Below are 115,343 nucleotides of genomic sequence, written 5' to 3'. Positions count from 1 at the left end.
AGCAGGACGGCCCGATCGCCCTGAATGGTCAGCAGAAAGGGCGCCTTGTCTACCTCGCCGTTTTGCCTGAAGGCGGTTTTTCCGGTAACGCCGTCGAAATCCCGTACCTCGAGCAGCGCCCTGCGCAGATCGTCACGGTTTTGGACGTTCCGTTGCCGGAGCACCTCCGACAGGAGCATGATCGTATCGTACCCTGTCGCGGCAAGGAGGTCCGGTGCCTTCATGAAGGTTTGCTGGTAGCTCGAGACGAAGGCCTGTGTCCGAGGATGGGGGTCAGCGGGGAAAAAGCCGGCCGGAAAAACGCTTCCCTGGATGTAATCCGCAGCCAGAGAAATGAGTTGGGGTGACTGCCACAGGCTGGTGCCCAGGAGCTGGACCCCTGAGATGTTGTGGTAGACGAGCTGTGGTGTGATCATGGCCACGCTCTGAGCATTGTCCGGAATGAACACGGCTTCGAAGTGGAGCGTGGGACGGGTGTTTTTGTCGGCTCCGGAGCGGGTTTTTAAAGCCGCGACACCTCCGAGCTTCAGGATCTGCTCCGAAAAATCGGTCTGCCCCGGTCTGTAGGACTCCATGACGCTCACCTCGCCGCCGTTCAGGTTGACCTGCTCCCAGAAAAGCTCCGAGAGGGTCCGCCCGTAAGGGTTATCGGGATAAAGCACGGCGAACCTGCGCAGGCCCAAGCCACCGAAGGCCTTCGTGATAAGAGTTTCCACCTCCTGGCGGGGAGTTGACATATTGCGGAAGACCCAATCGCCGAGGTCAGTGATGCCCTCCTTCTGGGTCAGGGTGATGATCGGGATTTGGAGTTCCTGAGCACGAGCGGCTACGGCGGAGGCGGTTTTGCTCGCCAAAGGCCCGATGATGGCTAACACGCGCTCGTCATGAACCAGTTGCTCCAACCCGAGAAGGGCCTCTTTCGGGTCCGCTCCTGAGTCTCGGATTACCAGTTCGAACGGGGCGCCTGGTTCGGAGGGGGCGAAAATACCCAACGCCAGCTGCATCCCGTTCAGGACTTCTTGACCGTAAAGGCTGTAAGGACCGCTCAAGGGAAGCACGCAGCCGATCAAATAGGGTTTCACCCGACGGGCGGATTCGATTCTTGCCAGTAGATTCTTTGCATCTTCGGCGGTCTTGGGATCATGGCTTTCCGCCGCAAGGACGCGCGCGAGGTCTGCGGCCTTTTCCAGATCATGGCCTTGGAAGTAAAGCTCTGCCATCCGGTACTGGATTTTTTCCAGGTAGTTTCTCTCGGTTGTAGACCGCCTCATCCTTTCCAACTGCGCGGCATCGGCGCCGTTGATCGCCTCCAAAGCCTTCGCCCGTGCCTGCTCCATGGATTCCGCATCTCCCTGGAAGGCATCTTCGGCTTGCAGATATCTGGTGAAAGCCTCCGGCAGGTCCGCGAGCGCCCTCGAATCCTCCCCAAGCAGCAAAAGAACTTGAGGACGCAAGCCATGAGAGGGATACATGGAAAGCCATTGAAGCAGCTCTTTCTGGGAGGTCTGGTAATCCCCATTGAGATACAGGACGCGGCTCAACTCATACCGCACCTCGGCGGCCGCAGGGTATTGCGGCGTCGATGCGAGCAGCCTGCGATAGATCTCCGCTGCCTTTTCATAGCTCTGTTGCCGGGAATACAGGCGTGCCAAACGATGCATGGACAGAGCCGTGTAGGCTCCGCCTGGGTGCTCGGACAGGTAACGCTCATAGGTGCTGAGGGCCGCTTCGGTTTGGCCGAGCTTTTCATAGGATTCCGCCTTGGTGATCAGGAACGGCTTTTCGGCGGTCTTGTGCGGGGTGGTCAAGGGCAACTGGGGTCTGCAGGAGAACAGAAGAAGGGCCATGCCCGCCAGCAAGGCGGGCATGGCCCTTCTCACGGATGACACGGGGATCATTGTTTTATTTTTTGACTTCCTCGAAATCGGCATCCACCACGTCCTCGTCTTTTTGCCCGCCGCCCTGGGGCCCGGCTTCCTGCCCTGTTTGCTGGGTCTGCTGCTGGCTGGCCTTCGCGTACATGGCTTCGGCGAGCTTGTGGGAGCTTTGGGTCAAGGTTTCGCTCAAACGCTTGATCTCCTCGACATTATCCCCTTCCATCGCCTTTTTCAAGTTTTCAATGGCCTGGTGAATGTCGGCTTTCGTAGATTCGTCTACCTTGTCGCCGACCTCTTTGATCGATTTCTCGGTGCTGTAGATGAGGGAATCGGCCATGTTGCGGGCATCGATCAACTCCCTTTTCCTCTTGTCTTCGTCGGCGTGCAGTTCGGCATCCTTGATCAGTTGGTTGATCTCCTGTTCGGACAGGCCGCTCGAGGCTGTGATCTTGATCGACTGCTCCTTGCCGGTGCCCATGTCCTTTGCAGAAACATTCACGATGCCATTGGCGTCGATATCGAAGGTGACTTCGATCTGGGGGAGCCCACGTGGAGCAGGCGGTATCCCGACCAACTGGAATCTCCCGAGGGTCTTGTTGCCGGAGGCCATCTCACGCTCTCCCTGAAGGACGTGGATCTCGACGGCAGGCTGGTTGTCCGCTGCAGTGGAAAAGATCTGACTCTTCTTGGTCGGAATGGTCGTATTTTTATCGATCAGTTTGGTAAATACGCCTCCGAGGGTTTCGATCCCAAGCGAAAGCGGCGTGACGTCGAGTAGGAGAACATCCTTCACTTCCCCTTTGAGGACACCGCCCTGGATGGCGGCGCCAACGGCGACCACCTCGTCAGGGTTGACGCCTTTGCTGGGTTCTTTGCCGAAGATCTCCCGGACCTTTTCCTGGACCTTCGGCATCCGGGTCATCCCGCCTACGAGGATGACTTCGTCGACATCACTGGCCTTCAGCCCGGCGTCTCTGAGGGCTGTCTGACAGGGTCCGACGACTTTCTGGATCAGGTCATCCACCAGGGCCTCGAGTTTCGCACGGCTGAGCTTGATGTTCAGGTGTTTGGGGCCGCTTGCATCCGCCGTGATAAACGGGAGATTGATGTCCGTCTCCGTCGATCCGGACAACTCCATCTTGGCCTTTTCGGCCGCTTCCTTCAGCCTCTGGAGCGCCATCTTGTCGTTGCGCAGGTCGATTCCCTGATCCTTCCTGAATTCGTTGGCCAGATAATCCAGGATGCGCAGGTCGAAGTCCTCCCCCCCGAGATGGGTGTCTCCGTTGGTGGATTTCACCTCGAACACCCCTTCGCCGATCTCTAGAATGGAGATATCGAAGGTTCCGCCCCCGAGGTCGAAAACGGCTATTTTGCGATCGCCTCTCTTGTCGAGCCCATAAGCGAGAGAGGCCGCCGTCGGTTCGTTGATGATCCGCTTGACCTCCAGACCGGCGATTTTCCCGGCGTCTTTGGTCGCCTGTCGCTGGCTGTCGTTGAAGTAAGCCGGCACCGTGATGACGGCTTCCGTCACCTTTTCGCCCAAATAATCCTCGGCGGTCTGTTTCATTTTCTGAAGAATCATCGCCGATATCTCAGCCGGACTGTAGTCCTTGCCCTTGATCGATACGTGGCCATCGCCGTTTGGGGCCTTGCTGATCTTGTAAGAGAGAACGCCCAGATCTTTCTGGACCTCGGCGGAATCATACTTTCGGCCAATGAGCCGTTTGACTGCAAACACGGTATTTTCCGGGTTGGTAACGGCCTGGCGTTTGGCCGCCTGGCCGACCAGCCGCTCTCCGCTATCTGTAAAGGCAACAATGGACGGCGTCGTTCGTGCGCCTTCGGCATTGGCGATCACCACCGGATCGCCGCCTTCCATGACGGCCACACAAGAGTTGGTGGTACCGAGATCAATTCCTATGATTTTTGCCATTTCCCTGCCTCCTGATTTTCAAGCACAATATTTTATGACGAGTACGGAACAGCCCTTTTGGAGGAATCAACCCTCGCTGTTTTTTCTGCTGACGACTACGGTAGCCGGTCTCACGAGCCTTTCGTTCAGCAGGTAACCCTTCTGCAGTTCATGAATGACGGTACGGGGCTCGACAGAGGCGTCTTCCTGTTCCGATATAGCATCGTGAAAGTGGGGATCGAAAGGCTCCCCGAGCGCTTTGACTTCGGAAACCCCTTCTTTGTGCAGGGCGTCCCTCATCCCTTTGAGGGTCAGCCTGACACCCTCGCGCAAAGCCTCCAAGGCCTTTTCGTCCTCAGCGTGGGTCAGAGCGGTTTCGAGATTGTCGACGACCGGCAAAAGCTGCTTGATCAGCGCTTCGTTTCCAAATCGGATCAACCCATCCTTTTCTTTCTGGAATCGCTTCTTGAGATTTTCGATCTCGGCCTGTGAACGGAGATAAAGATCGAAATGTTTATCGGCTGTATCCTGAGCTTCCTCCAGTTTCTGGAGGAGTTCTTCGCGGCTCATCTCTTCCACCGGTTTCGACTTGGTTTCCTTCCCGCCACCTGCGGATTCATCGGATGCCTGGTGATGATCCGCCTTTTCGCGAGAAGCTTCCCGGTTGCGATCAGCCTCAGAAATATCGTTCATTCTTCCTGTCCGCTCCCATTTGTTGGAGTTGAAACGGTGCCGCCGACCGTTTCGGACGGCTAGAAGCAAACCTAAGCATCTTGAAAGGCTTGTCAAGTTGAAAAGCCGAAAGATTTTTCCAGCTTGCACAGGATTGGGCTGTGTTTTACGGGCAGAAAGGGCAGGAAGGCATGGCGCGCAAGGATCAGAGGAGGGAAATGCGGGGGCTCAGGCCCTGCGGAAAACCGCGCCGCAGCCCCGTGTGCAAAGCCGCTGCAGGGCCAACGGAAGGCCCATTGCCGAGCGCAACTATGGACGGTTCGGAAGGATACGGGTTTCGATATCTCGAAGCAGGGCAGGGGCAAAGGCCCGCGTCAGCGAGCGGGTCTCTTCGTCCGTCGAGCCGGTCGGTTTGATGAAAAGCCCGTCGGCGGCGGCCTTGAAAAGGGCCACGGCGTCGTTGATCAGGGATTTCCGGGTGTAGAATACCGCCGGTACTCCGGGGTAGCGTTTTCTGGCCTGTTCGAGGTTGTAGAGGCCGTATTCACGGTTCTGGCCGACACGGGCGCACACCTCTTCGAAAAGGTGTCTCCAGCAGTCTACGATCGTGAAAAAACGCTTCAGATATTCGTTGTTGACATCCCCCGAAAAGCCTTCAAGCCCAGCATACACCTGATCCAGGCCCGGGAATCCGGCGACTTTCCGCTCGACTTCCTGCCTCGGGGTGATGGAAGGGGATGCAACGGATGGGTCCTGGCCCCATAAATCCAGCAAAAACAGGGCGGGTATCCGTTCACTCAGACGCTGACAAGCCTCTTCGAAGGTCTTGGCCTGCACGAATTCGAAGCGGGGGGCCTGCGGGGCGATTTCCTCCCGAACGAGAGCGTGCTCGAAGTCGGAATCGTCGATAAAACAGATGATCGGTTTGTTTTCCATGCCGCTTACCCTTTCACGATGTCCGTAAGACCCTGTCCGGTGATCCTCTGAAGGGCCTCGAGATATTTTTCCCGCGTCTTGAAGATGATCTCCTCCGGCAGGGGGGGTGGGGGCGACTTCTTGGGCCATTTGATCCCGGTCAGATAGTCGCGGAGAAACTGTTTGTCGAAGCTTCTCTGAGGGGCACCGGGCTGGTAGGAATCCATAGGCCAGAAACGGGACGAATCGGGCGTGAGGACCTCGTCTATCAGGATCAGGCGTCCGTCGACATGCCCGAATTCAAATTTGGTGTCGGCGACGATGATGCCCCGTTCGGCGGCGAGATCCCTTCCGTACTGATAGATCCGAAGGCTCAGACGCCGGACGGCCTCCGCGGTTTCCCTGCCGATGATCCGGCTGGCCTCCTCGAAGGAGATGTTTTCATCGTGCCGGCCGTCTTCGGCCTTGGTGGACGGCGTAAAGATGGCCTTCGGCAAGGGTGAGGATTCCGTAAGCCCAGCCGGAAGCGCGATGCCGCAGATGCTTCCTTTTTCCTGATATTCCGCCCAGCCGGAGCCGGAGAGGTAGCCCCGGACGATGCACTCGACAGGGAGCGGACGAGCTTTCCTGACAAGCATGCTGCGACCCTGCAGGGCATCCGTGTATGGCCGGCAGATTGCGGGGTAGAGGGATGCGTCGGCGGTGATGACGTGATGCTCGATGATCGATTCCAACTGCCTGAACCAGAAAAGGGAAAGGGCTGTCAGGATCTTCCCCTTGTCCGGGATAGGATCGGCCATGACGACATCGTAGGCTGAAATGCGGTCACTTGCCACGATAAGGAGTTCATCCTCGATTTCATAGACGTCCCGAACCTTGCCTCGACGGAGGAGTTTGAGGCCGGGAAAAACGCTCTCACGTAGGATTTGATCGGCCATAGGATAAAGCCCTCGCTCAGTTCATCGTTCGCCGGAACCGAAAAATCATTTTCGGCCGTTCGTTGGATATACGCCTGCACCCCGGCGATTTTCGAAACGCTACCTTTATGTTCAAAACGCGGTTCTGTCAAGCAAGTTTTGGGCGGCGCCCGAAGTGGGCGTTTGTGCGGAGGCGACCTGTGGGTCGCCGCACAAGCAAACGAGCAGATTGACGCCGAGATTGGCAAAAAAGACCATAGTAATTTTAACGAAGATGCCCTAGTTTCCGATCCGGAAATGAGGATTTTTTGCCAATATCAAGGAAATCAAGCGTTTGTGCGGAGGCGACCTGTGGGTCGCCGCACAAGCAAACGAGCAGATTGACGCCGAGATTGGCAAAAAAGACCATTTCCGGATCGGAAACTATCGGGTATTCCGAAAGCGCTGCACATACTCGCCATAAAAGCCCAGGACGCGGTTCCGGAAGGTCACCGTTTCCGAGTAGGGGGGGATCCCTTTGTACTGCCTGACACGGTGTGGACCTGCGTTGTACGCGGCCAGCGCTAGGCTCATGTCGCCGTCGAAATCCTTCAGGATTCCGCAGAAATATTTTACGCCTTCGGTGATGGCCTTTTCAGGGTTCAAACGATCGTCCCGGCGGTGTTCGAGCAGGTCTTGCCGATACCGCCCCAGGAGGATCGTACGCTTCTTTTTCAGTGCCAGAGACTCCTGCATGAGACTGCGGGCGCGGCGGGCGGCGGTCAGGTCGTCTGCATCCCTGATTTGCATCAGGATCTGCAGGGCCTGTTGGCGAAGAGTCCGTTCCCTGGAAAGCAGGCTTGTGGCTTCATCGAAATAAGCGGGCTTGAAAATGATCTGCATGCCAAGACCCTCGCCTGTAGCAGGCATGATCTGCGTGAGGCCGGCGGCACCTACGTAAGACACAGCGGAAGGGTTGAAACTGGATTCGCGTCGGATCAAGGCCATGAACAGCAGCGGGTCGACGCACGGGTTTTCCTCGGCGGACAGTTCAAAGAGCGGGCGTAGGCAGTCCGGTGCGGCATTCTGTATGCGTGCGAGGATGGCCTGCCGCTCGCTAGGGTCTATGTCGGCCGGGGGCCGGTAAAGATCCAGATCCAGCTCTTCCTGCAGGGCATGCGGCGCCTTCGCGCGGAAAGCGTTGAAAACGGCGTTGACGAAGCGGACGTTTTCCGGTGTCAGGGGGTCGCTTCCGCTCTTCAATCCCCGGCAGCGGTTATAAACTTGAGCGAGGGCGTCCCGGAGGTTGCGGCCGTTGGCTTCCAGGGCCTGACCCAGCAGATCTTCGAGCAGGCTGATGACCGTGGACTCTTTCAGTCGGTCGTCGTTTTCAAAACTCAACCGCGCGCGATAGGTCATCAAATGATTCCAGGCCACGGATTTTTTCAGATTGTAGGCTGCAGCCTGCAGGGCGGCTGTGCGGGCATGGCCTTCCGGCTGATCTTCGGACTGCTTCGTGATCAGGCTTTGCCTGGCGTTTTGGAGGTGCGCCGCCGCTTCCTCTTGCAGGGTCATGGCATCCTCGTAAAGGGGATGGAGCAGGACCTCGAGTCCCAGGGAACGCCCCGCTTCCGGAGTCAGGCCGAGAGGCCCTTCTTCGCCTTTGTAAGTGCCGTCGAGAAGACTCGCCTGGTGCTCCTTGAGGTTGTACGCAATGATATCCGTCTTCAGGAACTCGATCGTGCCCGCGGCGTGGGGTGCGCGGGCGGGTGCGAGCAGCAGGACGATGGAGAGAAAGAGCAAAATCCGGCAGATCATGGGTATCTCATGTCAGCGGGGCAAACGCCCCGTTGATGAAAGCGTGATCGAGGAGTCCGAAGGTTACGGTTCAGAGGCGGGCAATCGACCTCAAACTCTTTGACCGGCCGGGGTTCGGATTACCAGGGTGCACGGCCGGTCCGATACGAAAAACGGCATCCATGGCGGGTGCGCGGCGGCGCCTGTCTCGATCGAGGCACCGAAGACCCGTTCCGGACATTCTACCAGAGCATACGGTTGGATCAAGGTTTTTCGGGTGTTTTATCGAAAGTCGCACCAGTCTGTTTGCCGAGGTTGACTGCAGGGGTCCCGGGTTCGAGGCGGCAGACCGGATTTTCCTGCGCTCGGCTCTACCAGGGAGGTTTGTTGCCGGGCGGATTTGATGTCTCCGCACGATTGGGGGACCTCCCGGCTGCTTCTACCGGTCCGGCGACGAGTCTCGACCACGGGTCCGTTTCCATCTGGAAATATATCCTTCATCCTTCACCGGCTTCGTACGCGCAGCCCCATCTGGTATCCATCCGGAAAGGCTCTATCCAGCACGATCCGGTTTCCCATCCGGAAATGAAAATTTTTTCCTCACACGCTTCACGTGTGCAGTCCCACCGCTTCGCGGCGGGCCCCTGTTTGATACTGTATAGGAATTCAAGCGTTTGTGCAGAGGCGACCTGTGGGTCGCCGCACAAGCAAATGTGCAGATTGGCGCCGAGATTGGCAAAAAAGACCATTTCCGTATAGAAACCATCTATGTCATTTCCGGATGGAAAACGGCCTTGATCCCGGAGGGGAACGGGACTGCCCTTTTGGTTGGCAGCGCATCCCTGTCCGATAAGAGATGGTGCTTGCAGTGGAAGCGTTTATGCGTCAAAATACCCCGCTGTGTGAATGGTTTTCTATCCGGAGATGAAGGTTTTCGGCCGATTGCGGCGACTCCCTCCGTGTCCGCTTGTCCGGCGCCTTTGGGCGGCCTCCGGATAAGCCCTCGATTTCAGTGTTATCGGACAAAAAAGCGTTTTTCCGGTTGGAAATCCCCTTGAGCCCGAAAAGCATTTAGGGACGCCCGCACCGGCTGCCGTCAGGATGGGGGATTTCGGCTGGGTCCCGGCATCGATCAGCGCGGAAACGATGGTCCGACCAGGGTGCATCCCGGTCAGCGATTTCCCCTTCTCATCCAGCGGTGACTTGCCCTGAGACGGGCTTCCGCCCCCGGGCATTGCGGTCCTCCGGCCGAACAGGTGGTCGATGGCGGGAACTCCTGTTGAATGGTGCCCCGGAGGTTTTCTATCATAGAGATAAGGTGGTGAATCATGGTCGATATCCCCTCAGATCTGGAATGCGTCTTTCACCCCCGTTCGGTGGCGGTTGTGGGCGCTTCTTCGTCTTTCGGCAAATGGGGGCAGATGATCTTCAGCAATCTCGTGGCTGGGAAATTTCCTGGGAGGATCTTCCCCGTGAATCCCAAGGAATCCTCTTTGTATGGTTTGAAGGCCTATCCGCGGGTGCAGGATATCCCCGAGGCGGTGGATCTGGTGGTTGTTACCACGCCGGCAGCGACTGTACCGGCTGTGCTGTCCGCCTGCGGTGAAAAGGGGGTCAAGGGTGTGGTGCTGATAACCTCCGGTTTCGGGGAGACGGATGCAGCCGGCAAACAGATGGAGAAGGAGATCGTCGCGATCTGCCGCGGGAAACAGATCCGCCTGGTTGGTCCCAACACCATGGGCATCCTGAGCACGCATGCCGGGCTTTTTGCCACGGGGACGCATTCACGGCCCCGTGCGGGAGATGTGGCCTTTGTCTCACAGTCCGGGAATCTGGGGAACCAGCTGATCCATTGGGCGAAGAACCAGAATATCGGGATATCGCTCTTCGCGGGTTCCGGCAACGAGGCCATGATCTCCTGTGTGGATTACCTGTATTATCTGGAGCGGGACCCCCGTTCACGGTTGATCGTGCTCTATCTCGAGAACATCGCGGATGGGAGGGCCTTTCTGGAAACGGCGGCACGGGTCAACCGCACCAAACCCATCATTCTTTTGAAGGGTGGGCGAACCGAGGCCGGTATGCGGGCCGCGGCCTCCCACACCGGGTCGATGGGCGGCCGGGACGCGATTTTTCGTGCTGCGTGCCGCCAGGCCGGGGTGGCGGTCGTCAATGAACCTATGGAACTGTTGGACCTTTCAGCGGGGTTTTCTTCGCTGCCCTTGCCGAAGGGCAATCGGGTGGGGATTGTGACGCTCGGGGGCGGGTGGGGGGTGGTCACGGCAGACGCCTGCAACGAAAGGGGATTGAAAGTCCCTAGGCTGCCGGACGCGATTGTGACCGAAATCGGCCGGCTTTTGCCCGACTTCTGGAGCCGCGGCAATCCGGTCGATCTGGTGGGGACGCGTGATCTGGAGGTGCCGCTGGTCGCGGTCGAGGCCCTGCTCAAGTGGGATGGGATCGACGCCGTGATCAGCCTCGGCATTGTTGGGCGCGTGGAGATGGTCAGGCTCCTGCTTCAGTCGACGCGCGAGGTGGATCCGCAGGCGCAGCCCGGGCTTCTCGACGAATTCGAAGAGATGGCCGAGGCGTATGAGGTGCAATATATCCAGCGTATCGTTGAACTGATGGAAAGGTACCGGAAGCCCGTTTTGGGGGTATCCTTCGTGAGGACCGACAAAGGACTCGTGCGGAGCATTCCGGGGAAGATATACAGCGGCGTCTTCTATCCGAGCCCCGAGAGAGCTGTTTGCACACTGGCTTCCATCGTGGCATATGCCCGGTTCCATGAGAGGTCGTACCCATCCTGAAAGGACCTTTCTTGCTGATCTTGGCGTCGATCTGCACATTTCTCGAACGGGGGCCCCGGGTTGACGGATCTCTGCATCGTGGATTTTTTTGCCGGGAAATCCGCCGTCGGCCTATTGCCCCGTCCGGAGCTTGCGGTAGTATGTTATGAAGATCACAGGAACCTTTTGAGCGCGGCGAGGTATTCAGCGGACCGATCCAGGTAGAACGCAAGCGCCCGTGAAAAATTCTTCCCGACGAGGCCGTCGACGAAGAGCAGGCTGATTTGCCGCTGATTCTGGAGGACGAACTGGGTGTTGAGCAGGATCGAACGCTCTTCCCGGGGCATATTTTCGAGGAGCGCCTTGAACGCGGTTCGAGACCTCGGTTGGTACATCCAGAAGTAGAGCAGGTCGAGGGCATTGATGACGAGGATCCTGTGGAGGTCCTCAGCCTCGCCTTTCAGCCGTTCCCCCGATTCTTCCGAGGCGCGGAGCAGGTCGAGCGCATCCTTTTCAGGCAGCAGCAATTCGAGCTGTGCGTAGATGTCGAATATCTGCGCGATCTTGGTCCGGTAGTCGCGCCAGCGCATCTGGATGTTCTGGTAGCGGTCCACGGTGCCTTCGATCAGTCCGGCCACCAGGTCCGATGCCAGCTTGGAGATGATTGCGGCCCATTTCTGCAGGATGAGGTCGACGGCGGTGTAGCCGAAGATCGTGAGCAAGCTGCCTGCGGCGGCGTTCACCCCGAGGGCGATGGGGATGGAGAGCAGCGTCCTGAAAAGATTGCCGAAGATGGCGCTCTTGGGCAGGCCGCGAAAAATATTGTGACTGCTGAGATAAAGTCCGTTGGCCAGGGCGATGCAGGCGTAAAGGGCGATGGGGTTTGTGGCGGTGTTGATGCCGAGCGTCCGGTCCAGCACGAGGGTCTTGACCACGTAATCGAGGAGAGGGACCGAAAAACCTGTGTAGAGCAGAGAGTCGGTGATCCGCTCCCAGCTGAGATAATCGTTCCATCGGAGGAGAGGCGAGCGGCGGATGCCGCCGCCTCCGAGCACCGACTGGAGCACATTGCGCAGTCCCGTGATGCCGAACCAGATCACGGCGCCGAAATAGGCGAGCAGCCACCAGTCCTTTGTCAGGAAAAACGTCAGAAATGCGGGGATGAAGCCGATGAGCACCTTCAGGGTGTTCTTGACACCGGTGTTGAGATACCGCCAGGAGAGTTTCGGCCGGGCCTGCGCCTCCTCCCGGGGGCTCAGCCTCAGTCCGTTGTCCACCGCCTTCTGGATGCCTCCGAGCGTTACGATATTGCCGGGCGATTCCATATGGATGGACTGTTCCTGAATGACCCAGTCCTTCAGGCGCTTTTCGAAGAGCAGGCTGAGGCCCGGCAAGGCCTGCATCAGCCTGAAAAAGGCTCCTCTTCTCGTCGATGGGTTCCCGCGCGGGATGAAGGTTCTTCGCCTGAAGACCTCGACTCGGATCGGGATGATCATCCGGGTTGCGGCCGAGGGACGGGTGATGGCTCTTCGCGCCCGCATCGGCAGGGTCTGTTCGACGGCGAGCCCCATACCGTGAACGTGGGGGGCGCGCCCCGTGGAGTCGCTCCCGATCCGTGCCTTGAGCGGTGTTCCCCGGTAGGCGTCCTTGAGCGCGGAGATGTCGTGAAGGATCATCGTCAGCTTTTCGATCCGTTCCCGGTTGCCGCTTCCCGCCTTCAAACGGGCGATCATCGTGCGGAGCATGCCCTTCAGATGGATCACATTCCCGCCGTTGATGGCCTGCTGGAGTTCATGGATTTGAGGGAGATGGGCCGTTTTCCCCTCCGAATAATCTTTGAGGTTGAAGATCTCCAGACGGGTGATCGCCCCTTCGCAATCGTACAGGAGTTCCAAAACATCCTCGACCCGGAGGTTGCTGAGATTGAGGGTTACACGGTAGGCCGAGTGGAGCCTGGCGAGGCGGTTGATCAACTCCTGAGCCGACAGTTCGAGGAGGGGAGGAAGATCAGGGCCCTCCGCCGGTACGGCTGGATCCGGGATTTCCGGGTTCTTGGATGGGTTCAGGTATTTTTCGATCAGGGCCTCGGAATCGAGCCGATTCATTTCGTCGACCAGACCCTCCATCTCGAGGCGCCGCTCCGGATCGGCCGATGGGTAGCGCTCCCGCATCGCGGCGACGCAGCCCTGCATGGCGCCCAGCATCTTCTTGTGGATGAATTCCCCCAAATGGACGATGGAAGGCTGGCCGGCGCCGACGAAGGCGGCGAACTCGGCCGGGTCGATGGGCTGCAGATCACAGCCGTAGGCCTTGCGGAGCGCGTGGCGGTGGCGGTCGTTGAAGACCTTGATCATATCCCACACGTATCGTTGCTGATAGCGGGAGACCGCCTTGCCTTCCGCCATGAAGGCCGCCACCTGATCGTCCGCCAGAAAACACAGGAAGGACTGGGTGTCGGGAAATCCGCGCGGCACCCAGATCAGCTGCGCATAGCGGTTATGGATCCGGGTGTAGAACTCGATGCCGATCCGCACGGTGATGCCCATGATCGCGGCGGCTTCCAACAGCTCCACGGCGAATTTGGCTTCGACATAGTTGTAATAGATGACCCTCAGACGTCGGATGCCTTTGATCCAGGCGTCCATGATGAGATGGCTGGAGGTCTTGCGGCCCTTCGTATTGACGTCATGAACGTGGTCGTCGAAGGTAGCCTGGTTCCATTCCTCAGGCATTTCGAGGAGATGATACCGGCAGAGCTGTTTGCGGATGATGCGGGGGTTTCCCGTGGCCGCGGTTCTGAAATCGTGGGCGAGTTCGAGTTGGCGGCGCCCGTTTCCGTGGGCGCGCACCAGCTCTTTCATGATCGTCAGGAGGACCCTGGCCGTGTTGATCGTCAGGGCCCCTCCCGCGGTGCCCAGGATCTCTTCCCTCAAGGAGCGCAGGGCGCTCAGGCGGTCATCCACGCCACCCGCCTCGAGCGATTCGAGCAGATGGATGACGGCAAAGGCGATGCGCAGGCCCTTCGATTCAGCCATCTCCTTGATGCCGTGGGGGTGGAGGTAGGGCAGAACCAGGTTCCGTGCCCCTTTGCGGGAGCTGTCCCGGGTGAGCACGTCGTTGACGATGTTCAGGAGATAATCGTCCCGTTTGTCGAAAAGCAGTCGGGCCATGAGGTCACGGGTGCGTCAAGACGTAGAGTGAGATGGGTCGTTCTTTCTGCCGAAGGGGCCTCCATTCGTCTGAGCCCCTCTGTCCGCATATTGCCTGTTGCGGGAGGTGCGCAACGTCATTTCGGGCTGTCCCCCGGTGGTCTCCACACTGCGACCGTTCAGCCCGTCTCTCTGGTTGGAGGATTCTTCGCCTCGAATGCCTCGTCCACAAACCGGGCCGCCCGGTTTTCACGCAGGGCGTGAATGCCTTCGATGACGTTGGGCCCTTTGAAAAACCGGCTCTGCCGCTCGGATTCCATGCGCAGGATGTCACTCAGATGGTTGTGCGGCGCAGCCCGGACGATTTCCTTGATCGTCCGGATCGGCATCGCGGGCTGGACGGCGATCCTGGATGCCAGATCCATGGCGTGTTCAGACAGGGATTCCCGCGGCGTGACTTGGTTCAACAGGCCCAGGGACAGCGCCTCTTCGGCGGAAAGGATATCCCCTGTCATAAGGAGCTGCATGGCCCGGCTGGGTCCCACCGCTCGCGAAAGCCAGTGTTCGGCCCCCATGCCGGGGTTGAGTCCCAACTTGATGAAGGTGAAACCGATGATCGCCTCCGCGGCGGCGATCCGCAGATCGCATGCCATCGCCAGGCAGGCCCCTGCGCCGATCGCCGGGCCGTTGACGGCCGCAAGGGTGGGGATGGTCAGTTCGGTCAGAGAGAGAAAGCGGCCGTAAAAGGCCCTCAAAGTCTCCTGGACGGCGGCGGCCTCTTTCCGGGTCCACTCCGAGAGCATGTCCAGGTCGGCTCCCGCACAGAAAGCAGGGCCGGCGCCTGTCAAAACCAGGACCTTGATGCGAGGGTCCGTGTCGACAGCCGCCACGGCCGACTTGAAATCGTGGGCCATCTGCACGGTCATGGCATTCCGTTCATCGGGGCGGTTGAGCGTCAGAATCCCGACGTGGTCTTCGATCTTCAACGAAACCGTCTGAAAGTCCAAAACGACCTCCGTTAAAAGAGCCATAACCTTGAAGAAAGGCCAAGTTGAGGGCCAAGATACCATGATCTCTGTTATTTCGAAACCTTAAATTCATGCCGGCGGCCGGGCTGCAGCGATCGTTTCGCGGTTGACAAACGGGCCGTCGAATGGCCATCTTTTGGTCGTGTCCGTAAGAAGATCCTGAAAAGGATGCCGATGGATCAGAGGGCTGGGCGGGCGAAGCCGGTGAAGAACCCGTGACCCGCCCCGAAGCGGTGGAACTGGGCAGGCCAAGCCGGTCAGGAAAAAGACCATTTCCGGGAGGGGAACTTGTACCTCTAATGGACAACCGTTTCCGGATCGACACCGTGTTGATAAAGACCATCGCAAGAAAGGTTCCACCCGGAATATTTTACCAAGCACGGACACGCTTACACTCGGGAAATGAGGATTTTTTGCCAATATCAAGGAAATCAAGCGTTTGCGCGGAGGCGACCTGGTGGTCGCCGCACAAGCAAACGTGCAGATTGACGCCGAGATTGGCAAAAAAGACCATTTCCGGATGAAAACCAGGTAATCCGAGTCCAAGGCCGACAATCCCCTCGGGGACATGAGCGGGCCTGACGGGAAAAGAATTATTGGCGAAGGAAATGACCCGGTCGAACATACCCGGATCCGCCTACGGAAGGATACGGCGCATCCGGCAGGACATGGCGGGCGCCATGCTGGTGGACCAGGTGGCCCTCCCGAAAGGGATCGAGGCTGTCCTGGCCGTCCTGAAGAGGGGCAACGGCCAGCAGGAACAGGTCGACATCCGGCTCGAGCGTCTGGAGAAGCGGCTTTCCGCGTCGGTGCTCAAACGGGAGCGCCGGCGGGCGCAGCTTCCCCGGATCGATTTTCCGGAGAGCCTCCCTATCACCTCCCGGAAGGATGACATTATCCGGGCCATTCAGGGGCATCGGGTGGTGATCGTCGCCGGGGAGACAGGTAGTGGGAAGAGCACCCAACTCCCGAAGATGTGCCTCGCGGCGGGCCGAGGTGTTGCGGGGCGGGTCGGCTGCACCCAGCCGCGGCGCATCGCCGCCGCCACGATCGCCCGGCGGATTGCCGAGGAGCTCGGAGAGGAGTTGGGTCGGTCGGTCGGCTACAAGGTGCGCTTCAAGGATCGCACCGACCCGCGGGCCTACATCAAGGTCGTGACCGACGGGATGCTGCTGGCCGAGACCCAGGGGGATCGCAACCTGTATGAATACGACACCCTGATCATCGACGAGGCCCACGAACGCAGCCTCAACATCGATTTCCTCCTCGGGATCCTGCGGAACCTGCTCGATGTGCGGCCGGAACTGAAGGTGATCGTCACCTCGGCGACGCTCGACACCGCCAAGTTCTCCGCCTTCTTCGACGATGCGCCGGTGATCGAGGTGAGCGGCAGGATGTACCCGGTCGAGGTGGTCTACACGCCGCTCGACCCCGAGAGGGAGAACGAAGGGGAGGTTACCTACGTCGATCTGGCTGTGGAGGCCGTCGATGGGCTGCGGCGGAGCCGCTCACCGGGGGACATCCTGATCTTCATGCCGACCGAGCAGGATATTCTGGAGACCTGCGAGCGGCTGGAGGGGAGGGCCTTTCCCGGTGTGACGGTCCTGCCGCTCTTCGCCCGCCTGCCGGCCTCCGAGCAGGGCCGCGTCTATGCGGTCAGCGGACCCAAGATCGTGGTGGCCACCAATGTGGCCGAGACTTCCCTGACGATCCCGGGGATTCGTTATGTCATCGACACGGGCCTGGCGCGGATCTCCCGCTATGTGCCACGGACGCGGACGACCAGCCTCCCGGTCAGTCCTGTCTCCAGGAGCAGCGCCGATCAGCGCAAGGGCCGCTGCGGCCGTGTGCAGAACGGCGTCTGTATCCGGCTGTATTCGGAGGAGGACTATCTGTCGCGGGCCCCCTTTACGCCGCCGGAGGTGCTGCGCTCGAACCTGGCGGAGGTGATCCTCCGGATGATCGCGCTCGGGCTGGGGGACATCGCGGCCTTTCCCTTCGTGGACCGACCCAATCCGCGGAGCGTCAAGGACGGCTTCGACCTGCTGGAGGAGCTGGGGGCGATCCGGCGCAAGGGAAGGAAGGTCGTTCTGACGGAAAAGGGCCGCGTCATGGGGCGTATGCCCCTGGACCCGAAGATTGCACGGATGATGCTCGAGGCGGTCCAGGAGGACTGCGTTGTCGAAACGGCGGTGATCGCGGCGGCGCTGAGTATACAGGAACCCCGCGAGCGGCCCCTGGACAAGGCCGCTCAGGCGGACCAGGTGCATGCCCCGTTCAAGGATCCGGATTCGGATTTTGTGACCCTCCTGAACATCTGGAACCGCTACCACGGTTTCTGGGCCGGGATGAAGACGCAGAACCAGATGCGCCGGTTCTGCAAGGCGCAGTTTCTGTCCTTTGCCCGCATGAGGGAGTGGGTTTACATCCATGAGCAGATCGTTTCCATTCTGAAAGAGCAGCGGCTGAAAGGGCCTGCACCGGCCGCCGCCGAGCGGGACCCGCTCTACGACCGGTTGCATCGGGCGGTCCTGAGCGGTTTCCTTTCCAATATCGCGCTTCGAAAGGAGAAGAATCTCTACCAGGCCGCGCGGGGTCGAGAAGTCATGGTTTTCCCGGGTTCGAGCCTCTTCGACAAAGGCCGCCCCTGGATCGTGGCGGCGGAGATCGTCAAGACCTCGCGGCTGTTCGCCCGCACCGTGGCCCGCATCGATCCGGGATGGCTCGAGCCCCTCGGCGGGGACCTGTGCAGCCGAAGCTGGGCAGAGCCCCATTGGGAAAAGACGCGCGGGGAAGTGCGGGCCTATGAGAACGTCACCCTCTATGGACTCCCCATTGTGACCAGGCGGCCGGTTTCTTACGGTTCCATCCGCCCGGAGGAGGCCCACCGGATCTTCATCCGTTCCGCCCTGGTCGAAGGGCAGATCAGGGATTCCCTGCCGTTTCTGAAGCACAACCAGGCCTCGATGGAGGTCGTTGGCGCCATGGAGGACAAGATCCGCCGCCGCGGTCTGATGGTGAACGAGGAGGCCATGGCCGAATTTTACGCCTCCCGGCTTCCCGGGGTGTTCGATGTACGCACCCTCAAAAAGGTGATCCGCGAAAGGGGCGGAGACGCTTTTCTGCGCATGCGGGAGGAAGACCTGGTGCAGGAGTTCCCGGATCGGGCCGATCTCGAGCGGTACCCGGACCAGATGGCGCTCGGGAACAAGATTTTTCACTGCACCTACCGGTTTTCCCCCGGCGCGGAGGAGGACGGCGTCACGGTCCGCGTACCGGCCGGGGCCCTGTCGGAGGTGCCGGCCGAATACCTCGAATGGGGGGTGCCCGGACTTTACCGCGAGAAGATCGCGGCCCTGATCAAAGGCCTTCCCAAGCGGTACCGGAAACAGTTGGTCCCTGCTTCGGCCACGGTGGATATCATTGTGGCGGAGATGGAACGGGGGAACCGCTCGCTGCTGAGTTCCCTGGCGTACTTCGTATACGAGCGGTTCGGTGTGGATATCCCGGCCGCCGAATGGGCGGCGGTGGACCTGCCCGAATACCTCAAGATGCGGGTAGCCGTCGTGGACGAACAGGGGAAGGAGCTGGAGGCGGGCCGCGATATCCGCCTGCTCGAATATCCCAAGGGGCCGGTGGCGCGTGCGGTGGACACCCTGCCGCAGTGGAAGGACGCGCAGGCGCAATGGGAAAAGGATGACCTCAGAGACTGGACCGTGGGGGATCTCCCGAAGCGCATCCCGCTCGACGACTGCCTCGATGCTTACCCGGCCCTGGCGCCCGACGACGGCGGCCGCGTGAACCTGCGCCTGTTTCCGGACCGCGAACAGGCCGCCGCGGTGCACCGACAGGGGGTCAAGCGCCTGCTCGGGATTCGTCTCGCAAAGGATCTGAAGTATCTCAAGCGCTCTTTGTCGCTTGCGAAGGACGCCTCGCCCGGCGCTGTCTATTTCGGCGGCGCACGCAGCGTGGAAGAGCAGATCTACGAGGCCGTCCTCGAACGCTCCCTCGCGTTGGACCTTCGGAGCCGGGAGGCGTTCGATCGGCATGCCGCTGACCTCCGGGAAGGCGTATTCGAGGATGCGACCGTGCTGTGCGAGCAGGCCGAAAAGGTCTTGAGGTCCTTCGAAGAGACCCGCGGCGCGCTCTATGACCTCGAGCGGGCCAACGCGAAGAACGAAGAGGTCCTTGCCCTTTGCGCCGGCCTTCGCCGCGAGCTCGATGCCCTCTTGCCGCCGGATTTCATCCGGCGGTACGCCCCCGATCAGCTTTCCAACATGCCCCGCTACCTGAAGGCGATCCAGTTGAGGGTTGAACGCGGGGCCTACGACCCTGCCAAGGACCGCCGGAAGCAGGCCGATGTCGAACCCTTCGTCGATGCCTTACGGAAGATGACCGACGCCCTTTCCCTGCATGCCTCCCGGGAAAAGCGGGAGGCCGTCGATGCGTTTCGCTGGATGGTGGAGGAGTTCAAGGTGTCGCTCTTCGCCCAGGAGCTGAAGACCCCCTACCCCGTCTCGCCCAAGCGTCTCGAAGAAAAGTGGAGAGAGATCGAGCGGATGATCTGAGGTCCCGATTCTGGAAGGAAGAGGGAGTGCACGCCGGCAACGCATGCCTCTGCGCGGATGCTTGAAGAAGGCCCATGAGTTGTTTCTGGTCCGGTCCGCAAGCATCCGAACGGAAGCGGGCGCTTATGGAAAAGCGACCTCGAGCTGTTTGGCCGTGTAACCGCGTGCCTTGAGATCGATATCGAGGGGGAACGATGGTTTTCCGACCTCGGGACAGGAGATATGCACCCGGTCGGGACGGATCAAACATCGGAGCGGAGGCGGCTCAGCTTGTAATAGATTCCCTTGCGGGCCATGAGGGCGTCGTGGTCGCCCTGTTCGCAGATCCTGCCGTGGTGCATCACCAGGATGCGGTCCGCGTGCCGAATGGTCGAAAGGCGGTGGGCCACGATCAGGGTCGTCCGGCGGGAGGCCATCCGGGTAATGGCCTCCTGGATCAGCCTTTCCGTTTCCGGGTCGACGCTCGATGTGGCCTCGTCGAGGATCAGGACCGGAGGGTCGGCGGCGAGGGCCCTCGCGAAGGACAGGAGCTGCCGTTCCCCGGCGGAAAGCGTCGCGCCCCCCTCGCCGATTGTCTGGCTCAGGCCTCCCGGCAGCCGCTCGATGAAGGACAGGGCGTTCGCCTTCGAGGCGGCCTCGCGGACTGCCTCCGGTCCCAGATCCTCGCGTCCCAAAGCGATATTCTCGGCCAGTGTGCCAGCGAAGATGAAGACGTCCTGCATGCAGAGGCTCATGCGCCGGTGCAGGGCGGATGCGGACCATTCCCGGAGATCCTTCCCGTCGACGACGACAGCCCCTTCATCGGGATCATAGAACCGCTCGAGGAGATTGATGATGGTCGTTTTCCCGGATCCCGTGGCCCCGACGATCGCGAGGGTCTCACCCGGGTTGACCTCGAAGGAGACATGTTTGAGGACCGGCTGATCCTTTTCATAGGCGAAGGAGACATCCCGGAAGGCCACCTCGCCGCGCAGGGTCTGCGGCTCGTAGGGCGTGGGGTGCTCGGGTATGGTCTCATCCTGGTCCATGAATTCGAAGATCCGCTCCGTCGAGGCCATGGCCGATTGCATGATGTTGTATTTTTCGGAGATGTCCCGGATCGGCTTGAAGAACATCTGCATGTAGCCGATGAAGGCGACGAGGGCCCCCAGGGTCAACTCGTCCTGGACCACCTTCCCCCCCCCGTACCAGATCAGGATCGCCACCGCCAGAGACGAAAAAAGTTCCATGAGGGGCATGAAAAGGGCGAAGACCTTGATCTGTCGCATGCCGGCCAGGTAATTGGCCTGGTTGATCTCCCGAAAGGTCTCCATCTGCCGCCTTTCCTGCACGAAGAGCTGGATGACGCGCATGCCGCTGATGCGCTCCTGTAGAAAGGCGTTGATTTTTGCCACGGTCGCGCGCAGTTCCCGGAAGGCCTCGCGGGCCAGGCGGCTGAAGAGCAGGGTGATGCCGAAGATGAACGGGAGAAAGATGAAGGCCACCAGGGCCAGGCGCCAGTTGAGGCTCAGCAGGACGATGAGGATCCCCGTCAGCAGAAAGAGGTCCTTGAAGACCGTGATGACCACGGATTTGAACATCTCGTTCAAGTTGTCGATGTCGTTGGTCATGCGGGTGACGAGGCGCCCGAGCGGGTGCCGGTCGAAAAAGCGCACCGCCTGTCCCGTCATGGTCTTGAAGAGTTGAACGCGGATGTCCTGCATGACGTGCTGACCTACGTATTCCAGGAGGACGTATTCGAGGTAGCTCAGCCCGAACGAGAAGAGCAGCAAGACGAAGAAGAAGGCGGCAATTCTGAGAACTCCCGTAAGATCTCCCGAACGTGTTCGCTCAACGGTTTCAGGCGGAAGCTGCTCCAGGGATGCATAAGGAAGAATGGCGCCGCCGTCGCTGAGCGGCACCCCCTCCCCTGCCGGTATTTGGGAGGCGATCTCTTTCCAGACGGCGGCGTCGACCCGGTAAAAACGGCCGGTCTCCATCGCACCGCGTGACTCGAGCGCATGGCGCAGCGCCGGGTCCATTCCCTTCGCCGCTTCGTGGCTCAACACCCATAGACTCCCATCGCGGTTTTCTTCCAGCGTCCCGGCGAACCGATCCTCCAGGGCCTTGCGCTCGGCCGGCGCAAGGCTTTCAATGTCCAGGGTGTACCACGCGGCCAGGATGTAGCGGTCGATGGCGATCTTGGTGAGGTAGGGGACCGCGAGGTCGATCAGGGTGATGACCAGCGTTAAACAGAGGGCCAGGGCGGCGGTCCTTTTGTACGGCAGGGTGTAGCGGGCCAGACGCCTCAGAAGCCTGAGATCGTAGGGTTTACCGAGGTGCCCCTCCTCCATGTAGCCGTATTCCCCGAAAGCGGTCATGAAGGGGCCTCCGCTTCGTCGAGGGATCGGGACAGCAGCTCCTTCTCGTAGAGGGCGGCGTAGAGCCCCCGGCGGTGCAAAAGCGCGGTGTGATCGCCTTCCTCGACCAGCCGCCCCTCGTCGAGTACAAGGATGCGGTCTGCCCGGTGGATGGTGGAGACGCGGTGCGACACGATCAGGTTGGTTCTGCCGCGCCGCATACTGAACAGGTTATTCAGGATCGCTTCTTCGGTGCGGGTGTCCACCATGGCCAGGGCGTCGTCGAGGATCAGGATCGGGGCGTCGAGAACGAGGGCCCGGGCGATGGTGAGCCGTTGGCGCTGTCCGCCGGAAAGCGTGATGCCGCGTTCGCCGAGGATGGTGTCGAGGCCTTTGTCGAACTGGTCGACCTCCTCGAGGATGCCGACGGCAGCGAGGGCGTTCCGGACCTGCTCCTCCGTGAGCCCCTGGCGGCCGAAAAGGACGTTGTTGCGGATCGTGTCCGAGAACACGAAGGGCTCCTGGGTCACGAAGGCGATCTGCCGCCTGAGCGTTGCGGTTGGCAGGGTCTCGATGGCGTATCCATCCAGGAAGGCCGTCCTCGGCGGCGGGGGCATCAGGCGCGGGATGATCTGAAGCAGGGTGCTCTTGCCCGATCCTACGCGCCCCACGAAGGCGACGGTCTCCCCCGGCAAGATGTGGAGGCGGATGTCCCGGAGGGCCGGCCGGCCCTGGGACGGGTAGGTGAAGGTCAGGCTTTCCATGCGGATTTCGCCCCGGAGGGCCTCGGCGGCGGCCGGGGCCTCCGGCTCTTCGATCTCCGGCTGTTCGTCCAGGACGCCGTTGATGCGCCGCATCGAGGCCGAACCGCGCTGGATGAGATTTGCCACCCAACCCATGGCCATCATCGGCCAGGTGAGGAGATTGAGGTAGCTCGTGAAAGCGACGAAGTCGCCCGTGGTGATGTCGCCGAGGATGGCCAGCCGGCCGCCGAGCCCGATTACGACGGCGAGACCGGCGTTGGTGAAAATGGCCATCAGCGGAAAGAAGAGTCCCAGGATCTTCGCGAGGCGGAGGTTCACACCGATATAGTGTTCGCCCTCCCGCTGCACCCGCTCGTGCGCCCATCGTTCGCGGTGATAGGCCTTGAGGACCCGGATGCCCGCAAAGCTCTCCCTCACCCTCTCCGTCACCTCCGAAAAAGAGTGCTGGACGGCATCGAAGCCGGCCGACATGCGCCGGGTGAGGATGCGGGTCAGGATCACGATCAGCGGGGCCGGAATCAAGGAGATGACGGCCAGCTTGACATCGATGGCCAGCATGAAGCCCACTGCGGCCAGGCCCAGCACGAAGCCGTCGGTGAGGGCCACCAGGCCCATCCCCGCAGCCATACGCACGGCATTCAGGTCGTTGATGGCCCGCGCCATGAGATCCCCCGTCCTCGTACGGTGGTAGAAGGCGGGGCTGAGCTGCTGCATCTTGGCGTAGAGGCGCATCCGCAGCTCCTGTTCGACCCTTCGCGAGTGCCCCATGATGAGGAGTCTCCAGACGTAGCGGAACAGACCGATGGCCAGGGCGAGCCCCAGGATCAGGGCCGCCTGCCGCATGAGGATCATCGAGGTGGCGGTCCGGTGCGTGAGATCGTCGACAGCGCTCCGGATGACGAGCGGGATGAGCAGTTGCAATCCGTCGACGATCAGGAGGCTCGTCAACCCCATGGCGATGGCCCACCGGTTCTCGTAGAAGATCGGTTTGAGGGGCGCGAACGGACGCACGGCCCGTGAGAGGGTATGAGGCATGGCGTGCATACCGACGAGATACCCGAGGCAAGCGCATGCTGTCAACGCTTTCTTTGTGCGGGGCGGTCCCTTTCCGATTAGGACACATGTGTCCGGGAAAGTTCTAAGAAGACCTGTGAAAAGCGGCATTGAGTAAGAAGTGAGACGGCGCAGATAATCAAATAGAACTGTTTTATATTTAAATGGGGAATACGGTTCAAAATACGCTAAATTTAGAATGCAATGTGCCAAAAATTTGAAAAACTTCCTTCCAGTGTGACCGGCGACTTAAAAGGGAACCATTTCCGGCGGTGAAAAAGGGATCCACCTCAGCTGTCCATACTGAGAAGCTCAATGAACCCAATTCTCCTAACCACGTTCTGGGAACTGTGAACTGGCATTCAGAGGTGTAGTGACACGGATTCTTGGCCCATGGTCTAACCTGCCGGATTTTTTATCGTTTTTGGCTACCCTGTGACTGCCAACCGAAACCCCCAGGCAAGAGATTATTGGCCAAACTGCCCTAAAATGATTTTTTTTATCTTTTTCTGGGTTCTGGATCAAAGGGCTTTCATAAAAGCAGGCAAGAGGATGGCCCGGCGGGCTGGCCAGACCGTGGAGAAAAAAAGCGAATCGAAATAAAAAACACTTGACACCCTACCAGAGCTAAGTTAGCGTTAACGAAACACCGCGCCAGACAATTAAACAGATGAGTCAGCCAAATAAACGAGCACCAATTTAAATCATGCCCCTTGGAAGACCTTAAAATTAAAGGAATTTATGTATTCACTGTCGATTGCAATGGTTTTCTCGAACTACGCCGAGGAAATATGCGTATGTCTCAACATGCAAGGTTCCGAAACGCCTCTTTTCTAAACCTCTTTTCTAAACCTCTGATCTCTTGATCCTGCTTAGTTATCGGTGTGGAGACTTCGGAAAACAGGGAACCAACGACAATGATGGGGGGTTAGACAGTCAAAAAGCGTGGCATTGATGCACAGCCAAAAATAGCCTCTCGCAAATTGTCGCAAACCAGTAATTGTAAAGTATAGGATTTCCTCCGAATTCATACAAAAAATAAAACAGTAAGGCATCTACATATAGGATACATGTAGGCCAGTGTTTCGCATGTTTAGAAAAGACGGCTTCTGAATCATCCAAAAATTGCTTGGCTTATCACGTAAGCTGTCAATGTTTATATAATGTATTTTCGTTGAGTATTAATTTAGATTGAAATTTTCAAAATCTGCAAGTTGCGCACGCGATTGTGAACTTATCTACGCTACAGTTTATCCTATTGAAAATATCACGGCTGCCCAAATTAGCCGCGGATCCAAAGTGCAATGCTTAGAAGCATTAAGATCTTAGCCAGTATTTACAAAATTTTCAAATCAAATTGGGTTTTTGACATGGATGCTGTGCCGATTAGCAACACGCGAAAGCGGTCAGCTCATGGTTTGTGACGAGGGGAGGTGTACCCTAAGATTCGTTCAACAATCTCCAAAGATCTCAATAGGTAACAAGGCTTATCCTTAGGAAGTGCAACCAAGTTGGAGATTCACCGCGTGAAACTGGCTGTTCATTTAAAGTGCTTGAGAGTAAGCATGCTGATCAGTGCTCTCCCGATCAAACAAAACATAACTAACAGGCTGATTCTGATTTGTATAAATAGTTTTAGTAATAATTAATGCAATAATATTAATAATCAATCAAATGACAGTAGCCGAGTGCAAGATAATTTTTTTAAAAAAGATGATTTCCGCCGTATGAAAGTTTGAGGACGTCCGATTTCGTGGAGAGGCTTCTAAATATTTTTAATTCATTTAACTATCATTGGCAATCTAAGAAATGGGTTGATGGTTTTATCTCTATTGTTACAGATACGATTATTCCATCTTATCCGTTTTTAGCTGCTAAAATAGACTACAATAAGACGATATTACCTAATGAGTGGTTTCGGATAGTCGAAGCTTTAAAAGATGCAGGAATTTTCAAGTTGTTTATTCCACTTGATTGCTATGATGATGACTATGGTGCCAATTGTAAATGTACCAAGGCTCCAAAAGAACTATGAAGTGTGAATTCTAAGCGGCTGGCATGGAAAGCCATCCGGCATTAGTGCCATAGCTCAGTAAAATTTATTTTTGGCCATTTTAAGAGTCAAATCGAAATTTACACTTACGACAAGTCAAGAAGGAAGACTGTTCTTGTGGAAAAAATCGAGCCACTCCGTAGCTCATTTGTCGATCTGTCGCTGGCAGGCGTGTTGACGGGTGATGCGCGATGGTTCCGAGTTTTAAGTGTTGGTAATTGTGGAAGGCCGTTTTTCACCGGTTGTTATGTGTGACAATCAGCTTGCGAAAATGGTGCTTTAGTTATTGAATTTTTAATGTGAAAGCAGGAACTCTTACTTTATGAATTTTCTTGAGCAAGTGTGTTGATAGGATCCGGTTTGCATTACTGAAGTTTTAGAGAATTTTTTATCTGGTTGCGCTTTTTGTGCTGCGCTTGATTTTCGTCAAATTAATCTCATGTTTTCTAAGCTTTCGGAGGTTCTCATTGGCGTTAAGCTTTGAATGGATGATAAAGCATTTGGGTGCTTTCTTTCTGTTTCATGTGTCTAGAAAGATCAAAATCGTGTTATACAATCGGCTTTATAGATAATGGTGCTTAAGTCCTGTCTCTGAGCAACAAAAAAAGACTCCATTGGTGGTATTAGCAAAGCAATGCAAAGGGCAGTTTTAAGGGCTTTGTTACTTTTCACTTACCAATTGTTTTCTACATGTGACTCGCGAATGAGGTTAAAGCGATTATATGCGCAGATCTATAGGTTACTCGATGCTAGGTGGGAGGTACGTTAAAATCTAGCGGCCTCTTATGGGTCGGGAAGGGGGTTAAAAATGGGCCTGTAAATCGATTCGCTTTTTAGGAGGTGGGAAGATGGGTTTCGAGTGATAATGCGGTTTGTGGGATAACAATGTGGGCAGGGGGAAGGAAAGATGAGAGCAGAAATCGGAAAGAGAAAAGCGGCAACCTTGCTGTTGGAATTCTCGCTAAAGAAATGCGTTTGTAGAATAGCTTTTGCGACGGTTATGATGGTCACCGGTTTTTTGTGGTTGGAAATGGCTCAAGCTCATAAACTGACAACCGGTCCGAAGTGGGATGTCAATATAGATAATACAGTGCTATACACTATCGGATTGCGGGCCCAGGATATGAATGACAATATTGGCAATCACCTGTTTTTCCAGCAGGGTGACTACAAGTTCCCTGACCAGGGTGATGTGGTGACTAATCGGATTCAGGATTTAATTGAATTTCAAGCGGTTTATGAAAGGAAAATGGGCCTGCGTGTTTCGGCGTCCCTCTGGAAGGACTTTGCCTACAACGAAGATGCTGAAGTCAACCCTAAACATCCGGCCTTTGCTATGTTCAATACATACCCGTCGGGTAAGTACACCGGCTACACCAAGAAGTATTTCGAGGAGGGCGGTGAGTTCCTGGACGCTTTCGTGTTTGCGAATACAACGATCCTTGGCAAGCCCAATTATTTCAAAGTTGGGCGTTTGACCCAGTACTGGGGCAACGCATTCTTCTTCGGTTTCTCCAACATTGCCTATTCGCAGCACCCGATTGACTATATCAAGGGCTTTACCCAGCCTGGCTCGGAGGTGAAGGAACTTTTCCTCCCGCGCGCGCAAGCTCTCTGGGCGACCGAGTTGACTCCCTCGCTTTCCTTGTCAGCCCAGTACTTTTTTGAATTTGAGCCTAACCGCTATCCAGAGGGAGGAACCTATCTAGGCTTCTTCGACATCCTGTTTGACGGCCCTCCAGGTACAGGGCCACTGAGCGCGTATGGAATCACCGAAAACGACGGTTATGTGGAACCAGACCACGTCAATGGGAACTTCGGCGCGAAACTTTCCTGGTCGCCGGAATGGGCCAAGGGGGATTTGGGTTTCTACTTCCGGCAATTTGACGAGACTGACCCGTGGGTGGCATTGGTCAACCCTGAAACCGGGCACCTTCAAGCCACATTTGCCGAGCGCGTCAAGCTGATCGGCTTGAGCTATGAGAGGACGTTGGGCCTGTATAGTTTCGGTTTCGAGCTGAACACTCGTTTCGACACGGCCCTGAACACGCTAGCCCTGATGCCGACCAACGAGGGGGCAACGGGCACTGTCACCAATTTCCTTGCTAACGTCCTTATTCAGTTGGGCACAACGCCTCTCTGGGACTGCGGTACCCTGATTGCGGAAACAAGCTACACCCACCTCAATGAGGTTACCGGCAACGAGGACTTATATAATGATGCCGACTTGCCTGGCCACTCCTGGAAAGACGGCTCCGCAACCGATGACGCGGTCGCCCTTGCCGTGCTGTTTACGCCACAATGGCTCCAGGTGTTGCCAGGGGTCGATTTTGAGATGCCGATTTCCTTGACCACGGGTCTGTATGGAAACCCAGCCTATCGTGCAGGCGCTTTCTATGCGCGGGAATCGTTCATATACTCCATCGGAATCAAAGCGAACATCAGATCCAGGCATTCCATTTTGCTCCAGTATAACGGCTACCGCTGGCGGCCCGGCGGAGTGGCTGACAATGGCCTGGGCGTGGGTCTGCCGGCCTATGAGGGATTCGGAGGCAATGGTCCGGTCAGCCTGAACGATCGTGGATGGGTGATGCTTCAGTTCAAAACCTCGTTCTAGCAAATGGCCTAGTGCAGGAGTAGCTTATGAAGATGGTCAAAACACCCTTGCTGATAGTAATATCCATCTCTTTTTGCTCGTTGTTGATGGTGGCGCATTCGTCGATGGGCGCCGTGTTGGCTGAAGAGGCCAAGCAACTCGGGACGACGCTGACTGAGTTCGGGGCGGAGAAGGCAGGGAACGCAGATGGCTCCGTGCCGGAATATACCGGGGGACTCACCAAGGCGAGGGGCATGGGCCAGTCTTACGAAGATCCCTTCAACGATGAGAAGCCGCTGTTCACCATCGATCAAAGTAATGCTGCCCAGTATGCCTCGCAATTGACGGAGGGGACCAAGTTCTTGCTGGAACGTTTTCCCACCTACCGGTTGGATGTATACCCAAGTCACCGTACGGTGTGTTATCCCTCCTGGGTGCTCGGAAACACCATTAAAAATGCCACGACAGCAAATCTGGGTGGCGAGATAATGGGTGACGCCATAACGGGCACGGACGCGAAAGGGCTGCCTTTCCCTGGTATCCCATTCCCGATTCCTAAGAACGGCTACGAGGTGATGTGGAATTATTGGCTGCATATTGCTCCTCCGTTCGGCTGGATTTCGAGCTTAGGCGCGATTTTCGATACGGCAGGTAAGCTGAGCCGGCTTCCCGACGTATGGCACGGGATGCTGCACCCGTGGTACGACAAAAGCGGGAAGATCCGAGAGCTGACAGACGACGCGGTCTTCGGATTCAGAGCAGGTTTTACGGCGCCGCCCGCAGCCGCCGGTACGCAGTTTCTCAATTTGTACCTGCCCAGCGCTGCCGACAGGAACCAGAAGGTCTGGTTCTATACCCCGGGTCAGCGTCGCGTTCGAATGGCACCGGAGTTTTCGTACGACGTCCCGGTGGCCAGTTACGGGGGGACGATTCTTTGGGATGAAATTTTCGGTTTTCTTGGCCGCATGGACCGCTTTAATTTCGAGCTGGTAGGAAAGAAAGAAATCTACATTCCGTACAATGTGTTTGGCCTCACAAATCAGTTGACGTTATCGGAGGCGTTCGGTCCCAGGCATGTGAATCAGGAGGCAATGCGATGGGAGAAACACCGTGTCTGGGTCGTGGAAGCAACGCTTAAACCTACTGCCCGCCACAGCTGTAGCAAACGCGTATATTATGTAGACGAAGACAGCTGGGCTATCTTGTCTTTTGAATCCTATGACAGCGCTGGCAAGATGTGGCGTGTTTACTATACATTCCTGTTTCCAACCTATGACATTTTTGGGGTGAATAACGATTCATTGGCCTGTTATGATTTATCTAAAGGAAATTACTTTGCGATCATGGTCGATAGAAAAAGTCCGAATACCTTTGTTCACAGCTATGAGCATTTGCCTGACATCGGCCCTGCTTCGCAGCTTACACCGAGGTCAATGGAGGCGGGTAGTGTCCGCTAGGGTGGCGTTTGCGGGGGCAGGCCCGCCGCTGCATGCGAGCTCTGCCCCCCGCACTGAAGCCTGGTGGAGCTTGCAGCGTAGATCGATATTCTTGATCCAGAGTGTCGTGCGAGGCATGTATATGTAATAGAGGGGTCATTCTCTAATCGTTTTCAGGTGGAGGCAAAAATGGAAAATGTGAAAAGCTCCATGGGCGTTATGATGTTCATCTTCGCATGGTCGGTGCTGCTTGTGCAGCCGTCCTGGGGGGCCGTATCGGCAGAGGAGGCCAAGCAACTCGGCACGACGCTGACCGAGTTCGGGGCGGAGAAGGCAGGCAACAAGGACGGCTCGATACCTGCCTATACGGGTGGTGTCGAAAAGGTGCTCGGCTATGACCCCGGGACCTCGCGTAAATATGTCGATCCCTTTGCGGGCGAGAAGCCTCTGTACTCTGTCGACGCGAAGAATATGGAGCAGTATGCGGACATGTTGACCGAAGGGACCAAGGCCGTGATGCGTCTGCATGATGATTATCGGATTGACATATATCCAACGCACCGCAGCATCCGGTATGCCGATTGGGTGCTCGAAAACACCCTGAAGAATGCAACTACCGTTAAATTGGCAGGGAAGATCGAGGGAGACACGGTGGAGGGCGCCGATAAAAACAATCTGCCGTATCGCGGGATTCCCTTTCCCATTCCCAAGAACGGCTACGAGGTGATGTGGAACAACTACATGAAGCATCGTCCTGCTGTCGTGCATTTGCTTTCAACTGCCTTCCTCGTCGATACCTCTGGCCGTGTAAGCAGTCTGCCAAATACGGATGAATGGTATCTCCATCCCTGGAACGACGTAAAGGACTATCTGCGCCCACAGACATACAATTGCGTGTGGGGCTTCTCAGCTTTGCTGACAGCGCCACCCGCCTCTGCTGGTATCGTATTCCTGAACTTTTACACGCCGGACCTTGCTGGCCAGAAGGTCTGGTTCTATACACCAGGGCAGCGACGCATTCGGAGGGCACCTGAATTTGCGTACGACGTGCCGGTTGCCAGTTATGGCGGCGCGCTCCTCTGGGACGAAGTCGGGTGCTTTGTCGGGCGTATGGACCGCTTTGACTTCAAGCTTGTGGGGAAAAAGGAGATGCTGGTCCCCTACAATGTGTTTGGTCCCACAAACAACATCAGTCATGAAGAGTATCTTGGACCGAAATTTGTGAAGCCCGAGACTATGCGTTTCGAAAAGCACAGGGTCTGGGTAGTGGATGCAACTCGCAAGTCTAATGCCAGACACGTCTACTCGCGGCGTACCTTTTATCTTGATGAGGATTCCTGGTCGATTGTGGCGACAGAGTCGTATGACGATGCCGGGGAAATCTATCGAGTCTTTCATTCTCTAATTTATCCGACCTATGATATTGGTGGCATCAATGCAATCGCGTGGATCTGCTATGATATCATTAAGGGCAACTACGCTGTAATCAATGTAACGGGAGATGAAGGCGATGCTGTCCGCAGCTATGACACTGGGGAGGGCTTGCCAATCAACCTCACTCCGGCAGCAGTGGAAGCTGCGGGAGTTCGCTAATCCGGATCTAACGGGGCAACCCGCACGAAACAGGTTGCCCCGTGGACTTTTTTGAAGGCAAGAAATATGCGTACATATTCGTGCTGGAATTCATTTCGTACTATCTGCCTCTATGCACTAGCCGGCACATTGATTTCGGCTGTGCCCACGTGGGCTGCCCCGACGTTCCAGGATCCACTGGACGTCCCTGCGCAAATGCGCACCGCAATCAACACCCGGCCCCTGATGGCCATCACGCATGCCGGTTCGTCCCTGGTGGCGGTCGGCTCGCGGGGGATGATCATTCGCTCGGAAGACGATGGCAAGAGTTGGACCCAGTCCGCGGTGCCGGTGCAGAGCGATTTGCTCGCAGTGCACTTTCCGACCCCAGAGGATGGATGGGCAGTGGGGCACGAGGGCGTTATTCTGCATAGCGGCGATGGCGGCAAGAACTGGACGAAGCAACTGGACGGCCGAATCGCGGCGGATGCCTTCCGGACTTACTATGCGTCTGCCCCACGTGATGTTGTCATGCGAGAGGCCGCCGCTCAGATCGAGCTGAATTACAAGGCGGGGCCCGTCTTGCCGTGGCTGGACGTATGGTTCGAGGATGACAGAAAAGGGTTCGTTGTCGGGTCCTTTGGCATGATTGCGGCGACGACGGATGGGGGAGAGACCTGGGAGCCGTGGTTACATCACGTCGACAACGCTATGTGGCTCAATATGAACAGCATACGAGGGGTGGGCGGGAACATCTATATTGTAGGCGAGCGTGGCATGGTGTGGAAGCTGGAGCGTAAAAACCGTTGGTTCCTGGGGACTGCGACCGGATATGGGGGGAGCTTCTTCGGGATTGCTGGGACAATCCACACGCTTGTAGTGTTCGGCTTGCGCGGGAATGTATATCACAGCGTCGATGGAGGTATGGCCTGGGAGGAGGTGAAGGTGCCCGCCGCGGCTACCATAACGGCCGGGACGGTCATTCCAGATTCGGACGGCTTGGTGCTGGTCAACAGTGCTTGCCAGATCCTGCAGGGTGACGCTCAAGGACGCTCTTTCAGGTTGGTGGGACCCCTTGGCGAGGGGATAATGCGTTGCACAGGTATCGTGATCAACAATCAGAGGACGGTGGTTGTGAGCGGTCTGAACGGAGTTCGAACCGAAACGCTTTCGGGCGCCGCCAAATAGTCCGGCGCTAAAGGACTTTCTCCTGAAAGGTTTTCAGTTATGGCAGCATCGGCCGACCAATTTGACGCGATGGAGGTTATAGCCTCTTGCGGAGACTTCGATAAGGCCTCGGGCTCCAGGCTTGAGCGTCTGATTTTTAACAATCGTCGTCTTATACTCGTGGTGTGCCTACTGGTGACGGTGATTTTGGGTTTTCAGGCTTCTCGTTTGGAGATCAATGCCAGTTTCGAGAAAATGATGCCAGTGACGCATCCATATATTCAGAACTATCGCGAATATGCTCATTCGCTGCGCGGACTTGGCAATTCCGTACGGATCGTCGTCGAAAACACCAGGGGCGATATATACGATCCGGCGTATCTGGAGATCCTGCGCAAGATCAATGACCAGGTCTTTCTAATTCGCGGAGTGGATCGGTCGTTTATGAAGTCGCTGTGGATGCCGGTTGTGCGATGGACCGAGATCACCGAGGAAGGCTACGCGGGTGGCTCTGTGATGCCGGATACCTATGACGGGTCTGCGGACAGTATCCAGGAACTTCGTTTCAACGTACATAGGTCAGGGATTGTCGGTTCGCTTGTGGCAAATGATGAGAAATCGAGTATGATCTTTGTCCCTTTGGTCGATATTGATGTAACTACTGGCAAAGGGCTTGATTACCGAGCTTTTCGGGACGAGCTGAATGAGATCCGCGCCTACGAAAAAGAGGGAGTGCGTATTCACATCATTGGCTTCGCGCAGCTTGTTGGAGACCTCATTCATGGCATGATTGAGGTGTTTACCTATTTCTTCTATGCGGCACTGATCGCGACAGCTTTTCTCTTCCTATATACACGTTGCATAAGAAGCACGCTGCTTGTCGTAGCTTGTTCTCTGCTGGGCGTGGTGTGGCAGTTGGGTGCAATGAGGTTGCTAGGGTTCATTGTGAACCCCTATTCAATCCTAGTACCATTTTTGGTTTTTGCCATTGGCATGAGCCACGGGTCGCAGAAGATGAACGGTATCATGGAGGACATCGGACGTGGTACCGACCGGTATGTTGCTGCTCGCTACACGTTTAGACGGCTATTCTTGCCTGGCCTGACCGCTCTGTTGAGTGACACGATTGGCTTTGCAGTGCTCATGGTGATCGCCATCCCTGTTATCAGGGAACTGGCACTGGGGGCCAGCATCGGTGTGGCGGTGTTGATCTTCACCAATCTGATCCTGCTGCCGATCCTCTTGTCCTATACCGGTGTCAGTCTAAAGGCGGCCCGGCACAGTTTGAAGAGTAAAGAGGCGGGGCAACCCTTTATACGGCTGATCGGTCGATTTACTCAACCGCGGTGGGCGATAGCAGTCATCGCTGTTAGTGCAGTTCTGGCCGGATGGGGTCTCGTGGTCCGAGGGGGACTGAAGATCGGGGACCTGGATCCGGGGGCTCCCGAGCTCAGGCCGGATTCCCAATACAATAGGGATAATGCGTATATCACCAGCCATTACCATTTGTCGAGTGATCAATTCGCGGTTATCGTCTCGACCCCGGAGCAAGGACTTCTGGAGTTCGAAACACTGGTTGAAATGGACCGCCTGGAGGAGGAACTGCGTGACCTCCCAGGTGTGCAGACAACGGTTTCGGCGGCAAGTCTTGGACGGTTTTACACGTGCGCAGGTTTTGAAGGATGGGAAAAATGGATGACGATTAGTCGAGACACGTTCGTTAACAACGATGCGATCAATTATGTTTTCGATTCAAATCCTGAGATCATAAATGATTCCCGCTCCGTTGCACCGATGATTAGTTTCTTGGCTGACCACAAGGCGGAAACACTGTCGCGCGTCGTCCAAACCGTTGAGGCTTTCGCCGCCAAGCACAACACACCGGAGAGGAAGTTTCTGCTGGCGGCCGGTAATGCTGGCATCGAAGCTGCGACGAATATCGCTGTTAGCCATGCTAATCGTACGATGCTTCTGTATGTATATGGTGCCGTTGTATTGCTGTGCTTCGTCACGTTCAGAAGTTGGCGTGCGGTGGTGGTGGCTATCGTTCCGCTTATCGTCACTTCGATTCTCTGCGAGGCCCTGATGGTAATCATGGGTATCGGGGTCAAGGTCGCAACCCTTCCAGTGGCAGCACTGGGCGTGGGTATCGGCGTAGACTACGCGCTTTATCTGCTTAGTGTCCAACTGACTCAGCAGCGTATGGGCAGATCGTTGCCTGATGCCTACCGCAATGCACTGGCATTCACGGGCAAGATCGTAGCCCTGATCGGCGTGACGCTGGCGGCTGCAGTCATCACTTGGTACTGGTCGCCGATCAAGTTCCAAGCCGATATGGGCATTCTTCTTGCGTTCATGTTCCTCTGGAACATGGTCGGCGCTTTGATTCTCATGCCAAGTCTGTCGTCGTACTTGCTGCGCTCGTATGGCCGACGGCGTACAATGCTGGCTGATGAATTGGTATATGGCATCTCGGGCCAGAAATGATAGCGTTAACAGCCACGCTCGAAAAGGAGGCGAAGGCATGTACCCGAAGATCAAAACTGTTCTCTTTGCTTCGGATCTGACGGAAAACTCTCGTGAAGTGTTTCATTATGCGGCCATCATGGGTATGTTGTACAAAATTGAAATCATCATTCTCCATATAATAGAGAAGATTCCACTTGGAATGCGGTTGAGACTGGCGGGTCTCGAGGGAGAAGAGACCTTACGTCAATTGAGACAGGCTCATGAACAGGCCGCGCGGAGGATTCTGATAGGGAAAAAAAGCGATACGCGCCTCCGGCGAACTCTGGTTGAGTTTTATTCGGCAGCAGAAATAGATGTGAGCAAGTCGGACATCGAGATCAAGGATATCATCATCAAGGAAGGGAATATTGCGGAGGAAATCATCAATTCCGCCGTCGAGCATGAGTGTGGTCTGATTGTGATAGGGGCACACAAAGGCCTTCTGGGTGCGACAGCGTTGGGAAGTGTGACAAGGACCGTTTTACAAAGGTCTAAGGTTCCTGTACTCGTCGTCCCGCCTAGCGCCCCAAAGTGAGAGTAGAGGCCGAGTTGAAAGCAAAAATTGTGACCGCCCGAGAGGCGGTGTCGAAGATTGAGAACGGGAGCCGCGTTTTTATTGGATCGGCATGTGGAGAGCCTCGTCATTTAATTCAGGCAATGATCGGCGACCAACGCTTGCAGGATATCATGATTTACCAAATGCTGGCTATCACGCTGGCCGAATATTTGGTAGACGATGATGTTGCTCAGCGCTTTGCCATAAAACTCTTCTTTACCAGTCCTACGATGATGCAGGCCTGTCTCGAGGGTAAGATTGACTACGTTCCAACTTATCTTTCGGAGATTCCGCATCTTTTCGATAGCAACCAGATTGGTCTTGATGTCGCTCTTGTGCAGATCAGCCCCCCGGATCAATTCGGGTATGGAAGTTTGGGCGTTTCCATCGATGTCACGCGTGCGGCAGTCAAGAATGCAGGATTTGTGATTGCCCAAGTGAATCCCCGCATGCCTCGCACTTTCGGAGATGGGTTCATCCACACGGACGAAATCGATTACCTCGTGCCGTTTGAGGAGCCGCTGGTTGAGTACACCCCAACCATCGCCGATGAAGAGGCAGCCATGCGGATCGCCTATTACGTTTCAGAGCTGATCGACGACGGGAGCACCCTTCAAGTAGGATATGGGCACCTGCCATACATGATTCTTGGATTTCTCAACAACAAGAATGACTTGGGCATTCACACCAATATGATCACCGATGCATTCATTCCTCTATTCAAAAGCGGAGTGATAACGAACCGAAAGAAGAATTTCCTCCCCAACCGGGCCGTAGCGTCGTTCTGCCAGGGAACCAGGAGCACCTACGACTTCATCGACGGTAACCCCAGTTTCCTATTTGAAACCGCGGACTTTGTCAACAGGGCCAACATCGTTGCACTCAATGACAATTTCGTATCGCTGAGCTCGGCCATTCAAGTCGATTTGACCGGGCAGGTCTGTTCGGATTCTTTGGGAAGGAGATTTTTCAGCGGTACCGGCGATCAGGCGAACTTCATTCGTGGCGCCGGCCTTTCCAAGGGCGGAGTTTCGATCATAGCCCTGCCCTCAACGGCAAAAGGCCGAACCGTGTCTCGCATCGTGGCGAACCTGGGGGAAGGTGCCGGAGTGGCCGCGCTTCGAGCAGACGTGAATTTTGTCGTGACAGAGTACGGGATCGCTCACTTGAAAGGCAAGAGCATTTACCAGCGCGCCATCGAGCTCGCGCAAATTGCCCATCCATCGTTTCGTGAAAGCCTGATTGAGGGTGCGAAGCAGAGCGGTTATATATTTAGGGATCAACTGCCGCCGCCGGCTATCGACCTTATGTTCACCGAGGAGTACAAGAGCAGAACCCGATTAGGCAATGGAAAGACGATATCTGTGCGTCCTCTTCTTCCATCGGATGAAATCTCCTATCGAAAATTTTTTTACTCATTGAGGGAAGAGACCATCTTTTACAGGTTTTTTGCAAAGATGGATCTTTTCACGCATCGGATGGCGCAACGGCATTGGGCTAATCTGGACTACCGGAAATCCCTCACCTTGATCGGACTGGTGCGAAATAAGGGGAGCAAGGAGATCATGGCGATCGCTACCTATGCAAGCGCCGAGAAGGACCGTGCAGAGGTGGCTTTGGTTGTCAGGGACGACTTCCAGAATCTAGGGGTTGCAAAGTACCTGCTGAAGCAATTAGAAGAGATTGCGACTAAAAATGGATACAGGGGGTTCTACGCGACCGTTCTTCCCGAAAACAAAGCCATGCTGCATGTTTTCGAAAAGGCATATCCAAACGCTGTCATCCGGTACGATCCGGGTGAGGTTAGCCTGACGATGGATTTCATGCAACAGGCTCCGCAAAAAGAGGTTGAAACGCTGGGCTGAAAGAGGCGGGCCCTCGAGGGGCTGAAAAATAGGAGGAACTTGGATGGGGAATGTACTGGAAGGGAAAGTTGCTATCATCACGGGTGCGGGGTCTGGTCTGGGGCTTGGCATTGCCAGGGCCTTTGCCAAGGAAGGCGCGACCATTTCCACGATAGGACGCAGGTATGAGAAGGTGGCCGCGATGGCCGAAGAGGTCAAAGGCATGGGCGGCAAAGCCCTTGCTGTCAAAGGGGATGTAGGTGAGAGGGTCGATGTTCAGGCCTTGGTTGATGCCACGGTAAAAGCGTTCGGCACGGTGGATATCCTTGTAAATAATGCAATGGCCTACGATATAAGGAAGCTTGAAGAAATTACAGATGCAGATATCGATAAAATTATGAGATCTGCTCTTTATGGTTCCATTTACTGCATGCAGGCCTGTTTTCCCTATCTTAAAAAACATGGAGGGAAAATCATTAATTTTGGTTCCATGGCCGGCTTGTATGGATTGAAAGCACATGCTCACTATTCCGCCGCAAAAGAAGGGATTATTGGGCTGACAAGAACAGCGGCTCTGGAATGGGCTCAATACGGAATTCAAGTGAATGCTATTGCACCTCTTGCGACTTCTGATGCTTCTGAGAATTTTAGAAAAACAGACCCTGAAGCGTATGTAGATTTTCTAAAACAGATTCCTTTGGGTTACATGGGTGATCCGGAAAGACATGTTGGGCGTGTCTGCGTTTTCTTGGCTAGCCCTGATTCTGATTGGATTACGGCGCGCACGCTTTTTGTTGATGGCGGGCAGGCTGCGATACGATAGGCGGGCAATAGACAGAGGAAGCCCCAGGCAATCGGATAGATGCAAAACCATATGTTTCTCTAGTAAGGAGGAGGATAAATGATTTCGGAGAAAACGAATCTGATTTGTCAGAAGGTCTGTGCATGGCTGGGACCGGTTTATGCAGCAGGGTTCATCTTTTTCTGGGCATTCATCGGCCTCAATTTGCCGCCCCCGTACGCAACACTCGGGCCAGAGCAGCTAATGGCAGAGTACTATGGGCCACATCACGACAGGCTTATGTTTGGTATGACATTGGCCTGCATTTTTGGTATGTTTTATTGTATTTGGTCGGTACAACTGACAGTCATGATGTGGAAACGGGAGCGGGTGCCCGTGTTGGCTCTTGTTCAGCTTTGCGGCGGATTTTTCACCGGTTGGTTGCTCACCGAAGTACCGGCGATGTGGCTAACCGCTGCGTTTCTCGCCAAGACCGGCGAGGTAACCCCACAGATTATCTATTCGATCCACAAAACCGCGTGGTTCATTTGGCTGCAAACGTACTGGATTACAGTGATACAGGTGTGGGCTATCGGGGCGTTCACCTTGGTTGAGCACGGGCAGCCGCGCATTTTCCCTAAGTGGTGCGGGTGGATCGCGATTCTATCCGGGGCGGATCTCTGTCTCCTCACCCTTGTCCCCTGGTTCCGCTCTGGTCCGTTTTCGATCGGGGGTCTGGTCAACTTCTGGCTGGTCTACACGAACTGGATAATGTTTTTTGTTGCCTACTCGATACCGATGCTCCAGCACCTCAACCGTATGAAGGTTGCACCGGAGCTCGCCAAAGCAACGGGTTGAGCGACGACCTTCGATCAGGCTAGCGGCCGCTCAGTCGCGCTTATTTAGGAGGTGATACCGGAAGTCCTTCGCAACCCTTCCTTGAGTCACTGTCTACAACCCCTCTGTGTCGATGTGTCTGACGCTGGCCCCAGCCGAATATTTCAAGGGGTAGTGTTTCGGCCACATTGACCCAGAGGCTGATTGGAAGTGCTTAATATGAAAGAGAGGGAAAAGTCCAAGGAGCGCGGGCTTGCTCATGTACAAAAAAAGGAGGAAAGGGATTTGGGTGGGAGCTCTGATTTCGCTTCGGGGTTTGTTCTCTCCGACCTGTCAACGTTCGGCATATTGTACGTGTTGTATGCCTATGAGAGAAGCAAAAACGTTGATCTCTTTAATTCCTGCCAGAAATTACTAAGTGCCGATGTCGGGGCAATAAAATCCATCCTACTGCTGACGGGTTCATGGCTTGTTGTTGTCGCTGTTCAATTGGTTAGGCGTGACAAGAGCAGAGTTGCCTCTTTCTTGTTTTCTAACGTAATTGGCTGTGGCGTTTTTTTTCTTGTGATAGTGGCTTTTGAATATGCGGGAAAGTTCAGTTCCGGTATTTCGATGGTCACCAACGATTTCTACATGTACTATTTTGTGTTTATAGCGTTGCATGGTATTCACGTTTTGATCGGAATGTTTGTTCTGGCACTATGCCGGAGCAAGATGCGCATGGCCGATTCTTGCAAAGAGGATATTAATTTCATTGAAACGTGCGGGACGTTTTGGCATGTCGTAACCGTTATATGGATCATGCTTTTTCCCCTCCTGTATCTGTCAGGATAAGAGCGTCTGCCGTGTTAGGCGGGCAGACGGCAGTTGAACCTGGCTTATCATGAGCACGAAGAACTCCTTGGAAGTAGTAAAGAAGGACGTGTTTTTCGATAAGGCAACACTAGTGATCGTTGTCATCGCTCAAGTATAGAGAACAATACAGATCTGGAATTTGTTGACTTATGCAACCATCGGATTCTATCGCGGTCGGCGTTTAAATGCAGGTGAGTCAAGTAAAAGGAAATCCAAAACATTGAAGTGAATGGTTGAGCCAAGGCGGTTGCTGAATTATTAGATCTAATGGTGAAACGACAATAATGGTAAAATGTGGCAGCCTATAAGCGGGAAATGGATAAGCCGATGGGACTTCCGATGATCGAGAGTACGAAGGACATTGGAGTGAATTTGGTGGGGGATATTCATATGGAGACCAAGGTAAGGCATCTGCCTGCGGGTCCTGCGTTGACAGCGATCATGCTCTACGATCTTTTCTTGTTCGGTGCTATTTTTGTATCGTATACGTTAGATAGAAACAAGGATGTCGATCTTTTCAATTCCTCTCAGGAAGTAGTGAATGCCAATGTTGGTGCTATAAACACGATTATTCTGTTGACGAGTTCCTGGTTCGTGGTTGCCGCTATTGAGATGGCCAAGGAGGAAAAATGGAGGATTTCCTCTAGATTGTTTTCGGGCGCAATTTGCTGTGGCGTATTGTTTATGATGGTAAAGGCCTTTGAATATGCTGTTAAAGTTAGTGCTGGTCTCTCGATGGTAACAAATGATTTCTTTATGTATTATTTCGTGCTTACGGGGTTCCATGGCCTGCACGTCTTAATTGGAATTTTATTTCTAGCGTTCTGCCGGTGGAAAGCACGGACCGCCGTCTCGTCTGGAGAGAATGTGCTCTTTTTCGAAAAATGTGGCACGTATTGGCACGTCGTGGACGTTATATGGATCATGCTTTTCGCACTTCTGTATCTGGTGAGGTAAAAATGTATTCATTGGTTCGCAATCAGATGTTCTTGGTTTATGTGCTGCTTGTTCTTGCCACTTTGTTTGTATGGGGAATGGCAGAGGGGGGCGCTGAATTGGGTACGGCAACTGTCGTTGTTGTTGTTATCGCTGCAATCAAACAGGCGGCGGTTGTCTTGTACTTCATGGAGTTGCGCAATGCGCCGGCCTTCTGGCGCTTGTTATTTGGAGTCGTTATAGTGCTCCCGGCAGCAGGGATCCTTTGGTGCTATTGGGTGGGAGGGGCTTGACTTTTATAGGTTCGCACTCTGACTATAAGCGTGCTGCACCTTTATTATAGGGTACTATACAGAGCGTCTTAAATAATTGCGCATAGACGTCGAAGCGTTTGGTTCGGATCATACCAGTCGCGGAATTGCTGAAATACCGATTTGGCCAACTCTTCCAAGCTTGCAAAATACCGGTTATGGGTCTTGAGACGGCGGGTCAATTTCCAGATCCTTTCGATATGGTTAAGCTCCGGGCTATAGGGTGGAAGATAGTCAAGACGAAGATATTTTTTATGGGCTTTGAGCCAGGGCTGGAGTAGCCTTGCGTGGTGCCAACGGGCATTATCCACGACCAAAACCATTTTCTTTCTTTTCGCCCTTCGCCTGAAAAGATTCTTTAGGAAGATGAGGAACGACTCCGCACAGAATTTTTCGGCCCGTTGCACGAGAAAGCGCCCATCACGAGCGCACACAGCGCCATATACCGCGATGTTTTTGCGTGTCGGTGCATGCAGCACAACAGGGTCGAGGTCTTCCGGCGGGACCCACATGGTGCAACGGGAACCGTGTTGCTGGAAGTGGCATTCGTCCTCGAACCAAATATCAAGATCCCGACGTTTAGCCATCCGCAGCAGTTTTTTTATATCTCCGCTGCGCCTCAGCGTCGGATCGTGCAATGACCGGGCGTGGCTTTCTCCGTCTGAACCCAAGCCTGTGAAAAAGGCGCTGGCATTGACGTACGCCGAGATCGACCCCGTACCGGGTGGCAAGGTGATGGCTGAGCAGCTTACCGTCCCAGAGATTCTGGCGGTAGCCAAACGTCTCGGTCGATTTCCGCAGGTCAGAGGCAACGGCACTGATGGTTTTCTCATCCAGGGATTTTGGCCGGCCAGGTCTCTCGGTTTCTTGCAGCCCAGCAAAGCCGCTTTCCTCAAAGCGCTTCACCCAATACTGAACCGTACGAGGGCTGTGGCCCAAGAGGTCTGCAACCTTCGCACAGCTGAATCCCTGGCTGACCAGGAGAACACCATGAAGCCGATGATCGTATCGCGATTCCTCGGATCTCATGATCTCGTCCTGGATCGCCAGCCGCATGATTTCGGGATCTGTAATTTCCAGCTTGCGCATGCTTCACCTCCTTTCGGAGGCTAGCATAGCACAGGTCTCCATTATGCGCAAATATTTATGGCGTCATGTATAGAAGGGAATGTAGATCCAGGATGGGGGAACCTTGTCCTAAGAAAATTGCCCCGACCCCTAACTACCGCTTGAATCACACCCATTCTTGGCTTGGTGGGATGGTTTCGAAGAGGGCGCATACCTCGAGAGGCCTCCGTGAGCCGAGGCAAAGTTTTCCTCGCCCCCCAATCAGCCTGGACGAGAAAGAAAAATAGCGTCGAGAGAAAAAATGATTGACACATGCGTCAAGATGTGTGTAATTTAGCTAACCGCCGCGACAGTAAATCAGACGGTACAGTCAGACAAAAGATAAACGGCTCCAATTCCAAGATGGTTGTGCGCGGCCTGCAACGGGATGGACCCAGCGAGGGGCCGGACCCGGGAAGCAACACGCATGCGAGCGTGAAAGCAGGGGAACCGAAAATGCAGGAGAAAAAATGGAAACGAGAGGAGGAGAAATGGAAACGATCGGCTTTCATACAAAGTTCAAAACACTGAAGGAGAGGATCGAGGCGCGCGACCGGATCAGCAAGGAGACGGGCCACTATTGGGGGATCGAGAAGTTGAGCTTGAGAGACCAGGACCCCGTGAAGTTCGACCGCTTCAATTCCCGGTTGGTGTCGGCGGTTTTGGGGGCGCGCGAAACCGGCAAATATGTCGCCGCTTCGCCAGCGGCGACAGGCATGGGCGAGTTGGTCTTCGGCCTTCAGACCCGGGAGGGGGATGTTCCGGCCGGTTCGCTGGGATTGGCCGGTCATAACGCCACGATGCCGGTTGTTGTCGAGTCGTTCGCGAAACTGGGCTATGACCAATCGGCAGGCATCAACCATGGTGACATATGGGAATGCAATGATCCGTATTACGGAGCTCCGCACGCCGCGGACTGCTTTACGTTTACGCCCATCATATACAAAGGCCAACATATCGGTTGGGCGGGCGGGGTAAATCACATTTCCGAGGTCGGCGGGTTGATTCCTGGCGCGGTGCCTACCGTGGCGCCCAATGTCTTTGTCGAAGGTTTTGACTATCCCCCCCTTAGGTCAGGCCAGAACGATGTGCTTTTCCCGTGGTGGGAGAACCAATGGAGAAGACGGACGCGGTTGGGAGACGTTAACGTCCTGGACTGCAAGATGCGCATGACCGGATGCATCATGCTGCGGGACCGGATTTTGGAGGTTTGCGAGGAGTTCGGCCCGGACTACGTCATTCAAGGAATGGCCGAGGTGATGGAGCGCGAGCGCGCCGCAATGGAAAAGCGCTTGCGGGATTGGACCCTGCCGGGCATTTATAATTTTCCTCTGGTGCAGCCGGTAAGATATAAGGGGAAACTGGGGCTCCTTTTCCCTGAGGCAAACAAGGACTGGCTGCTGCACTTTCCGCTCGAGGTAACTCTCGCGGATGGCCGCTTGAAGTATGATTTCAACGGCGCAAGCGCCAACGACTGGCATCACTACAACATGTACTACGGGTCCTTCCGGTTCGGCCTGAACCTTGCCTGGTATCCCGTGTTCATGTCTGGGGAAAACTTCCACACGGGCAATATTTACCTCATGGAGTTCGATCGTCCTTACGGCAGTGTGACGAACCCCTCCAACCCGTTCGTTGGCACCCCCTCATCGGCGGTCATGGGGTGCAGGACGGGCAACGGCTTGTCGATTCGTATCCTCTCGAGGGCTTTGTTTGGGAAGGGCTATCTCGAGGAAACCTTCGCTCACGAGGCTAGCGATTTCAACATCTACGGCATGTCCGGGGTCTTTGAGGACGGTGGGGCGTGGGGCATGAGCAACTTCTCCCTCGTGGGTGCGCAGGTTTCCGCAGCGCGCGCTTTCATGGACGGCGGTATTGCCGATTCTTCCGGGCAAAACCCGGAGACCGACTATGGCGAGTCCGAGGAGTGGGAGACCCTTGAGCCTCCACTCCTCACCATCATTCGCGGTGTCACGACGAAGGACAACTGTTGCCACGGTAAATACAGGGGTGGCATGGGCTACACCTTGGCGTTCGTTGTGAATGAGCCGGGGCTGTACTTCTCGGCCAACGATGGTTGCGCGATGAATGCGGAAGTTACGGCTCATTGCTGTGGCAGCAACGGGAGCTATCCCAGCTTGGGCCATGCGTCGCTTTTTATTCGCGGCACCAACATGCCTGAGCTGATGGCGAAGGGCGAGTACCCGGGAACGCTTGATGAGATCCGTGAATGGCTCGAGCAGGGGAAGCTCACGGCGAAGGAGGTCTTACACTGCAAAGGCGAGACCGTGGCCAACAAACTGGAGCACGGGGACCTGTTCGTTATTCTCGCGCATCATACCGAAGCCTGGGGCGATCCGCTGGATAGGACGGCCCGGAATATCGAGGCGGATCTGGATAGGGATCTTATTACCGCGGAGACAGCGGTGAAGATTTATGGCGCGCCGGCCTCAAAGGAGAACGGCAAGTGGAAAGTTGACACTGCCGCAATGGAAACGAACCGCCAGGCGATGCGCGAGGAGAGAGAGGTGGTCTCGGTTCCTGCATCGGAGTGGTGGAAAACGGAGCGGGAAGCTGTCTTGAACAAACACTTTCACGAGACCGTTGAGGTTATTTATAGGGACGGCCTTGCCAACGAGAAGTGGGGCCGGAAGTGGAGGGGGTTCTGGGCCCTCCCGAAGTCCTATTCCCTTTAAATGAAATGCACTTCTTGAGGAGAAAGAGAAATGGCGAATCAGCAAGAGAGCGGTAATGTAGCTAGCAAGGAGAATCTACGCCGGTTGATTGACGGTACGCTTGCATGGGATACAGCGAAGCGGCTGATGCGGATGGAGCCCAAGGACGAAGACCGGTTCTTGAAGTATATCGAGGTTTTGCAGGAGCGTGTCTCTTGGCCAGAGAAAATTCTCGTCCGGATCGCGGAACACCTGTATGTGGTGCGGAAGGATGATGGGTCGAGAGTGATCAAATGCACCTGTGGCCAGGAATTAGGGGACTACAGAATCAATTGGAAATTGAGCTGCAGGGTGAGGGTGCGCAAAACGGAGGCCGAGTTCGCTGAGGTGATCAGCTTGCGCTATAGCCTTCCGAACCCTGATTTGGTTGAGGCGAGGGAATTCTACTGCCCGGGCTGCTTGACACAGTTGGCTGTGGAGGTTGTGCCGCTGGGATATCCGGTGATCTTCGAAGTACTTCCGGACATCGATCGGGTCTATCGCGAGCAGGGGCATCCCCTGCCGGATGAATCCCCAGAGTGGTTGGAGGACAGAACCAACGAACTGACCGGGCAATGGGGGGAAGGAGGGAACTAATGGGAGCAAGGACTGAGAACTGCCTGATGGCATTCGACGCGGGCGGTACCATGACGGATGCGTTCGTGGTACTAGAGGATGGATCCTTTACCCTGGGCAAGGCTCTGACGCACAAGGTGGACCAGTCGATCAGTTACCTGGAGTCGGTCGATGACGCCGCAGCTCACATGGGCTTGACATCGGAACAAGTTCACAAGGATGCAGTCAACATCGGGTACACGGGAACCCAAATGCTCAATGCCATCCTGACTGGGACCGGTCGAAAACTCGGTATATTGACCACCCGTGGTTTCGAGGACATGGCGGTCATGGACCGGGGGCTGACCTGGCTTGGGATGTCCTTCCACGATCGAATGCGCGTTTGTATTCACGAGCATCCGCCCGCGCTTGTGCAGAGGAAGAACGTCAAGGGCATCTGCGGGCGGGTGGTGGGCCCCAGCTTTTGGCAGCACTACCATCTGGAACCGGGCACCATAGCCATTCCGTTGAACGAGGATCAGGTCCGGCAAGCCGTCAATGAGCTTCTGGACGAAGAGGTGGATTTCATCGGGATCGTTTTCCAGTGCTGCTATGCCAATCCAGCACATGAGCTGATGGCAGCGGAGATTGCCCGTGAAGAAGTCAGTAAAAGAGGCAAGACGACGATTGTGGAAACCTCTTACAATATCTCTCCGCGCAGAGGGGAGAACATGCGCTTTAAAAGCCTATGCTTTCAAGGCTATGGCGCGGAGTTGACGCGTGAGTCACTGACAAAAGTGGAGAACGCGGCAAAGAGCAAGGGGTTCAGATATCCAATTCAAACCATGCTGGCTTACGGCAGTGTCGTGAACAGGCATTATCCGAGACTGTACGAGGCGGTGGTCTCCGGGCCGATCGGCGGTTTGATCGGCGCCCGGTATCTGCTGACCGAAAAGCTCGGGATCGAAAATGTCATTGCCGCTGATTTGGGGGGTACGACCTGGGATGTCGGACTGATTGTAAGAGGTCACATCGACATCAAGGCGGAGTCGGATTTCGCACGGCACAGGATCAACGTGCCGGTCATGAACATCGATTCCATTGCCGGCGGAACGGGTCAGGAGATCCATGTGGATGCGGAGTTCAAGAAGATCACTTTGGGGCCTGAGAGTGCTGGCAGCCATGTAGGCACTTGCTACCAATGGCCCAACATTACGATTGGAGACTTGGATCTGGTAGTGGGCTACCTGAACGAGGACAACTTCTTGGGTGGCAGGGTGAAACTCGACAAGGCGAAGGCCTTGGAGGAACTCCAGAAGCATCTCGTCGAACCCCTTGGGTTGGACGTTTACCAGGCGAGCACGGGTGTGCTGGATCTTCTGCACAGCCGTATGGCGGATCACGTCAGGGATGCGATTCTCTCAAAAGGATTCTTCCCAGGGGACTACACGCTTATCTGCTACGGCGGCAGCGGACCGATGCACATGTGGGGGCTGTTGGACAAGCTGGACGTGGCGGCAGCCTGCACGGTGCCGTGGGCTGCGGCCTTCTCCGCTTTCGGGGCTGCCTGTGCCGACTACAGCCACCGCTACACCAAGACGGTCAATTGCACTTACCCACCGGATATGCCGGATGAGGAGAAGGTCCAGAAGTCCATCCGCCTGAACGAGGGTTGGCAGGAGCTCGAAGAAAAAGCTTATCAGGATTTTGCAGAAGAAGGGTTCGCCAAAGAAAGGGTTCGTCTGGAATACGGCATCGAGGCCAGGTATATCGGGCAGCTCGACCATTGGCCCGCAATGGTTCCAGTAGGCAGGGTGAATAATATCGAGGACCTGAATAAAGTGATCGGTGGCTTCGAAAAGGTCTACACGTCCATTTATCCGGTAGGCGCCAGGTTCCCCGAGGCGGGTTACGCCATCACTGACGTGCTGCTTGTTGCAACGGTAGATCAGACGAAACCGAACCTGGCCGAATATCCCTTGGAGGGGCCGAAGCCGTCGGCCCAAGCCAGCAAGGGGCAGAGAGACGTTTGTCACAAGGGAAAGTGGATGAAATTCGACATCTGGGATATGGATTCTCTGAAGGCCGGTAACCAGATTCAGGGTCCAGCGATCATCGAGCATCCGATGACAACATTTGTCGTCACGCCCGAGCGGTATGTGGATGTCGATAAGAACCTGGTGCTTTGGTACAAGAAGAAGGCAGCTTCTTGATGTGCCCCGGCAGAAACATAGGTGAAAAATCTGACTAGGAGAGGGTGTGGGGCTTTTTAACAGATTTATTCAAATTAACGGCAGCCATACTCTCTGAACAAAAACGATTAGAGACAAGCCGATTGATTCAAAAAAATTGGATTCAATCTCGAAGAAATCCTAGGCGGATGCCAAAACATTGACGATAGAGTGTTACGGAGGCAAAAGGAAGAATCATGACGAAAAAGAAGGCCAAAGACAGACCTTTGACGGTAATCACCGGGGTGATCGGTAGTGACGGCCACAGCATTGGAAGTTGGCTTGTTTCACATACCCTGAGCGAGGCTGGGGTGAACGTGGTTCGGCTGGGCTCGATGGTGCAGCAAGAGGATTTTATTAAAGCCGCCGTCGAGACTGATGCGGATGCTATCCTGATCACCTCGGTTTATGGCCAGGGCTATCTGGATTGCCAGGGATTAAGGCAGAAGTGTGACGAGGCGGGCCTAAAGGACATTCTCCTCTATGTAGGAGGGCAACTGGTAGTGGGGAGTGAGGACTGGCCGAGTGTGGAGAAAAAATTCAAGGCGCTGGGAATCAATCGAGTCTATCCGCCGCGGACCTTGCCGACAGTAGCGATCGAGCATCTCAAAGAAGATTTGGGAATGGCGTGAGTGCCATATGTCGAGCTTTCTGATGTTAGGCCGAGTTATATGATGCTGCGCACAAGAAAAGGCGCCTTAAGGAGGGATACATGAGCAGCAAAGTACAGAACAAGAGATGGACTGATGGGGAATTTTTCGAGAAGCGTAAAGAAGTGCTGACTCGCTGGCCGACGGGCAAAGACTTAGAGGAACTGGACAAAGCGGTGGCGTATGGGAAGAGCCAGCCGGACACCAAGAATTTCGCCAAGAAGTTGGCAAAAGGCAAAACCTTGGGGCAGATTCTCGCCGAGCCGGGCACGGGGATAGCCAACGTGAACGAAGTGATGGCGCATATGAAATACGTTGCAGAGGCTGGGGCTGACTTCTTCCTGTTGCACACCGATTCCTATACCCGCTCGGGCAAGTATGATCTGGCGCAACGTGGGATGGAAGAAAGCGAAGCGACGGGCAGATCGCAGCTTAACGGGCTGCCGATTGTGAACGTTGGCCTCGAGAAACTTCGGAAGGTCAATGAGTCCCTCAAAATTCCCATTCGTGTCGTCGGTTCGCCGGATCAGGATACTGAGCTTAATGCCGAGATGGGCTTGGCCTCTGGCTTTTTGGCGACTCCGTCCTACACGCTGCACTGCGTCGCCCAGCATTGCAGGGATTATCCCCTGTCCAAGAGAACCCAGGTGCAGCAATACATCAATCGGCTGGCAGGGTATTACATCGAGCGTGACGTGCCCGTCGAGTTGACAATCGTCGGCTGTGTCAATGGGTGGACGCCGCCGAGTGTGTTGCTGGCGACGGTTGTTATCGACAGCATCATCGCGGCGGAGCAGGGGGGAACGCATCAGAGTGTAGGTACAGGCCTGCAACTCAATATGGTCCAGGATGTCGCGCAGCTCGGCGCGGTAACGGAACTGGTCAGCGAATATCTTGTGAAGCTCGGCTACAAGGTTGCGAAAACCCCGATACCCGCATCCAAGGACGAAGTGGTGCTGTCTCGGTGGATCTGGTCCTGGATGGGCGACTGGCCGGAGGATATCTCCCAAGCGGCTGGTATGGTCGGGCTGTGTGCCACGACTGCCGCTATGGCCAAGTGCGACTGGACTGTGGTGAAGTCGGTCCAGGAGGCTATCGGGGTGCCGGCCAAGGAAGCGAATGCCGCAGGGGTGAAAATGGCCAAGCAGATCTACCGCCTTCTGAAGAACCAGGATCTGCTGAGCGACCAAGCCGTGTTGGCTGAAAAGGAATGGATCAAGAAGGAGACGCGGGCCATTGTGGACCGGGTTCTCGAACTGGGCGACGGCGATGTGGTAGTAGGGCAGATGAAAGCCGTGGAAGAAGGCGTTCTGGACTTTCCGTTTTCCCCATACATGCCGCTGAAAGCCAAGGTCTTGGGAGCACGCGACCTCCAGGGAGCCATCCGCTATCTGCAGACCGGCAACCTGCCTTTCAGCAAGGACATCATCGAATACAACCGCGAGAAGCTTGCGGAGAGAGAGAAGGCGGAGGGCAGGAAGGTGGATCTCAATATGATTGCCGGGGATTTTTGCGTACGTTCTGAGCCGATCGGTGCGAGTGTCCTATAGATCTGGGCTCAAGTTTGGCGGCGGCGACCAAATGGACAGAACGTTCGGTCGTGTTGGTGAAGCCGAGCCGGTCGCCGCTGCATGGCTCGATGGGGTGGGCCACGGGCCCTCGGTGGTGCCGGAAACAGTCCGCGCTGATTGGAGCGAATGGGATCTGGGTCGGAGTTCAGAGTAATGCTTGCAGCCGAAGTGCGCGTAGAACTGAGCGGCGGCTTCGGGGTGCCTGGCTGAGTCGGGATGGAGAGCGATGAAGGTAATTGATTTGCAGCTTGCTTTGATGAGCAAGGAAAACGGGGCGATGATTCGCGATCCCGAGCTGCTCGCGGAGCTGAGCAGTTATTTCAAGTCACCTGATGCACTGTTGAAATCTGAAGAGGAACTGACCCAGGACTTACGACGTTATGATGTGAAAAGCGTCATCCTCGGTGGCGGATGGAAGATCCTCGGGTGGAATGACTTCGATTTGATTCGAGACAGAAATGACTATATCGGCGAACTCAAGCGGAAATACAGCGATGTCATCGCCGGGTTTTGGCTGGGCATTGATCCGGATTGGGGATGGAAAGGATTGCGCGAGTTGGAGCGGTGCATCCAGGATTTGGGCTCATATGGCATCGCTGTGGGGGGGGCTTTGACCGGTGTCCCTGCCAACGATAAGGCTTGGTATCCTTACTATGAGCTATGCATAGAAGCAAGGGTACCGGTCAAGATTTGGGTTGGGCATCTGGCTATCCGAGGAAGGGTGCCATTGTGGACGGAGAATCCCATTCCTTATGTGGATGACGTGGCCTGGAAATTCCCTAAGCTCACGATTATCTGCGCCCACCATCCTTGGCCCTTTGAGAATGAAATGGTTTCTGTGCTGATTCACCACCCGAATGTTTACAATGAGCAGCACGGCACGGCCCCCCGATATTTTGGAGAAAGGTTCCGAAAGGAAATTAATTCCAGGATTCAGGATAAAGTGATGTTTGGGTCGGACTATCCGCTCTTCAACTACGAGCTGCTTCTTCAAGATTGGGAGCGGGGCGGCTACAAGCCAGAGGTGCTCGATAAGGTATACAGGACGAACGCCTTGAGGGTTTTGGGATTGGAAACCTGAAAGGCCGCGCAAAGGCATCCCGATCCGTTTGATAGCAGTCTGTCCCCTTTTTCACGGTTAAAGCGAGAGAAGACATGAATATTTGGACTCCGAACTTTGAGAAGGATGAAAGAACGATTGGTTACCTATTGAACGACAGGGCAGCCAGGTACCCAGATAAGGTCTTCGGTTATGTCACCGGAGAAAAGATTACCTACCGGCAATTGGCGAAGCGAGTGAACCGGGTGGCCAGCGCGTTGCTTGCGCTCGGGATTAGGAAAGGTGACAACGTCAGCATAATGATGTCCAATTGTCCGGAGTATATTTACACATGGTTTGCTTTAGGGAAGATTGGCGCTGTTGAAGCGGTCATCAATACCGCTTTTAAGGGGGACACTCTCGAGTATTTCCTCAATTATGGTGGCGCCGAGCTTGTCGTGATCGACGAAGACCTTGTGGATCGGGTACACAGGATTGAGGGATCCTTAAAAAGATTGAAGAAATTGGTCATAAGAACGGTGCCTACGGAAGGAAAACTCGCGAAGAGCAGGTTCGAGACCATCCCTTACGAAAGCTTGCTTAGCCATTCTGCAGATGAACCAACGTGTAGTAAGCCGCGTTACACGGATCCGGTTGCAATTATGTACACATCTGGAACGACCGGGGCATCGAAGGGGGTCGTTTACAGCCATAACTACTGTTACGTGAATGGAGCAAATTACATAAAGAGCTTGGGGCTTACACCAAAGGACAGACTCTATAACTGTATGCCGCTCTTCCATATGAATGCCCAGTTTCTCACCATTATGGCGACGCTCATTTTAGGCGCAACCTGTGCCTTAGTCGAGAAATTCAGTCTAAGCCGCTTTTGGGCGCAAATTAGGGAGTATGATGCGACGGTGTTCAACTTTCTTGGACCGATGATCACCCTGCTTTGGAATCAACCGCAGAGAGATGACGATGCGCTGGTTCCGGCACGCATCGCTCTGGGTGTTCCGGTTCCCTCGGATCTCGAACGTCCTTTTGAGAAGCGATTCGGGCTCAAGCTTATCCAGGCGTTCGGTGCAACAGAGACCGGGCTTGTCGTGACGACACCTTTGTACGAGGAAACTCCCGTCGGGAGTTGTGGGAAGCCGCTCCCAGGTTATGACGTGCGTATCTTCGATGAGGATGACAATGAGGTCCCCTCGGGTGTTCGAGGAGAATTTGTCTTCCGCCCTTTGGAACCTTTTACGATGATGTCCGGTTATTACCAAAAGCCTGAGGCGACCGTGGAGGTAACCAGGAATCTCTGGTATCACTATGGGGATTATGGTCGAAGAGATGAGAACGGTTTTCTGTACTTTATCGATCGCAAAAAGGAATGTATGCGGCGAAGGGGTGAGAACGTTTCCGCGTCAGAGGTTGAGTCGGTCGTAAACAGGTATCCGGGGGTGCTTGAGTCCGCGGCATCCGGTGTGTGGTCCGAGATGGGCGAGGAGGATATCAAGATCTCCATCATTCTCAAGGAGGGAGCGAGCATAGACCCGCTTGAATTGCTGCGCTTCTGTGAAGAAGGTATGCCGTGGTTCGCCGTGCCGAGGTACGTGGAATTCCGGGATGATTTTCCTCGCACTCCAACGGGGAAAGTCGCGAAATATCGCCTTAAAGAAGAAGGGATTCACCTGCAGCTATGGGACAGGGAAGCAGTTGGTTATCAGGTAAAGAAACGGTGAATCCTGCCGTTCGAATAGAGGAGGTTCCAATTGAGGCTCAGCCTTCTGATTGATTTTGGAAGTACCTACACGAAGCTGGTGGCGGTCGAGCTCGACAGTGAAAAGATTCTGGCCGTTGCTCAATCTCCCAGCACTGTCGACACGAATGTCATGGACGGGTTGCACAAGGCGGCCGAGATATTGAAGAGAAAGCTGAAGCTCAAGAAAATGAACGCCGAAGTGAAGCTTGCCTGTAGCAGTGCTGCAGGAGGGTTGCGCATGGTGGCGATCGGATTGGTGACGGAACTTACAGCCGAAGCAGCAAAAAGAGCAGCCTTGGGTGCCGGTGCGAAACTGATGCGTGTTTTTTCATACAGATTGAATAAACGCGAAGTAAAAGAAATTGAGGAGATACATCCCGACATGATCCTTTTGGCCGGGGGTACGGATGGCGGTAACCAGGAAGCAATTTTGCATAATGCACGGTTGTTGGCGGAGGCGAACCTGGTTTCACCGGTTGTTGTCGCAGGTAATAAGGAGGTAGCTGACGACGTAGCGGATTTGCTGAAGTCTGCGGGTAAGCCGGCTTATATGACTGAAAACGTGATGCCTGATTTGGAGAGCATCAATGTCGAGCCTGTCCGTCAGCTGATTCGTAGCATATTTATGGAGAGGATCGTTCGGGCAAAGGGGATCGACAAAGCGCGTGATTTTGTCCACGAGATTATCATGCCTACCCCTATGGCTTCGCTGAATGCGGCCAAGCTTCTGGCTGATGGCACCAATGGCGAAGCGGGTCTGGGAGAACTCATGCTGATTGAGGTGGGGGGGGCAACCACTAATGTACACTCCATATCCAAGATGGACACACTGCCGGGTCTGATTCAGAAGGGGTTGCCGGAGCCATATTCGAAGCGAACCGTAGAGGGGGACATGGGGTTGCGCATTAACGCGGCGTCCATACTCCGTATCGTTGGTAAAGATAGAATTGCCGCCGAAGTCGGAACAGACGGTGCGACAGTGGAAAAAGCAGTCCATGCTTTGAAGACCGATATTTCGCGAGTACCGACTACAGATGAGGATTACAGGCTCGATAACGCATTGGCTGGTGCAGCTGTAGAGATCGCGGTGCAGCGGCACGCCGGGGAAATCCTGACCGTGTACACAGCTAACGGACCAATCCTGGTGCAGTACGGTAAGAATCTGAGCGAAATAAAAACCATTATCGGCACAGGGGGCGTGTTCGCTTACGGACGTGAGCCACGGAAAATATTGGAGAGGGCGCTTGAAACGTCTGATGTAAAGTATACTTTGCGGCCGAGACGGGCCGTATTCTATGTCGATCGGGAGTATATCATCTTTGCAATGGGTCTGCTTAGCCAACGCTATCCAGACAAGGCCCTTAGGATTATGAAAAACTGTCTGACATGTGTATAAACCCGGTGACTTGGGGCCAGAGGTAAGTGTGCCGCTGACGCGGGGTTGCTCAAAAAATGGGAGAACTAGTATGGGAATGGCGTTGGAAGGAATCAAAATTCTCGACCTATCTCGAATGCCGCCAGGTTTATTTGCGAGCATGATGCTTGGTGATCTGGGTGCTTCGGTTTTGAAGATTGATTCTTTTGATTCTGAAAGTGGAGGCGCAGACAAAAAGGACTCTATGGCTTTGGAGAAGGAACGGAGAGAGGCTGCCTACGATTCGCTTAACCGAAACAAAAAAAGTATCGCCCTCAACCTAAAAAGCGATGCAGGGCGTGAAATATTTTTTCGGTTGTGTGAAACGGCGGACGTTATTCTTGAAGGCTTCAGACCGGGAGTCGTCCAGAGGTTGGGAGTCGACTACGAAACCGCAAGAAAACTGAACCCTAGGATCGTTTACTGTGCGATATCAGGTTATGGGCAGGACGGTCCCTATCGTCTTCTGCCGGGGCATGATTTGAACTACATCGGAATTGCCGGGGCGCTCGATACGTTTGGTAAGCCTGGATGTGCTCCTGTCCCTCCGATGAACCTTGTCGGCGACTATGCGGGAGGCTCCCTGCATGCTGTGATCGGCATCCTGGCGGCCCTTTCGGCAAGGCAGGCGACGGGCAGGGGACAGTATGTCGACATCTCCATCGCGGATGGCGCCGCCCAACTCCTGGCAGCTTTCTCCCGGGCCTATTTTCGGGAGGGTTTAGTGCCTGACAGAGGGATGGCCAGGGCCAATGCCAATGATCCCGATTACACCATCTACCAGACCGGGGACGGGGGGTACATCACCCTGGGTTGTATCGAGCCGGTGTTTTGGGCGAACCTTTGTCGCGAGATTGGAAGGGAGGATTTCATCCCTGATCAAATGGCCAGGGGCACTAGGCGCGAAGAGATATCGACGTTCCTGAGGGAACTCTTTTTGACGAAGACGAGGGACGAGTGGTTCGATCAGATGTGGCAGAAGAACGTGCCGATCGGCAAAATCAACAACTTCAGCGAGGCCGTCGAGGATCCGCAGATGAAGGCTCGTAAAATGGTAGTGGAGATCGATGACCCTCGTCTTGGCGCGGTAAAGCAGATCGGCATAGCGATCAAGCTATCCGATACTCCCGGCAAGGTCAGAACGGTTGGACCGATCATTGGCCAGCATACCGACGAGGTCTTGTTGGGGTTGGGTTATAGCGAGCACGAGGTGGCGTCATTGCGCAAGGCCGGCGCTGTTGGATAACTACAAAAGACTTGAGAGGAAAGAAATGGCCGTAGAATTTGGTCTAACCGCGGAGCATGAGGAACTGCGCAATGCAGCGCGAAAATTTGCATTGAAGGAGCTTGCCCCAGGAGCGAAAGAGCGGGCACGCGAAAATAGAATTCCGGCCTGGATGTTCAAGAAGATGGCTGAACTAGGATACATCGGCATGACGGCGGATCCCCAGTATGGAGGTGTGGGGATGGATATGACGTCAGCCGGCGTTGTAATTGAGGAACTTGGTCGCTACGACGTAGCTGCAGCGCATGTGGTCATCACGCCGACGCAGTTCGCTCTGCTACTTGGCGCCGGAACCGAAGAACAGAGGCAGAGATGGATACCGCCTCTGTGTGAGGGAAAGGCGATTTATTCGATAGGCCTGACGGAACCGGGCTGCGGAACGGACGTATCGGGTATCAGGACCAAGGCTGTGCGCGATGGGGATTCTTACGTTATCACCGGTGAAAAGACACCGGCGACGCGGGCGATGCAGGCTGACGGCGTCTTCGTGTTCGCCCGGACAGGTTCCGAGCCTGGGGCGAGGGGGATCAGTTGCATTTACGTGCCTCTAGATGCGCCTGGTGTGTCGCGGTCGGAGATGCCGTATGCGGGGATGATCCAACTGAATTGCGCCACGCTCTTCTTTGATTCCGTGCGGGTGCCGGTGGACTATCGCATAGGCGAAGAGGGCAAAGGGCTTAAGATGATTATGCAGCGATTCGATGTTCTTCGCGTATTACTGTGTCTTGTTGCCTTGGCGCAAGCTCAGATCTCGTTGGAGGAGGTGACGGATTACCTAAAGCAAAGATATGCCTTTGGACAGCCGATTGCGAAGAACGAAGCGATTTCCTTCCGTATTGCAGAGTCGGCTACCAAGCTCGATGCGGCGCGGTTGGCTTGTTACCGAACATTGTGGATGTGTGACCAAGGTTTGAAGCACAGCAAGGAGTCGGCCATGTGTAAGTGGTTTGCTCCGCAGATAGCATTCGAGGTGATTCAGGGGTGCATAACGATGATGGGGCATCTTGGTTATAGCACCGAGGCACCGTTCGTACAGCGAATGCTGGATGTGCTGGGCTACCAGATTGGGGATGGCACGGCCGAGGCGCAGAAGCTTACCATCGTACGGGAAATACTGGGACGTGAGTTTTTACCTTACACGTGAGAGATGATTGCAGATCGGGCGAGTTCCGGCATTATGGGCGCCCGGCGAGCGAACTTAAGCCGGACGTTCATTAACATCCTATTGAAGGGAGGCAAGGACATGGATTTGGGGTTGCGAGACAAGGTAGGAATTGTGACAGGTGCCGGCTGGGGCATCGGCAAGGCGGTTGCTGTGGGCTTGGCGGAGGAAGGGGCTAAGGTGGTGATCGCTGACCTCGATGAAAAGCGCGGGGCCGCTGCTGCGGAGGAGATCAAGAGCAAGGGCGGTCAGGCGCTTTTCGTCAAAACCGATGTGACGAGTTGGGAAAACGTGGAGCAGTTGGTGTCTGCGACATTGAAAGAATTCGGGCAGATCGACATTCTTGTAAACAATGCCGGCGCATGGACCATTGACTTCTTCGCACGGATTCCACGGGAGAAGTGGGCTGTGGACATCGGCGTCAATTACTACGGAACGTTGAACACTTGCAAGGCTGTAATAGACCATATGATCTCGCGGAAGACCGGGTGCATTGTGAACGTTGGATCCGATGCGGGCCGTGTAGGCGAGCCGAACCAGCCGGTTTACTCCGGTGCGAAAGCGGCGGTCATCGGATTTTCGCGGGCGCTGGCGAAGGATGTTGGCCGGCATAACATCAGGGTCAATGCGGTTTGCCCGTCACTGACGGTGGGAGAGCGTAGGCTCGAGATGGAAGAAAAAATGAAGCAGGAAAATCCTGAGGCGTATGCCAAGTATGAGGAACAACAAGCGAAAGTAGTAAAGCTTTATCCCCTGCGAAAAGTGGGGAAGCCCGAAGATTTGGCCAACATGATCGTCTTTGTCGCCTCGGAACTCAGAGCCGGGCATTTGACAGGGCAGACCATCAGCGTCAACGGCGGGTATTGCATGCTCTAGTCGCTGGAACAAAACACTGAAGTCATGGAACGGAGGGAAAAGAGAAATGGTGGATCTGAAAGCATTCCCGTCGATCGACATGTCGGTACCCCTGCGTTATTGCAGAGGAGAATATACGAAGGCCCCCTTTGAGTTTTACGAATTCAAGGTGATGGCGAAAACCACGTTCGCGGGAGTAGCTAGGAAGCAAGGCTTGCAGCCCGGTGAAGAGTGGAAGGTCCTGGCGGCTACGAACCGGAAGGGTCCGGAGGACATGGTCGCTGAGATGGATGAAATCGGCGTGGAGCATTGCGTCATGCCAGCAATAAAGGTCTGGTCACAGCACGATCATGGGCTCATGATGAATTACCCGGTCGAGGCCATTGCCGAGTTGGTAAAGATCACCAAGGGGAGAGTGGTCGGAGGCTGCGGCTACAACCCGTTCCGGATCCAGGAGAGCCTTGAGGAGATTGAAAGGGCGGTGAAGGAGTACGGCTTCAAGTATGCTTGGTTCCATCCAATCAGTTTTGGCTTGCGGCCAGATGACAGAAAGTGCTACCCGCTTTACGCAAAGTGCTTGGAACTGGGCATACCGGTCGGCTACCAGAGTGGGCACTCTGCAGAAGTTGTGACGAGTGAGCCGGGTCATCCGATGTATGCGGATCGGGTGGCGATTGACTTTCCTGAGTTAACCCTGGTGCTCACTCATACGGGTTGGCCATGGGTGGACGAGTGGATGTCCATGCTGTGGCGGCACCCGAATGTTTACGGTGCAATCAACGCCTATTTCCCATCAGCGATAGAGCAGTCCCAAGTCCGTTTTTTCGACAGCCTGAGGGGCCGACATAAAGTCATCTGCGGCTCTCACGGATTTGGCATGACGCGGTTCAAGAAAGAATTTCTGGAACTGCCGATTGACGATAAGACAAAAAAGGCGGTCCTGTACGACAACGCAAAGAAGGTCTTCAAACTGTAGTTCCGTAGATATGGTCAGAGAGAGGGAAGCCATAGTGGAAGGTGCGTTGACAGGGATAAGGGTGCTGGACATGGGGAGGTTTTTGGCCGCCCCATGGGCCGGCGTCCTGATGGCGGAACTGGGTGCCGAGGTGATTCGTCTGGAGAGACCGGGCGGTGAGAGTGACAGGTTTCTCGGGCTTACCGCCCTGGACGGCCAGGGTATGAGCTTTCACATCGCGAACCTGAACAAAAAGGCCATCACTTTGGATATCCGGCAGCCCAAGGGGAAGGAGATATTGCGGAAGCTGGTCCAAGTTTCCGACATCGTCCTGGAGAATTTCAGCCCTGGCGGTGCCGAGATGATGGGGATTAATTACGATGTTCTTAAAGAGATGAGACCCGACATCATTTATGTCTCGGTGTCTGGTTTTGGCAACAGCGGTCCCTATTCGCAGCGCCTGGCCTTTGATCCGATCGTAAAGGCCATGTGTGGTACGATGAGCATCACCGGGTACCCAGGGACGCCGCCGACGCGGGATGGCTCGCCTTGGGTGGACTTCGTGACGCCGACCAATGCTGCGGTAGGTGCCTTGGCGGCGCTGCACTACCGGGACAAGACCGGCGATGGCCAAATGGTCGAAGTCGCCATGATCGATTCGGCACTGGCGGTTGCCTGTAGGGTCTTCGTGGATTACATGGTGAGGGGTATTGTTCGGCAGCAGATGGGCAACCAGAGTCCCTACGCCAGCCAGAACGCTTACCAGACCAAGGATGGTTGGATGTTCATTGGTACTGTGCAGGCGATCTGGAAGCGTTTCTGCCGCATGATAGATCGAGAGGATATGATATCCGACCCGCGTTTCGAGACCGATGACCTTCGCTTCCAAAACCGCGCCGAACTCGACCCGATAATCCAGGAGTGGATGAGCAGCAGGACGAATGCGGAACTCCAGCCGATGTTTGAAAAGGCAAGGATTCCGCATGGGCGGGTCTACAACGGTGCGGAGGTTGCAGCCGATCCGCATTTCCGGGCGCGGGAAATGATCGTTGAGCTTGACTATGCAGGCGGTCAGTTCCCAGACAAGAAACTGGCAGCTCCAGGGGTGCCGATCAAATTATCGAAGACTCCTGGCAAGGTTGAATCGGCCGCACCCGTGGTCGGGCAGAACAATGAGGAGATTTATTGTGGCTTGCTCGGCTATTCGAAAGCTGAAGTGGGTGAGCTGCAAGCTGAAGGAATCATTTAACTTCGTTTAACAGAAGGATAAGAAAAATGGCAAAAAATGTTGGCGATGCTCGCATCACCGCTGAAGGTTTGGCCGAGCTGCGGAGTCGGATAGGCGTGGAGCGGCCTTGTTTCGCCTGGAACGAGGAAGCATCGAAAGACGCGATTTGGCATTTCGCCGAAGGGGTGGGCGACGACAATCCTCTATGGCGTGACGAGGAATACGCCAAGAATAGTCGCTGGGGAGGCATCATCGCGCCCCCGCATTTTCTGCATTCTTGTGTGATGCCCTTAGGGGGAGCGCCTGGCGGCGGCCTGCCCGGCGTGTTTTGTATGTGGGCGCAGGATCGGTGGGAGTGGTATCAGCCGATACGGGTCGGTGACCGGATCAAAGGCAGCGGAAAGCTCGACTCGGTGGAGGAGAAGGAAGGCCGCTTTTCCGGAAAGATGGTTGAACAGACTCTGCTCAACACCTTCGTGAATCAGCGCGGCGAGGTTGTAGCCAGGTACTGGAATACCGGCCTGCGCTTCGAAAGGGTCGCCGCGCGCGAAAAGAAGAAATACGAACATGTAGCCTCGATTTTCAAGTATACAGACGAGGAGATGCGGGCTATTACCGAGGCGTATCGCAAGGAGAAACGGCGCGGTGGCGAACCGAGGTACTGGCAGGATACAAAGGTAGGAGATGAGTTGTCTCCTATCGTCAAAGGGCCCCTGACGGTGACCAGCATGGTCACGTGGCTAATGGGTTGGGGGTCGCCACTGTGCAAGACTGATCGTATTGCGCACCTTTATATGGACTCGCATCCTGGGGCCAGGATAGTAGACCCGGATACAAATGTACCGGATCTGCCTGAGTGTTCACATTGGAATGAGAAGCTGGCAAGACATAGCGGTTTGCCTGGTTTGTACGATATCGGTGCCCAACGGGTTTCGTGGTGCGGTCATCTCATGACCGACTGGATGGGGGACGACGGCTTCCTGAAGGGGATCACGGTTCAGCTGCGCAGCCCCAATCTGGTCGGCGACACAACCTGGCTTAAAGGCAGGGTCACGGGAAAGCGCATAGAGGGCGATGAATACCTTGTTGAATGCGAACTATGGGGCGAAAATCAGAAGGGCGAAATGACGACTCGCGGCACGGCTCTGGTGGCTTTACCTTCGAAATGATTGCAATCTGGGTAAAGATCTGGGGGCGGGTGTTCGCTCTGCACTGCGAAAAGGATGGATATTGAATGTTTGAGGAAATGATCGTTTTGGAAATTGCCGATGCCTGGTCGGGGCCCACAGGCGGGTTGTTGCTGTCCGACTTCGGCGCGCAGGTGATCAAGCTGGAGCCACCTGTCTGGAAGCGTCCTTTGGAGGTTCGCGCTGCGCGCAGAGACGACCCGGTGTTTTTGGCCGCCAATCGGGGCAAAAAGAGCGTGGGTCTCGATGTGACGCTGCCCCAAGGCAAGCGGATATTCGAGGATTTCGTGCGTAAGTCAGACGTATTATTGACAAATAGCCCGCCTTCCGTATACAAGAAGCTGGGGTTTGATTACGAAACGCTGAGCCAGGTCAATCCCCGCGTTATCTGCTGCAATATCAGTGGATATGGCTTGGTAGGGGATGGTGTGGAGCGGCCAGCCTACGACATGGCCATTCAGGCAGTGTCCGGAGTGATGAGTGTCACAGCAGGCGAGGGCAAAATTCCGATTCCCGCCGGCATCCTAGTGGCTGATGAGAGAGGCGGAATCATGGCGGCGCTCGGGATACTGGCGGCTTATATCTCCCGGCTCAAGGACGGTAAGGGGCGGCAGGTGGATGTCTCGATGGTCAATAACCTCTTGTTCAGTTATTCTCGCGAGGTCGTCGATTACTACATGCGAGGCAAAACGGGGCGGGTCCTGCCTTACGAGCAAACGCGAAAGCGGGCCGATTACCGAGCCTATGAAACGGCGGATAGCTATATAGCTATCACGGCCGGGAGAGGTCAGGATAAATGGCAGGCGCTCTGCAAGGTGCTGGGTGTTCCAGAGATGGGCTTCGATCAGCGTTTCGATTCTTATGAGAAGAGGATAACGCCGGAAATCAGGATGGAAGCGGAGCGGATCCTGGAGCCGCTCTTCCGAGGCAGAAAGACCGGGGAATGGCTGCAGTTGCTTTCGGCGGTCGGCATTCCCTGCGCCAGAGTGAACAGCATGCACGATGCCGTGATGGACGCTGCGAAGACGGGCATGATCGTCAAGGTCCAATCGCCGGCTGGCGGCGTATTTGAAAGCATGGGAAGCCCGTTGAACCCGGGTATCAAAGAAACTTTGGCAGCGCCGCCTCGATTTGGGCAGCACACGAAAGAGCTTCTGGGTGGGCTGCTCGGCTACAGCGAGAAGCAGATCGATATGTTGGCTGGAGAGCGGGCAATTGTCGTCGAATCCTGAAAAGATGGCAACGATGGCGTTGTTGGTTGAAAGATACGCAGGTTAAGGAGATACGATGAACAATTGGCGTGATGATTACGAAGGGAGATTTATCTCGGCTGAAGCTGCGGCCGCTATGGTGAAATCAGGCGACAGGGTTGCCTTTACGTCGGGTAGGGAGGCTTTTGCAGTTGGTCTGGCGCTTGCCGCGCGTATTGGGGATTTAAGTGATGTCCGTGTCCTGGTACCCTCCCCGACATTTGATTTCGGTTGGTACGACGAAGGATGGCAAGAGTCGTTCGATATTATTGTTCGGGCTCCGACGGCCACATGTCAGGAAGCGGTGGATGCCCGCCGGGTTGACGTCGATCCGGGAACGATGATTCCCTTTGTAGAACTTGCCGGGGCTGCTGCCGCTGATGTGGTTATTACGGAGATCTCAACTCCTGACGAGAATGGTTTTAGCAGTTTTGGATCATCGCTGTGGGCCAAGAAGAGGCAGGTCGAAAACGCCAAACTGACGATCGCTGAGGTTAACGAGAATTTGATTCGGACCTATGGCGATAATTATATTCACGTCTCGGAAATCGATTACTTCGTGGAGCATGTCTCCAGTGGCGGCGGTGGAAGGACCGGGTCACTGGCAGGGAGGGAGTTGAAGGACCCGGAGCCTTGGCTCAAGGATATCGCCGGATACGTCGGGCAGTTGATCAAGGACGGTGACACCCTGCAGATTGGGGTGGGCAGAACGACGGAGCCGCTGGTGGAGTTGGGGATGCTTGAGGGTAGGCAAGACCTGGGATGGCATTCAGAGGCGACTCCGCCCGGTATTATATCGCTAATACGGCAAGGAGTGATAAACGGCAGCCGCAAGACACTTCATCCAGGCAAGGCGGTTGTTACGTCCATCGGAGGCAGCAGCCGGGAAGAGATGGCGTGGGTGAACAATAATCCCCAAGTCATGTTGGTGGACGTCGCTTATTTGGAGGATCTCAGGGTCATTGCTGCTCATGACAATATGGTTGCCATCAACAATGCTTTGATGATCGATCTTACCGGGCAACTTTGCTGTGAGACTTTGGGCCACCGTCAAATGGCAACCGCGGGTGGCCAGATTGCTTTTGTTTTTGGCAGTTGGCTTTCAAAGGGTGGGCGATCTATTACAGTGCTACCTTCCACCGCAAAGAATGGCTCCGTATCCCGGATTGTTCCTACGTTGCCCGAGGGTTCTGTGGTAACGATCCAGCGCAATTGCGTGGACTATGTTGTTACAGAATATGGCGTTGCTCAACTCAAAGGTAAGACACGTAGAGAACGAGCGGAAGCGCTCATTGAGATCGCCCACCCGGAATTCCGGAAACAATTAACGCAGAAGGCAAGGGAGTTTTACTGGCCATAGACCTCCGGCTTTGAGATGAAAAACGTTGTTTTGTAAGTAATCCGTTTTTGAGCAGGGAATAGTGACAGATCATAATGAAGGAGGAAAAATCGTGGCGGCAGTGAATATTGACAGGATTGGCAAAACGGCCGTCGTCACAATCAATCGGCCGGAGGCAAGCAATGCTTTGAACATCGACGTTTGGACAGGTTTGGCGGATGCGTGGGATTTGGCGCGTGAGGACGACGACATTTGGACGGTTGTGGTTACTGGAGCTGGAACCAAAGCCTTTTGCGCCGGGGCTGACTTGAAGGAAACGACGCAAAGAAAGCTGCAATCAGAAAAGGAGGGGCGTCCATTCACTTCGGCGATGCCGCTGAGGACCCCGATGCGGGGCATCGATATGCCAAAACCGGTGATTGCGGCTATTAATGGCGTTGCGGCCGGGGGAGGTATGGAACTGGCGTTGGCATGTGATATTCGCATCGCCGCGGACCATGTGCGCATGGGTTTGCCTGAGGTTAAACGAGGACTCATTTCTGCTGCGGGAGGATGCGTGCGACTGCCGCGCTTGATCCCGTTCGGTTTGGCCATTCAAATGGTCTGTACCGGCGAGTTCGTTTCTGCTCAAGAAGCATATCGCATTGGGTTGGTGAACCAGGTTGTCTCGGGAGATGTTTTGATGGAAACGGCTATGACGCTTGCAGAAAAGATAAACGAAAATGCTCCGCTGGCCGTAAGGGCTGCAAAGGAGGGGGCGACATCGAGTTTGCAGATTCCGCTTTCGGAGGCGTTGAAGTTTGAAACCCTTTTATTGAGCAGAGTGCGGCAAAGTGAGGACTCCTGGGAAGGCCCGAAGGCCTTTGCGGAAAAGAGAAAGCCCGTGTATAAGGGTAGGTAATTATAAGACCTGTTAAGGAGCCATTGTAGAAAAGTGAGTAAAATGAGGTGAGCAAATGAATGAACGGAAAACGGAAACTGTCCAGGAGGATCAAAAAAAGGTCATAGCAGTCGGCACGCGTCTTATTTGTGCAAAGTGCGGTGCCGAGTTTATTGTAACCCGCAGTGGCGTTGGGGAGCCTCGATGTTGTGGTGAACCTCTTGCGCCAAAGAAGTGATAAGGGACGCAAATTCAAAGAAAGGAATGGCTATGAACCAGCTCGGTAAACGTTATCGGTGCGAAGTATGCGGGATAGAGATTCTGTGCACCAAAGCCGGTAATGGAACGGTTGAATGTTGTGGTAAAGAAATGAAGGCTCAGGAGCCTAAACCGTTACCATCAACCGATTGAGTCCACGTCGATACTCGTGTGGAGTGAATAGCCTTGACAGGGTTCAAAAAAAGTGTTGGCTTTTGCACTGATTTTGTTGGTTTATCCGGCAAACGGGATTTAAGGCTTTGATCGGAGCGATAGCAGATACCAGCATGGCGCTACTGCAACGTTTGCGTATGATAAAAGAAAAAAGCCCTCGAAGCTGCTCGCAGCCGGATGATGGCATCAAGAGTGTTCCGAAACGGTTCCCGTCCGGAGGAATGCAGATGGCGCAGGGTTAATAAGTGAAGCCTCGCCGAGGAAGGTTATTAGAGTGCGGCTTTCCTCAAGGCGCAATGTTTGCTCAGGACCGGTGCTGATCAGAAAATTGAGGAACTGCAGATATGAACACGACTGACTTTTTGCAGATTGCAGTTGCGATCTGCCCCGAGAGGGACTGTGTGCTCTTTGAGGGCAAGCGATATACGTACGCTCAGGTGAACGACCGAGTAAACCAGCTTGCAGGTGCTCTCGAGCGCATGGGAGTGCGGAAGGGGGACCGAGTTGGAATCCTCAGCGTGAATTGCAACCAGTTTGTCGAGGCATACTTTGCCACGGCAAAACTTGGCGGGATCTTCGTGCCTTTGAACTACCGGGCCAAGGCGGAAGAGCTGAGATACATGCTCGAATGCGCGGGGATTGAGGTCCTCTTCGTTGGTGAGCGGTATCTTGACCTGATACGTTCAATCCAGCGCGACTTGCCCAAAGTGCGGCGCCTCGTCTCTATCGAAGGCGGTGGCGAAGATTGTTATGAGGCGTTACTACAGAGCGAGAGTACTGCGGAACGAGCATCTGATGCGGACGAAGAGGACACCACGATCCTCCTCTTCACATCGGGCACCACAGGCCGGCCTAAGGCGGTCCCTTTGCGCCATTCCGCCTTCGTGGAATATGCGCTGGAGAACGTTGAACCCGCGAACCCCGACTTGGAAGAGCGCAACGTTCTTTCTGTGCCCCTTTATCATGTGGCGGGAATTCAGGGTATGTTGCCTGCTATCTATGGTGGGAGGACGCTGGTTATGATGAGGCAGTTCGAACTGGAGGAATGGTTGGAGACGGTCCAAAGGGAGAGGGCGACGCGCGCTATGCTTGTTCCCACAATGCTGAAGTGGATCGTTGAGAATCCAGAGTTTGACCGGTATGACCTCTCGAGCCTCCAAGTCGTGACTTATGGTGCTGCGCCTATGCCTTTCGAGGTGATTCGGAAGGCCATCGACCTGCTGCCCCACGTAAACTTCTTCAACGGCTACGGGCAGACCGAGAGTGGAGCGACCCTGACCACTTTGGGGCCCGAAGACCATCGGCTGACGGGGAGCGAAGAGGAACGGGAGAAGAAGCTTAAGAGGCTGCAGTCATCCATAGGGAAGCCCTTGCCGGATGTTCAAATTCGGGTCGTGGGAGAGGAGGGGGAGATTCTGGGACCCGGTGTTTCTGGCGAGATTCAAGCCAAGGGGCGGCGGATTATGAAAGGGTATTGGGAGGATGCAGAGAAGACCGCGCAGACCCTGACCGAAGACGGTTGGCTCCGGACCGGTGACGTCGGATATGTCGATGAGGATGGATACGTTTTCTTGACCGGGCGTATGGACGATTTGATCAACCGTGGAGGTGAGAACATCTCACCGGCGGAGATTGAAGAGGTGATCAACGGCCATCCCAAAGTCAAGGAGTGCTGCGTGATCGGTGTGCCCGATGCGGAATTTGGACAGCAGCCCTTCGCCTACTGCGTGCTCAAGGAGGGATTGACGGCTTCACCTGAAGAGGTTATTGAGTTTTGCCGGGACCGGCTAGCAACTTTCAAGCGACCAAGAGGGATTGCCTTCATCTCCGATCTTCCCCGGAACCAGGTCGGAAAGATCCTGCGAAAAGATCTCAGGGCCAAGTACATGCGGCAAGGCTAACCGCATTAACTTGAGCGACTGCTTGTTCAGGGTTATGAAAAATTGTTTTTGCGCTTGGGGTCCTTTGTGCTTGGCATTGGTTACCGCCCTGGATACTATGCCGGCGATGACGTTCGGCCTATTAGCGTGGATCCCCATATGGCAATTTCCTCTAACCTTTTGGAACAGGGTGTTTTTGTTGAGAGCGTAGCCAGCCACTATAGGTTATGCATTATGGGAATGTTGGAAAACATCAATATCACATTCAAATCTTGGCGGTAGTTCTGAGGATTCAACTCAGTGAAACAGGTACAAATGGCCATATTTTCAGAAGAAGAAATTCATGCAATGTTTTACAGAGTTGTAGCTATTTGAGATTGTAACTAGATGATTATCGGTAAGTCAACAAACCCAACTGATTTTGCGCGCTACTTTTTGGAGCCTTCCAACTCTACCCATCGTCAGTATGAGGCACTCCGAGCATACTTCGTCGATGGGCTTGGCAACAAGGAAGCCGCGCAACGCTTTGGTTTCTCTGAAGGGAGTTTTCGCGTACTCGTCCATCATTTCAGACAAAATCCGGAAAGGCAATTTTTCCTGCCGCCGGGTAAGGGGCAACAAAGTGCTCCTGGGGCGGGCCCCGTGCGCGAACCGGTCATTGCACCACGAACGCAAAACCTGTCTATCTATGATAATAGCCGCACGCTGAAGACCATGAGCCACAGCCTCAACCCTATCAGTGTATCGAAGATGATCAAACAAGAGGGCTTCGCCCGCCTGCCACGCAGGATAGCTGGTGAAAGGCCCCAAAGGCCCCAACCGATCCATGCTGAGCCCGCCGATGTCAGAATGTTGGATCTGAGCCCCAGGACGTTTTACACCAAGTTCGGTGGCTTGTTCCTCTTTATGCCACTTCTCGCACGCATTCCGCTCGACCGTATTGTGAAAGAGATTGATTTCCCAAGTTCGATCATGATCCCAGCTGGACATGCCATGCGCTCTTTACTGGCCTTAAAACTTTTCGGCTCGGCACGCCATAGGCATGTCATGAGCTATGTCCTCGACGAAGGCCTTGCCTTGTTCACTGGGCTCAATATCATACCCAAGCGGGCCTTCTTGACAGAGTATAGTTGTCGTGTTGACCCGCAGACCATTCCCAAGCTGATGACCCGGTGGTTCGATGCTGTTGCTGCAATTGGTATGGAGCAGGGGGCTTCTTTCGATCTCGATTTTCGTACCATCCCGTTTCACGGCGAAGAAGCTTTTACGGGAATACACAATGTTTCAAAGCGTAGCCGACGCCAAAAAGGCATCCTTGCATTCGTTGCGCAAGATGCTTCAAGATGCATATTCTGCTATGCCAATGGCGAGGTCCGCAGAGACACACGGAACGACGAAATCATCAGATTTGTTGAATATTGGATTGACCGTACAGGAAGACAACCCGAGGAGCTCATCTTTGATAGTAAACTGACGACCTATCGCAATCTAAATCATCTCAATCAACATAGTATTAAGTTCATCACACTAAGGCGTCGATCTTGTAAAATGCTGCAAGATGTCTCTATGTTGCCTATTGCAGCATGGAAGAAAATCGAAATTGAAGGCGTATCTAGAATATACAAAAATCCACGTATTTTAGATAGCTCTGCAGAGCTGAAGCACTATAATGGACATATCCGTCAGATCGTAATCACTGGCTCAGGTTATGAAAATCCGACATTCCTCTTAACTAATTATTTGAAAAAATCTCCATCAAGACTCATTGAGCGTTATATTCAAAGAATGATTACAGAAAACAATATTGACGATGGTATTGATTTCTTTCATGTGGACGCTCTGTCTTCTGCGGTGGCTATGAAAATGGATTTAGATCTCCAACTGACGCTTATGGCGAGCAGCCTCTATCGACTTTTTGCACAACAGATTGGCCAGGGATATGAAAAATCCGGTTCATCCGACTAAAGCGTACTTTGCCTCGTGCAGGGCCATGATTTTGAGTTTGAAGAAATCCATGTCCCTGAACCCATATGCCTGTTTCTGTAGGGTTTTGATTTTGTTGTTTGTACCCTCGAGCGGACCGGTTGAAATCGGATAGTCGTAGTAGGCCAATATTCCGCTTTGGTGGAGAAGCAGGGAGTTGGCCATGCGGATGAGGATGGCGATGCCCGATGCTCTTGCCCTGCTGGCCCAGCTGGCCAGGAACGCTTTAGCGGTCTGTTTGTCGCGCTGCTTCCAGAGTTGACGGAGTTCCTCCTTCATATAGTAGGCCGTTGCGAGGGGCTGATTCAACTCAAGGGCTTCACGGAGCCTTCGCGGTTCATCCCGCGCAGCATCGAGATTTTCAGGGTTCTTCAGGAGCAGCCACCGGGTTCCCTTGATGACCCGCTTTTGAAGGACGTCATGGACCTCGTGAAACCATTTCCGACGCAGATCCGACAGCTTGTCGTTGAACATCTTGATGATATGGAAGTGATCGAAGACGATCTTTGCCTCTGGCAAATGAGCCGAGACAGCTTGAATGTAGGCCGGAGACATGTCCATGGCAACCGCTCGGATCCTTGCGCCCGTGGCGCGGAGCCGCTTCCAGAAAGGTTCGAGCGCCTCGGCCCCTTTGCCCTCTCCGATGAAAACCACTGCCCCGCTCCTGAGGTCGAGAACGACCGTCAAATACCGATGACCTTTGCCGATGCTGATCTCGTCGATGGCGATCAGCTTCAGCCCGCGGAGCTTTGGCCGGGAAAAACGGCGTTTCAAATAGCGTTTCTGGATGTCTTTGATTACATCCCAGCTGACGCCCAGGTGCCGGGCCGTGTCCCGGATCGTCATCTTTCGCGACAGGTCGAGGGCATAACGTTCAAAGGCCCGCGTGTAACTTCTGCGTGGGTCCGCAAACCCCAGATTGACTTGCCGGACAAGCCCACAGGCAAGGCAATGCACCCGCTGCACAGCGAGCTTGAACCAAACCGGTTTTCGGCCGATGGGCAAAGACCGGAAAAGACGTGTGACCGTGCCCCGGCGGATTACTCCCTGACCTCCACACGAGGAGCATCTCAGTTCGAATGGTTTCGGTCGCAGGGTGAAAATCACAGCCCCTTCCTGGTATTTTGTTCTGACGTAGTCATAGCCTTTGACGTTGAACCCATGGTACAAAAGACTCGTGGACATGATCGGTTTCCTCCTTCTTGGCGAATTGGCGTTCACCAGAAAGGAAACCGTCATCGTCCACTTTTTTCAACCCTCAAGTACGCAAAAACCGGATGAACCAAAAATCCCAATTCCATCATATTTTTAGAGACTTTATCGATGCTATTGCAGAAGTTTCCCTCCGCAAAAGCGAAATATTTGTGCGTTTTCAAAAACGGGCCCTGCATCATATGCTCATCGCGGCAGGTTTTCAGAATGTCGATTTGAAAATCCCTTGGCTTGGGGATAAAAGACTCCGCTTTCAATTTGGATAGCTGCTTTTTGCCATATGATGTTAACGCAAACATCTAACCTAGGGATATAGCGGAGGTATCTTGCGTATTCACCGCAGGGAGGATCTCTCGGCCATCCACTTGCGTGGGCTTTTCCGAATCAGCTAAGAAGTTTTGCCGGTGGTGATTCACATGTGCCTATAGTGATCCAGATAACGTTCTTATGGGCGGATTTGGGTTTGACGAAAGTGGCGACAATTGCCGTTTAGGGCACATGAGCGACACGGACATCGGGATGGGGAAAAAGGCCTCTTTGAGGAAGCACGATGCAGAACCTATTTGCGTTATCAAGGGTTAGTGAAGTAGGATGGTGGAGACCAGATAGGTCTAAAAGGTTTAAATTTTGCTGTTTTCTCACACGATTATCTGTCATTCATCTACTCAGGTACTAATCCAAGATTGAGTAGCTTGCCCAGTCAAAACAACTTCGGCGGGCGGGGCGGTCAAGTGTTTATTGCGAAGCAGAGGGAGTTTCATGACAGATGGGTGAGGAATTTCTGGGAATTGTTACACGCAATGGCGACGACGGAACCACGGTTCTGGGAGACGGTCGCCGGGTGAGCAAGGCCGACCCGCGAGTTGCAGCCTTGGGAAACGTAGATGAGCTCAATTCTGTTATCGGTATGTTAATCGCAGTCAGCGCCCCCGGGGATGAATTGGGGATAAGCGCTTTGCTGGCGGGGATTCAACAAGATCTGTTCTGTCTTGGGGCCGAACTGAGCCTTTATCGCTCTACGCTGTTGAAGGTCGAGAGGCTTGCAGCGCTCGAAACATGGCTTGAGGCGGCAAATGCGAGGTTGCCAAGACTAAAGGAGTTCATCTACCCGGGTGGCACAGTGGCTGGCAGTCAGGCACATGTTTGCCGAACGGTCTGTCGTCGTGCGGAGCGCGCTGTAGTCGAGCTTGGCCAAATCGAAGCTGTGAGCAATACGGCGCGGCAGTACTTGAATCGGCTATCGGATCTTTTCTTCGTTATGGCGCGTGTGATGAACCGAGGGAGAGAAGAGGCGAAATTTTAATAAATGCCTTTTGAGGGAACAAAGAGTCGGTTCCGTCAGTTTCTATTATCGAGTGGAAAGCTTTAAAATGCGGTTAGTTTCCAGATAGGCTAAAAAGTCTGATATTTAAGTGCGTTGAAATCGAAGGGATAGAGAAAACATATGACAGAGCGAGATGAGTTTAAGGAGTTGGATAAGAGTCTTCGACGGGAAAAGATCATAGATACCGCTATTGAAATATTTCACCGGCTAGGATATCGGGCAGCCACACTGGATAATGTAGCCAGCGAGTTGGGCCTCACAAGATCGGCACTGTATCACTATTTCCGCAGCAAAGAACAGTTGTTGTCGTCTATCTATTTGAAGGCATTGGACCGCTTCTTCGCACGGGCCTATGAGATAAGTGAGTCAGAGTTGAGCACACATGAGAAGTTATGCTCTTTCATAAGGCACCATCTGAAACACATCCATGAGAACCTCTCGTTATATGGGGTGTTTTTTTCGGAAGAGGCTGAGTTGTCGGATGAGGATGCTCGTCGGATCCGCGAGGCAAAGAGAGTTTATACAAAAGCAATTGAGCAGGTACTTAAACAGGGAATGTTGGAAGGGGTTTATCGCCGTGCTTCCCCGCAGCTTTTGGTGGCCGCGATTCTCGGGATGGTCAACTGGACTTACAAGTGGTACAAGCCCGGTCGGATTGGACAAGGCTGCGAAGAAATCACCGATGAGTTCATCGCATTCATGGAAAAAGGCATTCTTGCGGACGATGGCTGTGAGGGTGGGCGTGACAAGCAGAAACGGAAAGAGGCGATGCGTCTTATCTTTGGTGAACTGAAGGAAGGTAGCGAGAAATTAAATAGGTTGATCAGCGAGCTGAAGGCGATCCTCCACTGTTGAGGAAAGGTGCTGGTGAAAAAAGGATTTAATTGAGGATTAAAGTGCTGAGTGATATCTGTGAGCCTTTGTTATTAGCAGCTTCTATGACTTGGTGAAGATTTTGCTGCAGGCCTCAGACAGCCTTGGTCGGTCAGCGTATAGCCTTGTGAACTTTCGAGCCGGGTAAAAGACCTGCGAAAAAGGGCAGTCGACAATGTTTTCAAGGGCGTGATCGATGCTTGCCGGTTAATTACAACCTCGATTCTCCCATATCGTTACCCGATTATTCGAAGAGCGAGAAATTGAGAACACGAGCAGTGTCAGCGAAACTGTGTCAGTTCGGAGTCGGAAAATGGAAGTAAGAAAAATCACTGTGTTGGGCACGGGTGCAATGGGTGCAGGGATTGCTCAAGTCTGTGCCCAGTCTGGATTTCGGGTCTGCGTGTATGACGCGGACCCGGTTCAGTTGCGGACTGCAACTTCTAACATCGCGAAGTTCATCAACAAAGGCGCCGAAAAGGGAGAGCGTACTGCAGCGGAGGCAGCGGAGGCCATCGCACGGGTGAGCACGTCTTCAAGCATGGGCGAGGCGGTGCGCGATTGCGACTTGCTGATCGAGGCTGTCCCCGAGGACATGGGTTTGAAGAAAAGGATCTTTCGGGAGTTGAACGCGATCTGTCCTGGCCGCACCATTTTAGCGTCGAACACGTCTTCGCTTTGCGTCACGGAAATGGCCGTGGCGTCGGGAAGGCCGGGGAAGTTCGTTGGCATGCACTTTTTCAATCCAGTGCCCATCATGCGCCTTGTGGAAGTGATCGCAGGAGCGGATACCTCCAAAGATACGGTACAGACGGCGCTCAATCTGTCGGAAGCGCTCAAAAAGACGCCGGTATTGGTGCAGGACTGGCCGAATTTCATCGTGAACAGAGTGTCGCGGCCTTGGTACTACGAAGCCCAGTTCATGTTAATGGAGGGTGTGCCAGCTCAGGATGTGGACGCCGCCATTCGCACCGGTGCGGGGATGCGCATGGGTCCGCTCGAGTTGACGGATATGATAGGCTTGGGTCCTCATCTGGCGTCTTCCGAGACAGCCTTTCGGGAATGGGGAGACCCCAAATGGCGCCCCGTACCGATTGTGAAGAAGCTTTTCAGGTCTGGACATCTTGGCCGCAGGACGGGCAAAGGGTTTTACCTGTATGCCGACGGAAAGCAACAGCCGCGTGTAGCATCAGCCGACTATAGTGCTTTAGAACCATTTCCGATACAGTCCGTGGCGGTGATCGGTGATGGGGATAGAGCCTCTGCGTTGGCAGAGAAACTGAGTGTGGGAGGGTACGACGTTTCGCATTATGCGCTTCTGCCCAGCCTGGACAAAGAAGTCCGCAGCGCGCAAATGGTTATCGAAGCGGTCGAAAGCCCGGAGCATAAGGTTGGCGACGACCTGTTCAGGCGATTGGGCGATGTATGCTCGCCCAGGGCTGTCCTTGTCTCAACGTCGACCTTCTTTTCTCCGGGAGAATTGGGGGCTGTGGCTGGCAGGCCAGAGACGACCATTACGATTCATGAACCTATGCCGTTTATGAACAATCGGTTTTTCGAGATCAGCAAGGGGCTGGATACGGGTGATCGGACGGTGGCAACGGCCCTTGCAGTAGCCGAGCGTCTCGGGTATTCCTCGGTTGTCATGGACGAGAGTCCTTGTCAGATCGTTTATAGATCGATCGTGCCGATGATAAACGAAGCTGCTTTTTCCCTCTTCCAGGGGCTGGCTTCGGCCAAGGATATTGATACGGCAATGAAGCTGGGGCTCAATCATCCCCTGGGGCCGCTGGAATGGGGCGACAAGCTGGGCATCGACACAGTCCTGGCTGTCATGGAGCATTTGCAGAAAGAATTTGCAGACCCGCGATATCGGCCATGCATGCTCATCAAGAGAATGGTTCGATCCGGGCGCCTAGGTGAGAAAACAGGGCAAGGCTTTTACAGGTATTAGACGGGGATATCCCAGCGTCAGTGCCCCCTTGGGATGGGTCAACAACAGGTGATTTTTCGCCAAAGTCGAATAAATTGCTTGTAATGCCCTGATTGCTGGCTAGCCTCGTTCTTTGGATGAGGATGGAAAAGAGTTTGGCAAAATTTTTCTTCCAAAATTGATTCGACTGAAAAATGGCGACAATTGATTTTTTTGATCGCGGTTGTTGCATCAACCCGAACGGCGATTATTTGGTCTTTGGTGATCAACGCATCACATATCGGGAAGCGCAGAAATTCACCCATCGTGTGGCCAACGGACTGCTGGCACTGGGTTGTACGAAAGAATCCAAGGCTGCCGTGTGGGCTCTCAACGATCCGGTTGGCTGGTTATGCACCCTTTCAATATGGCGTGCAGGCATGAGTTGGGTGCCGATCAATCCTCGCAACTCATTAGAGGATAACCGTTATGTGCTCGACACTTTCGATTGCGAGGTGCTCTTCTTTCAGTCTTCCCTCACGCCGCAGATCAGCGCTTTACGTCCGAAACTGCCGAAGGTGCGCCACCTCATATGCATAGACGGTGAGGCTTTCGACGCTTTTGGACTTAAATCATGGGTGGATAGCCAACCGGAAGGCCTATGTGAGGTTCTTCCGGGCATGGAAGACATTTGTGCTATAATGCCTACCGGTGGCACCACGGGCAGACCGAAGGGGGCGATGTATACTCACCGCAATGTGCAGACGATCGTCGCCAATTGGCTGTCGGCTTTGGCTTATCCTTCCGATGTGTGGCCAGTTAATCTGGCGGCTGCACCGCTCACTCATACCGCTGGAATATTTTCCCTTATGGCTACTCTTCGTGGTGGTACGGTGGTGATACTGCCTCGTCCAGAGTCTGGAATGCTGCTGGACGCCATCGAACTACATCGTATCACCGAGCTTTTCCTGCCGCCGACAGTGATTTACAATCTGGTCGATCTGCCCGGTATCTCCGACCGTGATTTTACATCGATCCGTTATCTCATGTACGGTGCTGCTCCGATGTCGACGGCAAAACTGCGGCGTGCGCTGAAAATCTTCGGGCCAGTGATGATCCAGGCCTTTGGCCAGACTGAGGCGCGCACCATGAGTTGCCTGCATCCGGAAGAGCATTTCGTGCTGGGCAAGATTGCCCCGGACGAGAGACTGACTTCCTGCGGCCGGCCTTTTCCTTTCACCCGCGTATCAATCCGCGATGAGACTAACCGGGTGCTCACGGATGGGCAGGTGGGTGAAATTTGCGTTATGGGCGACACAGTCATGAAAGGCTACTATCAAGCGGCGGACAAGACTTTAGAAACAATTGTCGGCGGCTGGTTGCATACCGGGGATGTTGGTTATATAGACCCCGAAGGTCGCCTGCACGTTACCGACCGCAAGAAAGATATGATTATCAGCGGCGGTTTTAATGTGTTTTCTTCCGAAGTTGAGGGCGTGATTAACAGTCATCCGGCGGTACGGGAATGCGCCGTGATCGGCATACCGGATGAAAAGTGGGGAGAGGCTGTCAACGCAGTGGTCGAGCTGCGTCCTGGCATGTCGGTCAGCGCGGAAGAAATTATATCGCTGTGCAAGGAAAAGCTCGGCAGCGTGAAGACGCCAAAATCGGTTGACTTCGTAGATGAACTGCCGCGTAACGCGGTCGGCAAGGTATTAAAACGAGAATTGCGTGCAAAGCGTTGGGTTGGCAGGAAACGACAGATCAATTGAGACTGAAATTTAATGTGCCTGACTGAACCAGATAGGGGGTCAGAAAGGGTCCTGACGTTCATATTAAACAAAATAAAATGCTAGAAAATATATAATGTATATGAATATTGATATGGATAGATAGAAATTATATCTAGAGCGAGATTTTTTGCATTCAAAGCACACCAAATGGATTGAATGGGAATTGGTGAAGTGGACGTAGCGAAAATCTGCGAAATTATGGGGCCATTATTCGGTGCAATTGCGTCCGATGCTGTGGCGGTGATGGCGACGCTGGATCTGCCTCATGACGCTGATATTCTCGATGTCGGGACGGGAGAGGGATATTTTGCCATTTTCCTGGCCGCAAACGGTTATCATGTTTTGACTGGCGAGCCGGAATCTGATTCCTCGCGCTATGCAGGTAAGAAGTGGCAAGAAGTCGCTGAGAAGCTCGGGGTACAGGATAAAATTAAATATGAATTTTTTACCGCTGAGAAAATGCCATTTCAAGAGAAGTCCTTCAACGCTGTTTTTTTCTTTGGAGTGCTGCATCACATTAATGTAAATCTCAGAAAGGATGCTTTCCGCGAAGCTGTGCGCGTGGCAAAGGATAAGGGAGTCGTGGTTTTTTTTGAACCTAAAAGGGAAACGCTTGAAAAAGTCTGGGTGAAGGATCCAGAGCATCCGGATGCTGCTTGCCCGGAGCATTATGCATCGGGGCTCGAAATAACTGAAACAAGAATGACCGGGTCGCTTATGGACGTTTTTATTTTTAGGAGGAGCTGATATGCCTGGATCTCCGTCAGCGCCACCAGGAGTACAAGCGGAGCAGAAGAAGAAAGCGCCTGTGGGAAAAATTCCAAGCAGACCAGATTATACGGCTAACCGGCGTGATTTTTGGAATGCCTGTCAGAAATGCCACTTTTAGTATATTGACTCTACAAGTAAGCATCATCTTAGAATCGCATGGCAGAACTGCACTCTGCAGCATTACAACAACACAGGCAGATCCGGACGGAAACGGATTGTGAAGGGCGATAGGTTTATCGATTGCATCCGGCTTAGGGAAATCGGGTTTTTGGAAACAATAGCAATAGCCGAAAATTGAATCGAATGTCCTCCTTCAGTCCGTTTTTGACAGAAATATCTCGGCCGATGGAAAGCATCAACTGAGTGCGTTTATTAGTAAACGTCGCCCCAGTTAATATCCACTTGTTTGTTCCTATCCTGTCGTTCTGAGGAATGCCATCTATTGACGTCATGCCACCACTCGTCCTCGAAAATCCGAGGGCAAAAGTGGTTGTCGGAGTATAGTGCCAATTAAAATATCCTAAAAACTGATACAATGGATTTTGCGCTTTAATTGCATTTTCCGCATTGGCCTCCTTATTTTTGCCAAACCACATGGCGTCAGCAGTTGCTTCAAGGCTGAAATGCTTGCCAATGCCATAGACTGCGCCGACCTGCAGATCGGTTTTAAAACGGTTTTCGCCGAGGTTCAACGCCTGGTATTTGTCGTAGCTGCCGATTGGCAGTATCAGATAGGGTGATATTCCCAGATAAATTCGCTGGGTGGGCTTATTTACGATCCAGATCGGGGCGGTAAGCAAGAGGTCGCCTATTCCGGTGGCTTCGCCAAGCGCAGCTAGATTCCCATCCGTCTCAAGTTTTCCGAATGGCAAAACGAAATTCGGATTCACGACGTAGCCGGCTAATGTGATGGGGTAGGCAAAACGAAGCATGGTCACATCGGAGGTCAGGACAGCATTGTCCGATACCTTGTCGCCATTCTTATATAAATGTTTTCGGGTCGCGTGTTGCTGGTAGATCAGACCGAGGCTGACGTTTGGTGTGGGCGCGAACCAATCCCCTGAATCCCAATCAATGGCATAGGCCGAATGGGCACCGGCGATGCAAAGTATCGCAAAGAGCAACATGGTGGCATTCAGGCCCTTGGCGATGTCCATGAATCCTCTTTGGTTTCAGAATAATTTTTAGCTGAAGGTTGCCGGAAAAAGGGCGAATCTCCACGTGAGTTATTGCTCACAGCGTAAAAACATTTCAGGTGTCAATAACCTTGGCACCTGCCGACGGTGCGGATATCCCCGGCGATCACCTTCTCGACGACCTCGTTCATCGGGTTCAGGCCTCCCTCGGGGTGACGTGGTCCCTCACCCATTGGACGATCTGGTCGAGCGGCGTGCCGGGCGTGAAGATCTCCCTGATCCCCGCGGTCTTCATCCTCGGGATGTCGTCTTCCGGGATGATCCCGCCCCCGACGACGATGATGTCGTCGACCCCGCTCTCTTTCAGAAGCTCCACCACGCGTGGAAAAAGATAGCGATGGGCCCCTGCGAGGCTCGAAAGCCCGATCATGTCCACATCCTCCTGGATGGCGGCCTCCACGATCTCTTCAGGGCTCTGATGAAGGCCGCTGTACACCACCTCGAAACCGGCGTCGCGATAGGCCCTCGCAATGATCCGCGCCCCCCGGTCGTGACCGTCAAGCCCCGGCTTCGCCACCATGACCCGAACCCTTCTGCCGCCTGTCATCTTCTCCTCCTCACGCTAACCTTGGAGCCAAACCGCTGTAAACGCACATCGCGATCTTCAGGGGGCCGCCGAACGCCCGGACCGACGGGCCCCCACCCCTTCAACCCGCTCCATCCAGCAGCCCGAAGGCTGCGGCCCGGGCCCCAAAAAGTCCAACCAGGCCATCTTCAGCAAACCGCCCTCTTCCGCCGAAGGACACAACCCGATCGAGGTCAGCCCCTCCCGTCGCTGCGAGATCGGAGCAGCGGTGCTTCGCCGGCCTCTGCCTCAGTAGATCCCCGGATCCCGGTAGGTGCCAAACACCGAGCGGTACACGTCGCAGACCTCCTGCAGGGTGGCCTGCGCCTTGACGGCCGCGATCACCGGTTCCATCACGTTCTTCTCGGCGGCGCACGCCTCGCCCACCCGTTCGAGGCACTCCGCCACCCTGGCCGCATCGCGCAGCGACTTGACGCGGTCGAGTTTTTCGATCTGGAGCCGCTCGAGCTCTTCGTCGAGTTCCAGGATCTCCACCGGGATATCCTCGTCGGTGACGTACTTGTTGACCCCCACCACGGTCTTCTGGCCGGCGTCGATCTGCCGCTGGTAATGATAGGCCGCATCGGCGATCTCCTGCTGCGGGTAATTGCGCTCGATCGCCGCGAGCATGCCCCCCATGTCGTCGATCTTCTGGATGATCTCGAAAGCGTCCTGCTCCATCTTGTCCGTGAGCGCCTCCACGAAATAGGAGCCGCCGAGCGGATCGATCGTGTTGGCCACCCCGGATTCCTCCGCGATGATCTGCTGGGTCCGGAGCGCGATCGTGGCCGCCTCCTCGGTGGGGATCGCGAGGACCTCGTCGAGCGAATTGGTGTGCAGCGACTGAGTCCCCCCCAGGACAGCCGCCAGCGCCTCGAGCGCCGTCCGGACGACATTGTTGTAAGGCTGCTGGGCCGTCAGCGAGCAGCCGGCCGTCTGGGTGTGGAACCGCAGCCACCAGGAGCGCGGATTCTGCGCCTTGAAGCGCTCGCGCATGATCTTGCCCCACATCCGCCGGGCCGCCCGGAACTTGGCGACCTCTTCGAAGAAATCCAGATGGGAGTTGAAGAAAAAGGAGAAGCGCGGCGCGAACGAATCGACCGGCAGGCCGCGTTTCACGGCCTCTTCGGTGTAGGCGATCCCGTCGGCCAGGGTGAAGGCCAACTCCTGCACCGCTGTCGAGCCCGCCTCCCGGATGTGGTAGCCGCTGATGCTGATCGTGTTCCAGCGCGGGACCTCCCGGGTTCCGAACTCCACGGTGTCGGTCACCAGCCGCACGGAGGGCCGCGGCGGGCACATGAAGGTCTTCTGGGCGATGAATTCCTTCAGCATGTCGTTCTGGATCGTCCCCCCGATCATCTCGCGCGGTATCCCGCGCTTTTCGGCCATCGCGATATACATGGCCCAGATGACGGAGGCGGGCGGGTTGATGGTCATGGAGGTGGTGATCTGATCGATCGGCAGACCTTCGAAGAGGTCTTCCATGTCCTTCAGGGTGTCGATGGCGACCCCGCAGCGCCCGCATTCACCGCGGGCCTTGGGGGCGTCGGAGTCGTAGCCCATGAGGGTCGGCATGTCGAAGGCCGTCGACAGGCCGGTCTGGCCGGCGTTGACCAGCAGGTGGAACCGGCGGTTGGTGTCCCTGGCCGTGCCCAACCCGGCGAACATGCGCATCGTCCAGAGGCGTCCGCGGTACATGGACGGCTGCACGCCGCGGGTGAACGGGTACTCGCCCGGGAAACCCAGGGCTCCCATATACCGCTGATCCCGGACATCGAGCGGCGTATAGATGCGGTCGATCTCGACATCCGACACGGTAGAGAACCGCTCCAGCCTCTCGCCGTGCTCCCTGAAGATCTTTCCCAGCTCTTTCCGCCAGCGCTCTTCAGCCTTCTCGATGTCCCTGAACACCTTCGGGTTGAAGGTCGTAGACATACGGCACCCTCCTATTTGGACCGATGACCCCGTCGAACCAGCCGGCGGATCGACGATAATTGACTCGGCGCCTGGAACCCGGCATGCCCGAGAAAAAGCGCGGGACAGCGGCCGGTCTTCGGCGGCCGATCCCTATACCCTTGAAGGGGCCGCTCCCTCCCTGGAAGGAGCGCCCCTACTTGCCTTTGAGGAGGTTCCGGGCCACCACCAGGCGCATGATCTCGTTGGTCCCTTCGTAGATCTGACAGATCTTGGCGTCCCGCATGTGCCGCTCCATGGGGTATTCCCGGGAATAGCCATAGCCGCCCAGGATCTGGATCCCCTCGATCGAGGCGCGCATCGCCGCGTCCGAAGCGAACATCTTGGCCATGGCGGCCTCTTTTTCATAGGGCATGTGATGGTCTTCGAGCCAGGCCGCCCGCAGGGTCAAGAGCTCCGCGGCATCCAGCTCGGTCGCCATGTCGGCCAGCTTCCACTGGATCGCCTGGAAGGTCGAGATGGGTTTGTTGAATTGCTCACGCGTCTTGGAGTATGCGAGCGCCTCCTCCAGCACCGCCCGCCCGATGCCCAGGGCCTGGGAGGCGATCCCGATGCGGCCGCCGTCCAGGGTGCTCAACATCTGCTTGAACCCCTCGCCTTCATGGCCGAGCAGGGCGTCGGCAGGCACGCGGGCATCCTCGAAGACCAGTTCGGCCGTGCCGGAGGCGAGGATGCCGAGCTTTTCCTCAACCCGCCCCACCTTGAAGCCGGGCGTGTTTTCGAGATCGGCCACGAAGGTGCTGATGCCCTTGTATCCCTTGCCCTTGTCGGTCACGGCGGCGAGCACGCAATAGGAGGCCACATTCCCGTTGGTGATGAACTTCTTCTCGCCGTTGATGATCCAGTGATCGCCGTCCCTGACGGCCGTCGTGCGCATCGCGGACGGGTCGGAGCCGGCCCCGGCCTCGGTCAGCCCGTAGCAGCCGAGCTTCGCCCCCGAGGCGCAGGGTTCCAGGTACTTCTTCTTCTGTTCGTGGGTCCCGTAAGCCATCACCGGGAAGCAGTAAAGCGAGTTGTTGACCGACATGATCACGCCGGTCGATGCGCAGGCCTTCGACACCTCGATCAGGGCCAGCACGTAGCTCACGTAATCCATCCCGCCGCCGCCGTACTCCTCGGGCACAGCGATGCCGAGCATCTTCAGCTCGCCCAACTCCCGGACGATCGCGGCCGGGTGGGCATGGGTCGCATCCAGTTCGGCGGCCTTCGGTTTGATCTCCGCTTCAGCGAAGCGGCGCGCCATTTCACGGACCATCTGCTGTTCTTCAGTCAGTGCAAAATCCATAACTGGCTCCTTAACCCCTTCGAAAAAAAGATAAATGTACCAAGATTCTCCCGGCGGGAAATCATGCTGAACTTTTCTATCGTGCGGAGCTTTCGGGCCGAGAAAACCGGCCCAATATATAAGTATGTCAGAGTGATTGCCGCCAAGGCGAATTTCTTGAGGCGGACCAACGGTTTAAAACCCATTTTCTTCGCGTTTTCTACGGACATGATCAAGCTTGGCGTAGCCCTCATCGTCGATGCTTGAAGCATTCCCCACCTTAAACGCCTTCCAGGGGGGGACGAGCACGAGGCGCGTTGACAGTAAGGGCGCCATGAAATTCCCCTTTCCCTTGTGCGAGGGCTGACCCAGAAGGGCGTGGACATCAGGGGATGAGCACAGGAGATATGTGCCTGACGCATCGGACAGATTAACTGTTGCATAAACCAAAGCTAAAATTCGCACTTCCGAGCTTAGTTGTCAAAGGTTTTTTAATGGTTTTGCGCGGCAAATAAGCTTTTTGGCTTAGGCGATATCGAAAAGGGATTTTCCTCTGCTTCCCGCCTTGCCAGTCATGAGCAGGAATTGGCGTGGTGAAGGAAATTCTATTTTTTCCGCTTTTCCGGGGTTTTTGTTGGCGCCATTCCAAAGACAAAAAATTTGGGAATGAGATCCTCGAGAGCGGAAATAAAAAATTTTGCGTAATATTGATGAAATCAATATATTGCATTTGTGCAGCGTAATGGTCGCCGCCCAAGCAAATTTGGAGTGGCACTCAGAGCACAAAAACTCCTTCCAGAAAGTAATTTTGTTGGCAGTTCATCTATCCCGATTCCCTATATTTGGCATTCGTGCTATATTGAGATTTATGAATAAACCGCATGCTTTATCGTCCCCGGATCTGATTCTCAGCAATGGAAAGTTCCTGACCTGTGACCCTCTTATGCCGATAGCAGCAGAGGTGGAAGTACGGGACGGTAAAATACTGCGTGTCCGCAATAGAATAGCGGAAGCACAGAAATCGGAAGACGTCCCTCCCAAGATTTTGGATCTTAAAGGAAAGGTTGTAGTTCCTGGCTTTGTGGATCCGCATCTTCATTTTTTCTCTCTTGCGGAGAGTTTTGTAACTCTCAATCTGGAGCCACGCAACAATATCAGCTCTATTGCTCATATCAAGGAGAGAATCCATGAACGAAGCCAAAACGCAAAACCTGGGGAGTGGATCAGGGGGAGAGGATATAATGAGTTTTATCTCGAAGAAAGGCGCCATCCGAACCGGTGGGACCTCGATGATGTTGCGCCCAGCCATCCTGTGAAGATCGCGCACCGCACAGGGCATGCCCACGTGCTCAACAGTCTGGGACTTGAACGAGTTGGTATTTCAATCTGTACGTCTGATCCTTCCGGTGGAATAATTGACCGGGATATAAATACAGGGGAGCCCACAGGGTTGCTGTACGAAATGGGGAGGTTTCTGTCCGAACGTATATCCCCCTTGACTGTGGAGGAATTCGAGCCAGGAGCGAGGAGGGCCTCGCAGGAATTGCTTTCACAGGGGATCACTTCCATGCAGGATGCTTCGACTTTGAATGATTTTTCGCGCTGGGAGTCCTTTCGCGTTCTGAAGAAAAGAGGCCTCATCAGCCCCGACCTTTGCATGATGCTAGGAATTGAATCTTTTAACACATTGGATGTTCAGGATTTTCGAGCAAATTTTGATTCGGTGCGAATTCAAGGGATCAAGATCATCCTCGACGAAACCACTGGTAGACTGTATCCTTCTCCATCAGAACTGAATGATTCGGTCCTGCGGGTTCATCAAGCAGGGTTTCAGGTGGCGATTCATGCGGTAGAGGAGGGAGCGATCAAGTCTGCCTGCGACGCCATAGAAAATGCACTAAGGAAATATCCGAGATTAGATCACAGGCATCGCATAGAGCACTGCTCCGTGTGCCCGCCTGCCTTAGCAGGTAGGCTCTCCTCGTTGGGTATTCGCATTGTTACACAGCCTTCATTCGTTTATTACAATGGAGATCGCTATCTCGAGATGGTCCCAGCCAATCAATTGTCGCACCTTTACCCAATCGGAACTTTTTTACAGACCGGCATAAAGGTCGCTGCTGGTTCAGATGCTCCTATTGCGCCGCTTAATCCGATGATAGGAATATATTCGTCGATATCGAGAAAGTGTAAGAGTGGAAAAGTTATCAATGTTAAAGAGGGGATCAGTCCTCTAGAGGCTCTTAAAATGCATACTTCTCATGCAGCGGAAGTTCTTTTCGAAGAAGATCGAAAGGGTTCCATAACTCCGGGAAAGCTTGCTGACATGGTTGTGTTAAGCGGAGATCCTACAAACCTACCTGTTGAGCAGATAAAAGAAATCAGGGTAGATATGACAATCATTAGAGGCGATATTGTATGGACCCGTGATGTGATTATCCAATAACACCATTTTTTTCATAGGCGACAAGTTCATTGTGGGTTAGGCCAAGCAGTTGGCAAAAGACATAACGATTGTCTTCTCCTAAGGCAGGGGCCGGTTCCCAATTCATTCTGTGCTCTTCCGCGAAATTGATAGGTGTTCCGTCGGATGTTGTCTTACCCAATAATGGATGATTCAGGCTTACAAAGAAATTTCTGCTCAAGAGGTGGGAGTCATGGGCCAGATCCTCGGCATTCTGAACAACGCCGGCAGCGACACCGATCTCTTGAAAATATGCCACCAGTTCATCGGCCGGGTAATTAGATGTCCATTCCCCGATTAACGTATCCAATTCTTCTTTATGTTCCATTCTCTTGTATTGCGTAGAAAATCTGTTTTCCTTACACCACGTAGGGTTGCCAATGATATCGCAGAGTTTTTGCCACTCCATATCGCTGTACACTGCGACCACACACCACTTATCCACCCCTTGGCATCTGTAGCAGCCATAAGGGGCTGCGTTGGGATGGGACGAACGGTTGGCCTCGGGCAGGATTTCCTCGGTGTCGAGGAATGTCTTCATCAGCGATGGTCCCAGAAGCGCACACACGGCTTCGTATTCTGAAAGATCTATGTATAAGCCCTTGCCGGTTCTGTCCCGGTTATCCAGGGCGATTAAGACAGACAAGGCGCCGAAAAGGCCCGAGAGGATATCCGCGTGGGCATACCCCGGTCCTACAGGAAGATTCTTGTCATAAGAGGTCAGATAGGTCAGGCCGGCAAGCGACTGGATGGTAGGCCCGAAAGCGATATGATCCTTCCAAGGGCCTGTTTGCCCCATTCCCGACATGCTGAGCATGATGATGTCGGGTTTGGTTCGTCGGAGGTTTTCATACCCCAGGTCCCAGTTTTTCATGACACGAGGCGAAAAATTCTCGACCAACGCATCACTCATGGCTACTAACCGCAGGAGGAGCTGCCTCGCCTCCGGGTAGCTAAGATCGAGGGTAATGCTTTTTTTGTTTCGATTCCACGCCTTGAAGTATCCGCTTATGTTTGCCTCGGCACCGCGTGCAGTCTTTTTTGTCTGCACCTTGATGATCTCGGCACCAAAATCCCCCAATGTCCGTGTCGCATAGGGCCCGGCAAGTACTCTGGTCAAATCAAGGACCCTGATGCCTCTAAGGATTCCTTCTTTCACATTCACCTGCCTCAAATAACTCCCAGGCTGGACAGTTTTTCAATCTCTTCAAGAGACATACCAAGTTCATTGTGATAAATGTGAATGTTATGTTCACCAATCCGAGGTGCGCTTGCGTGTCGGATTCCGGAAACCCCGGAGATGCGTGCCGGAAATGCCGGACAAGTGATTTGGTATCCTGACTCAGTGTGGTCCATGGTATAAAAAAAATCCCGTGATGCGAGCTGATCACTTTCTATAACTTCTCTAGGAGAATAAACGGGTGCCCAAGGAAATCTCATTAGTTGACCGAGTTGGAACAGCTCTTTACAGGTATGGGTTCTTGTCCATTTTTCGAGAAGCACGATAAAATGCTCAAAATGTGCAAGCCGATACGCTTCATCACGATACTTCTCTTGCTTAAGGTCCGCTGCCATTCCCTCCGCGTCCATCCATTCCACCAAGGTCTCCCAGTTATCGAAGAGGGTCAACTGTAGAAACCCATCCTTACACGGCAAGATGTGGAAAAGATGATTCCAGTGTAGACTCCCCTGCCGGCGGGAGACGGCCTTTTCGGTGAAAAAACGTACAAGCACATGCTCTAGTGTTGCAGTCACCGCTTCCTGGAGAGAAATGTCGATGTGTTCTCCCCTCCGTTTCTCACGCCGCTTTCTAAGGGCGAGGATGATACTTATTGCCCCAAAAAGAGACGCAGCTAGGTAAGACTGGTCGCCGAAGTTCTTGAGAGGTTCCCTGTCCGCAAGGCCGGTGACGTACATCTGACCCCCAGAGGCCGCTGCCACCAGATCACAGCTCTTGTGGGATTTCTTAGGGCCACTCTGACCAAATCCAGTGACCGATGTCAGGATGAGGCCCTCATTTATTTGCCGCATGCATTGGAAACCGATACCCAAGCGGTCAAGATGCCCTGGTGAAAATGTTTCCACCACCACGTCACAACGTTTTATCAGTCTTTGAAAGATTGCTATTCCCTCGGCACATTCCAGGTCAAGGGTAATGCCGCGCTTGTTGATGTTGTTGTATAGGAAGGAAAGGCTCAGAGGATTTTCATTCGCCCTTTTTAGAAAAGGTCCTCTTTTTCGCGAAGGGTCCCCGCTGGGCTTCTCTATCTTAATGACTTGCGCACCCATTTCAGCCAGGAGTTTAGAACAAAAACTCGCCTTTTCGTCAGCAAGATCAAGAATTCTTACCTCCCTGAGAAGTTCCGGCGGTTGTCTTTCACCATTTATGGCTAGCTGTGACCTAGAGGGATTTTCCATAGGGCGGTTTGACTTGTGGCTTTCAAAAGCTCTTATCAGCTCGTTGCATCAGCGATCGGTTTTCTGATGATTTCTTCGGTTCTGCCAGATTTTCAGGAGGACCAGTTTGCAGATTTCTGGTGATTGCGATGGCCCGGCACATGGCCTTTCGGTCTCTATTTTCTGCTAATGGTTGATGTGTAATACTACATTCCTATTGATGTGAGCCTTTTCATAATTCGGATTTAGTTTGAGTGCTTGCTCATATTGCTCCTGAGCTCTTCTATGTTCACCCAAAAGGAATAACTCTGTGCCGAGACTCTCATAGATATCAGCTACCAGTTCCTTCTCTTTCCAGATGATTCTATTTGAATTCCCTAGATGTCCCTGATAATCGAATCCATCTGCAAAAATATTTTCCACGTCGGTTGTTCTGCCAGCGTATCGCAAGAGCGTGAATACGTGAGGGCCGTAGCCAAATGCATCTTCTAAATACACAGCCTCTGGTTTAATTCCTTCATACACCAAAAGACAATGATAAAACACTGTGAGGCCAAGACAGTTGGCTCTATATCCATTTTCTATATTCAACTCCGAGTCGATAACCTCGTGGAGTTTGTATGTGCCTTTTCGTTTGTATCGATGCGATCTTCGCGCCCAGAGCCAGTCAAAAAGCGCTCGCGCTTTCAATACGGGATCCTTTGATGCGGGTACGTGTAACTGAGATTCTTCGTGCAACCGCAGGAGTTTAGTTGTATACGTTAACATCAAGTTTTGTTTGACCCCTGAAGCTTTCAGGGCTTCTCGTTGAAATGTAAAGTCCACTACATGATCCGTATGCGGCGATGAAGAACAGCGCTCATGACCGGTTTTCCAAGAATGAAGAGACAAGGCTCAGAAAGGCTTTAGGGTTTTCCAGCGCCGGCATGTGCGTAGCCTCCAGGATTTCTCCCCAAGTGGCATTGGGCATAAGTTCCGACATCTCCTTTGCTTCCTCCCGCGAGACGAATGGGCTATCCCCACCCCTGACAACCAGGGTTGGGCAGGTCACATTCTTCAGAAAAGGGCGTAAATCCAGAACAATAAACCCCGATTTCGCGGCATCAAAGGTCATTTTTGGGTCATAACAACATACAAAGGTGCGCCGGCTCACCCGGCGGAATCCGAAACGTGCGATCCGCCTGCACTCGTCAATGTCAATGCGGGGAAAAAGTAGGCTGATGGCGGCCATGGCTTCATCCAGTGATTTCACTCTGTGAGGGAGATGGGCCACGATCTGGCGGAGAGAAAAGGAGGCGGTAGGATTGTTACCCAAACGTGCTTCGACGAGAATGAGCCGACTGACTGTATTAGGGGAGAGGGCGGCAAAGAAAAGGGCGTTTCGGCCACCCATGGAATGCCCCATAAGAATTAAGTCAGATAGCTTAAGTGTGTCGAAAAATGCTGTAATATCAATAAAATGATCGTCAAGCGCATATGAACCCCTAGGGCAAGGCTGGCTTTGACCGTGGCCTCTTTGGTCAAGGGCGATCACGTGATACCTGTCCATAAAAAAAAGTGCAACGTTGTCCCATAAATGGGCATGCCCCATCACGCCATGAAGCAACACCATGGGTTTACGGGTCTCATTGCCCCAATCAAGGTAGTGCATTTGCAAACCGTGAATAGGGAGGAAGTGGCTGGATGGTACTGAGTTCTTCATATTTCTAATCGACTTAAAAAACCAAATCCAAATCGGTAATTCTTCATAACTGCAGCGCAAACCATGCCATTTTGTTTTTTAGTAAAAATATTACTTTTTTTGCTGTTTCTCTAATTGGTATACTCTGTGATAAAGGCGCGAGGCGAGCTGCTTTTCAAGATCCAATCCTTGGGACAAGGTAAGACCCGATCCTCTCCTAACTGCCTCTTTGGCGTATCTCAAAGCCAAAGGGTCCAATGAGCAAATACTTTGGGTTATTTCTCGGACTCTTTCTTGAAGAAAGCTTTTTGAGACCACCTCGTTGACAAGGCCTAAACTCCAAGCCTCTTGCGCATCCACCCAGCGGTTTGTAAGCAACATCTGCATGGCCTTGGCTTGTCCTACAGTGCGCGGCAGCGTTTGAGTTCCTCCAGCACCGGGAATTATTCCCAACCCTACCTCAGGCAAGCCAAAACGCGCGTCATCTGCCGTAATCCTTATATCGCAGCAAAGGGCCATTTCAATACCGGAACCTAAGACATAGCCGTGAAGGGCGGCGACAGTGGGTTGAGGAATGTTCAGGAAAAGACCCCAGATATCTCTTTCCCAGCGTACTTTACGGGCTTCCACGGGGGATTCTGATGTGAGAAACTCGCTAAGGTCGGCCCCGGCGCAAAAGGCTTTTTCACCAGCGCCCTTGAAGAGCGCAACCAGCACCTCGGGGTCATCGCTGATGGCTCTTAATACCTGGGAAAGGTCGTCTCTCATCTGGATATTATATACATTCAGCATGTTCGGGCGGTTGAGGGTCACGCATGCTACTTGACCCTCCTTTTCATAGATGAGTGTTTCAAAACTGTTCATGGCTACCCGAAAAAATTATTTTCCCTTAAAAGCAGGCGTTCGTCGCTCGCGAAAGGCATGTATGCCTTCCGCACGGTCTTCCGTTGTTTGTAGTAAGAAATAGAGATCTGACTCCATACGGAGTCCCTGTTCAAGGGTCATATCCATGCCTTTTTGAACCGCTTCTTTCAGGTACATCAGAGCAACGGGAGCGGCTGCGCCGATTTCACGGGCGAGTTCAATGGCTGTTTGCACCAGCTGCTCGGGTTTTATGATTTCACTTACTAAACCTATAAAGTGGGCCTCCTTCGCATCGATGATCTTTCCTGTCAGAATCAGCTCAAGCGCTCTGCCTTTCCCCACGATAGCAGGCAAACGCTGTGTCCCGCCATCGCATGGCATGAGGCCTGTCTTAATTTGGTCCAGGCCAAAGTGGCTTGCTGCACTGGCGATCCTTATATCGCAGGCAAGCGCGATCTCCAAGCCAAAACCAATGGCATTTCCGTTGATTGCCGCGATAACGGGCATACGAATACCTGCTACCGCGTCGGCAATTGAAGGGAAATCAGTGTGGGGCAGTTGGTTGTCCGAGAAGCGGTGTAAATCGGTAGTGTAAGAGATTAAGGGAAAAAAACCCTTTTCATCGCTTGTAAGCACTATTACCCGAACTTCTTTATCTGAGTTAATCTCATCACAAAGGTCACTAAATTCCTGAGAGAGAACACTCAAGGTGGTATCGAGATCTTCTCTGCAAGCAGTGCTTATCAGAACGGTTCGATCATGCTTTTGGTATAAGAAATTTCGATGATTCACGGGACCTGATTCGCACCTCCATATAATATCTTTTTCCTTGAACCCGTGGATGCTTTTCTGGAGGAAATCCATCACACGTCAGCGCTTCCCCGAAAACCTCCGGCTGCTGGGACTCGGGCAAGTTAAGCCGAAAGCTTGCTACGCTTTCCTCTTTCGCTCGAGAACCCGGCGGATCTCCTTCCGCAGCCCGACCAAGGGGTGTCCTCCAAAATCGGCCGATGCTCATGCCCTCATCGGTTTGCTAGCTCGAGATACTTGCCGAGCATGCTGCGCTTGTTGATGAAGCTGTCCTGCGCAGAACCGGTCCGAAGCGAGCTTGCAAGACCTCCAGGGCTGGGATTATTCCGTTTATACCGATCTGAAAGCACGCTAGCACCGTGCGACGGATTAGGTCAAGGGTATTTTCCGGCTGCGCACCTAGTGCACTTGGCGCCGCAGGGGCCTGCCTTTTTTTACCGACTGGAGGAAAATCGAATAACGTATGCACATCCCTTATCAGCCCTCTTGTCGGGGTGGGGTTTCCCGATGCTCGTCGGAGCAGATATCCAGACGAGCGGTCCCGCAACGAAGAGTTTGACGTCGATATTGGTCGGTCCCTCCTTCTGCTCTATTGGAGCCGGCGCGGCCGGTGCTTAGAAGCAGGCTGTCAGGCCGATAACAATAATCGGGCTTTGTTCTCATCTGGTGGCACTGTACAACCGTGCAAATAGAGGTTGCCGTAACCTGTCGCTACGCTGAGAGAAATATCGCTTGGCCGAGACCTCGGGCAAAAGATCGTAGACCCGCGAGAAACCGTAGCTCCGGAGCATATCCACAGCCTCGGAGGGCAAAAGTTTCGTCAACACGGGTTCTCCACGTGCCGCAAGGTTCGCTGTGAGAAACTCGGCAACCTTGAGATCAATGCCGCTCAGCGCGGAATCAGGCATAAAAGTCGACAACACGATGCCGTTCGGGGACGGCAGGGATGCTACGAATCGTAATGTGGATTCAATTGCGGAAGGTGTAAGGTACGCCAGCACTCCGAGCCAGGAGAAAAAGGTTGGGAGCTCCTGATCGAAGCCCTTTGAAACGAGTGCATTTTGAAGATCCATCCGTTCGAAATCAACAGGCACGAACACAACGTTCTCCGGAACGTGGATATCCGCAGAGCTGAGGCGGTCCAACTTCGCCTTCTGGCTTGCGGGATGATCTACCTCGAATATCTGAAGAGGCGCTGCAAAGGGCGGTTGACGGTACGCGAATGTATCTAGGCCTGCACCCAGCACCACATACTGCCGTATCCCCCGCTGAACAGCCTCTTTCAGTTCATCCTCTGCAAACCGGCTTCGCATGACAACCAGAGCCCTCAGCACGGTCAATAACGGGTCATGTAACTTGCCAGGGTTTTTATGGATCAAGTCGACTGAAGATTGATGGATCAGCCGTATCGCGACTGGATCGACAAGGATCTTCGGCTCACCATCAAGGATCTGATGCGCCGCTCGAAGAGTCGCGACAAGCTCAGCGGTCGAACTTCCCCGTCCGTCCTTCATTCTTTCATCCTCGCATCATTTCCAGATATCAATGTAGTTAAGTTTAGAATGAACGTGTTCTGGGATGAAATTGTCTTCAACCGCTCTATGTGACACAGGATCTGAAATCCACCTGGATTTAGATTACGGCTTCTTAGTCTCGCTAGGACGTTAACTTTAGGCGTTTGACAGGTTGTCCTCACGCCGAGCGCCTCGTAGCTTGGGCAAGACCTGCGGCAACTCGATCCTTAGCAGGATTCGGTCCTCGGATTCCCTCTCTACTGTGACTCTCCCTGCGTGTCGGTGGACGATGATTTTGGCCAGCGGCAGTTCCTTGATGTCTGAGCTGACTTTTCCTAATATCCGGGGGAAGAAAAACTGTTCTAGGTCATCCTCCGCGAGACTTTCAGCGCGCTGGCTGATCATCACGATACAGTTCCCGTTTTTTTTCTTCGTGCGTACAATGAGCGTCTCGTGTTTAGGCGAAGATATAATGGCATGCTTGAGCATGCACTCGAAGGCGCGTTGCAGAAGATCCACGTCGCCTTCCAGCGGTTTGATGGCCTGGTCGAAGAAGGTTTCAATGTGGAGATGCCTCAGGATTATAGATTCCTTGAGTCCCTCCAGACAGTCGGCAAGTGTTTTGTTTAGGTCAACCTTGTTGACGTTGAGGGTGAAAGGCTCGATGGAGGAAATAATGATCTGTAAAATATCCTCCAGCCTGCCGACTTCCTCCAGTATGATCTGGGCAAACCTATAACTGGGGTATTCCGGAGAGAGGGATTTATAGAGCCGCCTTGCAAAACCGCCGACGATCGTGAGGGGGTTGCGGATCTCGTGAGCGAAACGGGCGGATATTTCTCCGAGGAGCTTGATTTGTTCAGTCTGCAGCGTCCTCTCCTGCAACCGCTTGAGCTCGGTAATATCCACCATCGTGCCGTCAATCCATTTCACGCGGCCGTTTTCATCCAAGGCGGGAATGGCGTGGTCAATAAAAACGAGTTCCTCTCCCTTTTTGGAATGCACTATCCGCTCGATGTGCAGTTCCGCACCTTCTTCCCAGCACTGCTCTGGAACCTTGTTTCCTTCCCCCGTGCCTTTGCCGCAGATTTTCTCGAGCCAGAATTCTCGGTCGGCCATCGCTTCTTCAATGGAATAACCAAGCTTTTCCGTAAAATAGGGATTGATGAACACGGGGGTCCCGCCATTCAACAGACGGTAAACTATCAGCGGGATATGTTCCACGAGAGTACGATATTTTTCTTCGGACAAAACCAGGTCGCCGGTCCGCTCTTCCACCATTCGCTCGAGGGTATGGGCATAAGCGGCGATTTCCCGCCTCCGTTGCTGGAGGGCATCCAACATGGTGTTCAGGGAGAGCGTGAGGATGCCCATCTCATCGAGCGGCCTCAGCTTCAGGCGATTTTCCCGCTCGCCTTGGGCGATTTCCCGGGCGGAGCGGACAATCTCTTTGATGGGCCTGATGAAGAGGTGAGCGATCAGGCAGGTGAGAGCGAATGAAAGGAACATCCCGATACCGCCGACCAGAAGCATGAGATTCCGGGTACGTTGGAGCCGGCTCATAATGGCTGAGCGGTCCGACTCGATCTGGACCAGAGCCACCATATCCCCACGATAATCCGTGACGGGGCCAAGAAGGATCGACTTGTCCGTTGCTTGTGCCGGAGCAACCAGAATGACGGGAGCATCTTCCTGCGGATCGTGTTCGAGCGGAAAGGGGTTATAGAGTTTCCACCAATCGGTCGTGGAAGCGAGAGGAACGTAGATTTCTTTACCGCCTTTCTCGTAGAGCGCAAAATCTGCCTGCCATTGCTTCTTGATCTGCTCGAGAAAAGGGGCGTCGAAGCGAAAGCCGATTTCAATCGTCCCTACTAACGTGTCCCCGTCAAAAACCGGTGCAACGCTGCGGATAGCCAGCCCGGTCAAGCCCCACTCGGGTCCCGAAACCGTCTTGCCGGATTTTATGGCCTCCATCACCTCGCTGCGGTAGGAAATCATCTCGCCGGATTCTCCAGGCAGGTGTAATCTGAGGAAAGATCTTGCCGGAGGGATATGAAAATGGAACTGGCCAATCCCAAACTCCCTTTCGAGTTCTTCATAAATAGGCATAAACGTGCTGATCAGCGATTCACGATTCATTTCAGCAAGGGAGGATTTGGCGACAGGATTTGAGGCCACCATAATCGCGATGGAGAGTGCCTGGACTTCGCGGTGGTCTATTACGGTTAAAAAAATCTGATAGATCCGCTCAAGCTCTTTCTTTTCCTGCTTTTTGATTAAAGTTTCCTGGGATTTGAGTCCGATGTAGACAATTACCGTTGTCCCGACGAAAGACAAGAATAGAAACGGAATCAGCAATTTCCATCTAAGGCTGATCGTAAGGATCCAGTGTATGATGGATGAAACGATTTTCATGGCACGAGAAGCATTAGCGTCATATCCCGAATGATGCTAGGAATGGTCTAACAAGCCATCTATTTAAAATGCTTGTTTGGTTGTAGCCAATCCCAGTATGGTTATCTGCAAAATTGAAGATGACTCTTTGGATACTCTCACAATATTGGGAGATGTTCTCACGGATAATTTTGAGGTATTTCGCGTCTATTTGACGGTCATTGGTATATTAAAATATTAAGTGGTTTCGACAACCGTGCTGACTTTTCGTGCAAACCATCCAAAACAATCGAGCTGTTGACATTAGCAGAAAATGTGTTCCGTCAGCGAATGTGAGTCGCTCACCAGGTTCTGGGTCGGCGAGGCAAAGTAGCTCAAATCGCCCTTCTCTTCAAAGAACCGGGACTTTGGCTGGTGCAGAGGCGGTTCAGTCGCTGCGGGTTTATAAAGTAGCAGAGAATGACTACGACGGCCATCGTCGAGACGACATATCCGAAACAGGACTGGTAGGATGCTTCTGAAGCATAGCTCGCATTCGATCCCGGCAGACTGACGCGCGAGCTTGCGAGTATGGTAGTCATGATCTGGGTCCCCATGGTGAAACCAATACCGCGCAGCACCGCGGCCAAGCCGGTCGTTTCGCTGGTTCTTTCGAGGGGAGACGCTTCTAGGAGCATGTTCGGCACTGCCGCCAGCAGCATACCGATGCTAAAAGCAGCCAAGACAGTACCAAAGATGACGAGCGAAAGGCTGTCGTGGAAAAAAAGCAGAGATGCCCAGCCCAACAAGCCGACGGCGCCACCCTGCATTACGGCCTGGTGGGCGCCATATCGGCCGGCAACCCAGCCACTGATCGCGGCGGCGGCGGCCGTCGCGATGTTGGCCGGCAGCTTGAGGTAGCCAGCCAACGTGGCGCTTACACCCAGGCCGACTCCGGTTGCCTCCGGCTGCTGCAGGATCATCATGGCGATCAGCCCCACCTGGCTTCCCCCCATGCCAGCTAGCAACATGCAGACATTTCCCATGGCAATCTTTGGTTCGCTCAGCAGCCTGACATCGATCAGCGGATCCTTGTGCTTCGACTCATACCAGAACCAGTAGACCAGCAAGGATGCACCCAACAACAGGAACAACAGGGTATTTGAGGATTTCCAGCCAGCCTTTCCGAGCAACATTACGCCGTAAAGCAGGCTGGCGACAGCAGGCATGAAGAGCAGACCTCCGATGATGTCGAGATTCCTTGAGATGTTCGGATTCCTGAACTCGGGGACGATCAGCAAGAGCAGCGGTAGAATCGCCGCGCCGTAAAACGTGGTGAACCAGAAGATATAGCGCCAACTGCCCATGTCAGTCAGGTATCCGGCGACAATGTAGCCCAGCGCCGCAGCGAACGCGTAAGCGCCGGTCATGCAGCCGATGAAAAATGGAGTTTTTTTGGGTGTTGTCACCTGGCGCACGATTCCGTAACTGAGCGGGAGAATCGCACCGGAAACGCCTTGTACTGCGCGACCGAGGATGATGAGCTCAAGGTTGGGCGCAATCGCGCTGACCAGAGATCCGAACGCGCAGATCACAGAGATGATCACCAGAAGCAGCTTGCGCCCGAAGATGTCGCCGAGGCGACCACCCACCGCTGCTGTGCCTGCTTGGACGAGCAGGAACGAGGTCAACAGCCATCCGGTCATGTGCGGGTCGTTGAATTCTTGCTGGATAGTCGGAAAGGCGGTGAAGACCATGCTGATTTCGAGTGAACTTAGTACCTCGACTATCATCAACACGGCGACAATTTTATACATACGGTAATCCGACATGTCGCCTCGTGCCGTCTTCCCACCTGCCTTGGACTGCTGCTTACGGCGCGTTGGCTTTTTCAATTTCAATAGGGATATCAAAGTCTTCAGACCGTATCTTTAATCCGCGAATGATTATTGGGCATGAGCAGGCTTCCATCCGTAAAGGATCTTTTTAGCCATCCTGGGCGCTAATCTGCAAGACTGGTTGTGCAGCAACCCGCAGGTTTTTATATGCAGAAACTAACGATTTTCCAAATCTTAATGAAAAACCTCTATGCCCGGATCGGAAACGAACAAAGGAAGAATAAAGATTTGGGCGGCCGGCTGCCTCTTTGGGTTTCCTCTTGCTTTATTTCTATGTATATTAAATTTAGAATATTTATGTAACGCGCGCACTTATTATACTGTCTCATGTGTCATTTAAACAATCGCATATTATGACTTTCGTGTCAAATATTTCTTCCTTCTCGTCGGTCGTTTTATAATTTTTGTCGGAATCGAGGATCATAAGGTATTTAGTTTTGTTTTTCAGTGGCTTGCATGGAAATTTTTGCCATGCCTATATTCGTGTTTTCTACGACAATTTCGAGATTTCCAAGAGACCTTTGATGCCGAAATATCTAAAGTTTTCTATAACTTTTAGATATGCCACCAGGTCTTGGGAGAGCACGTCAGGCCGAGAGAAGCGATCTGGCTGGCGCTCAGTTTAACCAGCGTGGTGCTCGTCGAGCATCCGCCTCTATTTAAGAAACCTTAGAAAACCTCAATCCCTCGCATTAAAATGAACTCTCGCTTCTCCAAACTGAGCCCGCCTATTTTGCCATTTGCTTTATGATCCATGGCCAGTATCTGCTATGCATTTCCACGGTGGATTTTTTCGAGCGAAAGAGGATCCATTTTTTGAGAGTCCAAAGCGGGGGGTGGCTTGACCATCACCAGGCTGTATAGGTGAGTCTATCTCGGGATAACAAGAGCACGTGTAGGTTGATGGGACTTTCTTCTCTATGGGAGTGGATCGTTCTATATCGAAGGTACAGATTCTGGTTGTTATCGGGGTCGCCACTGCAGGACATCGCACCACCTTGGTGGTGCAAGCCGGGGGCAAGGAGTCCGCAACCACATGGCGTGAGTTGTTCAAAGAAATAAATGGGCAGGGCCTTGATGCTAGCCAAGTGGTGTTTGGCATCATGCATGGTCTGCCAGGGGTAAACAAGGTCTTCTTGAAGGAATTCCCCTGTTGAATCGTCTAGAGACGCCAGATCCACGTTGGCCGCAATATGCTGGCAAAGTCCAGAGAAAGGTGGAGAAGAAAATTACGGATGAGCTCCGTTACATCTTTTAAACCTCTTCATGGAAAAAAACTCTCGAGTTTCTTGAGGCTTTTAAAGGTAAGTGGGAACAGGATTAGCCATCGGCAGTTAACTCTCACGAAAGATTTCTTGCCTCACGCCAGACATATTTACCCGTTCTCAACGGAAAAGTGGATATGCCTTTGGACAAGCAATGTTATGGAGCGAGTGAATATAGATCTCAAGAAACGTACCAAGCCGATATAGATGATTGCAGGAGAAGGAGCCTGCTGTATGCTTCTCACTTTTGTGTATCTGAAGATGGAGGTCCACTGGCGGTCAAAGCCCATCGCGTATGTCTCCTGAAATCTAACATCCAAGAATGGCAGAAGGAGAATTCACTCAAAATGATTGCCACCACAAGGAAAAGAATGCATCGAACGGGAGCTCAGTGAATCTACGGATTAGGGTTTATTGTCGAGATTTTTCTAGAATACAGGGAGGGCAACGAGATAGGTTCGAGGGGTTCTTAGATCGGCTGACTTCCTGTAGGTACTTCTCTGGACAAGAATTCAATGACTGCATTGCCGAACACATCGTTTCGGTCTCCAGCCACCATATGTGCTGTGTCGGCAACGTTGACGTATTCGCTGTGAGGACACAGTCTCAGGAAAGCCTGCGCGCCACTTTCGTTGAGCAAATTAGAGAGGGCGCCGCGAACCAGCAATGTAGGCAATTTTAGCCTAAGGGAACAGGCCTCCAGCCGTAGCCGGCGTTGCTCAAGGGCATATTTACCGGGGCGGTCGCGGTAAAGGGGATCCCAGTGCCATCTATACATGCCATCAGGAGAAAGACGAATATTCTTGGATAAACTATCCAGGTTCCTTTCGCGTTTGCGGTGGGGCTGGTATTTGGCGATTGCCTCGGCTACCTCTTCGAGCGAAGCAAAACCCTCTGGTTTCTGCCTCATGAATTGGTCGATATTGGTGACTCCATTTTCTTCTATGTGCGGGGCGACATCAACTAGAACCAAGGCAGTGGCGTCGACGTGACCTTCACCAACAGCGATCAGGCTGGTTGCGCCTCCTTTGGAAGCACCGACAAGAACCGGACGACGGTTGCCAAGTGCAGCGACAACAGATTTGAGATCCTGAACCAGAACATCCTCCCCATAAGAACCATCGACAGCCCACTCCGAATCGCCGTGACCTCTGATGTCAAAGGCTACGACGAAATACCCGGCATTAGCAAGTGCTTTGCCTGTCTTCTTCCATGCATGTCGGGTTTGCCCTCCACCGTGTTGAAGTATGACCAATGGGCCGTCTGGGCCGCCCCAGGAATCCCCCGCTAGTCTTAGCCCGCCAAAACCCTCCCAAAAGTGCATTGGCTCAGGTGTTCCTGGTAGCTTCTTGCCTGCGCTCATTGAATTTCTCGTTTTGGGTCAGATCCATTCTCTTGTGAGTTATCCCTCTTCTCAAGCTTCGTCGGCACCCCTATCCTAGAGAGGGAATAATCAATGCCGATTTTAAAAGGCCACTCATTTGAGAGGGATTTTCCGTTGCATATTTGAATGATAAGGATTTCGACTGCGAGGACTCCCGCTTTACGTGTTGCGTTTACATTCCAGGCTTTCTTCCTTATGGTTCATCGGCAGAACTGTGGTTCAGCGATCTGGGCGGAAGATAGGTTCGCCACGGTACGTGTCGCAGTTGCTACGCTTTCAGCCGAGCCAGAGTGCGGATTTGCAGCTTGAAAAAGCTACTGTTTTCTTTCGTTCATTGGTATTAGGGAGTCAACGGTAATCTTCCGTGATTTGAATTTCCACTCCCCTTCGACTTTAACATATGCGTCATCATACCAGGCTACCATTTTCCATGGATTGCCGTCACGTAGTAAGCATACCTCCAGGTAACAGTATCCTTTGGCTTGATTCGGACCTAAAAGTTCGACTACGTGGTTATGAATGAAAGGTTTAGATTTCATAGTTTCCAGTACATCAGTGATCATCTTGCGCAGTTCATTACTGCCCTGCGCATCAGGGAGGGTTGGGTCACTAGTCGATACTGATCCATCGGCGGTAAAAAGGTTTACAAATCCGTCAATATTTGCGTGCCAGATGTAATGACAATAAAGTACAGGGAGGGTACGGATCGCTTCCCGGTCTATTATATCCTGCAATGAGCTTTCGATGCCTTTATTCTTCATGCTTTACTCCTCTAGCTGATGCTCGCGATAGAAGAAGTCCCAAGGCAGCCAAGTCCGAAAGACTGCCAAGGTTAGATGCAACTACAATAGTGCCAATTTAGATTTAGAATGGCACGACGCGGGAAATAAGGGTGAATTTTTTCCGGGGGCAGCGCCGAGCCAATGAGAAAGGTTATCGATGAGTTGCAAAGCGTTCGATCTCCCGGTTCACTTCCTCGGGTTTCTCCAGGAGCACCATATGACCTGCATCCGCAATTGATACCATCTCCGAACCCTTAATAGCATGGTTAAGATACTCGGAGCAGTATGGCGGTGTCAGTTGGTCGTCTAACCCGTGGATGATCAACGTAGGGATTTTTATCTTCCCGACCTCTTCTGTAATGTCTGTCTGATCACAGGCAAAAAAATCGCCGAACATCGTTTCCGGGGATACCTTCAGCATTTCTTCAACGGCATACCTTACAACAGCCGGGTGAGTTTTCTTCGAAAAGGCCATAAGAGCAATGACATCAATAATCCGCTCCTTGTCCAGCATGATCCATTCCAGGATCTCCGGGGATACTCGCAGATGCGCCCCTGTCGCGATAAGGACAAGGCCTTTGATCGTCTCAGGATGGGTAAGCGCGAGGGACATCGCTATAAGGCCGCCCATTGAGTGTCCAACGATATAACACGCCATGAGATCTTGCTCGTCGATGACCGTCCTCACGATCTCGACGTATTCGGGGATAGATCGACACCCTTCATTTCCCGATTTTCCACGGCCTGGCAAATCGAAAAGAGTAACTTCGAAACAATGCTCAAGGTATTGCTTCTGAAAATAGAATGAAGCAGAACTTCCTCCTGCCCCATGAATGAAGAGGAGCTTTTCGCCGTCTCCATATTTTTCCACAGGCAAATTCACGCAGTCCCCCCGATAATCTCCATGGAGTTAGCATCCAGAAATGGTCTTTTTGGCTAAGCTCGGCGTCAATCTGCACGTTTGCTGGAGCAGCGACCCACAGATCGCCTCCGCGCAAACGCTTGGTTGCCTTGACATTAAGCAAAAATCCTCATTTTCGGATTGCAAACCAGGTCGTGCTGAATAAATATTTCCGTATGAACACGGTTATGAGGGATTGGTAGGCCGCTATTATAAATTGGCCTTTTTCTGAAATCGGAATAGCCGATGTGCAGCACAACAAGTGGTGCAATAGCGAAAGAGATGCGCGCTCTAGATCCTGGCTCCAAATTGACTGACGGCATTTTTCGTTTCTTCGTTGGATTTGGTTTTAACCGGCCGATGAGTCGACACAAAGAGCATAAATGAGAGCCTATTGGAGTGTCGTTTTCCACGGGACATTTAGGTTTCGCTCAGTTATATCTTGATAAGGAAGAAGGACATTGCCCAATTACGGCGCGCCGAAACCGCCTTTAAACCTATGGGGTTTTTTCCTTCGAAAAGCGCTTTTATCTCGACTGGCCTCACTTCTATACGGCCCCTTTGGGCACGGGATTCAGCAAGTGGATGAGGTTTGCCCGCCTTAATACCGAAGACCGTGGAAGGCTTTCCGCTAAGCGATTAAGAGAGTACCCGCATCGCATCCTTCGCTGATATTACGGCTGCCTGCAGTGGGAAGACCTTTTCCATGAGGATGCGATGGACTTCAGGATCGATATCCGCGCAACAGTCGCTCACGACAATAATCCGATAGTCAGCATCTGCAGCATGTCTGACCGTCGAGAGCACAACGCCACTGGTTGATATTCCCGCAAGGATCAATGTATCAATGCCTTTTGCGCGTAGGATAATATCCATGTCAGTGCCAGCAAATGCGTTAATACGACGCTTTGTGACTATGACATCATCTGCCATTGGAGCAACACTCGGATGCACTTCATTTCCGACTGATCCAGCAAGAAGGTGTCCACTGCCCCTGAGAGGTCCGAAGGATTGGTTCCGCGGGTTGACCTCTGGATAGCCTGTGCGGAACCCAACCACGACGTATATCACATTCATATCGACGTTGCGTACAGCCTTAATGAGGTCAGACATTCGGGCGAGCAGCTTTAGGCAGTCACTTGCATAGCTTTCTACAATGGCGCGCTGATAGTCCATGACCAAGAGAGCCGATGACTTTTGGTCAATCAAAGGATTACTGCTCATGAGAAGCATACCTTCTTTACAGTCAAAGATATTTTGCTGTTAAGAATTTAGTAACATCGATTGTGAGACACCAGATAAAGGCTTTACCATTTGCCGATACACCTTGTGGCAGATCATTAGGGCGAAACTGAGGGTGACACCGATCAACACTGTAATCTTGTGTGCTATTCAGCAGAATTCAACACATTCAACCACGGCATCAAAGGAGTCGTCGAAGCGTCAGAAGAATGAGTTAACGAGATAGAAATGAACAAGGCTTCCCAGGTCCAAGCGCCAATTGGGATTACATGAGAATTCGCGCTGCAAATGACATCTGAAGCGGAAAGTTTTCTTGGAACTTGAACAGTGGATCAGCAATCCTATATCATCAGCGGGGCAGCTCGCGCTGGCCCCAAGTTTAGCTTGGAAGGTCGCATGGCCCCCTTTCCCAATGCCTGACACAAATTAACATGACGCAGGTTAGCACGGTGCAACAGGGTGGGTCAAGCGGATTCCCTGGGTTTGTGTGGTGGATTGCGTGTTGAAGCAGGATCAGCTTTTGCTGCCGGTGGGGGCGCAGGTGATTTGTGTCCTGGGGTGCCTGGAAGGGTGTTGAGTTTGGTTGTTGGCGTAGGTTGGTATTTCATGGCCCGACAGCAAATTGTCGTATGCGGGCGCTTCGAAGGAGGGGTGACGTGGACATTGTGGAGGAAACTTTTCATCGCCTGGAGTATGATAAGTTCGTTCAGGGCGTCTTTGATGGTTTGCCAGCGGAGCGTGAACAGGAGATTTCAGAGTTAATTCAGAAGTACGGCGAACGAGCCCTTCGGATGGAGCACTACAGGCGGATCTGGCTTCTGAAAGAGGAACCGGCGGCGATGTCATGCCGCTCTTACTATGTAAAGACCTATGGCGTAGCGGGTGTGCGGCGATATGAGACTTCAAGCGGGCATACGGTCTACCGCATCCCAGTCCTGAGCTTTCGCAAGGGTGCTTTGTGCTCGCATTATACCAACTGCTGCCTCATCTTGGGGCGGGAACTCACCCTGGTTGATTGCGGAACGCGTCATTCAGAGGAATCTCTGAGAAAGGGTTTTCAGGTTGTAAGCGAGTTCTACGCGGAGCGGATCGGGTTGAACGATGTGGCGAATATCGTCATCACCCACGCCCACATCGACCACTTTGGCGGTTTGGCATTCCTTACTCGTGGGCGGCGGCGAAACATCTACGTGCACAGAGACGACGTCTGGTCAGTTGAGAACATTCAGTCCGCGCTTGTTCAACTCCGGGAGACGATATCAAGCTTCTTGAAGAAGGCTGGGCTTGGAGGGGAGATCCTGGGCGAGTTCATAGAGATGTACACGAGCGGGAAGCGGTCGTTGGAAGGATTTCAGGTCTCTCACCCGGTTGAAGACGGGGATCGGATCGTCGAAGGTTTTGAGGTGATCCATGTGCCGGGTCACTGCCCCGGCCAGATCACGCTGCAAGTTGGCGATATTCTTATGCTTGGTGATCACATTCTGATGGATATCACGCCGCACCAGTTTCCGAAGTTCTACATGAAAGGAATGGGGCTTGGTCACTATATACCCTCGCTTCTGAAGATCTGTTCGCGGACCAAGAGGATCCGGATTGGGCTTGGCGGCCACAACGAGGATGTGCTCAATGTGCGCGGCCGGGCCCTCGAAATCATCAATCAGCACCACAACCGCCTTGCCGATTTACTGTCGCTTCTTGAGGAACCCCAGACACTGGTTGAGTTGACGGACCGCTACTTCACCGAGATCCAAGGGAAACCCCTGGAGGGCTATGACCGTATCCTCGCACTTGAGGAGGTTGAGGCCCACATGGAGTACCTTGCGGATGCAATGAAGTGCGTGGAAAGGGTGCCAGCGGGCGATGGCGAGCCGGGTGCGATGCGCTACCGCGTGAAGTGAGACATAGCTGATAGTTGATAGGAAGTTTTTTTGGACTGGGACGGTTGGAAGATTGGCTGAAAGGATGTCTATGGCGGTAATCTCATTGCAGGAAGACGTAGAGAGGCCTGCGGTCAATATCTCCCATGCTAAGAAAATTCCAGGGCATAAGACCGATGTGAATTAAGTTTTCTGTTTGATAATTTTACTCAATATCGTATCTATCCGGGTGCAAAATGTGCTAGGAGGAATTTATCTATTAATGATTAGATGTTAAGGATTAAGAATAGTTTAGAAATTTGGTTCTAAGATGAAATCATTGGGAATAACATCTAAATAAGTATGCTTTTCTGTATCCTCTTGACATTTATCAATCGCTAACAAATTGCTACGCCACATTTAAGCTACTATAAAAATATTATAAATTTCTTGCAAAACAGTTGAGACTTGTAAAAACACATACCATCCATAATTGGAAGGTCTCTCAACAAAAATGAGCGTTACATATGTGAGGCGGACCCTTTTGGGGTCACCCCATGGATCTGAACCAGCGAAAGAAAAGGAAGACGATCCGTCTCTGCAGATGAAACAATGTTGTGATTTTGTGATGAGCCGGTATCATGATACAGAATCTATGAGGTTGCCTGGGGTTTTGGGTAAAGCGGGGAGCCCAACCGGCTGCCCGGACATTGACGTTCGAGCGGCGACATCTATTCGAACGAGCCGTCGAGGTTTAGCATGGCAATCCAGTCTATCACCGATCCATGCAGCGGGCGTGGTTCATCTGACACGCGTGAGAGGTATTGCGTGGATATAGACATCGGGGGGACCTTCACCGATGCAATCTTTTCGGGCCGACGGCTTAGGAAACTGATCAAGGTGGATACAACGCCTCATGACCTGAACGTCTGCTTCAGGAGAGCCTTCGAAAAGGGGCAGGAAGCGCTCGGTTTCGAACATCTGCGAGCATTTCTTTCCTGTGTCCGGGTGATCCGGCTTTCGACGAGCCTCTCCATCAATTTGCTCCTGGAGCGAAAGGGACTCTGCATCGGATTGATCCTGGAAACAGGGGCAGCGGAGGACTTCCTGCGGCAGAAGTCCTTCCCCGAGGGCGTATGCATGCCGGTGGTACCTGGAATGATGATCGAGGTGGGGGTTGATGCGGGGGTGGACGAGATCCGGAACGCGGCCTATCGACTCATATTGGAAGGTGCGGACATTCTCGTTATCAGTTTGAAAGGTGGCAAGGGAGGGTTCCTGCGGGCCGAAGAGCGCGCCAAAGGCTTTGTTCACCAGTATTACGCCAGTCACTTTATCGGATCGATCCCTGTCGTCACGGGGGGGCAGTTGAGCCGGGTCCGGGACTATCGGGTTCGCTCCAACCGAATTGTCTTCAACGCCTATGTCCATCGGGCGGTGGCGGGTCCCTTTCTGGAGATCGAGGATTTCCTGCGCGAGCAGGGGTATCCCTATCCCCTGCTGTTGGTGCATGCCGACGGCGGGAGTTCGCGTGTATCGAAATCGACGGCGGAGAAGACCATCAGTTCAGGGGCTGCGGCGGGGATCTTTGGCTCCCTCCAAATTTCAAAGCGGTACGGGCTTCGGAACGTCCTTACGGTGGATATCGGGGGGACCAGCACCGAAATCGGCGTGATTCGGCAAGGCGAGATCGTCCGGGGAGCGCCGGTGAGCGGGGCCTATCCAATGGGTGGATTGCCCATCGCTTTCACCATTGGGATCGGCGGAGGTTCGGTTGTGCAGATGGACGGTATGGGTGCGCTGTCGTTGGGGCCGAGCAGCGTCGGGGCGTTTCCGGGGCCTGTCTGCTATGGTCTTGGGGGGGCTGAGCCTACATTGACGGACGCGTTTCTGCTACTCGGGTATTTCGACGAGGGCTATTTCCTCGGGGGCGATAGGCGGTTGAAACGGGGGCTGGCGGAGCGGGTCTTTGAGGAGTGGATCGGCGGGCCTTTGGGGGTTTCCTGTGAGGAGGCCGCCTGGCGTGTCAGAGAGGAGGCCGTGGGGCGGATTGCGGAGGTGCTCCAGCAGGCGATGATACGCTTCGGGCTCGATCCGGCGGACACGTCGCTTTTTGCGGTCGGCGGGTGCGGCGGGTGCCTTGGCTGGGCCCTCTGCGAGGCTGCAGGGCTCAAGGATTGCCGCGTTTTTAGGCTGGGTTCGGTCTTTGGCACGTACGGGACAAGTGGGATGGATGTTGTGCATCGCTACGAAGAAGAGACAGATCTGCCTATGGGTCCATCAGCGGAGTGCGGGGCGGGGGTGTGCGAGAAATTGAACGATGTTATCCTTACGCTCCAGCGGAGGGCTTTTCGAGATATGGCAGCCGAGGGCTTTCAACCTGAGCGGGTTCAATTCAAGGTCTGGCTGGAGGTCGAATCCGGGGCCTTCGGGGGGCGGCGGGGCTGTGATTTCCCTATGGTATTCCTTTGGCCAGGAGATTGGAATGCGATTTATGGGCAGATAGACCGGCTTTTCAGTGCGCGTGGTGCCTCGAGGGCCCTTCGCCTGGCGCGGGTTGTTCTCACCGCTGTCGGGGAAATGCCGCATGCGGAGGTGGATGCCCTGGTGAGTTTCGATGGGATGAGCGGAGTCGGCGGCGAGCGGATGATATACGGGGGAGGCGGCGAATGGTTCCGTGCACGAGTGCACCGCTGGGATGGGGCGGAGGTTCCGATGAGTGTGATGGGTCCTTGCATTCTCGAAAGCCGTGATACCACTGTCGTGATTCCCGCGGGGATTCGATCAGCGCTCGATAAACGCAGGAACGTGAGGCTTTCACGGTCCGGCACGGCATAATCCGGTTTTTGGGCGGAGGCTCATCGTGAAGATTTCCATTACCGAATACCTCGACATCGATCTCGAGGCCGAGCAGTGGCGCTGCAGCCGATGCGGGTACGCACTGGGTCCTGCCAGGGACAACTACAAGAAAGGATGCCTCATCTTCGATCGTGACCCGCGCTCCCTGTACCCCCCGGTGATCGAGGGGCCCTTTACCTTCTCTCCGGATCCGGAATGGATCCGGATCATCGAGTTTTACTGCCCGGGCTGTGGCACCATGATGGAAAACGAGTTTTTGCCTCCCGGACATCCCGTGACTCACGACATCGAGATCGACATCGATGCACTCAAACGCAGACACTGTTCTTAGGTCGAAGCCATGTCCGTGAATCGAGTTCAAGAGGGTAGGGCATGTTGGCCCATCGGCTCCGGGGCGCCTAATACCATCGATGTGGATATCGGAGGGACGTTCACCGATTGTTTTCTGCAGATGGCAGAGCGTCGGGCCTACGGCAAATCGCCCACGACGCGGTACGACCTGTCGGTCGGTTTTGCCAGGGCCTTGGCCGATGCGGCGCAGCAGTTCGGCGAGAGTTCGGAAACCGTTTTGCCGAGGACGAACATGATCCGATACTCCACGACCCTGGCGATGAACAAGCTCATCGAACGGACAGGGCCGAAGATCGGCCTGATTGCAACCGAGGGGTTCGAGGACGGGATCCTGATCGGCAAGGGGGCGCAATGGGACGACGGGCTTTCGAAGTCCGAGACGCGGAACCTCGCAATGGTCAGAAAGCCTACGCCCATCATACCGCGGGAGCGCATCGCAGGGATCAAGGAGAGGATGGATCACCGGGGGGAAGTGATCCGTCCTCTCGACGAAGAGGATGTGAGACGGAAGGTGCATCGTCTGGTGGATCAGGGAGTCCGGGGGATCGTGGTGTGCCTCCTCTGGGCCCATGTGAATGGCGCGCATGAGATCCGGGTCAGGGAGATCATCGAAGAGGAATACCCGGAGGTCACTCTGGGGCGTATACCCGTCATGCTTTCGCACGAGATCCAACCCAAGAAGGGTGAGTACCAGCGGGCGATGACGGCCATCCTCGATGCCTACCTCCACCCGTCGGTCTCGAGCGACCTGGCCGGTTTCAGGCGGGAGCTGAGGCAGAACGGCTACCGCGGCCCGGTCCTGATGGTCCACAACTCGGGCGGCATGGGCGAGGTCCTGAAGACCACGGCGGTGGATACTTACAACGGCGGCCATATCGCAGGCATCGCCGGGAGTCTGGAGATTGCGAAGCTGTATGGCCTGCCGGACGTCGTCACGACCGATATGGGCGGCACGAGTTTCGACGTGGGCATCATCCACGACGGCCGCTGGCACTACACCGAGGTGCGGCCGCTGATCGACCGTTGGATGGTGAACCTCAATATGGTGGACTGCAGGACCATCGGCGCCGGGGGCGGCTCCATCGCCTGGACCAACGAGGCCATGGGAGGGCGGCTGGAGGTGGGGCCGCAGAGCGCCGGTGCGATGCCCGGGCCGGCCTGCTACAACATGGGCGGCGTGGAACCGACGGTGACGGATGCGGACGTGGTCCTCGGCTACATCAACCCGGATTTTTTCCACGGGGGGAGGATCCGCCTGGACGGCGACCTCGCGCAGCAGGCGATTCTGGACCGCGTCGCAGGCCCCCTCAAGATGGATGCGGTGGAGGCCGCCGCGGCGGTGCGCCGGCTCGTGGACGGATTCATGGGAAACAGCCTGTTCAATGAGACGGTGCTGCGGGGGCATGATCCACGGCGTTTTGTGCTCTTCAGTTTCGGGGGGGCGGGGCCAACCCACTGTTGCGGTTTTGCGGGGGCGAGCCATATCCGGCGGCTGATCGCCTTCCCCTTCTCGCCGGTTTTCTGCGCCTTTTCCGGGTCCCTCATGGACGTGCGGCACATCTACGAACTCTCGCGCCGGCTGCTGGTGGTGCCGCAGGGAGACGAGACGCCTGTCCTGGACACGGGCCACTTCAACCGCATCGTGAACCAGCTCATAGAAAAGGCCGGGCAAGACGTCCGGGCCGAGGGGCTGAACCCCGAAAACCTCCGGTTCCGCCTGGAGCTCGACATGAAGTTCGTCAAGCAGCTCCACGTCAGGCGGATCCTGAGCCCGACGCTGCGGCTCGCGGGACCGCCGGATCTCTTGGCGCTCCTGGATGTTTTTCTGGACGAATACCGGCGGTTTTTCGGACCGGCGGGAGTCTACTCGCAGGGTGGTGTGAGCATCGAAAGTTTTGTGCTCCACGCCATTTACCCGTTGAAGCGGGCCGTTTTCCCGCGCTTGAAGGACGGCCGGTCTGTGCCTTCTCGCCAGGCGCGCAAAGGCAGTCGTCCGGTTTACTGGGAATCGGAAAAGGGGTTTGAGAAGACCCGCTTATATGATGGGGAGGCGCTTCGGAGCGGGAACGTGATCGAAGGGCCTGCCGTGGTGGAGGCCCGGAATACGACGACGGTTCTCCCGAGAGGGGTGGAGCTTTTTGTGGACGGGTATATGAACCACCGAATCGAGTGGCTCGATGAACGAGCCGCTCCTGCTTGAGAGGGCGCCGTGATCCTGGACATGACCTTCACCGAGCGGTTGAAGCCCGAACCGCTCACCGAGGAAGAGCGGACGTGCATGGAGGGACTCGACCCCATCGATTACGGGGTGGCCCGCGAAAAACTCAACATGATTGTGGAGGAGGCCAAGGAGATCTTCGTCCGGAGCGGCGTCTCCAGCATGCTGCGATCCGGGGACGTGAGCGTCGGGTTGTACACCGCCAGGGGGGACATGGTAACGGCTGCCTGCGGTTCCTACCTCTACGCCGTGTGCGGCCAGCCCCAGATCAAGTACATCTGCCACCGCTGGAAGGACCATCCCGACGTCGGGGTGCGGCCGGGCGATATCTTCTATGCCAACGACGCCGTTTACGGGGGGGTCCACAATCCCGACCAGTTCGCCTTCGTCCCCATCTTCTGGAACGGGCGCCTGATTGCATGGGCGGCCGCCGCGTGCCATCAGCCGGAGACCGGGGCCTGCGAGCCGGGTGGGATGCCGGTCAGCGCCAGGACGCGCTACGACGAAGGGCTCAAGATGAGCCCCATGCGGATCGGCGAAAACTTCAGGCTGCGGGAAGATCTCCTGGAGATGATGGCCAATATGGTCTCGCGGACGCCCCACATGCAGATGATCGACACCCGTGCGCGGGTGATGGCCTGTGACCGGGTGCGTCTGAGGATCGAGGAGATGGCGGCCGAAAAGGGCGGCGGCTTTCTGATCGGGGTCTTTTCGCGGATCCTCAAGAGCACGGCCGAGGCCGTGCGCCGCCGCATCTCCGGCTGGGTGGACGGCACCTTTCGAAGTGTCGTCTTCACGGACCACATCGGGGTGGACGAGGGGCTGGTGAAGGGCGCCTGCACGCTCCGGAAACGGGGCGACCGATTGAGCCTGGATTTTACGGACACCTCCCCGCAGACGCCCGGACCCTACAACGCCTTCAAGCACACCATGATCGCGCACAACGCCATGTACCTCTACGGATTCCCGTTTCACGATCTGCCGCTTTCGGCCGGGATCTGGGAGCCGATCGAGACCATTGTCCCCAAGGGCACCTGCTTCAATGCACACCCGGAGGCAGCGGTGGCGAATTCGGTTCTCATCTGCAGCCTCGCCATGTGTCTGGTGCATTTGACCATGTCGAAGATCCTGTTTGCATCTGGGGTACGGGAGTTGGCCACGGGGCCTTTCGGAAACAACGGGGATGCCTATATCATGGCCGGTGTGAACCAGTGGGGGGTGCCCTTCAGCGACATGTTGGCCTACCCGCTGAACGCGGAGGGGGGAGGCGCCCGATGCGATGCCGATGGCGTGGATGCCTGGGGTTTTCCATGGGGGCCCTGGGGTCGGGGGCCTGACGTCGAAGAGGAGGAGGATGAAAAACCGCATATCCACCTTTTTCAGAAGCTCCTGAGGGATTCCTGCGGGCACGGGAAATACCGGGGCGGAGCGGGCATCACGGTGGCCTGGGCGGTGCGGGGCGCGCCGCGGGCCGTGTATCAGTCCATCATCAAATCGTCTCGGGTTCAGGCGCTTCAGTCCTTTTTCGGGGGTTATCCTCCTCCGACCCATCCGGGGATACAGGTCCGCGGCACCGATGTGCTCGACAAGTTCGAGCGGGGAGATGCCGATCTGCCGACGGATGTCTACCAGTTGATCGAGGAGCGGCGGATAGCGGGGACGTATGAAACGACGACGAACCTGCGCGCGGCGGAGACCTTCGAGGAAGGGGATATCTTTGTCGGCTGCTCCCATGGCGGGGTCGGGTACGGGGATGTCCTGGAGCGGGACCCCGAACGGGTGGTCCAGGACGTGGAGCGGGAGGTGATCTCCGATTGGGTGGCGCGTAATGTCTACCACGTGGTGTATGACCCTGTCACGAAATCGGTCGATGAGGATGAGACTGTCAGGCGGCGGGAGGGCGTGCGGAAACAGCGGCTCGTCCAGGGGCTTTCCTGGCAGGCCTTCATGCAAAAGTGGTCCGTGAGGCGGCCGAAGGACGAGATCCTCAAATATTACGGTCCATGGCCGCAAAGCCGATGGGGCGGAGGCGAGACACCGTGATGGAGAAGGCCGGGCTTCAAGGGGAGAGGAGTGTCCTTCTTGTCGAGGACGACGGGTACTGCGGCTATTTCCTGACCGAGGTCCTCCGGCTGCCGGGTCTGCGCGTGACCTCCGCGGCGAAAGGCTCGGACATCCTGGATGCGGCGGCGGACACGGCCCTGGATGCCGTCATCGTTCATTTTCAAGACCGTGTGGAGCAGGCGCTCGTTTCGATGCGGCGCCTGGCCGAGCACAATACCGTGACGCCGATCATCGCTGTTTCCGAGGAGGCGGATGTGGACGTGGCCCTGGCGGTGGTGCATGCCGGGGCCTTCGACTATCTCGTGCGCCCTTTCAACAACGCCGCACGGGTGGAGCAGGCCCTGCGGGGGGCCTTTTCGAGGCGCGATGAACTCCGTAAACAGGCCGAGGCGGGCCTCGGCAGCGGCGCCGGATACGGCATGATCGGCAAAAGCTGTCTCCTCCTGGAGTTGCAGAGGACCATCCGGCAGATCGGCCCGATGCAGGTCAACGTCCTGATATACGGGGAGAGCGGCACGGGCAAGGAGTTGATCGCGCGTGCCGTCCATCTCGAAAGCGAGCGAAGGGATGGGCCGTTCGTAGCCGTAAACTGCGGGGCCGTCCCCGAGGCGCTCTTCGAGAGCATCTTCTTCGGCCACGAGAAGGGGGCCTTTACCGGTGCGACCCGCAGGCATGCCGGGTTCCTGGAAGAGGCGCAGGGCGGGACGCTTTTCCTGGACGAGGTCGGCGAACTTACGCCGAAAGGCCAGGTGGCGCTGCTGAGATTCCTGGAGAATCAGGAATTTACCCGTGTGGGCGGCTCTGCGGCGCAGAAGGCGGATGTGCGGATCATCGCCGCAACCAATCGGAACCTCGATCAGGCGGTCGATGAGCGGCGATTCAGGGCGGACCTTTACTACCGTCTGAATGTGGTGTACCTGCGGGCGCCGTCGCTGAGGCAGCGGACGGAGGACATCCTGCCTCTGGCGGATTATTTCCTGACGCGTTTCTGCCTGAAAAACCGCCTGGACCCCATTCAGCTCTCGCCGGAGGCGGTGCGGCTTCTCGATGCCTATGACTGGCCGGGAAATGTGCGCGAGCTCGAAAACCTCATGGAGGGCCTGGCGGCCACGCTGCCCGATGGACAGCGCCTCATCACGCGCAAACAGATCTCCCAATACTCCGGAAAGATCCAGGCGGCCCTCGGTCGAGAGGATCCCCTGTCTGAGGTGCACCCGGGCGATTCTGCAGACAGCAGGCGATCGGCTGATCCGTATCAGGCGGGCCGTGCCGACTATGCGTCCCGGCCCGGGGGGCCTGGCCCTTTTCCAATCGAAGACTCTTCATCGAGCAGCCCGGCGGAAGCCGGCACCATGGAGCCGGAACCCATGCTTCAATCCTACCGCGAGGCCTGCGAGGCTTTCGAGGCCCGCTATTTCAAGACCCTTCTCGAAGCGAACGGCGGGAACGTGGCGAAGGCCGCCCGCCAGGCCGGCATTCACCCCGTCACGCTTCATCGCAAGCTTCGTAAACTACGTTAGTCCCAGGCACCATCTTCATCCGTTCGGATCGAAGAGCACCCTCGACCCTGTCGGCTCGGTTCAGTACGTGGGTATGGTCTCAAAACGGCTCGCCGCGTGTGAATATGTGAGCTTTCTTCGCCGCAAATCGAGACCGCGGAGATTAATCCGCATCCTTTGCCAATTTGCCCCGCCTGAAAATATGGTTGCAGACCGACCGTTGGGTCCCCTGATGGTCGGCCAAGCTGTGCGCCCCTCTGAAGCGACGGATCTGAAGTGCTCTATGACACTAGCAGATTTGCAACGATTCAGGCTTCTCAAATAAACAGAAACGCAATTACAGTTGCGTTTTGACTAGGATTCCCCCGCTGCACACCCCATGAAGGCGCCCTCCACTTCTGCGAATACTACGGTCATGCTCATGTAAATGGCTGCATTTTATTAAGGTATTTAGATGCGGGATGCCCTGGCATGAACGTTGCTCATTGCACCTCATGGGTTCCGGGATCGGCCCGGGGGATTCGACCGGTTGCTTTTTGGATGTTCGCGGAAGAGGAGGGGAAAGATGGGCTTCACAGTCGATATTGACACGGGGGGCACCTTCACCGACGGCTTGTTTACCAACGGCAAAGAGATCAAGCGGGTCAAGGTGGACACCACCCCCCATGACATCACCATTGCGTGGCTCAACGCGATGCAGGAAGGAGCCTCCGCCTTCGGGTTTGCCGATCTCGAGGGCTTTCTGGAGCAGGTGGATATCGTCCGCTGGTCCAACACGACGGCGACCAATATCCTGGCCGAGAAAAAGGGCCCCAAGCTGGGGATTTTCGTCACGGAGGGTTACCGGGAATCCCTCTACTCGGATGGGAAGCGGAGTCCGGCCTTCGGCCGTCTGCTGGAGGGGGAAAACGTCGAGGCGGTCGCTTTTCCCCTGGATGCCAACACCCTGGTGGTTCAGCTGAAGCGGCTTTTGGAAAAGGGGGTGCGCAGGATCTGCATCAGCCTGAAGGACGGGTTCAAAAACCTCCAGAGCGAGATGGAAATCAAGGGCCTCTTCGAAGAACAGTATCCGGACCACTATCTCGGGAATGTCCCCTTTCTGATGGCGGGCGATATCTGTAAGCACCCCGATGAGATGAACCGGACGCACATGGCGCTGATGAATTCCTATGTGCACGGCCCCATGGCCCGTGCCATGTTCAAGGCCGAGGACGAATTGAGGGATCGCGGGTATCTGCGGCCGCTGCTGCTCGGGCACACCGACGGCGGGGTCGCTCGGGTCGCCAAGACCAAACCCGTCGACACGATCGAATCCGGCCCGATCTTCGGTATCCACGCCGGTGCCTTCTGGGCCGAGCAGTACCACCTGCCGCATGTCATCACCCTGGATGTGGGCGGGACGACCACCAAGATCGGCCTCGTGGAGCATTTCCGGCCGGCCATGGTCCGGGAGGCGGATATCCTCGGTGTGCCGTTGAAACAGAACATGCTCGACCTTCGAAGCATTGCGCTTGGAGGAGGGACCGTCGCTCGCGCGGTGGACGGCAAGCTGAGTCTGGGCCCGGAGAGCATGGGGGCCTATCCCGGTCCGGCCTGCTACGACCTGGGAGGAACGGAGGCGACGCTGACCGATGCGTACCTGGTCAAGGGTTTTCTGGATCCGGATTATTTCTCCGGCGGTGGGAAGAAGCTCCAGAAGGAGCGCGCACGGGCCGTGATCGCAGAGCAGGTTGCCGGCCCCCTCGAGGTGGAATCCGAAATGGCCGCTTATCAGATTGCCAACCGGGCCACGCGCATGATCGCCGACGAGGTCAACGCACTGATCCGGCGGCAGGGAAAGCCCGCGGAGGAGTATGTCCTCTTCGCCTTCGGCGGCAACGGCGCCATGGTGGGGTGCGAGGTGGCCCGCAAGGCCGACATCCCCTCGGTCTACGTCTTCGATCTCGGCTCTGTCTTGAGCGCATTCGGTTCGTCGGTGGCGGATGTCTCCCACACGTATGAATACTCCCCCTTCCTGCCCATCGGCGAGGCGGCTGCGCTGCCGCGCATCATCGGCCGCATGATGGCCGACGCCAGGCGGGACATGGCCGGGGAAGGATTCCCCATGGATACCGTGGAGACGGAACTGTATGTCGAGCTGCATGACAGGGAAGGATCCTATCCGGTGAGTTGCGAGTGGACGATCCGATCCCTCGATACGGCCGGTCTTCTGAGTCTGTTCAAGGAGCGGCTGGTGGAGCGGCTGCCCAAGAGCAGCGACGGGGAGAGGGTGGTCGAGATCCTCAGACTGCGCGCGAGGGCGAAGGCCGCCAAGATGCAGCCGCTCGCTCTCCCTCTGGGGAGGGAGGATGCCTCCGACGCCGCGAAGGGCGAGCGTGAGGTTTACCGGGGGACGGAACAGGTCCTGAGCAGGCTCTATGATTGGGAGAAGCTGGAGCCCGGCAACCGGATCGAAGGGCACGCGATCCTGGAGAGCCGGGACAGCACCTACATCGTTCCCCGAAACTGGACTCTTTCCTTGGATGCATATCGGAACGGCGTTTTGACCAGGAGGTAACGGCCATGGGAGATAGAATCAGAGTGACGGAATACCTGGACCTGGATCTGGGAGAAGAGCAATGGTACTGCAGCGCGTGCGGCAAGCCCTTGATCGGGGCTGCAGAGAATTACAAGCGGGGATGTCTGGTCTATGCCCGGGACCCGAGAGAGGTGCACAACGCCGTTTATGAAGGGGAATATACCTTCGCCCCGGACCCGAATTGGGTGCGGATCCTGGAATTCTACTGCCCCGGCTGCGGCGTTCAGATCGAGACGGAATATCTGCCCCTCGGCCATCCCATCACCCATGACATCGCCATCGATCTCGCCGGCCTGAAAAGCCGGATCGAAAGCGGCGAACTGCGTGTCGTGAACAAGCGCCTGGAGGTGAAAGCATGAATACCATCGACATTGACGTGGGAGGCACCTTTACGGATCTCGTCCTGAGCTTCGAAGGGCAAACGATCATCAAAAAGGCGCAGACTACGCCCTACGACCTTTCGGTGTGCTTCCTCGGCGTGATCGAGGAGAGTGCGCGCGAACTCGACATGGCGCTGGACGAACTCCTCCCGAAGATCGACCTCCTGCGCTACTCGACCACGGTGGCCATGAACCGCCTGATCGAGCGCAAGGGGCCGCGGCTTGGGCTCATCACGACGGAGGGACACGAAGACGGCATCCTCATCGGACGGGGGGCCCAGTGGGTCGACGGCACCCGGATCACCGAGCGGCGGAACCTGGCGGTGCAGAACAAGCCACAGCCCATCATCCCACGGGAGTTTATCGTGGGCGTGAAGGAGCGGATCGACTCCTTC

The 115,343-nt window shown here is 54.7% G+C and carries 88 protein-coding genes (2 of these 88 only partly in view); 53 read left to right on the top strand and 35 right to left on the bottom strand.

Features of this window, described 5'->3' with window-relative positions:
* The 9 genes from ACZ500_RS17070 to ACZ500_RS17030 form a co-directional block, all read right to left on the bottom strand.
* A protein-coding gene (locus ACZ500_RS17070) for an ABC transporter substrate-binding protein (RefSeq protein WP_464228608.1) crosses the window boundary here: on the bottom strand, nt 1-1,868 show its 5' portion. 7 nt of this gene lie to the left of the window's left edge; the window shows 1,868 of its 1,875 coding nt (coding positions 1-1,868); its start codon is at nt 1,866-1,868; its stop codon lies off the left edge, out of view.
* A 34-nt stretch (nt 1,869-1,902) separates the two neighbouring features.
* Nucleotides 1,903-3,810, bottom strand: coding sequence for a molecular chaperone DnaK (gene dnaK, locus ACZ500_RS17065; RefSeq protein WP_464228607.1), 1,908 nt, complete (start codon nt 3,808-3,810; stop codon nt 1,903-1,905).
* A gap of 66 nt (nt 3,811-3,876) precedes the next feature.
* Entirely contained in the window at nt 3,877-4,482 is a 606-nt protein-coding gene (gene grpE, locus ACZ500_RS17060; protein ID WP_464228606.1) for a nucleotide exchange factor GrpE, read from the bottom strand.
* 288 nt (nt 4,483-4,770) lie between these two features.
* The gene (locus ACZ500_RS17055; RefSeq protein WP_464228605.1) at nt 4,771-5,397 is read right to left on the bottom strand and encodes a hypothetical protein; all 627 of its coding nucleotides are present in this window, start codon (nt 5,395-5,397) and stop codon (nt 4,771-4,773) included.
* A gap of 5 nt (nt 5,398-5,402) precedes the next feature.
* Entirely contained in the window at nt 5,403-6,314 is a 912-nt protein-coding gene (locus ACZ500_RS17050) for a phosphoribosylaminoimidazolesuccinocarboxamide synthase (protein WP_464228604.1), read from the bottom strand.
* Nucleotides 6,315-6,425: 111 nt separating this feature from the next.
* On the bottom strand, nt 6,426-6,551 hold the full coding sequence (locus ACZ500_RS17045; RefSeq protein WP_464228602.1) for a hypothetical protein: 126 nt from the start codon (nt 6,549-6,551) through the stop codon (nt 6,426-6,428).
* A 7-nt stretch (nt 6,552-6,558) separates the two neighbouring features.
* Entirely contained in the window at nt 6,559-6,702 is a 144-nt protein-coding gene (locus tag ACZ500_RS17040; protein ID WP_464228601.1) for a hypothetical protein, read from the bottom strand.
* 14 nt (nt 6,703-6,716) lie between these two features.
* Nucleotides 6,717-8,090 (bottom strand): lytic transglycosylase domain-containing protein, encoded by a 1,374-nt coding sequence (locus ACZ500_RS17035; RefSeq protein ID WP_464228600.1) that lies wholly within the window; start codon nt 8,088-8,090, stop codon nt 6,717-6,719.
* 476 nt (nt 8,091-8,566) lie between these two features.
* Nucleotides 8,567-8,818 carry a hypothetical protein gene (locus ACZ500_RS17030; RefSeq protein ID WP_464228599.1) on the bottom strand — a complete coding sequence of 84 codons (252 nt, stop codon included), beginning with the start codon at nt 8,816-8,818 and terminating at the stop codon, nt 8,567-8,569.
* A gap of 579 nt (nt 8,819-9,397) precedes the next feature.
* Between ACZ500_RS17030 and ACZ500_RS17025 the strand changes: the two genes are divergently transcribed.
* On the top strand, nt 9,398-10,879 hold the full coding sequence (locus tag ACZ500_RS17025) for an acetate--CoA ligase family protein (protein ID WP_464228597.1): 1,482 nt from the start codon (nt 9,398-9,400) through the stop codon (nt 10,877-10,879).
* Nucleotides 10,880-11,031: 152 nt separating this feature from the next.
* On the opposite strand, the gene ACZ500_RS17020 is transcribed toward ACZ500_RS17025, so the two are convergent.
* The 4 genes from ACZ500_RS17020 to ACZ500_RS17005 all read right to left on the bottom strand — a co-directional run bounded on the left by ACZ500_RS17020 (nt 11,032) and on the right by ACZ500_RS17005 (nt 15,549).
* Nucleotides 11,032-14,028, bottom strand: coding sequence for a hypothetical protein (locus tag ACZ500_RS17020; RefSeq protein WP_464228596.1), 2,997 nt, complete (start codon nt 14,026-14,028; stop codon nt 11,032-11,034).
* A 158-nt stretch (nt 14,029-14,186) separates the two neighbouring features.
* The gene (locus ACZ500_RS17015) at nt 14,187-15,014 is read right to left on the bottom strand and encodes an enoyl-CoA hydratase/isomerase family protein (RefSeq protein ID WP_464228595.1); all 828 of its coding nucleotides are present in this window, start codon (nt 15,012-15,014) and stop codon (nt 14,187-14,189) included.
* A 90-nt stretch (nt 15,015-15,104) separates the two neighbouring features.
* Entirely contained in the window at nt 15,105-15,308 is a 204-nt protein-coding gene (locus tag ACZ500_RS17010; RefSeq protein WP_464228594.1) for a hypothetical protein, read from the bottom strand.
* A 97-nt stretch (nt 15,309-15,405) separates the two neighbouring features.
* On the bottom strand, nt 15,406-15,549 hold the full coding sequence (locus ACZ500_RS17005; protein WP_464228593.1) for a hypothetical protein: 144 nt from the start codon (nt 15,547-15,549) through the stop codon (nt 15,406-15,408).
* Between the two features lie 154 nt (nt 15,550-15,703).
* On the opposite strand from ACZ500_RS17005, the gene hrpA reads away from it, so the two are divergent.
* Complete coding sequence (gene hrpA / locus ACZ500_RS17000; protein ID WP_464228592.1) at nt 15,704-19,603, top strand: ATP-dependent RNA helicase HrpA; 3,900 nt, start codon at nt 15,704-15,706, stop codon at nt 19,601-19,603.
* A gap of 242 nt (nt 19,604-19,845) precedes the next feature.
* On the opposite strand, the gene ACZ500_RS16995 is transcribed toward hrpA, so the two are convergent.
* Both ACZ500_RS16995 and ACZ500_RS16990 read right to left on the bottom strand, forming a co-directional pair.
* A complete protein-coding gene (locus tag ACZ500_RS16995; protein ID WP_464228590.1) occupies nt 19,846-21,963 on the bottom strand; it encodes an ABC transporter ATP-binding protein in 2,118 nt (705 codons plus the stop codon).
* Nucleotides 21,960-23,750 (bottom strand): ABC transporter ATP-binding protein, encoded by a 1,791-nt coding sequence (locus ACZ500_RS16990; RefSeq protein ID WP_464228589.1) that lies wholly within the window; start codon nt 23,748-23,750, stop codon nt 21,960-21,962. The genes ACZ500_RS16995 and ACZ500_RS16990 overlap by 4 nt, the downstream gene beginning before the upstream one ends.
* Before the next feature lie 1,762 nt (nt 23,751-25,512).
* Between ACZ500_RS16990 and ACZ500_RS16985 the strand changes: the two genes are divergently transcribed.
* From ACZ500_RS16985 to ACZ500_RS16925, 13 genes are all read left to right on the top strand, one after another.
* Nucleotides 25,513-25,794, top strand: a complete 282-nt coding sequence (locus ACZ500_RS16985; RefSeq protein ID WP_464228588.1) for a hypothetical protein — start codon at nt 25,513-25,515, stop codon at nt 25,792-25,794.
* A 925-nt stretch (nt 25,795-26,719) separates the two neighbouring features.
* Entirely contained in the window at nt 26,720-28,429 is a 1,710-nt protein-coding gene (locus tag ACZ500_RS16980) for a DUF1302 domain-containing protein (protein ID WP_464228587.1), read from the top strand.
* A gap of 26 nt (nt 28,430-28,455) precedes the next feature.
* Nucleotides 28,456-29,865, top strand: a complete 1,410-nt coding sequence (locus ACZ500_RS16975) for a DUF1329 domain-containing protein (RefSeq protein WP_464228586.1) — start codon at nt 28,456-28,458, stop codon at nt 29,863-29,865.
* A gap of 168 nt (nt 29,866-30,033) precedes the next feature.
* Nucleotides 30,034-31,437: a DUF1329 domain-containing protein gene (locus tag ACZ500_RS16970; protein ID WP_464228585.1), complete on the top strand. Its 1,404-nt coding sequence runs from the start codon at nt 30,034-30,036 to the stop codon at nt 31,435-31,437.
* A 195-nt stretch (nt 31,438-31,632) separates the two neighbouring features.
* A complete protein-coding gene (locus ACZ500_RS16965; RefSeq protein ID WP_464228584.1) occupies nt 31,633-32,604 on the top strand; it encodes a YCF48-related protein in 972 nt (323 codons plus the stop codon).
* 39 nt (nt 32,605-32,643) lie between these two features.
* Nucleotides 32,644-35,070 carry an efflux RND transporter permease subunit gene (locus ACZ500_RS16960; RefSeq protein ID WP_464228582.1) on the top strand — a complete coding sequence of 809 codons (2,427 nt, stop codon included), beginning with the start codon at nt 32,644-32,646 and terminating at the stop codon, nt 35,068-35,070.
* 37 nt (nt 35,071-35,107) lie between these two features.
* Nucleotides 35,108-35,626, top strand: a complete 519-nt coding sequence (locus ACZ500_RS16955; RefSeq protein WP_464228581.1) for a universal stress protein — start codon at nt 35,108-35,110, stop codon at nt 35,624-35,626.
* Nucleotides 35,623-37,512 carry a GNAT family N-acetyltransferase gene (locus ACZ500_RS16950; protein WP_464228580.1) on the top strand — a complete coding sequence of 630 codons (1,890 nt, stop codon included), beginning with the start codon at nt 35,623-35,625 and terminating at the stop codon, nt 37,510-37,512. The genes ACZ500_RS16955 and ACZ500_RS16950 overlap by 4 nt, the downstream gene beginning before the upstream one ends.
* Nucleotides 37,513-37,555: 43 nt before the next feature.
* Nucleotides 37,556-38,314, top strand: coding sequence for an SDR family NAD(P)-dependent oxidoreductase (locus ACZ500_RS16945; protein WP_464228579.1), 759 nt, complete (start codon nt 37,556-37,558; stop codon nt 38,312-38,314).
* 78 nt (nt 38,315-38,392) lie between these two features.
* A complete protein-coding gene (locus ACZ500_RS16940) occupies nt 38,393-39,130 on the top strand; it encodes a hypothetical protein (protein ID WP_464228578.1) in 738 nt (245 codons plus the stop codon).
* Between the two features lie 198 nt (nt 39,131-39,328).
* Complete coding sequence (locus ACZ500_RS16935) at nt 39,329-39,943, top strand: cytochrome c oxidase subunit 3 (protein ID WP_464228577.1); 615 nt, start codon at nt 39,329-39,331, stop codon at nt 39,941-39,943.
* Between the two features lie 336 nt (nt 39,944-40,279).
* A complete protein-coding gene (locus ACZ500_RS16930; RefSeq protein ID WP_464228576.1) occupies nt 40,280-40,921 on the top strand; it encodes a cytochrome c oxidase subunit 3 in 642 nt (213 codons plus the stop codon).
* A 2-nt stretch (nt 40,922-40,923) separates the two neighbouring features.
* The gene (locus ACZ500_RS16925; protein WP_464228575.1) at nt 40,924-41,193 is read left to right on the top strand and encodes a cytochrome C oxidase subunit IV family protein; all 270 of its coding nucleotides are present in this window, start codon (nt 40,924-40,926) and stop codon (nt 41,191-41,193) included.
* Between the two features lie 68 nt (nt 41,194-41,261).
* On the opposite strand, the gene ACZ500_RS16920 is transcribed toward ACZ500_RS16925, so the two are convergent.
* Together ACZ500_RS16920 and ACZ500_RS16915 are read right to left on the bottom strand one after the other, a co-directional pair.
* Nucleotides 41,262-41,798, bottom strand: a complete 537-nt coding sequence (locus tag ACZ500_RS16920; RefSeq protein WP_464228574.1) for an IS630 family transposase — start codon at nt 41,796-41,798, stop codon at nt 41,262-41,264.
* Nucleotides 41,791-42,300, bottom strand: coding sequence for a winged helix-turn-helix domain-containing protein (locus ACZ500_RS16915; protein ID WP_464228573.1), 510 nt, complete (start codon nt 42,298-42,300; stop codon nt 41,791-41,793). Before ACZ500_RS16915 ends, ACZ500_RS16920 begins: the two co-directional genes overlap by 8 nt.
* A gap of 509 nt (nt 42,301-42,809) precedes the next feature.
* On the opposite strand from ACZ500_RS16915, the gene ACZ500_RS16910 reads away from it, so the two are divergent.
* From ACZ500_RS16910 to ACZ500_RS16815, 20 genes are all read left to right on the top strand, one after another.
* Nucleotides 42,810-45,014, top strand: a complete 2,205-nt coding sequence (locus ACZ500_RS16910) for a hydantoinase B/oxoprolinase family protein (protein WP_464228571.1) — start codon at nt 42,810-42,812, stop codon at nt 45,012-45,014.
* A 30-nt stretch (nt 45,015-45,044) separates the two neighbouring features.
* Nucleotides 45,045-45,629, top strand: coding sequence for an acetone carboxylase subunit gamma (locus ACZ500_RS16905; RefSeq protein WP_464228570.1), 585 nt, complete (start codon nt 45,045-45,047; stop codon nt 45,627-45,629).
* Complete coding sequence (locus ACZ500_RS16900; RefSeq protein ID WP_464228569.1) at nt 45,629-47,800, top strand: hydantoinase/oxoprolinase family protein; 2,172 nt, start codon at nt 45,629-45,631, stop codon at nt 47,798-47,800. The genes ACZ500_RS16905 and ACZ500_RS16900 overlap by 1 nt, the downstream gene beginning before the upstream one ends.
* Before the next feature lie 215 nt (nt 47,801-48,015).
* Nucleotides 48,016-48,450 (top strand): methylaspartate mutase subunit S, encoded by a 435-nt coding sequence (gene glmS / locus ACZ500_RS16895; protein WP_464228568.1) that lies wholly within the window; start codon nt 48,016-48,018, stop codon nt 48,448-48,450.
* A gap of 80 nt (nt 48,451-48,530) precedes the next feature.
* A complete protein-coding gene (locus tag ACZ500_RS16890; protein WP_464228567.1) occupies nt 48,531-50,018 on the top strand; it encodes a methylaspartate mutase subunit E in 1,488 nt (495 codons plus the stop codon).
* A gap of 247 nt (nt 50,019-50,265) precedes the next feature.
* Nucleotides 50,266-51,120, top strand: a complete 855-nt coding sequence (locus ACZ500_RS16885; RefSeq protein WP_464228566.1) for an amidohydrolase family protein — start codon at nt 50,266-50,268, stop codon at nt 51,118-51,120.
* Between the two features lie 74 nt (nt 51,121-51,194).
* Nucleotides 51,195-52,814 (top strand): ATP-dependent acyl-CoA ligase, encoded by a 1,620-nt coding sequence (locus tag ACZ500_RS16880; RefSeq protein ID WP_464228565.1) that lies wholly within the window; start codon nt 51,195-51,197, stop codon nt 52,812-52,814.
* A gap of 30 nt (nt 52,815-52,844) precedes the next feature.
* The gene (gene glmL, locus ACZ500_RS16875; protein WP_464228564.1) at nt 52,845-54,230 is read left to right on the top strand and encodes a methylaspartate mutase accessory protein GlmL; all 1,386 of its coding nucleotides are present in this window, start codon (nt 52,845-52,847) and stop codon (nt 54,228-54,230) included.
* 28 nt (nt 54,231-54,258) lie between these two features.
* A complete protein-coding gene (locus ACZ500_RS16870; protein ID WP_464228563.1) occupies nt 54,259-55,494 on the top strand; it encodes a CaiB/BaiF CoA transferase family protein in 1,236 nt (411 codons plus the stop codon).
* A 25-nt stretch (nt 55,495-55,519) separates the two neighbouring features.
* Nucleotides 55,520-56,677, top strand: a complete 1,158-nt coding sequence (locus ACZ500_RS16865) for an acyl-CoA dehydrogenase family protein (RefSeq protein ID WP_464228562.1) — start codon at nt 55,520-55,522, stop codon at nt 56,675-56,677.
* A 99-nt stretch (nt 56,678-56,776) separates the two neighbouring features.
* Nucleotides 56,777-57,571, top strand: a complete 795-nt coding sequence (locus tag ACZ500_RS16860) for an SDR family NAD(P)-dependent oxidoreductase (protein WP_464228561.1) — start codon at nt 56,777-56,779, stop codon at nt 57,569-57,571.
* A 46-nt stretch (nt 57,572-57,617) separates the two neighbouring features.
* The gene (locus ACZ500_RS16855; RefSeq protein ID WP_464228560.1) at nt 57,618-58,526 is read left to right on the top strand and encodes an amidohydrolase family protein; all 909 of its coding nucleotides are present in this window, start codon (nt 57,618-57,620) and stop codon (nt 58,524-58,526) included.
* A gap of 10 nt (nt 58,527-58,536) precedes the next feature.
* A complete protein-coding gene (locus tag ACZ500_RS16850) occupies nt 58,537-59,754 on the top strand; it encodes a CaiB/BaiF CoA transferase family protein (RefSeq protein ID WP_464228559.1) in 1,218 nt (405 codons plus the stop codon).
* 26 nt (nt 59,755-59,780) lie between these two features.
* Nucleotides 59,781-60,902: an FAS1-like dehydratase domain-containing protein gene (locus ACZ500_RS16845; protein ID WP_464228558.1), complete on the top strand. Its 1,122-nt coding sequence runs from the start codon at nt 59,781-59,783 to the stop codon at nt 60,900-60,902.
* Between the two features lie 65 nt (nt 60,903-60,967).
* A complete protein-coding gene (locus ACZ500_RS16840) occupies nt 60,968-62,152 on the top strand; it encodes a CaiB/BaiF CoA transferase family protein (RefSeq protein ID WP_464228557.1) in 1,185 nt (394 codons plus the stop codon).
* Between the two features lie 55 nt (nt 62,153-62,207).
* Entirely contained in the window at nt 62,208-63,530 is a 1,323-nt protein-coding gene (locus ACZ500_RS16835) for an acetyl-CoA hydrolase/transferase family protein (RefSeq protein ID WP_464228556.1), read from the top strand.
* A 91-nt stretch (nt 63,531-63,621) separates the two neighbouring features.
* A complete protein-coding gene (locus ACZ500_RS16830) occupies nt 63,622-64,410 on the top strand; it encodes an enoyl-CoA hydratase/isomerase family protein (protein WP_464228555.1) in 789 nt (262 codons plus the stop codon).
* Between the two features lie 243 nt (nt 64,411-64,653).
* Nucleotides 64,654-64,800 (top strand): desulfoferrodoxin FeS4 iron-binding domain-containing protein, encoded by a 147-nt coding sequence (locus ACZ500_RS16825; protein ID WP_464228554.1) that lies wholly within the window; start codon nt 64,654-64,656, stop codon nt 64,798-64,800.
* Between the two features lie 365 nt (nt 64,801-65,165).
* Nucleotides 65,166-66,722 (top strand): class I adenylate-forming enzyme family protein, encoded by a 1,557-nt coding sequence (locus ACZ500_RS16820; protein WP_464228553.1) that lies wholly within the window; start codon nt 65,166-65,168, stop codon nt 66,720-66,722.
* Between the two features lie 366 nt (nt 66,723-67,088).
* On the top strand, nt 67,089-68,666 hold the full coding sequence (locus tag ACZ500_RS16815) for a hypothetical protein (protein ID WP_464228552.1): 1,578 nt from the start codon (nt 67,089-67,091) through the stop codon (nt 68,664-68,666).
* On the opposite strand, the gene ACZ500_RS16810 is transcribed toward ACZ500_RS16815, so the two are convergent.
* The gene (locus ACZ500_RS16810; RefSeq protein ID WP_464228550.1) at nt 68,655-69,869 is read right to left on the bottom strand and encodes an ISL3 family transposase; all 1,215 of its coding nucleotides are present in this window, start codon (nt 69,867-69,869) and stop codon (nt 68,655-68,657) included. The two genes, ACZ500_RS16815 and ACZ500_RS16810, sit on opposite strands and share 12 nt — an antisense overlap.
* Before the next feature lie 17 nt (nt 69,870-69,886).
* Here ACZ500_RS16810 and ACZ500_RS16805 point away from each other — a divergent pair, with 17 nt between their 5' ends.
* The 6 genes from ACZ500_RS16805 to ACZ500_RS16780 all read left to right on the top strand — a co-directional run bounded on the left by ACZ500_RS16805 (nt 69,887) and on the right by ACZ500_RS16780 (nt 76,545).
* Nucleotides 69,887-70,162: a hypothetical protein gene (locus tag ACZ500_RS16805; protein WP_464228549.1), complete on the top strand. Its 276-nt coding sequence runs from the start codon at nt 69,887-69,889 to the stop codon at nt 70,160-70,162.
* A gap of 500 nt (nt 70,163-70,662) precedes the next feature.
* Nucleotides 70,663-71,199 carry a cob(I)yrinic acid a,c-diamide adenosyltransferase gene (locus ACZ500_RS16800; RefSeq protein WP_464228548.1) on the top strand — a complete coding sequence of 179 codons (537 nt, stop codon included), beginning with the start codon at nt 70,663-70,665 and terminating at the stop codon, nt 71,197-71,199.
* A gap of 141 nt (nt 71,200-71,340) precedes the next feature.
* The gene (locus ACZ500_RS16795; RefSeq protein ID WP_464228547.1) at nt 71,341-72,075 is read left to right on the top strand and encodes a TetR/AcrR family transcriptional regulator; all 735 of its coding nucleotides are present in this window, start codon (nt 71,341-71,343) and stop codon (nt 72,073-72,075) included.
* A gap of 331 nt (nt 72,076-72,406) precedes the next feature.
* On the top strand, nt 72,407-74,047 hold the full coding sequence (locus ACZ500_RS16790; RefSeq protein ID WP_464228545.1) for a 3-hydroxyacyl-CoA dehydrogenase NAD-binding domain-containing protein: 1,641 nt from the start codon (nt 72,407-72,409) through the stop codon (nt 74,045-74,047).
* Between the two features lie 173 nt (nt 74,048-74,220).
* Complete coding sequence (locus ACZ500_RS16785) at nt 74,221-75,777, top strand: AMP-binding protein (RefSeq protein ID WP_464228544.1); 1,557 nt, start codon at nt 74,221-74,223, stop codon at nt 75,775-75,777.
* Nucleotides 75,778-75,969: 192 nt separating this feature from the next.
* Nucleotides 75,970-76,545, top strand: a complete 576-nt coding sequence (locus ACZ500_RS16780) for a class I SAM-dependent methyltransferase (protein ID WP_464228543.1) — start codon at nt 75,970-75,972, stop codon at nt 76,543-76,545.
* Nucleotides 76,546-76,820: 275 nt separating this feature from the next.
* Here the strand turns inward: ACZ500_RS16780 and ACZ500_RS16775 are convergent, their stop codons facing one another.
* From ACZ500_RS16775 to ACZ500_RS16760, 4 genes are all read right to left on the bottom strand, one after another.
* Entirely contained in the window at nt 76,821-77,726 is a 906-nt protein-coding gene (locus ACZ500_RS16775; RefSeq protein WP_464228541.1) for a transporter, read from the bottom strand.
* Nucleotides 77,727-77,901: 175 nt separating this feature from the next.
* Nucleotides 77,902-78,312, bottom strand: a complete 411-nt coding sequence (locus ACZ500_RS16770) for a cobalamin B12-binding domain-containing protein (protein WP_464228540.1) — start codon at nt 78,310-78,312, stop codon at nt 77,902-77,904.
* 267 nt (nt 78,313-78,579) lie between these two features.
* Entirely contained in the window at nt 78,580-80,265 is a 1,686-nt protein-coding gene (locus ACZ500_RS16765) for an acyl-CoA mutase large subunit family protein (RefSeq protein WP_464228539.1), read from the bottom strand.
* Between the two features lie 175 nt (nt 80,266-80,440).
* Nucleotides 80,441-81,589, bottom strand: coding sequence for an acyl-CoA dehydrogenase (locus ACZ500_RS16760; protein WP_464228538.1), 1,149 nt, complete (start codon nt 81,587-81,589; stop codon nt 80,441-80,443).
* Nucleotides 81,590-82,310: 721 nt separating this feature from the next.
* Here ACZ500_RS16760 and ACZ500_RS16755 point away from each other — a divergent pair.
* Nucleotides 82,311-84,014 carry an amidohydrolase gene (locus tag ACZ500_RS16755; protein ID WP_464228536.1) on the top strand — a complete coding sequence of 568 codons (1,704 nt, stop codon included), beginning with the start codon at nt 82,311-82,313 and terminating at the stop codon, nt 84,012-84,014.
* Here ACZ500_RS16755 and ACZ500_RS16750 read toward each other — a convergent pair.
* The 9 genes from ACZ500_RS16750 to ACZ500_RS16710 all read right to left on the bottom strand — a co-directional run bounded on the left by ACZ500_RS16750 (nt 84,004) and on the right by ACZ500_RS16710 (nt 95,503).
* Complete coding sequence (locus ACZ500_RS16750) at nt 84,004-85,197, bottom strand: CaiB/BaiF CoA transferase family protein (RefSeq protein WP_464228535.1); 1,194 nt, start codon at nt 85,195-85,197, stop codon at nt 84,004-84,006. The two genes, ACZ500_RS16755 and ACZ500_RS16750, sit on opposite strands and share 11 nt — an antisense overlap.
* Before the next feature lie 5 nt (nt 85,198-85,202).
* A complete protein-coding gene (locus tag ACZ500_RS16745; RefSeq protein WP_464228534.1) occupies nt 85,203-86,450 on the bottom strand; it encodes a CaiB/BaiF CoA transferase family protein in 1,248 nt (415 codons plus the stop codon).
* A gap of 165 nt (nt 86,451-86,615) precedes the next feature.
* A complete protein-coding gene (locus tag ACZ500_RS16740) occupies nt 86,616-87,254 on the bottom strand; it encodes a hypothetical protein (protein ID WP_464228533.1) in 639 nt (212 codons plus the stop codon).
* A 34-nt stretch (nt 87,255-87,288) separates the two neighbouring features.
* The gene (locus ACZ500_RS16735) at nt 87,289-88,131 is read right to left on the bottom strand and encodes an alpha/beta fold hydrolase (protein ID WP_464228532.1); all 843 of its coding nucleotides are present in this window, start codon (nt 88,129-88,131) and stop codon (nt 87,289-87,291) included.
* 90 nt (nt 88,132-88,221) lie between these two features.
* The gene (locus ACZ500_RS16730) at nt 88,222-88,974 is read right to left on the bottom strand and encodes an enoyl-CoA hydratase/isomerase family protein (RefSeq protein ID WP_464228531.1); all 753 of its coding nucleotides are present in this window, start codon (nt 88,972-88,974) and stop codon (nt 88,222-88,224) included.
* A gap of 15 nt (nt 88,975-88,989) precedes the next feature.
* Entirely contained in the window at nt 88,990-89,838 is an 849-nt protein-coding gene (locus ACZ500_RS16725) for an enoyl-CoA hydratase/isomerase family protein (RefSeq protein WP_464233073.1), read from the bottom strand.
* 605 nt (nt 89,839-90,443) lie between these two features.
* On the bottom strand, nt 90,444-91,298 hold the full coding sequence (locus ACZ500_RS16720; RefSeq protein ID WP_464228530.1) for a class I SAM-dependent methyltransferase: 855 nt from the start codon (nt 91,296-91,298) through the stop codon (nt 90,444-90,446).
* A 156-nt stretch (nt 91,299-91,454) separates the two neighbouring features.
* Nucleotides 91,455-93,713: a cache domain-containing protein gene (locus tag ACZ500_RS16715; protein WP_464228529.1), complete on the bottom strand. Its 2,259-nt coding sequence runs from the start codon at nt 93,711-93,713 to the stop codon at nt 91,455-91,457.
* A gap of 353 nt (nt 93,714-94,066) precedes the next feature.
* The gene (locus ACZ500_RS16710) at nt 94,067-95,503 is read right to left on the bottom strand and encodes an MFS transporter (RefSeq protein WP_464228528.1); all 1,437 of its coding nucleotides are present in this window, start codon (nt 95,501-95,503) and stop codon (nt 94,067-94,069) included.
* Nucleotides 95,504-96,489: 986 nt separating this feature from the next.
* Between ACZ500_RS16710 and ACZ500_RS16705 the strand changes: the two genes are divergently transcribed.
* Nucleotides 96,490-96,726: a transposase gene (locus ACZ500_RS16705; RefSeq protein WP_464228527.1), complete on the top strand. Its 237-nt coding sequence runs from the start codon at nt 96,490-96,492 to the stop codon at nt 96,724-96,726.
* A gap of 577 nt (nt 96,727-97,303) precedes the next feature.
* On the opposite strand, the gene ACZ500_RS16700 is transcribed toward ACZ500_RS16705, so the two are convergent.
* The 3 genes from ACZ500_RS16700 to ACZ500_RS16690 all read right to left on the bottom strand — a co-directional run bounded on the left by ACZ500_RS16700 (nt 97,304) and on the right by ACZ500_RS16690 (nt 99,871).
* Nucleotides 97,304-98,197, bottom strand: coding sequence for an alpha/beta fold hydrolase (locus tag ACZ500_RS16700; RefSeq protein WP_464228525.1), 894 nt, complete (start codon nt 98,195-98,197; stop codon nt 97,304-97,306).
* A 335-nt stretch (nt 98,198-98,532) separates the two neighbouring features.
* Nucleotides 98,533-98,979, bottom strand: a complete 447-nt coding sequence (locus tag ACZ500_RS16695) for a nuclear transport factor 2 family protein (RefSeq protein WP_464228524.1) — start codon at nt 98,977-98,979, stop codon at nt 98,533-98,535.
* 172 nt (nt 98,980-99,151) lie between these two features.
* Nucleotides 99,152-99,871: an alpha/beta fold hydrolase gene (locus tag ACZ500_RS16690; protein ID WP_464233072.1), complete on the bottom strand. Its 720-nt coding sequence runs from the start codon at nt 99,869-99,871 to the stop codon at nt 99,152-99,154.
* A gap of 52 nt (nt 99,872-99,923) precedes the next feature.
* Between ACZ500_RS16690 and ACZ500_RS16685 the strand changes: the two genes are divergently transcribed.
* Entirely contained in the window at nt 99,924-100,067 is a 144-nt protein-coding gene (locus ACZ500_RS16685) for a hypothetical protein (RefSeq protein ID WP_464228523.1), read from the top strand.
* A gap of 473 nt (nt 100,068-100,540) precedes the next feature.
* On the opposite strand, the gene ACZ500_RS16680 is transcribed toward ACZ500_RS16685, so the two are convergent.
* Nucleotides 100,541-101,125: a cysteine hydrolase family protein gene (locus tag ACZ500_RS16680; RefSeq protein ID WP_464228522.1), complete on the bottom strand. Its 585-nt coding sequence runs from the start codon at nt 101,123-101,125 to the stop codon at nt 100,541-100,543.
* Between the two features lie 674 nt (nt 101,126-101,799).
* Here ACZ500_RS16680 and ACZ500_RS16675 point away from each other — a divergent pair.
* The 9 genes from ACZ500_RS16675 to ACZ500_RS16635 form a co-directional block, all read left to right on the top strand.
* Nucleotides 101,800-103,041, top strand: coding sequence for an MBL fold metallo-hydrolase (locus ACZ500_RS16675; protein WP_464228520.1), 1,242 nt, complete (start codon nt 101,800-101,802; stop codon nt 103,039-103,041).
* A 786-nt stretch (nt 103,042-103,827) separates the two neighbouring features.
* The gene (locus tag ACZ500_RS16670) at nt 103,828-105,837 is read left to right on the top strand and encodes a hydantoinase/oxoprolinase family protein (protein WP_464228519.1); all 2,010 of its coding nucleotides are present in this window, start codon (nt 103,828-103,830) and stop codon (nt 105,835-105,837) included.
* Between the two features lie 25 nt (nt 105,838-105,862).
* The gene (locus ACZ500_RS16665) at nt 105,863-106,189 is read left to right on the top strand and encodes an acetone carboxylase subunit gamma (RefSeq protein WP_464228518.1); all 327 of its coding nucleotides are present in this window, start codon (nt 105,863-105,865) and stop codon (nt 106,187-106,189) included.
* Nucleotides 106,190-106,309: 120 nt separating this feature from the next.
* Nucleotides 106,310-108,409 (top strand): hydantoinase/oxoprolinase family protein, encoded by a 2,100-nt coding sequence (locus ACZ500_RS16660; protein ID WP_464228517.1) that lies wholly within the window; start codon nt 106,310-106,312, stop codon nt 108,407-108,409.
* Between the two features lie 9 nt (nt 108,410-108,418).
* Nucleotides 108,419-110,470, top strand: coding sequence for a hydantoinase B/oxoprolinase family protein (locus ACZ500_RS16655; protein ID WP_464228516.1), 2,052 nt, complete (start codon nt 108,419-108,421; stop codon nt 110,468-110,470).
* The gene (locus ACZ500_RS16650) at nt 110,470-112,011 is read left to right on the top strand and encodes a sigma 54-interacting transcriptional regulator (RefSeq protein WP_464233071.1); all 1,542 of its coding nucleotides are present in this window, start codon (nt 110,470-110,472) and stop codon (nt 112,009-112,011) included. The genes ACZ500_RS16655 and ACZ500_RS16650 overlap by 1 nt, the downstream gene beginning before the upstream one ends.
* 544 nt (nt 112,012-112,555) lie before the next feature.
* Nucleotides 112,556-114,547 carry a hydantoinase/oxoprolinase family protein gene (locus ACZ500_RS16645; protein WP_464228515.1) on the top strand — a complete coding sequence of 664 codons (1,992 nt, stop codon included), beginning with the start codon at nt 112,556-112,558 and terminating at the stop codon, nt 114,545-114,547.
* Between the two features lie 5 nt (nt 114,548-114,552).
* On the top strand, nt 114,553-114,927 hold the full coding sequence (locus ACZ500_RS16640) for an acetone carboxylase subunit gamma (RefSeq protein ID WP_464228514.1): 375 nt from the start codon (nt 114,553-114,555) through the stop codon (nt 114,925-114,927).
* A protein-coding gene (locus ACZ500_RS16635; RefSeq protein WP_464228513.1) for a hydantoinase/oxoprolinase family protein crosses the window boundary here: on the top strand, nt 114,924-115,343 show its 5' portion. The gene runs 1,701 nt beyond the window's last position; the window shows 420 of its 2,121 coding nt (coding positions 1-420); the start codon lies at nt 114,924-114,926; its stop codon lies beyond the right edge, outside the window. The genes ACZ500_RS16640 and ACZ500_RS16635 overlap by 4 nt, the downstream gene beginning before the upstream one ends.

The organism is Desulfatiglans parachlorophenolica (genome assembly GCF_055394735.1).
This window is presented reverse-complemented; position numbering and strand designations above follow the sequence as displayed.

What these genes read in the sequence shown, in the direction of transcription:
- ACZ500_RS16995 (WP_464228590.1), bottom strand. Translation starts at nt 21,963, where the DNA reads ATGACCGCTTTCGGGGAATACGGCTACATGGAGGAGGGGCACCTCGGT.
- ACZ500_RS16695 (WP_464228524.1), bottom strand. Translation starts at nt 98,979, where the DNA reads ATGAAGAATAAAGGCATCGAAAGCTCATTGCAGGATATAATAGACCGG.
- ACZ500_RS16820 (WP_464228553.1), top strand. Translation starts at nt 65,166, where the DNA reads ATGAACACGACTGACTTTTTGCAGATTGCAGTTGCGATCTGCCCCGAG.
- ACZ500_RS16795 (WP_464228547.1), top strand. Translation starts at nt 71,341, where the DNA reads ATGACAGAGCGAGATGAGTTTAAGGAGTTGGATAAGAGTCTTCGACGG.
- ACZ500_RS16825 (WP_464228554.1), top strand. Translation starts at nt 64,654, where the DNA reads ATGGCTATGAACCAGCTCGGTAAACGTTATCGGTGCGAAGTATGCGGG.
- ACZ500_RS16990 (WP_464228589.1), bottom strand. Translation starts at nt 23,750, where the DNA reads ATGCACGCCATGCCTCATACCCTCTCACGGGCCGTGCGTCCGTTCGCG.
- ACZ500_RS17030 (WP_464228599.1), bottom strand. Translation starts at nt 8,818, where the DNA reads ATGGTCTTTTTTGCCAATCTCGGCGCCAATCTGCACATTTGCTTGTGC.
- ACZ500_RS17050 (WP_464228604.1), bottom strand. Translation starts at nt 6,314, where the DNA reads ATGGCCGATCAAATCCTACGTGAGAGCGTTTTTCCCGGCCTCAAACTC.
- ACZ500_RS16720 (WP_464228530.1), bottom strand. Translation starts at nt 91,298, where the DNA reads ATGAAGGACGGACGGGGAAGTTCGACCGCTGAGCTTGTCGCGACTCTT.
- ACZ500_RS16960 (WP_464228582.1), top strand. Translation starts at nt 32,644, where the DNA reads ATGGCAGCATCGGCCGACCAATTTGACGCGATGGAGGTTATAGCCTCT.
- ACZ500_RS16860 (WP_464228561.1), top strand. Translation starts at nt 56,777, where the DNA reads ATGGATTTGGGGTTGCGAGACAAGGTAGGAATTGTGACAGGTGCCGGC.
- ACZ500_RS16810 (WP_464228550.1), bottom strand. Translation starts at nt 69,869, where the DNA reads ATGTCCACGAGTCTTTTGTACCATGGGTTCAACGTCAAAGGCTATGAC.
- ACZ500_RS16940 (WP_464228578.1), top strand. Translation starts at nt 38,393, where the DNA reads ATGATTTCGGAGAAAACGAATCTGATTTGTCAGAAGGTCTGTGCATGG.
- ACZ500_RS16735 (WP_464228532.1), bottom strand. Translation starts at nt 88,131, where the DNA reads ATGAAGAACTCAGTACCATCCAGCCACTTCCTCCCTATTCACGGTTTG.
- ACZ500_RS16925 (WP_464228575.1), top strand. Translation starts at nt 40,924, where the DNA reads ATGTATTCATTGGTTCGCAATCAGATGTTCTTGGTTTATGTGCTGCTT.
- ACZ500_RS16710 (WP_464228528.1), bottom strand. Translation starts at nt 95,503, where the DNA reads ATGTCGGATTACCGTATGTATAAAATTGTCGCCGTGTTGATGATAGTC.
- ACZ500_RS16955 (WP_464228581.1), top strand. Translation starts at nt 35,108, where the DNA reads ATGTACCCGAAGATCAAAACTGTTCTCTTTGCTTCGGATCTGACGGAA.
- ACZ500_RS17025 (WP_464228597.1), top strand. Translation starts at nt 9,398, where the DNA reads ATGGTCGATATCCCCTCAGATCTGGAATGCGTCTTTCACCCCCGTTCG.
- ACZ500_RS16930 (WP_464228576.1), top strand. Translation starts at nt 40,280, where the DNA reads ATGGATAAGCCGATGGGACTTCCGATGATCGAGAGTACGAAGGACATT.
- ACZ500_RS17035 (WP_464228600.1), bottom strand. Translation starts at nt 8,090, where the DNA reads ATGATCTGCCGGATTTTGCTCTTTCTCTCCATCGTCCTGCTGCTCGCA.
- ACZ500_RS16745 (WP_464228534.1), bottom strand. Translation starts at nt 86,450, where the DNA reads ATGGAAAATCCCTCTAGGTCACAGCTAGCCATAAATGGTGAAAGACAA.
- ACZ500_RS16700 (WP_464228525.1), bottom strand. Translation starts at nt 98,197, where the DNA reads ATGAGCGCAGGCAAGAAGCTACCAGGAACACCTGAGCCAATGCACTTT.
- ACZ500_RS16910 (WP_464228571.1), top strand. Translation starts at nt 42,810, where the DNA reads ATGGAAACGATCGGCTTTCATACAAAGTTCAAAACACTGAAGGAGAGG.
- ACZ500_RS16945 (WP_464228579.1), top strand. Translation starts at nt 37,556, where the DNA reads ATGGGGAATGTACTGGAAGGGAAAGTTGCTATCATCACGGGTGCGGGG.
- ACZ500_RS16715 (WP_464228529.1), bottom strand. Translation starts at nt 93,713, where the DNA reads ATGAAAATCGTTTCATCCATCATACACTGGATCCTTACGATCAGCCTT.
- ACZ500_RS16980 (WP_464228587.1), top strand. Translation starts at nt 26,720, where the DNA reads ATGAGAGCAGAAATCGGAAAGAGAAAAGCGGCAACCTTGCTGTTGGAA.
- ACZ500_RS16975 (WP_464228586.1), top strand. Translation starts at nt 28,456, where the DNA reads ATGAAGATGGTCAAAACACCCTTGCTGATAGTAATATCCATCTCTTTT.
- ACZ500_RS17045 (WP_464228602.1), bottom strand. Translation starts at nt 6,551, where the DNA reads ATGGTCTTTTTTGCCAATCTCGGCGTCAATCTGCTCGTTTGCTTGTGC.
- hrpA (WP_464228592.1), top strand. Translation starts at nt 15,704, where the DNA reads ATGGCGGGCGCCATGCTGGTGGACCAGGTGGCCCTCCCGAAAGGGATC.
- ACZ500_RS16645 (WP_464228515.1), top strand. Translation starts at nt 112,556, where the DNA reads ATGGGCTTCACAGTCGATATTGACACGGGGGGCACCTTCACCGACGGC.
- ACZ500_RS16815 (WP_464228552.1), top strand. Translation starts at nt 67,089, where the DNA reads ATGATTATCGGTAAGTCAACAAACCCAACTGATTTTGCGCGCTACTTT.
- ACZ500_RS16765 (WP_464228539.1), bottom strand. Translation starts at nt 80,265, where the DNA reads ATGTCTACGACCTTCAACCCGAAGGTGTTCAGGGACATCGAGAAGGCT.
- ACZ500_RS16785 (WP_464228544.1), top strand. Translation starts at nt 74,221, where the DNA reads ATGGCGACAATTGATTTTTTTGATCGCGGTTGTTGCATCAACCCGAAC.
- ACZ500_RS16865 (WP_464228562.1), top strand. Translation starts at nt 55,520, where the DNA reads ATGGCCGTAGAATTTGGTCTAACCGCGGAGCATGAGGAACTGCGCAAT.
- ACZ500_RS16920 (WP_464228574.1), bottom strand. Translation starts at nt 41,798, where the DNA reads ATGGCTAAACGTCGGGATCTTGATATTTGGTTCGAGGACGAATGCCAC.
- ACZ500_RS16760 (WP_464228538.1), bottom strand. Translation starts at nt 81,589, where the DNA reads ATGGATTTTGCACTGACTGAAGAACAGCAGATGGTCCGTGAAATGGCG.
- ACZ500_RS16880 (WP_464228565.1), top strand. Translation starts at nt 51,195, where the DNA reads ATGAATATTTGGACTCCGAACTTTGAGAAGGATGAAAGAACGATTGGT.
- ACZ500_RS16705 (WP_464228527.1), top strand. Translation starts at nt 96,490, where the DNA reads ATGGGAGTGGATCGTTCTATATCGAAGGTACAGATTCTGGTTGTTATC.
- ACZ500_RS16855 (WP_464228560.1), top strand. Translation starts at nt 57,618, where the DNA reads ATGGTGGATCTGAAAGCATTCCCGTCGATCGACATGTCGGTACCCCTG.
- ACZ500_RS16900 (WP_464228569.1), top strand. Translation starts at nt 45,629, where the DNA reads ATGGGAGCAAGGACTGAGAACTGCCTGATGGCATTCGACGCGGGCGGT.
- ACZ500_RS17005 (WP_464228593.1), bottom strand. Translation starts at nt 15,549, where the DNA reads ATGGTCTTTTTTGCCAATCTCGGCGTCAATCTGCACGTTTGCTTGTGC.
- ACZ500_RS16650 (WP_464233071.1), top strand. Translation starts at nt 110,470, where the DNA reads ATGGAGAAGGCCGGGCTTCAAGGGGAGAGGAGTGTCCTTCTTGTCGAG.
- ACZ500_RS16915 (WP_464228573.1), bottom strand. Translation starts at nt 42,300, where the DNA reads ATGCGCAAGCTGGAAATTACAGATCCCGAAATCATGCGGCTGGCGATC.
- ACZ500_RS16640 (WP_464228514.1), top strand. Translation starts at nt 114,553, where the DNA reads ATGGGAGATAGAATCAGAGTGACGGAATACCTGGACCTGGATCTGGGA.
- ACZ500_RS17020 (WP_464228596.1), bottom strand. Translation starts at nt 14,028, where the DNA reads ATGGCCCGACTGCTTTTCGACAAACGGGACGATTATCTCCTGAACATC.
- grpE (WP_464228606.1), bottom strand. Translation starts at nt 4,482, where the DNA reads ATGAACGATATTTCTGAGGCTGATCGCAACCGGGAAGCTTCTCGCGAA.
- ACZ500_RS17040 (WP_464228601.1), bottom strand. Translation starts at nt 6,702, where the DNA reads ATGGTCTTTTTTGCCAATCTCGGCGTCAATCTGCTCGTTTGCTTGTGC.
- ACZ500_RS16730 (WP_464228531.1), bottom strand. Translation starts at nt 88,974, where the DNA reads ATGAACAGTTTTGAAACACTCATCTATGAAAAGGAGGGTCAAGTAGCA.
- ACZ500_RS16905 (WP_464228570.1), top strand. Translation starts at nt 45,045, where the DNA reads ATGGCGAATCAGCAAGAGAGCGGTAATGTAGCTAGCAAGGAGAATCTA.
- ACZ500_RS17010 (WP_464228594.1), bottom strand. Translation starts at nt 15,308, where the DNA reads ATGGTCTTTTTCCTGACCGGCTTGGCCTGCCCAGTTCCACCGCTTCGG.
- ACZ500_RS16755 (WP_464228536.1), top strand. Translation starts at nt 82,311, where the DNA reads ATGGTCGCCGCCCAAGCAAATTTGGAGTGGCACTCAGAGCACAAAAAC.
- ACZ500_RS16890 (WP_464228567.1), top strand. Translation starts at nt 48,531, where the DNA reads ATGAGCAGCAAAGTACAGAACAAGAGATGGACTGATGGGGAATTTTTC.
- dnaK (WP_464228607.1), bottom strand. Translation starts at nt 3,810, where the DNA reads ATGGCAAAAATCATAGGAATTGATCTCGGTACCACCAACTCTTGTGTG.
- ACZ500_RS16840 (WP_464228557.1), top strand. Translation starts at nt 60,968, where the DNA reads ATGTTTGAGGAAATGATCGTTTTGGAAATTGCCGATGCCTGGTCGGGG.
- ACZ500_RS16660 (WP_464228517.1), top strand. Translation starts at nt 106,310, where the DNA reads ATGGCAGAGCGTCGGGCCTACGGCAAATCGCCCACGACGCGGTACGAC.
- ACZ500_RS16850 (WP_464228559.1), top strand. Translation starts at nt 58,537, where the DNA reads ATGGTCAGAGAGAGGGAAGCCATAGTGGAAGGTGCGTTGACAGGGATA.
- ACZ500_RS16885 (WP_464228566.1), top strand. Translation starts at nt 50,266, where the DNA reads ATGAAGGTAATTGATTTGCAGCTTGCTTTGATGAGCAAGGAAAACGGG.
- ACZ500_RS16800 (WP_464228548.1), top strand. Translation starts at nt 70,663, where the DNA reads ATGGGTGAGGAATTTCTGGGAATTGTTACACGCAATGGCGACGACGGA.
- ACZ500_RS16685 (WP_464228523.1), top strand. Translation starts at nt 99,924, where the DNA reads ATGGTCTTTTTGGCTAAGCTCGGCGTCAATCTGCACGTTTGCTGGAGC.
- ACZ500_RS16935 (WP_464228577.1), top strand. Translation starts at nt 39,329, where the DNA reads ATGAAAGAGAGGGAAAAGTCCAAGGAGCGCGGGCTTGCTCATGTACAA.
- ACZ500_RS16680 (WP_464228522.1), bottom strand. Translation starts at nt 101,125, where the DNA reads ATGAGCAGTAATCCTTTGATTGACCAAAAGTCATCGGCTCTCTTGGTC.
- ACZ500_RS16770 (WP_464228540.1), bottom strand. Translation starts at nt 78,312, where the DNA reads ATGACAGGCGGCAGAAGGGTTCGGGTCATGGTGGCGAAGCCGGGGCTT.
- ACZ500_RS16725 (WP_464233073.1), bottom strand. Translation starts at nt 89,838, where the DNA reads ATGGATTTCCTCCAGAAAAGCATCCACGGGTTCAAGGAAAAAGATATT.
- ACZ500_RS16790 (WP_464228545.1), top strand. Translation starts at nt 72,407, where the DNA reads ATGGAAGTAAGAAAAATCACTGTGTTGGGCACGGGTGCAATGGGTGCA.
- ACZ500_RS16970 (WP_464228585.1), top strand. Translation starts at nt 30,034, where the DNA reads ATGGAAAATGTGAAAAGCTCCATGGGCGTTATGATGTTCATCTTCGCA.
- glmS (WP_464228568.1), top strand. Translation starts at nt 48,016, where the DNA reads ATGACGAAAAAGAAGGCCAAAGACAGACCTTTGACGGTAATCACCGGG.
- ACZ500_RS16965 (WP_464228584.1), top strand. Translation starts at nt 31,633, where the DNA reads ATGCGCACCGCAATCAACACCCGGCCCCTGATGGCCATCACGCATGCC.
- ACZ500_RS16775 (WP_464228541.1), bottom strand. Translation starts at nt 77,726, where the DNA reads ATGGACATCGCCAAGGGCCTGAATGCCACCATGTTGCTCTTTGCGATA.
- ACZ500_RS16835 (WP_464228556.1), top strand. Translation starts at nt 62,208, where the DNA reads ATGAACAATTGGCGTGATGATTACGAAGGGAGATTTATCTCGGCTGAA.
- ACZ500_RS16845 (WP_464228558.1), top strand. Translation starts at nt 59,781, where the DNA reads ATGGCAAAAAATGTTGGCGATGCTCGCATCACCGCTGAAGGTTTGGCC.
- ACZ500_RS17055 (WP_464228605.1), bottom strand. Translation starts at nt 5,397, where the DNA reads ATGGAAAACAAACCGATCATCTGTTTTATCGACGATTCCGACTTCGAG.